The sequence below is a fragment of the Streptomyces sp. NPDC102441 genome, assembly GCF_044765585.1.
In the GTDB taxonomy this organism is placed as follows: domain Bacteria; phylum Actinomycetota; class Actinomycetes; order Streptomycetales; family Streptomycetaceae; genus Streptomyces.
In genome coordinates, this window is record NZ_JBIWKH010000025.1 from 1 (window position 1) to 88,152 (window position 88,152).

74 protein-coding genes and 3 pseudogenes are annotated in these 88,152 nt (G+C 69.5%); 40 read left to right on the plus strand and 37 right to left on the minus strand.

The annotated features are described in order from the left end of the window. From ACIREO_RS37450 to ACIREO_RS37480, 7 genes are all read right to left on the minus strand, one after another. Positions 1-6,920: beta-ketoacyl synthase N-terminal-like domain-containing protein (locus ACIREO_RS37450; RefSeq protein WP_404118917.1), on the minus strand; the 6,920-nt coding region annotated here is incomplete at its 3' end. A 192-nt stretch (positions 6,921-7,112) separates the two neighbouring features. Beyond that, on the minus strand, positions 7,113-8,012 hold the full coding sequence (locus ACIREO_RS37455) for a 3-hydroxybutyryl-CoA dehydrogenase (RefSeq protein WP_404118920.1): 900 nt from the start codon (positions 8,010-8,012) through the stop codon (positions 7,113-7,115). Beyond that, a complete protein-coding gene (locus ACIREO_RS37460) occupies positions 8,009-9,007 on the minus strand; it encodes a 3-oxoacyl-ACP synthase III family protein (RefSeq protein WP_404118923.1) in 999 nt (332 codons plus the stop codon). The genes ACIREO_RS37455 and ACIREO_RS37460 overlap by 4 nt, the downstream gene beginning before the upstream one ends. Positions 9,008-9,036: 29 nt before the next feature. Then, positions 9,037-10,398 carry a crotonyl-CoA carboxylase/reductase gene (ccrA, locus tag ACIREO_RS37465; RefSeq protein ID WP_404118925.1) on the minus strand — a complete coding sequence of 454 codons (1,362 nt, stop codon included), beginning with the start codon at positions 10,396-10,398 and terminating at the stop codon, positions 9,037-9,039. A 314-nt stretch (positions 10,399-10,712) separates the two neighbouring features. Then, complete coding sequence (locus ACIREO_RS37470; protein WP_404118928.1) at positions 10,713-11,840, minus strand: HAD family hydrolase; 1,128 nt, start codon at positions 11,838-11,840, stop codon at positions 10,713-10,715. Between the two features lie 148 nt (positions 11,841-11,988). Then, positions 11,989-13,077 carry an acyl-CoA dehydrogenase family protein gene (locus ACIREO_RS37475; protein WP_404118931.1) on the minus strand — a complete coding sequence of 363 codons (1,089 nt, stop codon included), beginning with the start codon at positions 13,075-13,077 and terminating at the stop codon, positions 11,989-11,991. 50 nt (positions 13,078-13,127) lie between these two features. Continuing rightward, positions 13,128-14,105 (minus strand): ScbA/BarX family gamma-butyrolactone biosynthesis protein, encoded by a 978-nt coding sequence (locus ACIREO_RS37480; protein WP_404118933.1) that lies wholly within the window; start codon positions 14,103-14,105, stop codon positions 13,128-13,130. 201 nt (positions 14,106-14,306) lie between these two features. On the opposite strand from ACIREO_RS37480, the gene ACIREO_RS37485 reads away from it, so the two are divergent. After that, positions 14,307-14,939, plus strand: a complete 633-nt coding sequence (locus ACIREO_RS37485; RefSeq protein WP_404118935.1) for a ScbR family autoregulator-binding transcription factor — start codon at positions 14,307-14,309, stop codon at positions 14,937-14,939. A 97-nt stretch (positions 14,940-15,036) separates the two neighbouring features. Here the strand turns inward: ACIREO_RS37485 and ACIREO_RS37490 are convergent, their stop codons facing one another. From ACIREO_RS37490 to ACIREO_RS37515, 6 genes are read right to left on the minus strand one after another with little or no spacing between them, the layout of a single operon-like run. After that, a complete protein-coding gene (locus ACIREO_RS37490; protein ID WP_404118937.1) occupies positions 15,037-16,008 on the minus strand; it encodes a fumarylacetoacetate hydrolase family protein in 972 nt (323 codons plus the stop codon). Between the two features lie 31 nt (positions 16,009-16,039). Continuing rightward, complete coding sequence (locus ACIREO_RS37495) at positions 16,040-16,978, minus strand: VOC family protein (protein WP_404118940.1); 939 nt, start codon at positions 16,976-16,978, stop codon at positions 16,040-16,042. Positions 16,979-16,991: 13 nt separating this feature from the next. Further along, positions 16,992-17,996: an amidohydrolase family protein gene (locus ACIREO_RS37500; protein ID WP_404118943.1), complete on the minus strand. Its 1,005-nt coding sequence runs from the start codon at positions 17,994-17,996 to the stop codon at positions 16,992-16,994. Continuing rightward, a complete protein-coding gene (locus ACIREO_RS37505; protein ID WP_404118946.1) occupies positions 17,993-19,123 on the minus strand; it encodes an FAD-dependent oxidoreductase in 1,131 nt (376 codons plus the stop codon). The genes ACIREO_RS37500 and ACIREO_RS37505 overlap by 4 nt, the downstream gene beginning before the upstream one ends. Positions 19,124-19,152: 29 nt before the next feature. Continuing rightward, positions 19,153-20,115, minus strand: a complete 963-nt coding sequence (locus ACIREO_RS37510) for a cyclase family protein (RefSeq protein ID WP_404118949.1) — start codon at positions 20,113-20,115, stop codon at positions 19,153-19,155. Beyond that, positions 20,112-21,110, minus strand: a complete 999-nt coding sequence (locus ACIREO_RS37515) for a fumarylacetoacetate hydrolase family protein (protein ID WP_404118952.1) — start codon at positions 21,108-21,110, stop codon at positions 20,112-20,114. Before ACIREO_RS37515 ends, ACIREO_RS37510 begins: the two co-directional genes overlap by 4 nt. A 127-nt stretch (positions 21,111-21,237) precedes the next feature. Between ACIREO_RS37515 and ACIREO_RS37520 the strand changes: the two genes are divergently transcribed. Continuing rightward, on the plus strand, positions 21,238-22,161 hold the full coding sequence (locus tag ACIREO_RS37520) for a LysR family transcriptional regulator (RefSeq protein ID WP_404118954.1): 924 nt from the start codon (positions 21,238-21,240) through the stop codon (positions 22,159-22,161). A gap of 33 nt (positions 22,162-22,194) precedes the next feature. Here ACIREO_RS37520 and ACIREO_RS37525 read toward each other — a convergent pair whose 3' ends face one another. The 3 genes from ACIREO_RS37525 to ACIREO_RS37535 all read right to left on the minus strand — a co-directional run bounded on the left by ACIREO_RS37525 (position 22,195) and on the right by ACIREO_RS37535 (position 24,711). Continuing rightward, positions 22,195-23,385 carry a 4-hydroxybenzoate 3-monooxygenase gene (locus ACIREO_RS37525; protein ID WP_404118956.1) on the minus strand — a complete coding sequence of 397 codons (1,191 nt, stop codon included), beginning with the start codon at positions 23,383-23,385 and terminating at the stop codon, positions 22,195-22,197. 139 nt (positions 23,386-23,524) lie between these two features. Then, positions 23,525-24,280, minus strand: coding sequence for an IclR family transcriptional regulator (locus ACIREO_RS37530; protein WP_404118959.1), 756 nt, complete (start codon positions 24,278-24,280; stop codon positions 23,525-23,527). Further along, positions 24,280-24,711: a winged helix-turn-helix transcriptional regulator gene (locus ACIREO_RS37535; protein ID WP_404118961.1), complete on the minus strand. Its 432-nt coding sequence runs from the start codon at positions 24,709-24,711 to the stop codon at positions 24,280-24,282. Before ACIREO_RS37535 ends, ACIREO_RS37530 begins: the two co-directional genes overlap by 1 nt. A 127-nt stretch (positions 24,712-24,838) precedes the next feature. Here ACIREO_RS37535 and ACIREO_RS37540 point away from each other — a divergent pair, with 127 nt between their 5' ends. Further along, complete coding sequence (locus ACIREO_RS37540; RefSeq protein WP_404118964.1) at positions 24,839-25,216, plus strand: VOC family protein; 378 nt, start codon at positions 24,839-24,841, stop codon at positions 25,214-25,216. A 29-nt stretch (positions 25,217-25,245) separates the two neighbouring features. On the opposite strand, the gene ACIREO_RS37545 is transcribed toward ACIREO_RS37540, so the two are convergent. Next, the gene (locus ACIREO_RS37545) at positions 25,246-26,421 is read right to left on the minus strand and encodes an epoxide hydrolase family protein (RefSeq protein ID WP_404118967.1); all 1,176 of its coding nucleotides are present in this window, start codon (positions 26,419-26,421) and stop codon (positions 25,246-25,248) included. Between the two features lie 103 nt (positions 26,422-26,524). Here ACIREO_RS37545 and ACIREO_RS37550 point away from each other — a divergent pair, with 103 nt between their 5' ends. Further along, on the plus strand, positions 26,525-27,100 hold the full coding sequence (locus ACIREO_RS37550) for a CGNR zinc finger domain-containing protein (protein WP_404118970.1): 576 nt from the start codon (positions 26,525-26,527) through the stop codon (positions 27,098-27,100). 77 nt (positions 27,101-27,177) lie between these two features. Here the strand turns inward: ACIREO_RS37550 and ACIREO_RS37555 are convergent, their stop codons facing one another. The 4 genes from ACIREO_RS37555 to ACIREO_RS37570 all read right to left on the minus strand — a co-directional run bounded on the left by ACIREO_RS37555 (position 27,178) and on the right by ACIREO_RS37570 (position 31,471). Continuing rightward, positions 27,178-28,524, minus strand: coding sequence for an ABC transporter substrate-binding protein (locus ACIREO_RS37555; RefSeq protein ID WP_404118972.1), 1,347 nt, complete (start codon positions 28,522-28,524; stop codon positions 27,178-27,180). Positions 28,525-28,535: 11 nt separating this feature from the next. Continuing rightward, on the minus strand, positions 28,536-29,450 hold the full coding sequence (locus tag ACIREO_RS37560) for a carbohydrate ABC transporter permease (RefSeq protein ID WP_404118974.1): 915 nt from the start codon (positions 29,448-29,450) through the stop codon (positions 28,536-28,538). Continuing rightward, on the minus strand, positions 29,440-30,411 hold the full coding sequence (locus ACIREO_RS37565; RefSeq protein WP_404118976.1) for a carbohydrate ABC transporter permease: 972 nt from the start codon (positions 30,409-30,411) through the stop codon (positions 29,440-29,442). Before ACIREO_RS37565 ends, ACIREO_RS37560 begins: the two co-directional genes overlap by 11 nt. Before the next feature lie 670 nt (positions 30,412-31,081). Further along, complete coding sequence (locus tag ACIREO_RS37570; protein WP_404118979.1) at positions 31,082-31,471, minus strand: ATP-binding protein; 390 nt, start codon at positions 31,469-31,471, stop codon at positions 31,082-31,084. Between the two features lie 704 nt (positions 31,472-32,175). Here ACIREO_RS37570 and ACIREO_RS37575 point away from each other — a divergent pair. Next, on the plus strand, positions 32,176-32,514 hold the full coding sequence (locus ACIREO_RS37575; protein ID WP_404118981.1) for a MerR family transcriptional regulator: 339 nt from the start codon (positions 32,176-32,178) through the stop codon (positions 32,512-32,514). A gap of 271 nt (positions 32,515-32,785) precedes the next feature. On the opposite strand, the gene ACIREO_RS37580 is transcribed toward ACIREO_RS37575, so the two are convergent. The 8 genes and pseudogenes from ACIREO_RS37580 to ACIREO_RS37615 all read right to left on the minus strand — a co-directional run. Further along, the gene (locus tag ACIREO_RS37580; protein WP_404118984.1) at positions 32,786-33,550 is read right to left on the minus strand and encodes an enoyl-CoA hydratase/isomerase family protein; all 765 of its coding nucleotides are present in this window, start codon (positions 33,548-33,550) and stop codon (positions 32,786-32,788) included. A gap of 75 nt (positions 33,551-33,625) precedes the next feature. Next, a complete protein-coding gene (locus tag ACIREO_RS37585; protein WP_404118987.1) occupies positions 33,626-34,879 on the minus strand; it encodes a cytochrome P450 in 1,254 nt (417 codons plus the stop codon). A gap of 101 nt (positions 34,880-34,980) precedes the next feature. Next, positions 34,981-36,342 (minus strand): cytochrome P450, encoded by a 1,362-nt coding sequence (locus ACIREO_RS37590; protein WP_404118989.1) that lies wholly within the window; start codon positions 36,340-36,342, stop codon positions 34,981-34,983. A 13-nt stretch (positions 36,343-36,355) separates the two neighbouring features. Continuing rightward, positions 36,356-36,946, minus strand: coding sequence for a GTP-binding protein (locus tag ACIREO_RS37595; protein WP_404118992.1), 591 nt, complete (start codon positions 36,944-36,946; stop codon positions 36,356-36,358). Then, positions 36,921-37,301, minus strand: coding sequence for a DUF742 domain-containing protein (locus ACIREO_RS37600; RefSeq protein ID WP_404118995.1), 381 nt, complete (start codon positions 37,299-37,301; stop codon positions 36,921-36,923). The genes ACIREO_RS37595 and ACIREO_RS37600 overlap by 26 nt, the downstream gene beginning before the upstream one ends. Then, positions 37,298-37,708, minus strand: coding sequence for a roadblock/LC7 domain-containing protein (locus tag ACIREO_RS37605; protein ID WP_404118997.1), 411 nt, complete (start codon positions 37,706-37,708; stop codon positions 37,298-37,300). Before ACIREO_RS37605 ends, ACIREO_RS37600 begins: the two co-directional genes overlap by 4 nt. Beyond that, positions 37,705-38,847, minus strand: a complete 1,143-nt coding sequence (locus ACIREO_RS37610; RefSeq protein ID WP_404119000.1) for an ATP-binding protein — start codon at positions 38,845-38,847, stop codon at positions 37,705-37,707. Before ACIREO_RS37610 ends, ACIREO_RS37605 begins: the two co-directional genes overlap by 4 nt. A gap of 909 nt (positions 38,848-39,756) precedes the next feature. Next, a pseudogene (locus ACIREO_RS37615) lies at positions 39,757-40,019 on the minus strand (hypothetical protein); the annotation flags it as partial. Between the two features lie 105 nt (positions 40,020-40,124). On the opposite strand from ACIREO_RS37615, the gene ggt reads away from it, so the two are divergent. Further along, positions 40,125-41,930 carry a gamma-glutamyltransferase gene (ggt, locus tag ACIREO_RS37620; RefSeq protein WP_404119003.1) on the plus strand — a complete coding sequence of 602 codons (1,806 nt, stop codon included), beginning with the start codon at positions 40,125-40,127 and terminating at the stop codon, positions 41,928-41,930. Positions 41,931-42,084: 154 nt separating this feature from the next. Further along, positions 42,085-42,777: a glycoside hydrolase family 75 protein gene (locus ACIREO_RS37625; protein WP_404119005.1), complete on the plus strand. Its 693-nt coding sequence runs from the start codon at positions 42,085-42,087 to the stop codon at positions 42,775-42,777. Positions 42,778-42,811: 34 nt separating this feature from the next. Here ACIREO_RS37625 and map read toward each other — a convergent pair whose 3' ends face one another. Then, positions 42,812-43,579: a type I methionyl aminopeptidase gene (gene map / locus ACIREO_RS37630; protein WP_404119007.1), complete on the minus strand. Its 768-nt coding sequence runs from the start codon at positions 43,577-43,579 to the stop codon at positions 42,812-42,814. Between the two features lie 41 nt (positions 43,580-43,620). On the opposite strand from map, the gene ACIREO_RS37635 reads away from it, so the two are divergent. The 10 genes and pseudogenes from ACIREO_RS37635 (at position 43,621) to hydA (ending at position 52,561) form a co-directional block, all read left to right on the plus strand. Further along, positions 43,621-43,920 (plus strand): helix-turn-helix domain-containing protein, encoded by a 300-nt coding sequence (locus ACIREO_RS37635; protein WP_404119010.1) that lies wholly within the window; start codon positions 43,621-43,623, stop codon positions 43,918-43,920. Positions 43,921-43,953: 33 nt separating this feature from the next. Beyond that, positions 43,954-44,334 (plus strand): PPOX class F420-dependent oxidoreductase, encoded by a 381-nt coding sequence (locus tag ACIREO_RS37640; protein WP_404119012.1) that lies wholly within the window; start codon positions 43,954-43,956, stop codon positions 44,332-44,334. Between the two features lie 134 nt (positions 44,335-44,468). Then, positions 44,469-45,816, plus strand: a pseudogene (locus tag ACIREO_RS37645) (hypothetical protein). A 137-nt stretch (positions 45,817-45,953) separates the two neighbouring features. Beyond that, positions 45,954-46,136, plus strand: coding sequence for a hypothetical protein (locus ACIREO_RS37650; RefSeq protein ID WP_404119015.1), 183 nt, complete (start codon positions 45,954-45,956; stop codon positions 46,134-46,136). Then, the gene (locus ACIREO_RS37655; protein WP_404119017.1) at positions 46,133-46,864 is read left to right on the plus strand and encodes a hypothetical protein; all 732 of its coding nucleotides are present in this window, start codon (positions 46,133-46,135) and stop codon (positions 46,862-46,864) included. The genes ACIREO_RS37650 and ACIREO_RS37655 overlap by 4 nt, the downstream gene beginning before the upstream one ends. Continuing rightward, on the plus strand, positions 46,861-47,781 hold the full coding sequence (locus ACIREO_RS37660) for a DUF6895 family protein (protein WP_404119019.1): 921 nt from the start codon (positions 46,861-46,863) through the stop codon (positions 47,779-47,781). Before ACIREO_RS37655 ends, ACIREO_RS37660 begins: the two co-directional genes overlap by 4 nt. Then, entirely contained in the window at positions 47,778-48,812 is a 1,035-nt protein-coding gene (locus tag ACIREO_RS37665) for a serine hydrolase domain-containing protein (protein ID WP_404119021.1), read from the plus strand. Before ACIREO_RS37660 ends, ACIREO_RS37665 begins: the two co-directional genes overlap by 4 nt. Positions 48,813-48,942: 130 nt before the next feature. Next, the gene (locus ACIREO_RS37670; RefSeq protein WP_404119024.1) at positions 48,943-49,785 is read left to right on the plus strand and encodes a nitrilase-related carbon-nitrogen hydrolase; all 843 of its coding nucleotides are present in this window, start codon (positions 48,943-48,945) and stop codon (positions 49,783-49,785) included. Further along, positions 49,782-51,065 carry an aspartate aminotransferase family protein gene (locus ACIREO_RS37675; protein WP_404119026.1) on the plus strand — a complete coding sequence of 428 codons (1,284 nt, stop codon included), beginning with the start codon at positions 49,782-49,784 and terminating at the stop codon, positions 51,063-51,065. Before ACIREO_RS37670 ends, ACIREO_RS37675 begins: the two co-directional genes overlap by 4 nt. Positions 51,066-51,163: 98 nt before the next feature. Continuing rightward, positions 51,164-52,561 (plus strand): dihydropyrimidinase, encoded by a 1,398-nt coding sequence (hydA, locus tag ACIREO_RS37680; protein ID WP_404119028.1) that lies wholly within the window; start codon positions 51,164-51,166, stop codon positions 52,559-52,561. Between the two features lie 93 nt (positions 52,562-52,654). Here the strand turns inward: hydA and ACIREO_RS37685 are convergent, their stop codons facing one another. The 3 genes from ACIREO_RS37685 to ACIREO_RS37695 all read right to left on the minus strand — a co-directional run bounded on the left by ACIREO_RS37685 (position 52,655) and on the right by ACIREO_RS37695 (position 56,837). Further along, positions 52,655-53,797 (minus strand): ABC transporter ATP-binding protein, encoded by a 1,143-nt coding sequence (locus tag ACIREO_RS37685; RefSeq protein ID WP_404119030.1) that lies wholly within the window; start codon positions 53,795-53,797, stop codon positions 52,655-52,657. A 17-nt stretch (positions 53,798-53,814) separates the two neighbouring features. After that, entirely contained in the window at positions 53,815-55,485 is a 1,671-nt protein-coding gene (locus ACIREO_RS37690) for an ABC transporter permease (RefSeq protein ID WP_404119033.1), read from the minus strand. 206 nt (positions 55,486-55,691) lie between these two features. After that, entirely contained in the window at positions 55,692-56,837 is a 1,146-nt protein-coding gene (locus ACIREO_RS37695) for an ABC transporter substrate-binding protein (protein WP_404119035.1), read from the minus strand. A gap of 880 nt (positions 56,838-57,717) precedes the next feature. On the opposite strand from ACIREO_RS37695, the gene ACIREO_RS37700 reads away from it, so the two are divergent. The 4 genes from ACIREO_RS37700 to ACIREO_RS37715 all read left to right on the plus strand — a co-directional run bounded on the left by ACIREO_RS37700 (position 57,718) and on the right by ACIREO_RS37715 (position 61,825). Beyond that, entirely contained in the window at positions 57,718-58,428 is a 711-nt protein-coding gene (locus ACIREO_RS37700) for a GntR family transcriptional regulator (RefSeq protein ID WP_404119037.1), read from the plus strand. Positions 58,429-58,809: 381 nt separating this feature from the next. Next, entirely contained in the window at positions 58,810-59,706 is an 897-nt protein-coding gene (locus ACIREO_RS37705) for a hypothetical protein (protein ID WP_404119039.1), read from the plus strand. Between the two features lie 64 nt (positions 59,707-59,770). After that, positions 59,771-60,643, plus strand: a complete 873-nt coding sequence (locus ACIREO_RS37710; RefSeq protein ID WP_404119041.1) for an amidohydrolase family protein — start codon at positions 59,771-59,773, stop codon at positions 60,641-60,643. Positions 60,644-60,721: 78 nt separating this feature from the next. Continuing rightward, entirely contained in the window at positions 60,722-61,825 is a 1,104-nt protein-coding gene (locus ACIREO_RS37715) for an ABC transporter substrate-binding protein (RefSeq protein ID WP_404119043.1), read from the plus strand. Positions 61,826-61,872: 47 nt separating this feature from the next. On the opposite strand, the gene ACIREO_RS37720 is transcribed toward ACIREO_RS37715, so the two are convergent. Further along, positions 61,873-62,874: an ABC transporter substrate-binding protein gene (locus tag ACIREO_RS37720; protein ID WP_404119045.1), complete on the minus strand. Its 1,002-nt coding sequence runs from the start codon at positions 62,872-62,874 to the stop codon at positions 61,873-61,875. 694 nt (positions 62,875-63,568) lie between these two features. Between ACIREO_RS37720 and ACIREO_RS37725 the strand changes: the two genes are divergently transcribed. From ACIREO_RS37725 to ACIREO_RS37805, 17 genes are all read left to right on the plus strand, one after another. Further along, complete coding sequence (locus tag ACIREO_RS37725; RefSeq protein ID WP_404119047.1) at positions 63,569-64,363, plus strand: ABC transporter ATP-binding protein; 795 nt, start codon at positions 63,569-63,571, stop codon at positions 64,361-64,363. A gap of 159 nt (positions 64,364-64,522) precedes the next feature. Beyond that, positions 64,523-65,206 (plus strand): SRPBCC domain-containing protein, encoded by a 684-nt coding sequence (locus tag ACIREO_RS37730; RefSeq protein ID WP_404119050.1) that lies wholly within the window; start codon positions 64,523-64,525, stop codon positions 65,204-65,206. Beyond that, positions 65,203-66,063 (plus strand): HpcH/HpaI aldolase/citrate lyase family protein, encoded by an 861-nt coding sequence (locus ACIREO_RS37735; protein WP_404119053.1) that lies wholly within the window; start codon positions 65,203-65,205, stop codon positions 66,061-66,063. The genes ACIREO_RS37730 and ACIREO_RS37735 overlap by 4 nt, the downstream gene beginning before the upstream one ends. 59 nt (positions 66,064-66,122) lie before the next feature. Continuing rightward, positions 66,123-67,193: an amidohydrolase family protein gene (locus ACIREO_RS37740; RefSeq protein WP_404119056.1), complete on the plus strand. Its 1,071-nt coding sequence runs from the start codon at positions 66,123-66,125 to the stop codon at positions 67,191-67,193. After that, positions 67,190-68,842 (plus strand): thiamine pyrophosphate-binding protein, encoded by a 1,653-nt coding sequence (locus tag ACIREO_RS37745; protein WP_404119058.1) that lies wholly within the window; start codon positions 67,190-67,192, stop codon positions 68,840-68,842. The genes ACIREO_RS37740 and ACIREO_RS37745 overlap by 4 nt, the downstream gene beginning before the upstream one ends. A gap of 5 nt (positions 68,843-68,847) precedes the next feature. After that, entirely contained in the window at positions 68,848-69,759 is a 912-nt protein-coding gene (locus ACIREO_RS37750; protein ID WP_404119060.1) for a hypothetical protein, read from the plus strand. 68 nt (positions 69,760-69,827) lie between these two features. Beyond that, positions 69,828-71,006 (plus strand): DUF3500 domain-containing protein, encoded by a 1,179-nt coding sequence (locus tag ACIREO_RS37755; RefSeq protein ID WP_404119062.1) that lies wholly within the window; start codon positions 69,828-69,830, stop codon positions 71,004-71,006. 33 nt (positions 71,007-71,039) lie between these two features. Continuing rightward, a complete protein-coding gene (locus tag ACIREO_RS37760) occupies positions 71,040-71,918 on the plus strand; it encodes a hypothetical protein (RefSeq protein WP_404119064.1) in 879 nt (292 codons plus the stop codon). Positions 71,919-71,970: 52 nt separating this feature from the next. Next, entirely contained in the window at positions 71,971-72,954 is a 984-nt protein-coding gene (locus tag ACIREO_RS37765; protein WP_404119066.1) for an ABC transporter substrate-binding protein, read from the plus strand. A 42-nt stretch (positions 72,955-72,996) separates the two neighbouring features. Then, positions 72,997-73,857 carry an amidohydrolase family protein gene (locus ACIREO_RS37770; protein ID WP_404119069.1) on the plus strand — a complete coding sequence of 287 codons (861 nt, stop codon included), beginning with the start codon at positions 72,997-72,999 and terminating at the stop codon, positions 73,855-73,857. Between the two features lie 67 nt (positions 73,858-73,924). Then, entirely contained in the window at positions 73,925-74,617 is a 693-nt protein-coding gene (locus ACIREO_RS37775; protein WP_404119071.1) for a GntR family transcriptional regulator, read from the plus strand. A 26-nt stretch (positions 74,618-74,643) separates the two neighbouring features. Then, the gene (locus ACIREO_RS37780) at positions 74,644-76,233 is read left to right on the plus strand and encodes a carboxylesterase/lipase family protein (protein WP_404119074.1); all 1,590 of its coding nucleotides are present in this window, start codon (positions 74,644-74,646) and stop codon (positions 76,231-76,233) included. A gap of 14 nt (positions 76,234-76,247) precedes the next feature. Further along, positions 76,248-77,285, plus strand: a complete 1,038-nt coding sequence (locus ACIREO_RS37785) for an ABC transporter substrate-binding protein (protein ID WP_404119077.1) — start codon at positions 76,248-76,250, stop codon at positions 77,283-77,285. Positions 77,286-77,317: 32 nt separating this feature from the next. Then, the gene (locus ACIREO_RS37790; RefSeq protein ID WP_404119079.1) at positions 77,318-78,184 is read left to right on the plus strand and encodes an ABC transporter permease; all 867 of its coding nucleotides are present in this window, start codon (positions 77,318-77,320) and stop codon (positions 78,182-78,184) included. 126 nt (positions 78,185-78,310) lie between these two features. Then, the gene (locus ACIREO_RS37795; protein ID WP_404119082.1) at positions 78,311-79,456 is read left to right on the plus strand and encodes a lactonase family protein; all 1,146 of its coding nucleotides are present in this window, start codon (positions 78,311-78,313) and stop codon (positions 79,454-79,456) included. Positions 79,457-79,836: 380 nt separating this feature from the next. Further along, on the plus strand, positions 79,837-81,729 hold the full coding sequence (locus ACIREO_RS37800; protein WP_404119084.1) for a hypothetical protein: 1,893 nt from the start codon (positions 79,837-79,839) through the stop codon (positions 81,727-81,729). A gap of 136 nt (positions 81,730-81,865) precedes the next feature. Then, on the plus strand, positions 81,866-82,267 hold the full coding sequence (locus ACIREO_RS37805; protein WP_404119086.1) for a hypothetical protein: 402 nt from the start codon (positions 81,866-81,868) through the stop codon (positions 82,265-82,267). Here the strand turns inward: ACIREO_RS37805 and ACIREO_RS37810 are convergent. Further along, positions 82,233-83,063 carry an alpha/beta fold hydrolase gene (locus tag ACIREO_RS37810; RefSeq protein WP_404119089.1) on the minus strand — a complete coding sequence of 277 codons (831 nt, stop codon included), beginning with the start codon at positions 83,061-83,063 and terminating at the stop codon, positions 82,233-82,235. The genes ACIREO_RS37805 and ACIREO_RS37810 overlap by 35 nt on opposite strands. A 138-nt stretch (positions 83,064-83,201) precedes the next feature. Next, the gene (locus ACIREO_RS37815; protein ID WP_404119129.1) at positions 83,202-84,812 is read right to left on the minus strand and encodes a family 20 glycosylhydrolase; all 1,611 of its coding nucleotides are present in this window, start codon (positions 84,810-84,812) and stop codon (positions 83,202-83,204) included. A 149-nt stretch (positions 84,813-84,961) separates the two neighbouring features. On the opposite strand from ACIREO_RS37815, the pseudogene ACIREO_RS37820 reads away from it, so the two are divergent. Together ACIREO_RS37820 and ACIREO_RS37825 are read left to right on the plus strand one after the other, a co-directional pair. Beyond that, a pseudogene (locus ACIREO_RS37820) lies at positions 84,962-86,264 on the plus strand (glycoside hydrolase family 1 protein); the annotation flags it as partial. Between the two features lie 66 nt (positions 86,265-86,330). Next, positions 86,331-86,909, plus strand: coding sequence for a TetR/AcrR family transcriptional regulator (locus ACIREO_RS37825; RefSeq protein ID WP_404119132.1), 579 nt, complete (start codon positions 86,331-86,333; stop codon positions 86,907-86,909). Between the two features lie 60 nt (positions 86,910-86,969). Here ACIREO_RS37825 and ACIREO_RS37830 read toward each other — a convergent pair whose 3' ends face one another. After that, on the minus strand, positions 86,970-87,983 hold the full coding sequence (locus ACIREO_RS37830; RefSeq protein ID WP_404119091.1) for a serine hydrolase domain-containing protein: 1,014 nt from the start codon (positions 87,981-87,983) through the stop codon (positions 86,970-86,972). Between the last annotated feature and the right edge of the window lie 169 nt (positions 87,984-88,152).

Sequence of the window (88,152 nt, forward strand, 5' to 3'; positions counted from 1 at the left end):
CGCAGTCGTTCGGCGAAGACGGGGGAGGTGTCCAGGAGTTCCAGTGCCATCCCGGGCCACTGCGAACCCTGACCCGGGAAAACGAACACCCGCTTCCCGAAGTGATCCGCGACTCCCTCGACCGCCCCCGGTGCGGAGCGTCCGTCGGCGGTCGCGGTCAGCGAGGCGGCAAGTTCGGCCCGGTCCCGTCCGACCACCACGGCGCGGTGGTCGAAGACGGTCCGCGAGACGGCCAGTGAGTGGCCGATGTCGGCGAGCGGGATGCCGTCCGCCAGCAGGGGCAGCAGCCGGGCGGCCTGCTCACGCAGCGCCGGTTCGCTCTTCGCGGAGAAGACCAGCGGCAGCGGCAGGGGCTCCGCCGCCCCAACGGCCGGCACGGCCGCGTCGACGGTCCCGGTGATCACATCGGCATCAGGCGCCTGCTCCAGGATCACATGCGCGTTCGTCCCGCTGATCCCGAAGGAGGACACGCCCGCGCGGCGCGGCCGGTCGGTCTCCGGCCACGGCTGCTGCTCGGTCAGCAGCTCCACGGCTCCGGCCGACCAGTCCACGTGCGGCGATGGGGCGTCGACGTGGAGGGTGCGCGGCAGGACGCCGTGACGCATCGCCATGACCATCTTGATCACACCGGCGACACCGGCCGCGGACTGGGTGTGTCCGATGTTGGACTTCACCGAGCCGAGCCAGAGGGGGCGGTCGGTGGGGCGGTTCTGTCCGTAGGTGGCCAGCAGCGCCTGTGCTTCGATCGGGTCGCCCAGCCGGGTGCCCGTCCCGTGTGCCTCCACCGCGTCCACAGCGTCTGCCGTCAGACCCGCACTCGCCAGGGCGGCCTTGATCGCCTTCTGTTGAGCCGAACCGCTCGGCGCGGTGAGCCCGTTGCTGGCGCCGTCCTGGTTGATGGCGGAGCCCCGTACCACGGCCAGCACCTGGTGACCCTTGCGGCGGGCCTCCGAGAGCCGCTCCACCAGCAGGACGCCGACACCCTCCGACCAGCCGGTGCCATCGGCCGCCTCGGAGAACGACTTGCAGCGGCCATCCGCCGACAGGGCACGCTGGCGGGTGAGTTCGACGAAGATGCCCGGCGTCGACATGATGGTCACACCACCGGCCACGGCCATCGTGCACTCGCCCAGCCGGATCGACTGGCAGGCCATGTGCAGGGCCACCAGCGACGCGGAGCAGGCCGTGTCCACGGTCACCGCGGGGCCTTCCAGCCCGAAGGTGTAGGCGACCCGGCCGGAGGCGACGCTGGGCGTGCTGCCGGTCATGAGGTAGCCCTCGGTGGCCTGGGTGCCCTCGTCGAGACGGGGGCCGTAATCGTGGAAGGTGGCGCCGACGAACACACCGGTCCGGCTCCCCGCGAGGGATTTCGGGTCGATGCCGGCCCGCTCGAAGACCTCCCAGGACGCCTCCAGGAACAGGCGCTGCTGCGGGTCCATGGCCAGCGCCTCGCGGGGGTTGATACCGAAGAACTCGGCGTCGAAACCGGTGGCGTCGAGGAATCCGCCCTCCCGGACGTAGTGCTTGCCGGGCGCGTTGCCCTCCGGGTCGTAGAGGCCCTCCACATCCCAGCCCCGGTCGGTGGGGAACGCGCCGATGACGTCGCTGCCGTCGGCAAGGGTCTGCCACAGCTGCTCGGGGGCATCGATACCACCGGGGAAGCGGCAGCTCATGGACACGATCACGATGGGGTCGTCCTCGGCGGACTCCCCGGCGATGTCCGTGACCTCGGCCGGCAAGGCCTCGTCCAGGGCCTCCTCCGGGGCCGGAACCCCGAGCGCCTCGCCGCACAGATGGCGGATGACGGCGTCCGGCGTCGGGTGGTCGTAGACCACCGTGGTCGGCAGCTGGAGTCCGGTGGCTTCCGCGAGGCGATCGCGGAGCTCGACGACCATCAGGGAGTCGAAGCCGAGGTCCCTGAAGCTACGGGACGTGTCGATGCCCGCCGGGGAGCCGTGCTCCAGCACGAGGGCCACGTCGGTGCGGACCAGCTCCGTCACCGCGGCGACGGCCTCCTCGTCCGACAGGCCGGCGAACCGTCCGGCAGGTGCGGATGCCGGGGAGATCTGCTGGGAATCCGCAGCAGGGCTCCCGGCCACCGGCACGGGGGCCGGGACGGCAGGGCGCTCGAGCGCGGGCACGAACCCGCGCAGTACGGCCGGTACATCCGCCGCGTCCCGCAGCGCGGTGCGGTCCGGGCGGGCGGCGACCACGAGGGAGGCCGGCACGTGGGGAGCCAGGTCGAGCAGGGCGAGCCCCTCCTCCATGGACAGCGGAAGCAGGCCGTCCGTACCGGACGCGGAACCTTCCCAGGGGCCCCACGCCACGGCCTGGGCCGCTGCGCCCGCCGCCCGGCGCCGCTGTGCCAGCGCATGTGCGAAGGCGCTTACCGCCGCGCCCTCGCCGTCCGCTTCGCCCAGTACCCCGTCGGTCGAGGTGAGCAGCACAAACGCGGACAGGGCGCGGTCGCCGGTCAGTTCGTCGAGGTGGACGGCCGCCGCGATTCGGGCGCGCAGACCGACGCCGTCGCCGTCCGCGACCGCCCCTTCCGCGTCGACTCGGTGCACGACCGCGGTGAGGGGATGGGCCGTGGGGACGGAGGCGAGGAGATCCGACACCGCGTGCCGGTCGGTGAGGTCACAGCCGGTTACGGTGACGTCCGCGCCGAGGGCCCGGACGGAAGCGGCGGCGTCCTCGCTCCAGGTGTCGGCCGTGCCGGCCGGCACGGCCAGCACGAGGTGGCGTACCCGGTGCGCGGCGACGAGATGCCGGGCCAGAGCAGCCACCCGGTGGTCGGCCGCGCCCGTGACCAGGACGCTGCCGCCGGTCTCCCAGACGGGTACGGGCTCTGCCGGGGGAACGGCGCGTACGAGCCGCGGCACCAGGATCCGCCCCGTGCGCAGGGCGAGTTCGGGCTGGTCGCAGGCGAGGGCGAGGGGAAGTTTCTGGAGCGATTCGGTGGCAGGGCCCAGGTCCAGCAGGCCGAGTCGCCCCGGGTGCTCGCGCTGGAGCGAGCGCAGCAGGCCCCGGACGGCGCCCGACACCGGGCCGGGCGCGCCGTCGCCGGGGCCTGTCGCGACGGCGGTCCGCGTGACGAGGACGAGACGTGTCGAGGCGGAGCGCCCGTCCGTGAGCCACCCGCGTACGGCGTCCCCGACGCGTGCGACGGCGGAGGCCGTGGCGTCGGCCAGGCCGGCCCCCGCGGTGTCGTCGGCCGTGTCCGGGCAGGTCAGCAGGACGGTCGCGGGGGCCTCGGAACCGGAGTCAGGGCATTCGAGAAGGCTCCGCAGATCCGCGCAGAGTTCAACTCCGCTGGTCGCGGTGGTCAGCGAGGCGGCCAGCCCGAAGGTGTCGGCCCCGGCCAGTACCACCCGGCCCTGATGGGTCCGGCGGTGTCCGGCGGCGACCGGCTGCCACTCCAGCCGGTACAGCGCGTCCTGCGCCGCCGCCCGGGCGGTACGCATCTGCTGGTCGGTCACGGGACGCAGCGCGAGCGAGGAGAAAGCGGCGACCGGCTTGCCGGCGCCGTCGCTGAAGTCCAGAGAGAAGGTCCGGGGTCCTGCCGGCGTGATGCGCACGCGCAGGGAGGCGGCGCCCACAGCGCGCACCTCGAACTGCGCCCAAGAGGCGGGCTGTTCCCCGTCCCGTGCGACCAGGCTCAGCGCCCGGTCCAGCAGGGACGGGTGCAGTGCGTAGCGGGCCGCGTCCTCGCGCTCCTCCGGCGCGAGCTCGATCTCGGCGTAGAGATCCTCGCCGCTGCTCCACGCCGCGCGTACTCCCTCGGGGGCCTCGCGGACCTCCGCACCGGGCGGCGGCCACGGCATCGAGTCCCGCTCGGCCGGTACTTCGGCGTCGGCGAGGGCGCCGACGGCGTGGCGGGTCCAGGAAGCGCCGGGCGCGCCGTCCTCGGGGGAGGCGTGCACGGTGATCCGGTACAGTCCGTCGTCGTCCCGTGCGGCCACGTCGACCTGGATGTGTACGCCGCCGTCCTGCGGCAGGGCCAGAGGCGCCTCGACCGTCAGATGGGCCACCTTCCGCGCCCCGGCCGCGGCTCCGGCCTGGAGGGCGAGTTCGGTGAAGGCGGAGGGCGAGAGCAGGCCGTTGGCGGACCACTGCGGCGCCGCCGCCGTCAGCCGGCCGGTGAGCATCTGGCCGCCGGTGCCGGCGTGGTCGACGACGGCACCGAGCAGCGGGTGACGCAGCTCGCCGAGGCCTGCCGCACCCACGTCGGCGCGTGTGCGGGCGGCGGGGCGCAGCCAGTGGCGCTCGCGCTGGAAGGCGTACGTGGGCAGCGGGGCACGGCGGACAGGGGTGACCGGGGCGACGATCCGCTCCAAGGCGGGGCCTGCAACGCCGACGGCGTGCAGCTCCGCGACGGCGGCGAGCAGAGTGCGCGGCTCGGGCCGGTTGCGGCGCGCGGCCGGAACCAGGATCGCGCCCTTACCCGTCAGGCACTCGCGGCCCATGGCGGTGAGGACAGCGTCCGGGCCGATCTCCAGGTAGGCGGTCACGCCCTGCTGTTCGAGAGTGCGCATTCCGTCGAGGAAGCGGACCGCCTCCCGGGCGTGCCGCGCCCAGTAGCCCGGGGTGGCGATCTCGTCGGCGCCCACGAGGCCGCCCGTCAGGTTGGAGACGACGGCGATGTGTGGTGCCCGGTAGTCCAGACCCCGCGCGACCTCGCGGAACTCCGCCAGCATCGGTTCCATCAGCGGGGAGTGGAAGGCGTGGCTGACCTGGAGGCGCTTGACCTTGCGTCCCTGAGCGCGCCAGTGCTCGCTCGCGGCCAGCACCGCCTGCGTCTCACCGGCCAGGACCGTCGACAGGGGGCCGTTGGTGGCGGCGACCGCGACCTGCGGCGCCACGCCGAGGGCGGACCGTACCTCTGCCTCGGATGCCTGTACCGAGACCATGGCACCGCCTTCGGGCAGCGCCTGCATCAGCCGGCCGCGAGCTGCGACCAGGCGGGCCGCGTCGGCGAGTGGGAACACGCCCGCCACATGGGCGGCGGCGAGCTCGCCGATGGAGTGGCCGAGGACGACGTCGGGGGCCAGGCCCCAGTGCTCCAGCAGCCGGAAGAGCGCGACCTCGAAGGCGAACAGCGAGGTCTGCGTGTAGACGGTGCGGTCCAGCAGGGCGGCGTCCGCGCCCCCGGCGGTGAGGACGAGGCCGCGCACGGACCGGTCGAGCAGCGGATCGAGGTGTGCGCACACCTCGTCGAAGGCGGCGGCGAACACGGGCTGGCTCTCGTACAGTTCACGGCCCATACCGGCCCGCTGGCTGCCCTGGCCGGTGAAGAGGAACGCCAGCTTGCCGTGCTGCTTCGCGGCGCCTCGGACCAGCTGGGCGGCGGGCCGTCCCTCCGCCAGTTCGGTCAGGGCGGCATCGAGCCCCTCCCGGTCCGCGGCGAGGATCACGGCCCGGTGCTCGAAGTGCGTCCGGGTCAGGGCGAGCGAGTGTGCGAGGTCCGGAAGGGACGGGCCGGGGTGGCCGTCGAGGTGCTCTGACAGCAGGCGGGCCTGGTCACGCAGGGCGGCCTCGGTGTGTCCGGAAACCGGCACGGGAAGCAGCGCGGAAGTGCGGGAATCCTTCGCCTCCGGCTGCGCCTGAGGCTGTGTCCGGGGCCAGCTCGACAGGACGACATGGCAGTTGGTGCCGCCCATGCCGAAGGAACTGACGCCCGCGAAGACGGCCGTACCGGTGCCGTCGTCCAGCGGAAGCGGGGTGTCGTTGACCGCGAGGTTGAGTTCACCCAGGGGAATCCTCGGGTTGGGGGTGGTGAAGTTGAGGCTGCGGACGAGTTCGCCCTCCCGCAGGCACAGCACGGTCTTGATCAGGCCGGCGATCCCGGCGGCACCCTCCAGGTGCCCGATGTTGGTCTTGACCGAGCCCACCCGCAGGGGAGCCCCCACGGGGCGGGATGCACCGAGAACGGCTCCCAGGGCGGCGGCCTCGACGGGGTCGCCGACCGGGGTGCCGGTGCCGTGGAGCTCGACAAAGCGCACGGTGGCAGGGTCGACGTGCGCGTGGCTGTACGCTTGCCGCAGCACGTCCTGCTGGGCCTCGCCGCGCGGCGCGGTGAGGGTGATGCCGCCACCGTCGTTGTTGACCGCGCCACCGAGGATCACCGCATGGACGTGGTCCCCGTCGGCGAGGGCCTGGAGCAGCGGCTTGAGGACGACGACGCCGCCGCCTTCCCCTCGTGCGTAGCCGTTGGCCCGTGCGTCGAAGGTGTAGGCACGGCCGTCGGGAGAGAGCGCGCCGAACGCCTCGCCGAGCGCGAAGCCCTCCGGGATGAGGTTGAGGCTCACACCGCCCGCGAGGGCTATGCCCGCCTGGCCGCGCAGCAGGCTGTCGCACGCTGTCTGTACGGCGACGAGCGAGGAGGACTGGGCCGTGTCGACGACCATGCTGGGACCGCGCAGCCCGAGTGCGTACGAGACGCGGTTGGCGATGATCCCACGGCTGAGCCCCGTGATGCTGGTGTGGTTGACGGCTTCTTCGCCCCGCTCGTGGGCCAGCTTCGCGTAGTCGTCCCAGATCGCGCCGAAGAAGACACCCGTACGGCTGTCCGCCAGCGTGGCGGGGACGATTCCGGCGTTCTCCAGTGCCTCCCAGGCGAGTTCGAGTGCGAGCCGCTGCTGCGGGTCGATGCCCGCCGCCTCGCGTGGGGAGATGCCGAAGAACTCCGGGTCGAAGCGGTCGACCTGGTCCAGATACCCGGCCGGCACACGACGGTCCGCGGCGAGCTCCGCACGGTCCGCGGGCGGCGGGGAGAGCACGTCGCGGCCCTCGCGCAGCAATTGCCAGAACGCTTCCGGAGTCTCTGCGCCGGGAAATCGGCAGGACATTCCGATGACGGCTATGCCATCGACGGGAACCTCCTGCTGATATGCCGTTCCATCCCCCGATTTTATGGGCATGTTCTTCCTTCCGGACATCGTTTGTGCCATTGGATCTGGAATTACTTCGGACCTTCGATTCGGATGCGCCGGAGAAGCGCGGGGCGTCGCTGGGGAACCCCCCGGACGGATTCCGGGGGATTTGAGGGAGGGCTGGGTCACAGGCTCATTCCGCGCAGGGCGTGGCAGCGGGGAATTCAGGCACGCACGGCTCTAGGGGTACGTGTAGAAGCCGCGGCCGGTCTTCTTGCCGAGCAATCCGCATTCGACCATGCGCAGCAGCAGCGGAGGCGGCGCGAAGAGAGGCTCCTTCGTCTCCTCGTACATCGCCTCGGCGATCGCCGCAGTCGTGTCGAGCCCGATGAGGTCGGCGAGCTTGAGTGGTCCCAGAGGGTGCGAACAGCCCAGCTCCATGCCGCTGTCGACCACTTCCGGGGTCGCCACCCCGGTGTCGACCATGCGGATCGCCGAAAGCAGGTACGGGAAGAGCAACGCGTTGACGACGAAGCCGGCCCGGTCGGGCGTGTGGATCACCTTCTTGCCGAGGGAACCGGTGACGAACGCCTCGGCGCGGGTGCTCGTGGCCGGGTCGGTGAGCACCGAATCGATCAGCTCGACCAGCGGCAGCACCGGCACCGGATTGAAGAAGTGGATCCCGATGACCTGCCCGGGGCGTTCCGTCGCTCGGGCCAGCCGGGCGATGGACAGCGACGACGTGTTGGTGGCGAAGATCGCCTCGGGGTCCTCGACGACCTTGTCGAGGGTCGTGAACACCTCGTGCTTGGTCGTCTCGTCCTCACGGACGGACTCGACGACCAGCTGCCGGTCCGAGAGGGCACCGAGATCCGTGGTGAACGTGATCCGCGCGAGGGCCGCGTCCTGCTCCGCCTCAGTGATCTTCCCCTTGGCCAGGCCACGCCCGAGGGAAGCGGTGATCCGGCGTACTCCGGCCGTGGCCGAATCCTGCGACCGGACCGCGATCCGCACGTCGTGGCCTGCCTTGGCGCACAGTTCGGCTATGCCGGAGCCCATCGTTCCGGCGCCCACGACGCCGATCCGGCCGAATTCCGCCCGGCCGGCGCCGGCCTGGGCGAACGTGGCCTCGGCGGTCATGCCGTCACCGCCCAGCGCAGCAGGGTCGTACCCATCGCCATACCTCCGCCGAACCCGGCCATCAGGACCAGATCGCCATCCTTGATCGCACCGGAGCGGTTGGCGTCGTCCAGCGCGACCGGGACGGACGCGCTGCCCACGTTGCCGTAGCGCTCCAGCGTCCGGTGCGTGTGTGCGCCCGTCAGGCCGGTGGAGGCAACCAGATCGCCCAGCATCACGCCGTTGGCCTGGTGCGGGACGAAGTGTTCGACATCGTTCATCCGGAAGCCGGCCCGTTCCACGATTCCGCGCAGCGCCCCGGGGACGTTCTCCGCGACGAAGTCCCGTACGCCGCGCCCGTTCATCTTGAAGTGATGGCCGCCCTCGTCCACCGTCTCGTGGGACGCGGGCCGCCGGCTGCCCCCCGCCTCGACCCGGATCAGCGCGTGCGCGTCGCCCCGCGTGGTCAGCTCGGTGTCGAGGATCCCGTACGGCTCGGGAACCGCGCCCACGACGGCCGCCCCCGCGCCGTCCGCGAAGAGCACGGCGGTGCGGCGGTCGGTGAGGTCGAGGATGCGTGAGTAGGTGTCCGCGGCCACCACGAGGGCGAGGCTGCCGGGCCGCAGTTCGACCAGGCCGCGCGCCATCTCGAGGGCGAAGACGAATCCGCTGCACACGACGTTCACATCGAAGCAGGCGGCTCCGTAGGCCTCCAACTGGTGTTGCACGAGAGCCGAGGTGGGCGGCTGCGGGTAGTCGCCGGTCGAGGTCGACACGATGATGTAGTCGATCCGCTCGGCCGGGATCCCGGTCTGCTCAAGGGCCGCGCGCGCGGCCTTCGTGGCCAGGTCGGACGTGGCCTCGTCCGGTGCCGCGTAACGCCGGGAGGTGATCTGGGTCTTGCGCTCGATCCACTCGGCCGTGACGCCTGCCAGGCGCGCGACCTCTTCGTTGCTGACGATGTCCTTGGGCAGGTATGAGCCGGTGCCCAGGATGCCGACGGCGGTTTTCGCCATGTCCGGTACCTCTTTCGCTTCTTGGCCGCTCAGGCGGCGTACGCCGGTATTCGGGCGTTGTCGACGGCACGGAACGGGTTGAGCCGCTGGGCACCGATGCGGCCGCGCAGCTCGGGGTCGGTGACGCCCAGTCCGGTCTCCGGAGCGAGGGAGAGGACCCCCACCTTGCCGGTGTGCCGGTTGGTCTGGACGAGGCGCGCGGCCTCGCCCACCTCGTCGAGCGGATACACGGCGGAGAGGACCGGCACGAGCCTGCCGAGCTGGAACAGCCGGTTGCACTCCCACTGCTCCTGCAGGTTCGCCGCATGGCTGCCGATGATTCGCTTGAGATTCATCCACAGGTAGCGGTTGTCGAACTGGTGCTGGTAGCCCGTACTGGATCCGCAGGTCACGACGGAGCCGCCGCGGCGGACCACGAACACCGAGATGCCGAAGGTGGCCTGGCCGATGAAGTCGAAGACCACGTGCGGGTCCTCGCCCACCTCCTTGCGGATGATGCGGCCCAGGCGCTTGCCCAGCTCGACCGTCCGCTCGGGGGTCAGCGGGCCGTTTCCGTCCAGGCCGATCTCCGAGCGGTTGATGACGACATCGCATCCGAGGCCGCGGAGCAACTGGGCCTTGGCCTCCGAGCTGACGACGCCGATCGGGATGCCACCGGCGTTCTTGACGAGCTGGACCGCGAAGCCGCCGAGGCCACCGGTGGCGCCCCAGATGAGGACGATGTCGCCCTGCTTGATGCGGGCGCCGCGTTCGCCGACCAGCATCCGGTAGGAGGTCGCGGCTGTCAGCATGGTGCTGGCCGACTCCTCCCAGGTCAGGTGGGTCGGCTTGGCCAGCAGCTGGCTCGCTCGCAGGACCGTGTAGTGCGCCAGCCCGCCGAAGTTGGTCTCGTAGCCCCAGATACGCTGCTCGCTGCCGAGCATGCCGTCGCCATGCGTGGCCGGCTGCTGGTCGTCGACCTGCACACAGCTGGCGACGACGTGGTCGCCGGTCTTCCAGCGGCGTACGCCGGCGCCGACCCGCACGATCACACCGGAGGCGTCGGATCCGAGCACGTGGTACGGCTGGTCGTGGCGGGAGGCCCACCCGCCCTGGCGGCCGAACCGCTCCAGGAAGCCGAAGGTGGACACCGGCTCGCCGGTCGCAGACCAGACGGTGTTGTAGTTGACGGAGCTGGCCATCACCGCGACCAGGACCTCGTCCGGAGCGAGTTCCGGCATCGGGACGTGCCCGATCCTCAGGGATGTGCGCACGTCCTTGTCCTCGACGCCGCGGAGGAGGTCGGCGTCCTCGATCCTCGTATGGACGGCGACATAAGTGCTGGGTACCTTTTCGCGTTCCAACTGATCCGCAGTGGCTCCGCTCAGCACTGCTTCGGCCAAAGAGTCCATGCCAGTCCTTTTGTGATCAGGTTCGCCGTCAGGTATGCAGGGGCCCGGCAGACATTGCTCAGGGCCGCAAGGTTCCGACGCGTCGATTGGCGGAATCCTGACGAATGAAGGAGGCGCCCTTTTCTGTCTGCCGGGCGCGGTGTCCGTATCTCGCGGGAATTACGCTACGGAGTGGGGCGAGCCGTAACCAACCCTTACCTGCCCCTACTTCACCCCTAGTCGGCCGGAAGTCGTCGCCTCGGCCGAGCACCGGGCGAGCGGAAGAAACGCGTGCGGCCGGCCGGAGAACTCCGGCCGGCCGCACGCGGGCGGTGTCAGGCGCGCAGGGCTCCCAGGGCGCGGTCGAGCCGCCGGCCCCCGTCGTCGCCGAGTGCGCCGGCCTCGGCGCGAGCGGCCGCGACCAGTTCGCCGGTGGGCAGGGCGGGCACCTCGTAGGGGGACGGCTCCGTGGTGCACACCACCCACGCGAGGGAGCCCGCCATGCCGGTGCGGCACCAGGCCGTCAGCGATTCGAGTGCGGCCAGGGGGCCTGTGGCCCGTTGGATGTCCGTGACGTCCTCACTGCCCCCGATGCCAGCATCTGCCCACTGCCGGCAGATCACCCAGTACGCTTCCGCCGGCTGCTGTCCCGTTCCGCGCTGCTCCTGCGGGGTGGTGATGCGTTGCTTCATGGCTTCCTCTCCTTGCGAAACGGAATCGGTCGATCTGGACATCGGGTCGGTGTGGATGACGGGAAGGGCGGAGGCCTCGGCTCCGGGGAGCACCGGCCAGCCGTACGTCGCGGCGTGCTCCCGCAGCACGGCGTCTCCTCCCACCACCCGTGGATGGTCCACGAGGCGAAGCAGGTCGAGATCGCTCTCGTGATCCCCGTACGCGAAGCAGTCGGCCGCGCTCAGGCCGAGGCCGGTGATCGCCACGGCCGCTCCGGCAGCCTTCTGCGGCCCGATCATGGGCTGCAGCACCTCGCCCGTGAGCACGCCGTCCGCGTCCGCGGTCAGTTCGGTGCAGAGCACTTGCTGCGCCCCGACCTCCCGGGCGATCGGGTCAAGCACTCCCGCGAAGGATCCGGAGACCAGGACGACGGCGTCACCGGCCGCACGGTGGTCTTCCAACGCCTGACGGACGGCCGGGACAAAGGCTCGCGGTTTCCTCCGGTACTCCCCCCACCAGGCTTTTCCGGCCTCTGTCAGGTGAGCGCGGGAGACGCCCGCGAAGCGGCGGTAGTACTCCCGGTTGATCTCCGACCGGGGGATGCCGGACGCGGCCATGGCCTGCAGCCGGTTGCTGGCGGCACGGAACGCGCAGCCGTCGTCACCGTGCGTCTCGTGCCAGTGACGCAGGAATTCGACCATGGTCTTGGCGCTGATGAGGGTCTCGTCGACGTCGAAGAACGCGGCGTGGCGGAACGTGCCGCGCACTCCCTGGGCGATTGTGTCCAGCATGGGATACCTCTCAGTAAAATACCTTCTGGGTGGTATGTTTTTTGCACATGGGTGTGCCGCAGGAACAGGTGGGCCGTGAACTGGGGGCGGCATGGTGGTCCGTGAACTGGGGGCGGCACACCCCCGGTACGGGACGACGTGGCGTGGCCTATCCGGCGGCGGCGCCCACCACGGCCTCCGCGTACGCGGCCGCGGACGGATCGAACCGCAGCATCGCGTGCCCGGCGGCGGTCCGTACGTCACGCCGGCCGCGGTGCACAGGATCGTCCGCGCACGGCGCGTCCGGACCGCCGGCCGCGGCCAGCCTGTCCGTGGCCGCCACGCACATCTCGACGGCCGCCGCGGAGTCCCGCCTGTTCTCGGCCACCGCAAGTGGGTCGACGTCGGCCGTGTCGGCGCGTCCGGCCACCGCGCCGAGCAGAAGCCGGGCGGCCCGTAGTTCTGCCGAAGCGCGGCCGAGCGCGGTGGCGGCCGCCGGGTGCCGCGCGAACGGGAGCCCGTCGGGCCCGGAGGAGGTCGCGGCCCTCAGCGTCCAGGCGGCCAGCACCCCGTGTGCAGCCCCGACCACGGGCGCGGCGAACATCAGGGCCGCGACGAAGGGAAACGGCACGCTGTGGCAGCGAGCCCCGCCCGAGGCGCCGTCGCAGGTCAGCAGCCGGTCCCGCAGTACCGTCCTGTACTCCGGCACGAAGGCCTCGTCGAGGAGCACGGTGTTGCTGCCCGTGCCTCGCATGCCCGGCGGATCCCAGGTGTCGACCACCGTGCACCCGTCGGCGGGCACCAGGAACAGCCGGGCCTCCCGGCCCCGTGCTCCCGGCGTCCAGGCGGTGGTGAGCACCCAGTCGGCGAAGGACACTCCGCTGACCGTCGGCCAGTCACCCGACAGCAGGTACCCGCCTGGCACCGGCCGGGCCTCGTGCACCGGCTGCGCCACGCCGGCCGCGATCAGCGTGTCCGGCGAGCCGTCCCACAGTTCCCTCCGGGCCGGCTCGGGCAGGTAGGAGGCAAGTCGGCCATGGGCGGCGAAGAGCATGCCGCACCAGGCCGCCGACGCGCAGGACTGGCCCAGTTCCACCACCGCGTCGACCAGGCCGACGAATCCGCCCGCCGCACCGCCGTGCTCCGTGGGTACGAAGTGACGACTGAAGCCGGCCCGGGTCAATTCCCGCACCACGGGGCGCGCGAGTCCGCGCTGCTCGTCCGCCACTGCCGCGTACCGCTGCGCCAAGTCGGCCATCTGCCCCACGGCAGCCCCGAGCCCGGGCCGGACGGCCTCCGCACCGCGGCTCACGCGGGGCCCCGGGACCAGCGCATGCGGGCCGACGCCACGGTCCGGCCGAACTGCACTGCTTCGACCTCCGACTCCCGGCCATCGGCGGCCGTACTCACCGCCGGGCGCCGCGCCACGATCGTGACGGGGGCGGTCAGCTCGCAGTAGGCCGCGAACGTGGTGTGTGCCTCCGCCAGAGCCCAGGGCCCGGGCCCCGCCATCGCCCGCGCCGCCTGTCGGAACGCCTCCAGCAGCAGCATCCCCGGGACGTGGTCGCTGGGGTGGTCGAAGTGGACCGGGTGTGACCGGTCGACGTGCAACTGCCAGGTGCCGACCGCGCTTCCCGCCGGGACGCCGCCCGGGTCCTCGGCGAGGAGCACGTCCGCGACCCGTTCCCGCCCCACCTGTCCGGGCCGCAGAAGGCGCCCCGGTTCACCGGGCTGCGTCCAGGATTCGTGAAGATCGAGGTTCGGCTCCCGCAGCCTCACGTACACAGAGGGGTGGACGGCCCGCCACGACACCTGGCCCACAGCGCAGAGCTGGTCGTGGGCTGTCAGCCGAGCCTCCATCCGCATGCCGGCCCGTAGTGAAGTGCGCTGCACCGTCTGCGTGATGACGACCTCGAGCGTGAGCGGGGCGTCAGCCGTACCGGTGGCTCCGGGTACCGGGACGTCGAGATCGAGCCCGACGAATATGAAGGGGTGGTCCAGTGGCACGGCGTAGAAGCGGTGCGAGACGTAGATGGCGGCCTGCCGCAGCGCCTCGACGAACAGTGTCGGGTCGCTCTCACCTGCCGGGTCCGGGTGGTAGAGCTCGTGACCCGCAGGGCGTCGAACGGACAGGAAGACTCGATCCGCGCCCACTTGGACCGCATCGGTCAGTAGAACTTCGTCCATGGAGGTCTTGTGTACGAGCTCCTGTGGAGCGATCCGCGATAGGGTGCCGTTTCGTTCAGTATGCGTCTTGATGGTTATTGCCGACACGTCAACACTCATGGTCTATCCCCCGATGGACACAACGAGAAAGATGCTCGGATACGCGTCGTCGCAGGAAAGTACTCACGCCCCCCGACTGGCAAAAAAATATACCTTCGGGTAGGTATATTGCAAGGGGCTTAGGGCACACCCCGGCTACCCGGCCGCCGTATCCAGCTCCCATCCCAGCACAATCAGGCGCCGGAAGACTGGACTCTGCAGATGAACCACATGCCGCTCGCCCGTACGACGGGGGACAGCCGCGCACCGAAGCAGGACCGCGCGGTCCGCACGCGGCTCCAAGTGCTGTACACGGCCGCCGAGATGTTCGCGGAGCTCGGCTACGCCGGCACGTCGGTCACCGGTATCGCCGAGCGGGTCGGCATGACCAAGGGGGCCGTCTACTTCCACTACAAGAACAAGGAAGCCATGGCCACGGAGGTGGTCGAGGCGACGTACCAGCAGTGGGTGGCACTGGAGACGGAGGTCCACGAAGCGGACCTCGATCCCCACGACACCATCTACGCCCTTCTCGACCGCACGGCCGAATCGTTTCACGGCAACCCCATCGTGCAGGCCGGCTCCCGCCTCCAGGCGGAACGCTCCCTGATCGGCGCACCGCTGCCCGAGCCCTATGTGGGCTGGGCCGTGCGCCTGACCGAGCTCTTCACCCAGGCGCACACGGCGGGCCAGCTCAAGCAGGACCTGTCGCCGGACGCCGCGGCGCGGGTGGTCGTCGCGTGCATGTTCGGCATGCAGCACGTTTCGGATGTCCTGACCCGCCGAGAGGACGTGATGGACCGCTGGCGGGAAGTCCGGGGGACGGTGCTGCGGGCGATCCTGCCGACGCGTTGACACCGGCGGTGACGATCCGTTGTGAGCCCAATGGTGCAGGGCGCCGGAGCCGGCCCGTGCACCTGGCCGTACGCGCCTTCGAGGACGGTGGCCTCGGTCACGGCCGCTCCCGGTTCCGTCGTCGGCCGGTCGGCAGGGGCGTGGGCTCGACGCCGGGGATCACGGTGCTGGTGAGCGTGCCGATGCCCTCGACGGTCAGACTGACGGTGTCGCCCGGCTGCAAAGGGGCCGGGGTCTGCTTCCCGCGCAGACCCCAGAGCTCGGCGAGGCAGCCGCCGTTGCCGCACGTTCCCGATCCGAGGACGTCGCCCGGTACGACGCGCGTGCCGCGCGAGGCGTAGGCGGTCATCTCCTCGAACGTCCAGCTCATGTTGGACAGGAGGTCCTCGCCGACGGTCTCCCGGTTGATCCGGGCAGTGAGCGCGAGGCGCAGGAATCCCTCGGGGTCGCGGTAGGGCTCCAGCTCGTCCGCGGTGACCAGGTAGGGGCCGAGGGTCGTCGCGGTGTCCTTGCCCTTGCAGGGGCCGAGCCCGACCTTCATCTCGGCCGCCTGGAGGTCGCGTGCGGACCAGTCGTTGAAGACGGTGTAGCCGACTATGTGGTCGCGGGCGCGTTCCGGGGTGAGATCACGGCCTTCGCGGCCGATGACGGCGCCCACCTCGAGTTCGAAGTCCAGGGCGGTCGATCCGGGTGGCACGGGCACGCCCTGGTCAGGGCCGTAGACCGCATGGGGGTTGGTGAAGTAGAAGGTCGGCGCCTCGTACCACTGCTCAGGTACCCCTGCGACGCCGTCGACCTCGCGGCGCACGCCTTCGACGTGTTCCTCGAAAGTGACGAAGTCACGTATGGAGGACGGCTGGAGAGGCGGGAGCAGACGCACCTGGGAGACGTGGGGCCCAGGTGGCACATCAAGTGCGGCGGCTCCTGCGGCGAGCAGACCCGGCAACCCGTCGGTCTCCGTCAGGAGCGTGGTGAGGGAGGAGACGCCTGGCAGGGGAAAGAGCATGCCGTCCTCCTCCACGACGGCAACGCGGTGGCGGTGCTGATGTTCGTAAGCGGCAAGACGCATGGGCATGGCTCCAGGACGGGAGTGGGGCGAATCAGACGGGTGGTGCGACGAACACGCCGCGGTCGGGGTCGTTGAAGGACTCCTTGGCGACGATCTCGTTCATCGCGTTGGCTGTGCCCCACTGGTCGGTGACTTCGGGCTGGGAGAAGTCGTAGACGTGCGGGTGCCAGGTGTCCTCGTCGAGCTCCTCCAGCTCGGTCGTGTACTCGACGGTGTTGCCGTGCGGGTCGAGGAAGTACGTGAAGGTGTTGTCGCCCGCCATGTGCCTTCCGGGCCCCCAGATCTTGCGGAAGCCGGCCCGCATGACCCGGCCGGAGCCGCGCATGTACTCGTCGATGCCGCGCATCTCGAAGGAGACGTGGTGCAGGGCGGTGTGGGGGCCCTGGGCGATGGCCATGGAGTGGTGCTGGTTGCTGATCCGCATGAAGTGCATGACCTCGCCCATGTGCGGGGAGGAGAGCGTGTCGGAGAGGGCGAAGCCGAGGTGGCGCTCGTACCACTCGCGTGTGCGGTTCAGGTCGGGGGAGTTGAGGACGACGTGGGAGAGCTTGACCGGGATGGCCTCCTTCTCCTCGATCTTCCTGTGCTGGCGGACCTCGACGTCGGCGGAGACCTCGATGGTGCGGCCGTCGACGTCGAAGAAGCGGAAGCCGTAGCCGCCGCCCGGGGTGTCCACGCTGCCGGGCTGCGAGATCAGCTGCACGCCGCCGGCGAGGAGCCGTTCGGCGAGGGTGTCCACGTCGGCCGGGTTCGCGGCGCCGTAGGAGACGAGGTCGAGCCGCTTCTCCTCGGCCTTGCGCAGCCGTACGACGTACTGCTCGGGGGAGCCCTCGGCGGCCAGGAAGGAGATTCCGGAGTCCTCGGTGACCTTGGTGAGGCCCCAGACACCGGCGTAGAAGTCGAGCTGCTTGTCGTAGTCGGGCACGGCCAGGTCGACGTGACGCAGATGGGTGAGCAGGCGTGCGCTCATGGTGGGTTCCTCCTCAGGCGAGGGTGAGGTTGAGCAGGGTTGAGGCGTTCCGGCCGCGTACGGCGTCGAGATCGGCCTCGGACAGTCGGGATGCGTGCAAAGCGGCGACCGGGTCTTCGGTCCCCATGTCGAAGGGGAAGTCCGAGCCGAGCAGCACACGGTCCGCCCCGGCGGCCCGGATCAGCTCCCGCAGGACGTGCGGGTCGTGGACGAGCGAGTCGAAGTAGAGCTGTTTGAGGTAGCTGCTCGGCAGGTGGGCGCAGCCGGCGCGCGCGTCGGAGCGGGCGGACCAGGCGTGGTCGGAGCGGCCGATGTGGGTGGGCAGGTAGCCTCCGCCGTGGGCGGCGATCAGCTTCAGGCCGGGGTGGCGGTCGAGCACACCGGAGAAGATGAGGTGGGAGAGCGCCACGGCGTTCTCGGTGGGCTGGCCGACCGTGTTGGACAGGTACCACCGGTCCAGACGCTCGTCGAGCGTGCATCCGAAGGGGTGCAGGAAGAGCACCGCTCCGCTTTCCTCCGCGCGGGACCAGAGGGGCTCGTACGCGGGGTCGGACAGTTCGCGGCCCGGTGCGTGGCTGGAGATCTCCGCGCCCAGAAGCCCGTGCCCCAGCGCGTCGTCAAGGGCTTCGACAGCCATGTCCGGGTGTTGGAGTGGTACGAGTCCGAGCCCGCGCAGCCTCTTCGGGGCTGCCGCGCAGTGTGCCGCGGTGGCCTCGTTGGCCAGCCGGTACACCTTCTCGGCTGTCTTCTCGTCCGCCCAGTAGTGGTAGTGCGAGGGGGACGGGCTGACCAGCTGTATGTCGACGCCCTGCTGGTCCATCGCCGCGAGGCGCACAGCGACGTCAGTCAGTTTCGGGATGCGCTCACCCACCATGGGCCCGCTGATCGCGAGAGCCTCGGCGCCGTTACGTCGGGCGTCCAGAGCTTTTGCCACATCGTGGCCGGGCAGGCCGGCTACGAGTGCCTCGATCTCGGGAAGCAGGACGTGCGCGTGTACGTCTACGGTCAGGCAGGTCACGGCAGCTCCCGGAGCATGGTCATGGTGCGGCCCATCAGGCCGGGCACGTCGGCGTCACGTACGCCGTCGAGCTGCCACTGCCCGATCTGTACGGAGGCTTCCACGACCGGCCGGACCCTTGCGATCCGTCGCTCGTAGTAGGCCTGGAACAGGGCGTCGTCCCAGGTGTCGGAGCCGGTCAGCATCTGCGCCAGCACCCAGGCGTCCTCCAGGGACAGGGCGGCGCCCTGCGCGAGGGTGGGCGGGCAGCAGTGGGCGGCGTCGCCGACGAGGACCACGCGGCCGCGGTGCCAGGATCCCTCGACCAGCATGCGGTCGAACCAGGTGTAGTTGACCTGCGCGGGGTCGGTGATGTGCGCGGTGATCTCCGGCCAGTTGCCGCCGTAGGCGGAGGCCAGGCGGCGCATCTCGTCGGCGTACGACTCGGGCGGGATGGTGGCGCGGTCGCGGTTGGCCTCGACGACGTACGCGTAGAGGGTGGCGTCGCTGGTGGGGCAGTAACCGGCGATGAAAGCAGGGCCCCCATAGGCGAGGTCGGTGCGGGACACCCCGGCCGGGCGGGGGGCGGCGACGCGCCAGATGGCCATGCCGGTCGGCTCGGGCTTCGCCGTGATGCCGATGGCGGCCCGGGTCGTGGAGCCGAGGCCGTCGGCAGCGATCACCAGGTCGTAGCGGCCTTCGGAGCCGTCGCTGAAGCGGACGGAGACGCCGTCGGCGTCCTGCTCCAGAACTGCGGCGGTGATTCCCAGACGGACGGAGGCGCCGCTGGCGCGTACGGCCTCGATCAGGATGCGCTGGAGCTGGGGCCGCTGCATGCCGACGGCGGCGGGGAGGTCGTCGCCACCGCTGCGGATGTCGTTCTGCGCGTGGAGGACGGTCCCGTCGGGGGCGGTGATGCCGACCGACCCGAAGCCGAAGCCGGAGGCCTCGACCTGCTCCCACACGCCCAGCTCGCGCAGCACGCGCAGGGCGTTGCCTTGCAGGGTGATGCCTGAGCCGGCGGTGGCGTTCCAGTCGCCCTTGGCCTCGATCAGGTTCACGTCGATACCGGCGCGACGCAGCAGGAGGGTCACGGCGTTCCCGGCCGCGCCGCCACCGATCACCAGGACCGTACGAGCTTCATTCATGGGAGAACTCCCTTGTTCCCTGGCTGGGATTACTTGACGGCGATCGGGTTGATGGGGGAGCCGACTGCGCCGGTGATGGGAAGGGGCGCGGCAGTGAGCCAGAACTCGTACGCGCCGTCGGCCGCACAGTCCTCGGCAAGGGCGTCCAGGTCCCACATCTCCCCGATGAGCAGGCCGATGTTGGGTATGGCGACCTGGTGCAGCGGCTGGAAGGCGACGTCGAACTCGTTGGGCCGCACCTCGAAGCCCCAGGTATCGGTCGCGATCGCCGCGATCTCACTGCCGTGCAGCCAGCCGGCGGTGGTGAAGGAGAGGCCAGGGGCCGGACCGCCCGCGTAGTCGCCCCATCCGTCGCGGCGGGCGCGGGCCAACTGGCCGGTACGCACCAGGACGATGTCGCCGCGGCCGACGCTCACGCCCTGGGCCTCAGCGGTCGCTGTCAGGTGTTCCTCGGTGATGGCGAAGCCGTCGGGCAGTTCGCCGTTCTCGCCGATCCTGCGGCCGACGTCCAGGAGCACACCGCGTCCGGCGACATGCGGGGCCATGTGCTCGATGCCGGTGACCAGGTCGCCTTCGGAGGTGACGGTCTTCGCCGCGTCCCGGCCGTTCCACGCCTTGCCGTGGTCGAAGATGTGGCCGAGCCCGTCCCACTGGGTCGAGCACTGCAACGGCATCGCGATGACGTCGTCGGCACCACCGAGGCCGTGCGGGAAGCCCTGCAGGCCGAGTGCCGCGTCGGTGCCGGTGTCGAGCATGGTGTGCACCGGGTTGGTGCGGCGGCGCCAGCCCTTCTGGGGGCCGTTCATGTCGAAGCTCTGCGCCAGCGAGAAGCTGACGCCCCGGCGGATGAGTGCGGCGGCCTCCCGCCGCTTCGCCTCGTCCAGGAAGTTGAGGGTGCCGAGCACGTCGTCCTCGCCCCAACGTCCCCAGTTGGAGTACGCCTTCACGGCCTCGGCGATCGAGCCCTCGGGATCGGTGCGGTCGAGGCTCATGACGTCTCCGCGACACAGCGGGTGCGCTGAGCGCCGAGCCCTGTGACGGAGCCGTCCATGACGTCGCCGTCGCGCAGCAGCCGCCCCCAGTGCATACCGTTGCCGGCGGGGGAGCCGGTCAGTACCAGGTCGCCGGGCAGGAGCTGGGCTGTCTGCGAGGCGTGGGAGACCATGCGCGCGACGTCGAAGATCATGTCCTTGGTGGACTCGTCCTGCATGGTCTCGCCGTTGAGCTTCAGCGTGAGACGCAGGTCGTCGGTGGCCGCGACCGACTCGGCCGGCACGATCCAGGGGCCGAGCGGGGTGAACCCCGGGGCGTTCTTGCTGCGCAGCCAGTCGGTGCCGATCTGCGGCATGTCCCGGCGGAACACCGTGGCACGGTCGGTCAGGTCGTTGGCGATCGTGTAGCCGGCGACGTGGCCGAGAGCCTCGTCCACGGGCACCCGGTGGGCCGGACGGCCGATCACCGCCACCAGCTCCAGCTCCCAGTCAGGCTTCTCGGCCCACGCGGGGAGCACGACATCGTCGTACGGACCGGTGATCGAGCTCGGAAGGCCGATGAACACGTACGGCAGGTCCTCGTCCACCCGACGGTCCATGAGCTCCGCCGCCTCGGCGCGTCGCTCCTCGTCGGACCGGTCGTCGCCCGGGGCCCGGTGCGCGACATGCAGGTCGATGACGTGCTGCCGGTAGTTGGCACCCGACTGGAACACCTGCCGAGGCTCGACGGGGGCGTGCACACGGAAGCCCGACAGCGGCCCGCGCTCCGCACCGCCGTCCGCGGCCAGCGCGGTGAGCCGCGGGGAAGCCGTCTCCCAGTCCTCCAGGAGGCCGCGGACGGAGAGCGTCTCGTCACTGAAGGCGCTGCGCAGGTCGATCACTTGGGCGTCCGCCGTGACGAGCGCAGGGAACGCCGGCCCGTCCGCCGCCGAGAGCGTGGCGAGCGCGAACGGTCCGGCGAAGAGCGTGGATGCGGATGCAGGTTTCACGAACATGTCCTCCTGATTGCGGTGTGACTAATCTGGACCTCTCACACGTGATCAGGGAAATCGATTCTCTGGATGGCTGCCATCCATCACATCGATCCTCGCTGGTCGGCGCCTCACCGCAAGGAAAAGTCCTGTGAACCTGGCCCGCCTGGACCTCAACCTCGTCGTCGCCCTCCGGGCTCTGCTCGAGGAACGCAACGTCACCCGCGCCGGCGAACGCGTCGGGCTCAGCCAGCCCGCGATGAGCGCCGCCCTGGCCCGGCTGCGCCGCCATTTCGACGACGACCTGCTCGCTCGCGTAGGCAGCCACTACGAACTCACCGCGCTGGGCCAGGTCCTCCTTCACCGCACCTCCGCCGCCTACGAAGTGATGGAACGCCTCTTCGCCAGCCAGGCTCACTTCGACCCGGCCGGCGAAAGGCGCGAGTTCAAGCTTGTGGCATCCGACTACGCGGTCGCTGTGTTCGGCACCGAACTTGCCCGAGTCGTGCACGACGAAGCGCCGGGCATCCGGCTCCGCTTCACCCAGACCCCCTCCACGGTGGTCGAGGACACGGCCACGCTGCTGAGTACCACTGACGGGCTGCTCATGCCGCACGGCGTCATCAGCGACTTCCCGGCCACCGACCTCTATGAGGACCGCTGGGTCTTCCTCGTCGCCGATGACCACCCGAGCGTCGGTGACCAGCTCACCAGGAGCGATCTGGGACAGCTCCCGTGGGTCACCTACCAACGGACGTACGACGCCCCGGCCGTCCGTCAGCTCGGCATGCTCGGCATCGAACCCCGGGTGGAAGTATCCGTCGACAGTTTCCAGCTGCTTCCACTGCTCGTGGAGGGCACCCGGCGCATCACTCTGATGCAGGCCCGCCTCGCCCGCCTCCTCGCCCCTCTCGCTGCCGTTCGGGTGGTGGAGCCCCCTTACGAAGCGGTCCCCCTGCGTGAGGCACTGTGGTGGCACCCCGTGCACACGCACGACGCAGCGCACATCTGGTTGCGTGAGACGGCCGCCCGGGTGGGCCGGAGCCTGGCTGACACGCCCACGGCGGCCTCGTGAGGACTCGGGGCTCAACGCCTCCTGCGTGCACCCTCAGTGCGTGTCGAGGACGTGCCGCGGGAGCGGCCAGCCGGTGTAACCCTCGGCCAGATAGGCGCGACCGGCGTTCGACTCGACGACCGTGCGCAGCTCACCGAGCTGGCGCATGCGGTCGAAGTCGCTCGCTCCGGGGGGCACGTGAAGCATGCTGGTCATCCACCAGGAGAAGTGCTGTGCCTTCCAGACGCGCTGCCGTGCCGTTTCCGGGAAGGCGTCGAACAGGGCCTCACTCCGGTCGAGCAGCAGTGAGCGCAGCGCCTCGGTGAGCAGGACGACATCGGCGACGGCGAGGTTCATGCCCTTGGCGCCGGTGGGCGGCACGGTGTGGGCCGCGTCGCCGACAAGCACGACCCTTCCTCGGCGCATCTCGCGTGCGACGAAGCTGCGAAAGCGCAGTACGTCCCGCTGGAAGATGGGCCCCTGCAGGAGAGTCGTGCCGTGGACGCGGGACTGCAGGGTCTCCCACAGCTGCTCCTCGGTGTACGCCTCGGGGTCGGTCGCGGGGTCGCACTGGAAGTACATGCGCTGCACACCGGCACTGCGCCGGCTGATGAGCGCGAAGCCGTTCGGTGAGTTGCTGTAGATCAGTTCCTCGGCGCTGGGTGGTGCCTCGCACAGGATGCCGAACCAGGCGAACGGGTACTCCCGGAAGTCGCCGCCGTGCGTGCCCGTGACGGCCTGGCGGGCCACGCCGCGGGAGCCGTCCGCGCCGACCACGACGTCGGCCTCGATCTCGACCGTGTTCCCTTCGGCATCCTCGGCCACCACACGCGGCCGGTCCGTATCGGGGCCCTCCACGTGTGTGGCGGTCACTCCGAAGCGGAGGTCCTGGCCGGCGGTGAGGCGTGCCGCGACAAGGTCCTTCAGCACCTCGTGCTGGGGATAGAGCCACACCGCCCGGCCGACGGCCCCGGTGAAGTCGATCCGGTGGCCCTCCCCGTCGAAGCGCAGCTCTATACCCTCGTGCTTCTGCCCGGCCGTGAGGACCCGGTCGGACGCTCCCGTCGTGCTGAGGATCTCGACGGTGCCCTGCTCCAGGATGCCGGCCCGGATGGTGGTCTCGATCTCCGCGCGGCTGCGGGAATCGATGACGATCGACTCGATGCCGTGCCGGCCGAGCAGATGGGACAGCAGCAGGCCGGCGGGTCCTGCACCGATGATGGCGACGCGGGTGCGTTGGGGCATGTCGTCTCCTCGACAACTGGTGTGTGTGGCAGGGAGTCTGATGCCGGGCGGGCTCGGCTACCACCGGCATCGCCATTGAACGGGAACCGGATTTCCCGCGTCTCCCTCCCGGCTGGAGAGGGCAGCGCTCGACGGGGGACTACGGGCGGTGCGTGCCGAGCGCCGCGGAGATTCCCGAAGCCGCGACGCGCAGCTCCTCCACCGCAGGGGGAGCCGATGCCTCGTAGGGCAGTACGGCCGACAGTGCGGCGATCACCTGCCCGCGCCCTTCGCGTACCGGTACGGCGATGCCCGTGGACACGGTCTCGACGGTCCCCGGTGAAACGACCGCTCCGTCCCGGCGGATACCGGCCAGGATCCGGCGCAGCCGAGACGGATCGGTCACGGTCTCCGGGGACACCGCTTCGAGCGGGCCGGCGAGGACGCGTTCCTGCAACTCCTCGGTTCCGTAGGCGAGCAGGACGAGTCCTGCCGACGAAGCGTGCAGGGGGAGTCGTCCGGCGACCCGGGTGATGTTCGCGCCCGCGTGCGGATGGGACAGGCGCTCGACGAAGAGCGTCTCGTCGTTCTCCAGCACCGCGAGTTGTGTGTGTTCTCTGATGTGGGCCTGTACACGCTCCATGAACGGCAGCGCCGCCTGCCGCAGTCGCAGGGCGTGAGAACCGCGCATCGCCAGCTCCCACAGACGCATGCCCAAACGCACCCGCTGCTCCTCGTCCCGCTCCAGCAGCCCGCAGTCCACCAGGTCTGCCACGATCCGGTGCGCCGTGGACGAAGGCAGCCTCGCCCGGCGCCCGATCTCCGTAGCCGTCTGCACCGTCCGGTCTGTGTCAAACGTCTCCAGGACGCGCACGAGCCGCTCCGTGACCGAGTCTCCGGACCGTGAGTTGGCCATCACCCATCCTTGCTCTTGATCCCGGCCTGTGCGTCGCTCTTGATCCCGGCCTGTGCGTCGAAGCGCCGTCGAGCCGCTTCGATCTCGTCCAGGTACCGGCGGGTCCACGCGCACATGCCGTTGACCGTGTCGCGCAGGGCAGCGCCCGGCTCGGTGAGGCGGTAGTCGACGCGTGGCGGCACCTCGGCGTACACGGTTCTGTGCACCAGCCCGTCCCGTTCGAGCCCGCGCAGCGTCTGGGCGAGCATCTTGTGGCTGATGCCTTCCACCTCGTTCAGCAGCTCGGTGAACCGGAGGGTCTGCTGTCCCAGCACGTTGATGATCAGCAGCGCCCACTTGTTGGCCACACCGGAGAAGATCTCGCGGGCCAGGGAGTCGGCGCGCGTCACGTCCCCGTCCTCGGGTCCGCGCCTGGCCTGCTCGGTAACCATGAGGTGCCCCTCTCACCGCAAAGTGCGTTCTTCCGCACCAGAGCTTACGCACCTACGGTTCCCAAGTAACCACTGGAGACCATTGCCCGGCGCGCCAGCCCGTGGCTGAGAACACATGGAACCGCTCATGAGCATCCTGAAGACGTACGCCCGCTTGTGGACCGACGACCTGGACCAAGCGCTGCCGCTCCTTGCGGAACTCACCGGCGCGCAGCCGGAACTGCGGCTGGCGTTCCAGTCCGTGGAACTGGCCGCCATCGGCGACTTTCTCGTCATCGCAGGGCCGGCCGACGAGCGTGCGAAGTACGCGCATGCCTCCGCCACCGTGGTTGTCGAGGACCTCGACGCCCTGGCGACGACCCTGAAGGCCGCTGACGCCACCGTCACCACTCCCATGACGAGCGGCCCGACGGGGCGGTTCCTCTACGCCCGCCACGCCGACGGGTCGGAGGTCGAGTACGTCGAGTGGGTCCCGGAGCTGGTCCGGCGGCTCATCCACCAGTGACGATGCCGGGCTTGGACACCCAGCCGCGTTCACCGATCAGCGGCCAGCACCGCCGCGAGGCCCTCTTGCAGATCCTTGACGAAATACCCGGGAACCTCCAGCGACGGGAAATGCCCCCCGATTTCGGGTGTCGCCCACCGGACGATCTGTCGGTACCGCTCCTGGGTCCAGGGGCGCGGACACATGTTCTCGCTGTCGCGGGGATACATGGTGATCGCCGACGGGACGTCGACCCGGAGTCCGGGGTCCAGCGAGTTGGGAGTCTCGTAGTAGATGCGGGCCGACGACGCGCCGGTCCGCGTCAGCCAGTAGAGGGTGACGTCGTCGAGAACGCGGTCCATGGAAATCGTCTCGAACGGGCTGTCTTCGGTGTCCGACCACTCGGCGAACTTGTCCAGGATCCAGGCGAGAAGACCGACAGGTGAGTCGACGAGCGAGTAGCCGATGGTCTGCGGCCGGGTCGCCTGCTGCTTCGCGTACGCCCGGTGGTGGCGCCAGAAATCGCGGGATTCCTCGGTCCACTTGCACTCGGCGGCCGTGAGCCCGTCCGTTGTCAACCCGGGCGGCGCCTCCGCGAACAACGTGTGGATGCCCAGGACGTGCTCCGGGAACCTGCCGCCGAGAACCGTGGTGACACTGCCTCCCCAGTCGCCGCCATGGGCTACGAACCTGCTGTAGCCGAGCCTTGCCATCAGTTCCACCCATGCGGCCGCGATCTTCTCGATTCCCCACCCGGTGGTGGCCGGCTTGTCGCTGTAACCGAAGCCTGGCAGCGACGGGACCACGACGTGGAACGCCGGAGCGCCTGCGTCTTTCGGATCTGCCAGCTCGTCCACCACATCGATGAACTCGGCAATGCTGCCTGGCCAGCCGTGCGTCAAGATCAGCGGAGTGGCATCCGCGCGCGCGGACCGGCGGTGCAGGAAGTGGATTCCCAGATCATCGATGGTCGTGCGGAACTGGCCGATCCGGTTGAGGCGCTCCTCGAACGACCGCCAGTCGTACCCGGTGCGCCAGTAGTCCACGACATCGACGAGGTCGGCGAGAGGGACGCCCTGTCCCCATCGGCTGGGGCCGGGCGCGGCACGGTCGACCGTCTCGGCCTCCGGTAGCCGCGCCGCGGCCAGTCGCGCCCGCAGATCGTCGAGGTCGGCGTCGGTCGCGTGGGCTTCAAATGCTTGCACGTCGCTGGTGAGACGGGGCATGAGACCTCCTGGCCGTCGTGGAACCGGCTGCGACCCAACGCGAACCGGCTAAGACGGTTCTAGCAGTTCTCCGAGCCATGCTGCAACCCGCTAAGGTGGTTCCATGCCTGCTGGATTCCCTGACTTCCGCCTCGGTACCGTGCTGGCGACCAGCTTCACCGGGACTCTGTCGGAGCGTCGTGGCGACGCTGTGGAGCGCATTCCCACACCACACCGACTCGTCGACTGGCTGGCGGTGAACGGCCTTGCAGTGGCGTCCTGCACCACTGCCCAGCTCGACCTGGCCCGGGAGCTGAGGGAGGCGATTCACGCCGCCGCGACCGCGGCCGCGATCCAGGACGCTCTCCCTGCGTCTGCTGTCCGAGTCATCAATGACTGCAGCGCTCAGGGCCGGGCCGCGGCCATCCTGACGCCCGAGGGTGAGCGGCGATGGCTGCTCGGCTCGGCTTCCAGCGTGGAAGACGCCCTCAGCGTGATCGCCGCCGACGCGGTCAGCATCATCGCGGGCGAACGAGACGGAAAACTGGCCCTGTGCGCATCACCGACCTGTCGAGCCGCCTTCTTCGACACCAGCCAGAGTCGCACCCGCAAATGGTGTGACATGAACACGTGTGGGAATCGCCAGAAGAAGGCGCGCTTCAATGCCAACCAGCGCAAAGACCCCGGATCGGCGGAGTGATCGGCACCGGTGAACCCATTCATCGCGACCACTTCGACCCCAGCTGATAGGTCCGTCAGTGCCGCGGTGTGATCCGGCTACCTGGCCGACTCGATCAGACCGCTGAGCTCGTCCACGAAGGCCGCGCCCGCCTCCGGACCGCTGCTCCGGCCGAAGAGCACCTCCTCCGAGTAGCGGGTCAGGCTGTCCTCGACTGCGCTCGCGCCGTTCGGGAAGAGCGGCAGCGGGGCGCCGGCCAGGCTCTTCTCCATGCGTTCGATGTAGCGCAGGGCGGCGGTGTCGTCGGGAGCGAGGGTGGAAGCGATGCTCTCGCGGGTGCGGGCGGCGGCCGGGATGCCGCGCTCCGCGCCGAGCACCTTGGCGCACTGTTTGTCGCCGACCAGGAAGTTGACGAGGAGCGCGGCCTCCGCAGGATGCCTGGTCTGGGACGAGACCGACCAGTACATGCCGGGCTTCACGAACTGGTGGCGGCGTGGACTGCCGGGACGCGAGGGCAGGTCCACGAGTTCCAGCTGGTCACCGTCGGCCGCGGCCTTGTACGCGATGAGCTGGTTGCACCAGGACGGCGAGACGGCGACCTTGCCGGTGGCGATCGGCGACTGGTCCAGGGGCAGTACCTGGCTGTCGACGATGACGCCCGCAGTGGGCGCCGCTCCGTTCTCCGACCAGTTCCGTGTCATCTCCCACAGGGCGCCCAGGACCTTCGGGTCCACCGCGACGTTCCCGTCCCGGCCGAAGAGTTCCTGCCGGTGCTGGCGCGCCCACAGGATCGGGATGCCGGGGCCGCCGAGCGGGATCGCACCGTGCACCTTGCCGCCGGAGGCGCGAGTCACCTCGCTGCCGAACTTCTCCAGGTCCTCCCAGGTCCAGGACCGGGTGTCGGGGAGCCGCAGGCCGAGTGCGTCGATCGTGGTGCGGTTGACGAGCATGGCCATGGAGGTGACCGAGGCCGGGACACCGTACAGCCCGCCGTTGTGCCGTCCGGTGTCCAGCGTCTCCTCGGTGAACAGGGAGGCGTCGAAGTGCCCGGAGCGACCGAGGTCGAACAGTCCGCCGCGCTCCGCGTACGAGGCCAGGTAGGCGATGTCGTTCTGGATGACGTCGGGGGAGTTGCCGCCCGCCGCGGATGTGGCGAGCCGGTCCCAGTAGCCGTTCCAGTCGGCGAACTCCGCCTCGACCGTGATCCGCGGGTACTTCTTCTCGAACAGCGCGATGGCCTTGTGGGTGGCCTGATGCCGGGCGTCGCCGCCCCACCAGGTCATGCGCAGGGTGACCGGTCCGTCGGAGAGCCGGTCGGGACCGGTCGGCCCGCCGACGGAGCAGCTCGTCGTGGAGCCGGAGAGCGCGGCCCCGCCGGCCAGCGCGGCCAGCGCGCGGACCGCCGTGCGGCGGGACGGACGGATCGGTGAGGTGTGCTGTGGCATGTCTTCGGGCCTCACTTGATGCCGGTGGTGGCGATACCGCGGATCAGGTAGCGCTGGCCGACGGCGAAGGCGAGCAGCACCGGAAGCAGCGACACCACGTTCATCGCGAACATCGCGCCGTAAGAGGACTGGGACTGGGCGTCGATGAACGAGCGCAGTGCGACCGGGACGGTGTACAGCGCGGGGTCGGTCACGAACACCAGCTGGGTGAAGAAATCGCCCCAGGTCCAGATGAACGTGAAGATCGCGGCCGTGGCCAGGGCGGGCTTCATCAGCGGCAGGATGATCTGCAGGAAGATACGCGCGTGGCCCGCGCCGTCGATCCGCGCGGCCTCGTCCAGCTGGCGTGGCAGATTGCGGATGAACTGCACCATCAGGAAGACGAAGAACCCGTCCACGGCGAGGAACTTCGGCACGATCAGCGGCAGGAAGGTGTTGATCCAGCCGAGCTGCGCGAAGATCACGTACTGCGGGACGATCACGACGTGGATCGGCAGCATGATCGACATCAGCATGACGGCGAAGGTGGTACGGCGGAAGCGGAACGAGAGGCGCGCGAAGGCGTAGGCCGCCATCGAGCAGCTCAGCAGATTGCCGATGATCGCGCCGAGCGTGACGATCGCGGAGTTCAGCAGATAGGTGCTGAACGGGTGGGAGAGCGCGTTCCAGCCGTTGGTGTAGTTCTCGGGACTGAAGGTGTCGAGGAAGATGCCGGTGTCCGTGAAGATCCGGCCTTCGGGCCGCAGCGAGCTGACGGCCATCCACACCACGGGATAGAGCGCGATCACCACCATCGCGACCATGAGCACGTGTTTCCCGGCCCGGGCGAGAGGAGCACGGACGGGCTTCCCGGCCACCGGGCGCGCCGTGTCGGGCGGGGCCGGTGCGGGGGGCAGGGGCGGCTGCGCGGCCGTGTCAGTCGTCATAGAACACCCAGTACTTTGCGGCCCAGAAGTTGACAGCGGTGAAGGCCCCGATGATGACGAGGAGCAGCCAGGCCAGCGAGGAGGCGTAACCCATCAGGAAGGAACCGAAGCCTTCCTGGTACAGGTAGAGCGTGTAGAAGAGCGTCGAGTCGGCGGGCCCGCCTGTGCCACCGGAGACGATGAACGCCTGCGTGAACGACTGGAAGGAGTTGATGATCCCGAGCACCAGGTTGAAGAAGACGATCGGGCTCAGGAGCGGCAGCGTCACCGAGCGGAACTGCCGCCAGGTGCTCGCCCCGTCGATGGACGCGGCCTCGTAGTAATGCCGGGGTATCTGCCGCAGACCGGCCAGGAAGATCACCATCGGGGACCCGAACTGCCAGATGTGCAGCAGGATGATGGTGCTGAGCGCGGTGTCCGGATTCGAGATCCAGTTCTGGCCTGTGACGCCGAAGACCGCGAGCAGCCCGTTGAAGAGTCCGTCGTCGCCGAAGATCACGCGCCAGAGGACGGCGATGGCGACGCTGCCGCCGAGCAGGGACGGCAGATAGAGGGCCGAACGGTAGAACGACAGACCGCGCATTCCGCGGTCGAGCAGCATCGCGAGCGCCAGGGCGACCACGAGCTGGAGCGGCACGCCGATCAGGACGTAGGTGAACGTGACCCCGAGGGACTGGTGCAGCCGCCCGTCGTTGATCATCTTCACGATGTTGTCGAAACCGGTGAAGTTGGCGTCCTGGAGCAGGTTGTAGTCGGTGAACGCCAGGTAGAGCGAGACCAGCATGGGTCCGACGGTCAGCCCGATCATCCCCAGGAGCCAGGGCAGGAGGAAGATCGCGGCGGCCTTGTTGTCGCGCTCGGAGGCCCGTCGGCGCTTGCGTAGTTCCTTGCGTTCGTCACTGCGCAGGCGTGGCTTCCCACGCCGTTCGGTAGTCAGATGCTGCAGTTCGGCGAGGCTCATACAGGGGCTCCCTGGGGCGGCCGCATGGGGGCACAGGGGTGCGCGAGCAGGGGGTTGCAACGTTTCAGGGGGTTCATGTCGATGAACCGGGTTCAGTGGGCGAGTCTGCTGAACGTAGGGACCCGCGTGGTGCCGCGTCAAGAGTGGTGCACGGTCCGGCAGTTGTGTGTGCGGTGCCCGGCGTGGCCCTTGAGATGCTGATCGAGCGGCTGCGCCCGCGCAGTGGTGATTCAGCTCTCCTCGGGGAGCCGACCCGGCCGTTACCCCGCTGGATCGGCGCGGCGGAAGGCGCGTGTCGCGGTGGCGGTCTCCTCCGCGACGCCGGTGATCCGCACGGCGCCGTTGACCCGTACCCACACGGTGGCGGTGACGGGCTCGGCGACGCGCTCGGCGATGCCGGTGACCTGGAAGCTGATGCCGCCTCGCGCGACCTGCTCGGGGTGGATCGTCCGCGAGGGCGTCGAGCCTCACGCGGCAGCGGACTCGGCCTGCTCGGCGCCCGCTCTCGCGTCCAGGCCCTCACCGGTCGCCGGCCGCAGCACGGGCAGCTCAGGAAAGCATGCGAGCAGGCGAAGCCTCATGGCCTCACGTCGGCTCGGCACGCCGACTGCCCGGAGCCTGCCGGGAGGCCCGGGGAATCCGGATCGGAGGAGCGTGCCGGGGCTTGGCACTATCGGGCGATGAGGGCCATGACGGTCTTGCCGCCGGATGGCAGGCGGGTGACCGCTGTGGCGTGGGCGAGGCGGTTGACCATAGGCCAGCCGAAGCCTCCGGTGCCGCCGCTCAGGTCGGGGGTGCGCATACGAGGGCCCTGCGGGCAGCGGTCGTGCACGGCCACCTCGATGCCGTCCGGGTGCGTGTTCAGGTTCAGCGTGCAGGTGCCGCCGCCGTGGCGCAGGGCGTTGGTGACCAGCTCCGAGACGACCAGGATCACGCTGTCGGCGGCCTCGGCAGCGATCGGACGTACGAAACGATCGAGGAAGGCCCGGGCGGTCTCGCGTGCGTCGGCGACGGCTGTCGCGGAGCGGGCGGGTGTAACGGTGACGCTCATCGTGTTCATCAGGCCACCTGGTCTCTGCGTCGTCATGCCGGGTTCTACCTGGACGGTGCTCCTGCCCGGCCTACGCCCCGGCAAACCCTGCGGCATCGCTGCCCGAGGCCGGTTTCCTCATTACCGAACACGCGAAAATCTATGTCGGTCAGAGTAGACATTGGGCTCTGGTGTGGTTATGGTTTCTCTCGTAGCCAAGGAAGTCGGCAGGGCCCGGCAGAGACGAACTGCCAGGCAGTAGTACTTGGTTGCAGTGTGCAGGACGGTGCGGTGGCGGAGTTTCGAAGCCAGGGTTGTTGCAGGACGGCGACGGGACTGGCGACCGGACCGGGCGGCCCGCAGTCATCAGGGGCCGCCGTGAGCAGTACCCGTAAGAGTGGCTGGCGGCCGAAGACGGCGCCACGACAGGCCACGAAGCATGACGCAGCACCAGCAGTACGCAGTTGATCACCAGAGGGAAAGAACGGAGGAAACAGGCGCCATCAGGATCGCCCGGGCGGAATGGCAGGGCCCGGGTACCGCAGGACATCGATAGTGAGGTGGTCTCCGGTCAAGCAACCGCGATCCCCGCATCCCCGACAGCACTCCCGTCGGGTCAGCGGACACAGAAGGCCGGCGCAGTCGAAGGGCCGGCAGATGGTGTAGCAGTTCCTTCGGGGCCCTGGTGCCATAAGGCACCAGGGCCCCTCCAGTGCGTTCCACAGAGAGGTGCAATGCCCGCAGACGAGACCGTCGGCCGTCTCGACGACGACGACTACCCCGCCTACACCATGGGCCGGGCCGCCGAGATGCTCAACACCACTCAAGGCTTCCTCCGCGCCATCGGCGAAGCCCGCCTCATCACCCCGCTACGCTCCGCAGGCGGCCACCGCCGCTACTCCCGCTACCAGCTGCGCATCGCGGCCCGGGCCCGGGAACTCGTCGACCGCGGGACCCCGATCGAGGCCGCCTGCCGCATCGTCATCCTTGAGGACCAACTCGAGGAAGCCCAGCGCATCAACGCCGAATACCGCCGCGCCGACGCACCGTCGAATCCATCCGGTTCGGGCTGACGAAGATCTGCAACAGCAGATCCAGGAGCCGAGCAGGCGCACGCGCCTGCTCGGCCCTGACTGCCGGAACGCACCGCGGTTCGGCCACGGCCCGGGCAGGAGCTGCGGGGCTCTGTGTCCCGACTGACCGTCCTGGCACACGACGTGTGCCCCTTATCAGCCGCCCGCCCGGCGAACCGGGGTGTGCCGATCAGGGTGTCAGTGTGACCCGGGGCGCCCAATCGCCGTGCCGTGCCTGATCAGTCCCAAGCCCTGGCCGATGAAGAGCGGGTCAGCGGCGCCGGGCGGCCTCGGCCGCGGTGACCGCGGCGGTCAGCAGCTCGGCGTCGAACAGCGTGGCATCGCCGAGGCGGTGGGCGCCGGCATAGGAGTTCAGCATGGCCTTCGTGGTGCGCAGAGCCGTGGGGGAGCGGCGCAGCAGCGGCTTGGTCCAGCGGTCGACGGTGGCGTCGAGCTGGTCCTCCGGAACGACCTTGTGCAGGATGGCCAGTTCGGCGGCCCGGTTGGCGTCGAACCTGTCGGCGGTGAGCAGCAGCTCCCTTATCCGGGCGGCGCCCGTCTCGTACAGCATCCGGGCGGTGATTCCGCCCCAGGCCGGGGGTACGCCGAGTCCCAGCTCCGGTATCCGGTAGTGACTGGTGTCCGCTCCGACGCGCAGATCGCAGAAGACCGCGAGTCCAAGCCCTGCCCCCACGACGCCGCCGTGCAGCCGCGCGATGGTGACGACCCCGGTGTTCGCCAGCAGGTCGCACATGCGGCGCGCCTTGTTGGCGAGCGCGCGCATGCTCGCGTTGCCGGTCTCCGGGGAGAGCAGGGAGGGGAATTCGGTGCGGTCTCCGCCGAGGCAGAAGTCGGTGCCCGCGCCGGAGAGGACCAGGACGCGGGTAGTGGGATGGTCGTCCAGTGCGCCGAGGACGGCGAGGAGTTCGTCCAGGAGCAGTCCGGATATCGCGTTTCCGGTCTCCGGACTGTTCAACCGGACTTTCACCACCGCGTCGTCGTGCTCGATGTGCAGGGCCTTGAGATCATCGATCATATTTCTTGATTCCTGACGGACGGTTTCTGAAGACTGGGCACGATGAAACGGTTCCTCTCTTCGGTGCGGCCCGGTTCAGGCCGGTGTCACCATGAGGTGGTTGAGCCGGCGGAACGAAACCCGGGGCTCCCAGGCGGGCGGTTCGCTTATCCGCAGCCGGGGCAGCCGCCTGAGCATCGAGGTCAGCAGCAGGCCGCCTTCCAGCCGCGCCAGTGGCGCACCGAGGCAGTAGTGGATTCCGCTGCCGAAACCGAAGTGGGGCGGCTTACGGCGGACGTCGAACTTCTCGGGATCCTCGTACTGTCGCGGATCGTGCTGGGCCGCTCCCACCATCAACTGCACCATCTCGCCCTTGTGGACCAGGGTGCCGCCCAGCGCGATGTCGTGCGGAGCTGTCCTGCTGATCGCGTGTATCGCCGGGTCGTAGCGCAGGGTCTCGTCGACCACGTGCGAGATGTACTCGGGGTGGGTGCGCAGTCGCTCCAGCTGCTCGGGGTGTTCCAGCAGCAGTCGGACCATGCTGGACAGCAGGTGCTCCGTGGTCTCCAGGGCGGCGACGATCACGAAGACCGTCATGGAGTGCGCCTCGGCGTCGGCCTTCTCCCGGTCCGGTTCCAGCGTGTCCCAGGTCGCTATCCACGAGGAGACCGGGTCGTCCCCCGGCCTCGCGCGACGCTCCCGCACCAGTGCGGTGACGTACTCCTGGAGCCCGCGGGCCGCCGCGTCCGCCCGCGTGAGCTGGCTGGGGGACGGGAAGAACTCCTGGCTGAGAGTCTGGTCATTGGTCAGGGACCTGAGCCGGGAATAATCGCCTGACGGCAAACTCAGCCATTCCCCGATCGACCGGACGGGCAGCTCGTCGGCGACCAGGGAATTTAAGTCCGCAGGCCCCTTGAGCAACTCTTTCTCGAAGACGTCGAGCACCTTCTCGACATTCTTCGCTATCGAAATCTCTATTTCCGCCAGCTTTGTTCGGTCGAACATGTTGCCCGCCGAACGCCGCACTTTCGTATGGTGGGGCGGATTGAGCATGGGAAGTGATTTTGCAGTTTGCAGTGAGGCCGGTGTGTTCCAGCGCGCGGCATTGTCCTGCCCGGCCCTCCACCGGGCATCGGGTACCTGCCATGTTCTGCTCCGCATGACCTCGTCGCAGAGCGCGTACGAGGTGACGAGGTGTCCGCCCCAGGGGGAGGGGAAGATATCCCCGAGCTCCCTCAGTTCCGCGTAGAGGGGCCGGGGATTCGACTGGCCCTTCCCGGTACGTAGCCGGGAGAAAAGAGAGGCCACGGTGCGGCGGTCGACGGTTGCGGTCGGCAGGGTGGGTTCCACGAGAATCTTTCTCTCAAAGGATCACGTAAGGTTTCCAGCCCTGACTACCCCTCGGGCGGAACGCCCATGCGACTGCGATCACCCATGTGGTGTGGCGCATGTCACTCTTTCCACCAGGAGAGAAAGCTGCTCCAGAAATTCCCCCTTCGGGCCCGTCGCTGTTGTTCGCCCGCCGGAGTTTCCGCTGCGGAACGGGCATCGGCGGAAAAGCGTGCGGCGGCCGAACTCTCCCTGCGTACCGGGGTGAACCGGGCGGGCAGCGAGGTCAGCGCGCGGTGTAGCGGACCCGGCCGCCACGTCAGCGATTCGACCGGGACGCTCAGCTCGATGTCCGGCAGTTTGTTGAGGAGCTTCTCGATCGTCAGAATCGAGATGAGCAGCGCCGGGTCCTTGGCGGGGCACGCGTGCGGGCCCGCACCCCAGGCCAGATGGGCGCGCTTGCTGAGTGTCTGACGGCTCGTCGAGAGGCTCGGGTCGCTGTTGGCGGCGGCGAAGCTGATGAGGACGGGGTCCCCGGCGTTCAGCTTCGTCCCGGAGAGCTCGACGTCGTGCACCGGATAGTGGCCGGCCCAGTTGGCTATGGGCGGGTTGTTCCAGAGCACGTCGTTGATGGCGTCCTCGACCAGCAGGCTCCCGCCGTACTGGCCGCCCGCGTACTTGTCGTCGGACAGCAGGAGCCGCAGCGCGTTGCCGATGAGGTTCTGGGTGGGCTCGGCGCCGCCTCCGATCAGCGTCATGATCTCGGAGATCAGTTCCTCGTCCGTCAGGCGGCCCGGGTGCTGCATCAGCCAGGAGGTGACGTCGTCACCGGGCTGAGCGCGCTTCAGGGCGATCAGCTCCATCAGCGTCTCGGTCAGCAGCGCGATGGCCTTGTCCGCCTCGATGCCGTCCATCAGGCTGGAGATGCTGAAGACCAGCTGGTCGCCCAGCTCCGCGGGGCAGCCGAAGAGCTCGTTGAAGACCAGCAGCGGCACCAGCTGGGCGTAGTCGGCGACCAGATCAACCCGACCCCGGCCGTTGAACTCGCTGATGAGGTAGTCGGCGACCCGGTCGACGTGCCGGCTCAGCCGGTGCGTGTCGATCCGTGCGAACGTCTCGGTCACGACCTGGCGGTGCCTCATGTGCGCGGCGCCGTCGGAGTAGAGCGAGTTCGGCCGGTACAACATCATGGGGACGATCGCGCTGTCCAGGGGGACCTCGCCCGCGTTGAGCGCGCGCCAGCGCCGCGCGTCCCGGACGAAGGTCTCCGGATTCTGCAGGACGTGCAGCGCCGCCGCATAGTCCGTGACCAGCGAGGCGTGCACACCGGGCGACAGCTCGACGGGCGCGGCGGGGCCGAACGTCCGCAGGTACTCGTAGAAGCCGTGCGGATCGGCGGCGAACTCGGGGCCGTACAGGGGAACACCGCTGCCGTGTGCGGGGCATCCCGGTGGCGGTGCGGGGAAGTCCGAGGGGGATTGCATGGGGGTCGAGCTCCTAGTTGAGGCGTGACTGGAGGTAACGGACGAGCGTGATCAGTGCGTTCGCGGAGGAACGCTGATCGCGGGCGTCGCAGCTGACGAGAGGTGTCTCGGGCAGCAGGTCAAGTGCCTCCCGGATCTCCTCGTCCGCGTGATCGGGGCGATCGCCGAAGCGGTTCACGGCGATGGTGTACGGAATCCCGTAGTGCTCGACCAGGTCCATCACGGGGAAGGACTCGTCGAGGCGCTCCGGGTCCACCAGCACCAGCGCCCCGAGCGCACCGCGCGAGATGTCCTCCCAGACCTGTACGAACCGCTGCTGCCCCGGCGTCCCGAAGAGGTAGAGCACCAGCTCCTCGCTGAGCGTGAGCCGGCCGAAGTCCATCGCGACCGTGGTCGTGGTCTTGTCGGTCGTGCCCTTGAGGTCGTCGATCCCCTCGCCCGCCCGCGTCATGACCTCTTCGGTGCGCAGTGGCGGAATCTCGGACATCGTTGCGATGAACGTGGTCTTGCCCACAGCGAAGTGCCCGACCACCAGGATCTTCGCTGCGGTCTGCACCGATTCCCGGAGATAGACACCGTCATCCAAATCGGGCTTGAAGGCCATGCAGCACCTGCTCCAATATGTTCCGGTCGACGAGTTTCGCGGCGGGTATCGGGGCCCGCGTGACGAGGTGCCCGCCCTGGGTGAGATCGGACAGCAGAATCTTGACGACGCCGACGGGGAACTGGGTGTGCCCGGCGATCTCGGCCACCGACAGGTGTCCCCCCGAGCACAGCTCCAGAAGACGCCGTTTCTCCGGGGCGAGATGCTGTACTGCCGGTGAGTCCTGAGCGGTCGTCACCAGGGTGATCAGCGAGAACGTGTCGTCGTCCAGGAGACTGCGGCCGTTGGTGATGACATAGGCCGGGACTAAGGGGGTGGGGGGCTGTTCCTGTTCAGGCTCGTCCGGTGTCGTCATGCCTTGGTGCCGTCAATCTCGCGAGGGGGCGTGGACAGGGCCTTGCCCAGCTGTCCGACGAGCTGCTGCATGCGGAACGTGATCTCGGCCATGTCGACGTCGGGCGTCGCGGAAACCGCGAGATAGGCGCCCTCGCCGGCGGAGATGAGGAAGACCCAGCCGTGGTCGAACTCCACCAGGGTCTGGCGCCACTGACGGTGCCGGCTTTCCGGTGTGCCGCAGAAGTCGACCACCGTCCGGCTCAGCGACTGGATTCCGCTGATGGCCGCGGCGACGGTGTCGGCCTGGTCCTTACCGACGCCCTTCGAGCGTGCCATGAGAAGACCGTCGGCGGACACGAGAAGGGCGTGCTGCGCCTCGGGCACTTCCAGGGCACTGTCAAGCATCCATGACAGGTCGTAATTCACTGAGTCTCAGGCCCTTCGCTGCTTGCGTTGGTGGAACGGCGGCCGGACTGTGTTCCGCGCTGGAACGCGCCCATGACGGAAGCGGCCTGTTCGCTGGAACGAGCCGGTACGTCCGTCGGGTCGACGGCCGGCACGATGGATATCGCGCCTCTGCGCCGCCGTTTGGGCAGACCTCCCGGGGTGGTCGAGGAGGCCACCGGGCTCTCCTCGGGCGGCATCGAGGGGGGTACGGCCACCGTGGGGGACTCCTTGGGCTCGGGCTCGGGCTCGGGCGCCTGGATGGTGGTGAGGAGATCCTCCGGAAGCAGCACGACTGCTCGCACACCGCCGTAGGGGGAGGTCGAGTCCACGGAGACGGTGAAGCCGTACCTGGCGGCGAGGACGCCGATCACGGTGAACCCGAACTGCGGCGGGTTCCCCAGCCCCGAGACACCGGGGGAGCGCTCGCTCGAAAGGAGCTTCGCGGCCCGCTCCTTCTCCTCCTCGTTCATGCCGACACCGGCGTCGTCGACGATGATGCAGACGCCCTTGGGTACGGGGCGGATGTTGATCTCGATCACCGTTTCCGGCGCGGAGTAACTGGTTGCGTTGTCCAGCAGCTCGGCCAGGGTCAGCGCGACCGGTTCGACGGCGCGGCTGGCGATCGCGAAGTTCGTCTGGGCCCGGATTTCCACACGGGTGAAGTAGCGGATGCGCCCCTTCGCGCTCCTGACCACGTCATAGAGCGATGCGGCGGCGCGCTGCCTGCCGAGCCAGCCGTCGCAGAGCACGGCGATGGACTGGGCGCGTCGGGCGAACTGCGAGTTCATGTGGTCGATATCAAGGAGGTCTTGGAGGATCTGGAGTTCCCCGTACTTCTCCTGCAGCTTCGTGATCGCCAACTGCTGTTCGCCGGCGAGGCCCTGAAGCGTACGCATGGCCGACTTCAGCGCGGTCTTCGTCGCTTCCTCGGCCCGGTCCTTGGCTTCTTCGACGGCCTCCGTGTAGTGATTTTCGAGATTCGCGTAGTGAGTGTTCAGCTCCTCCTTGTCTCTGTGTAGCTCGGATATCCTCTTCCTGCCGTGGGATATCGCGATGACTGCGACAAGAATTCCAGCGATCAGAACCCAAAAAACTGGATCCTGGAGGTATTGCGTCATAAGGCTCTCTTCGGGCGACTTGGCCACCGGATACTGAATGTCCGGCGGGTGCGGTCGAGTACGTCCCCGGTCACAGGTGTCCTGTACCCACAGATATGTGGGGTCGGTCGCGCATGCTCGCCTGGCCGGACAGTTTTGAGGGGCTTGGCTGATGGCATAGGTCTCCCCCGGGGGGTGGCGGATTCTGGGCCGATGCGCTGACTTTCCAGTGATGCCATAGCGGGTTCCTCGCCGCTTGGCAAGCTCGATGATCGTATCACCACGGGGGGATCGGATCGTGGGTCGATCTGTTCCTTTTCAGTCACCTGACGGCTATTCAGCGGCGTTGCTGGTTTGGGGTAATTGGTGAGCGTTGCGGGTCGCGGGGATACGACGTGAGACCGGGGCGTTGCCTCTTTTTCGGGCGAATCATCCCCCTTGATCGTGCCTCGGAGCACTTGCCAGGGGCACGGTCGTGGGGAAACGGTGTGGACCCGGTGCGGATGTGGCGGACCCCGGCATGACGTCTGGCCGGGTCGAGCCGCGTGTGGATGAGCGTGATGGTGTGCGGAGCGCGGTTGAGGCTGCCGGTCACCGCTGCGGTTGATCCGGTGGCGGTCCGTGACCCTGGAAGAGGCCATCCTCGGCCTCGGCTTGCAGCGCTCGAACGCGCTGGGCGGTGGACCTCGGAGCCCGGACCGACGTGCGGTGTCCGGGCAAAGGATTCAGCGGGCCGAGCGTCCGGGCGTTGACCGGTTCAGCTCCGCTCGCGCGGAGAGCGCGAGATCCAGCTGTTCCGCGCGCACAATGGTCGAGGCTCTGGCAGAGGCCATGATGCCGTTGAAGGATATGGAAGCTGTACCGCCCTGGCAGCCGGCCCCGTCGAGATACGTGCGAGCCTGAAACCGCTGGCCATTGAGTCCATTGTGGGTGATGGAGAACGCGGCCCTTCGACCCCGGGCCGCCGACGCAGAACTCCGTGCGTTCCCCGAAGCCCTGGTGGGCGGTGTCATGGGACACGATCTGCGCGTGGGCGTCGCAGTCCTTGATGAGGGCCGAGAGTTCGAGAAGGGCGAAGACGTCGTGGCGGTGGACCGCGCCGTCACCGCCGGCGTCCCGGTTGACCGGCCGAGTGCGGCGCTGATGCCGGCGGCTATGAGGCCGAGCACGATGTTGCGGATGTCGTCAGTCATGAGCGGGCATGTCAGCGGTCCCTTCGGACGCGTGGCCGAGGCGGTCCTGACGATACGGGCGATGCGGCGTTACCCTGCGCGGACGATTCTTCACAGGAGGTACGGATGCGTCATTCCGTCGGCCGGAATGTGTCGTTCCCCATCGTGATCGCTGTCATCGGCTCGCTCGGCGCCGCGGCACCCGCCGCCTCGGCACCACCCGTACCGCCGCCCAAGTCGCCGGTGGCGGTGGGATACGGAGGAGCCGTGTCGAGCGTCGACGCGGATGCCTCGGCGGCAGGTGTCGAGGTGCTCCGCAAGGGAGGCAACGCCGTCGACGCGGCCGTCGCCACCGCCGCCGCGCTCGGCGTCACCGAGCCCTACTCGGCGGGTATCGGAGGCGGCGGGTACTTCGTCCACTACGACGCCGCGACGGGCAGAGTCCAGACCGTCGACGGCCGAGAGACCGCACCCCGCAGCGCGGACTCCTCGCTCTTCCTGGAGGACGGGAAGCCGATCGCCTTCGGTGACGCCGTCACCAGCGGGCTCGGGGTCGGCACCCCCGGCACGCCCGCCACCTGGGAGAAGGCGCTGGACGCCTGGGGCAGCAAGCCCCTGCGGCGGCTGCTCGAACCGGCCGAGCGGCTGGCGCGCGACGGATTCGTCGTGGACGAGACCTTCCGGTCCCAGACCGCCTCCAACCAGGAGCGGTTCGCCGACTTTCCCGCGACCGCCGAACTCTTCCTGCCCGGCGGAGAGTTGCCGGTGACCGGATCGGTCTTCAAGAACCCCGACCTCGCCCGTACGTACAGGACGCTCGGCCGTGAGGGCGTCGACGAGCTGTACAGGGGCGAGCTGGCCCGGGACATCGTGTCGACCGTACGCAAACCGCCCGTGGACCCGGCGGCGAGGCGGGTGGTGCGTCCGGGAGATCTGACGACCGGGGACCTGAAGGGCTACCGCGCACTGCGTCAGGCCCCGACGAAGACCGGTTACCGGGGACTCGACGTGTACGGCATCGCGCCGTCCTCCTCGGGGGGTACGAGCGTGGGTGAGGCCCTCAACATCCTTGAGTCGACGGACCTTTCGAAGGCGAGCGAGACGCAGTACCTGCACCGTCTCATCGAGGCGAGCAGGATCGCGTTCGCCGACCGGGGCCGCTGGGTCGGCGACCCCGCGTTCGAGGACGTCCCGACGAGGGGGCTGCTCAGCCAGCGCTTCGCCGACTCGCGCGAGTGCCTCATCAAGGACGACGCGGTGCTCACCAGCCCGCTCGCCCCGGGCGACCCGCGCGATCCCGCCGCCTGTTCCACCGAGGGCAGGGCCGCCCCGACGACGTACGAGGGCGAGAACACGACGCATCTGACGACCGCCGACAAGTGGGGCAACGTCGTCGCCTACACCCTGACGATCGAGTCGACGGGCGGCAGCGGTATCACCGTGCCCGGGCGGGGCTTCCTGCTCAACAACGAGCTGACCGACTTCTCGTTCGCACCTGCCGATCCCGCGGTGCACGACCCGAACCTGCCGGGCCCGGCCAAGCGTCCGCGTTCGTCGATCTCGCCGACCATCGTGCTGGAACACGGAAAGCCCGTGCTGGCTCTGGGATCGCCGGGCGGTGCCACGATCATCACCACCGTCCTGCAGTCGCTCATCGGGCACGTGGACCGGGGGCTGCCGCTGGTCGACGCGATCGCCGCGCCACGCGCGAGCCAGCGGAACGCGGCCACGACCGAGATCGAGCCGGGGCTGTGGGACAGCCCGGTGCGCGGGGAGCTGGAGGCGCTCGGACACGTGTTCAAGGCGAACCCGGAGATCGGGGCGGCCACCGGCGTCCAGCGGCTCCCGGACGGGCGCTGGCTCGCGGCGGCGGAAAAGGTGCGGCGGGGCGGTGGCTCGGCCATGGTGGTGCATCCGAGCGGGCGTTCGTGACCGCTCGGCAGCAGCAGTGGCCTCGGGGCCGGTATGTCGCGTCAGCCGCGTCGTGCCGGCCCCGAGGCCATGACGCGGCCGGGCCTGTCCGCCGCGCAGGAAAGGAAGGACCCGCCGGGGTTCTTCGCGTCCAGTGAAAGGGCATCCCCCCACGGTGCGTACGCGAAAGCTCGCCCTCTCCGCCGTCTCCGGCGCCGCTCTGGTCGTCGCCACGGCCTTCCCCGCCGCAGCCTTCCCCACCGCCGCCGGCGCGACCGGGAAGGACCCGGTGAGCGCCGAGGAGCTGCTGGCCCGGGTGAAGAACTGCACCCGGATCTCCCACGGGAGGTACCGGACGGACCAAGGGGGACCGGCGAAGGTGCCGGTGTGCGGTACGAAGGGAGCCGTGTTCTGGAAGGCGGACATGGACATCGACTGCGACGGCCGGGTCACCAAGGCCTGCAGCAGCAGGACCGACCCCTCCTTCCAGCCGGAGACGGCGTTCCAGACCTCGGCGGGCAAGCCCCTGGACTCCGCCCGGCTGCCTTACGTCGTCGTACCGGGAGCCGGGCCGCTCTGGAACCACACCAGGTCCGGGATCAGCGGCGGCGGTGTGGCCGCCGTCATCTACCGCGGCAAGGTCCGGTACGCCGTCGTCGGGGACACCGGGCCCACCGGGATCATCGGGGAGGCGTCGTACGCCGCGGCGGAGGCGCTCGGCATCGATCCCGACCCCAGGACCGGCGGGGCCGCGTCCGGTGTCACGTACATCCTGTTCAGGAACTCCACGGTGTCACCGATCGAGAGCCGTCGAGCCGCCGCCACCGCGGGCGAGGCGCTGGCCCGGAAGCTCGTCGACGACGGCTGAACCGACGACCGGCCCCGCCGCTCCCGGCCGAAGGTCAGAGCGCCGTCAGGATCTGGGGGCCGCTGTCCGTGATGGCCACCGTGTGCTCGGCGTGGGCCGCACGGCTGCCGTCATCCGTGCGCAGCGTCCAGCCGTCCCGGTCGGGGTGGAACACGTCGCCGCCGCCCGCGATCAGCATCGGCTCGATGGCCAGCACCATCCCGTGCCGGAGCGGCATGCCCCGGCCGGGCCGCCCCTCGTTCGGGACGCCTGGGTCCTCGTGCATCGCCCTGCCGATGCCGTGGCCGCCGAAACCCTCCGGGATGCCGTATCCGGCGCCTCGGCACACCGTGCCGATCGCGTGGGCGATGTCGCCGATCCGGTTGCCCACGACCGCCGCCGCGATGCCCGCGTCCAGGGCGGCGTACGCCGTGTCGATCAGCAGGGTGTCGGCGGGGCGGGCCCGGCCGACGGTGAAGCTGACAGCCGAGTCGCCGGCCCAGCCGTCCAGTATCGCGCCCGCGTCGATGCTCACCAGGTCGCCGTCGCGGAGCCGGTAGCCGGTCGGGATGCCGTGCACGATCGCGTCGTTGACCGATGTGCAGATCACCGCCGGGAACGGGGTGGGAGCGAAGTGCGGCCGGTAGTTGAGGAAGGGCGATCCGGCTCCCGCGTCGCGCAGGACCTCGTGGGCCACCTCGTCGAGTTCCTGGAGTGATACGCCGACCATCGCGGCCTTCCGCGCGGCGGTGAGCAGCTGTGCGACGACCCGGCCGGCCTCGCGCATCGCCTTGATGTCTGTGTCTGTCTTGAGTTGCACCATGCCAATTACTATACCGGTCCGACCGGTATTAGAATGACGCCATGGTACGTAACCCCCTGACACCCGAAGAGCGCCGTCGCGGCGAGCGGCTCGGCGAAGTGCTGCGTGAGGCGCGCGGCGGACGCAGCATGGTCGCGGTCGCGGCGAGCGCCGGAATCTCGGCCGAGACGCTCCGCAAGATCGAGACGGGCCGGGCCCCGACTCCCGCCTTCTTCACGGTCGCGGCGCTCGCGGGAGCCCTCGGGCTGTCGATGGACGAGCTGCTCACGCACTGCGTGCCGGTGGCGGTGAACGTCCCAGGGGTCCTGGCGGAACCGGGGGAGCTGCCACTCACGGCGTAGGACCCGTGGCGTGGGCCGAGTAGGGTCGCGACCGTGACTCTCCAGGACTTCGCCCGCAGTGAGTACGTCAGCCTGACCACGTACCGGAAGGACGGCACGCCCGTCGCCACGCCTGTCTGGGCCGCGGCGGACGGTGGCGTGCTGTACGTCTGGACCCGGTCCGACTCCTGGAAGGTCAAGCGGCTGCGTAACGACAGCCGGGCCCTCGTCACCGTCTGCGATGTCCGCGGCCGCGTCGCGGAGGGCGCACCGAGCGCGGAGGGGACGGCCCGGCTGCTCGACGGGGACGGGACCGCGGCGGTGCGCAAGGTGCTGGCCCGGAAGTACACCTGGAAGTTCTGGCTCGTGGACTGGCCCGCCATGGTCGTGCGGCTGGGGAAGCGGCCCCACACGGGGATCGCCGTCACCCTCTGACGGGGGCGCGTCCCTTCGGCCGCACTCCGGGTGCACCATGCCGGAAAAGTGTGCGTAGTCGTCCCGTAACACGCCTGCGGTCGAATGCCCGCGGACTGGAATGTTCCAGTCCCGGGCGACCGGTGAGGGCGACGGTGACGGTGCATCAACATGCGGTGGAAGTAAGGGCGTTCGCACAGTACCTACGAGAACTTGCCGACCGGCTCGATTCCCGGCAGGGCTGGTACGGAGTCTTCTGCGCGCGTGATCCCGACGGCATGCGGGCCTGTTTCGACGGCTCGGAGGTCCCGCCCTGGGACGTGGTCGAGTCGATGCTCCAGGACCTCGCCGCGCTGCGCGGCACCGCGTTCACCGCGCGGGAATCCGTACGCGCCGCCGCACTGTGCGCCGCGTCGGCGGCGGCGTACGACAGGCGCCCGGGTGGGCGGCAGGCCCTTGTCGACCGGCTGGGCGTGATGATCCGGGAGCAGTCCTACGCGGCGCGGCGGTTGCGTGCGGCCGGGGCGGCCGGCGCGGCCGGGGCGGACGGTGCGCTCGGGGCAGGAGGGGCGGACGGTGCGCCCGGGGCGGACGGGGAGACCGAGGCGATGGCCTGGGCTCGGGACGACCACGCCCGTGCCGCAGCCCGCTGCGCCGAGCTCCGCAACCGGCTGGCGGCGGTGGAGATGACGGTGCCTGACAGCTGGTTCCGGGGGCCGGAGGACGTCCAGGGCACCGCCGGCACGAACGTGCTCCCCGGCCTGCGCCTCCGGGAGGGCGCCGGATCCGACGGGGCGCGACACGGCCAGGCGGCCGGGCCCGCCCTCGTGAAGAAGCGCGGCAGGCCGCGCGGGGCGCGTTTCGCGGGCCTGGACATCGAGGACGGCCCGGCCGCCGGGCCGGGCCCCTCGGAGGCGCCCGAACTGCCGGTTCCCTCACCGGCCGCCTCGGCCCCGCGCGGGGCCCGCTTCGGCGGCGCGCCGGGCCGCCGAGGACGCCGTCGCGCGGCTCGTACGGCTGCGCGCGGCGGGCCGCACCGGTGAGGCGCACGCCGTGCTCTGCGATGCCGCGACGTGGCCCGCCGGGCATCTGCCGGGGCTCGCCGTCGCCCTGCACGCGGCCGGCCTGGACGCCGACCGGGCGACCCTGCTGTGGGAGGTGTCCTCGCTGCCGCCGGGAGAACTCGCCGCCGCCGCAGGCGCGCTGGCGGCCGCAGGCCGTGCCGACGACTGCGGGCAGCTGCTCCGGCAGGGCGTCGCCCGACCCGCCGACGAGATCGCCGACGCCGTGGTCGCCCTCGACCGGGCGGGGCTGGAGCCGGAGGCGAGGGCGCTGCTGGGTGCGTTCGTCCGCGTACGGACCCCGCAGGACGCGGCACGCGTCGCCGAGGGCGCACCGAGCCGCCTCGTCCCCCAGCTGCTCGCCGCGGCGCGAGAGGTGTCCGTGGCGCGGGAGTGGGACGTGGTCCACGCGCTGCGGGTCGCGGGCATCGCGGCACCGTAGGGCCTGTCGAACTATGTGGACCATGCACGTCGCCAGTCCGCACGGGCTCGGGGAGATAATTCCTAAATCTCCCTCTATCGTCGATCGAGGCAGAGCCGCACACGTGGCACATGTCCCCCCAGTGATGTGGAGGCACCATGCTTACCCAGGAGATCGCTCTCACCGCGACACCGGCCCAGACCACCACGCTGACCGCCCTGATGGCGGAGCCCGAGGCGGCCGTCAGCGACGCACCGCTCTACACCCCCGAGGCCGCGGGCTTCCTGCTCGCGCTCCTCCTCCTGTCTCCCAAGGAGCCGAAGGAGCCCCGGGGCAAGTGAGTTCCCACTCCGCATTCGCCGAGGCGGCCGACGCCCTGGCAGACAGTGTCCTCGGTGCCCTCAGTGGCACCGGGGGCGCTGTGCAGCTGGCGCGGTACGTCGACGACGCCCCTGACACCCTCGCGGCGCTGGCAGCCGTCCGGGTGCTGGGGGCCGACGTCTTCAGCCCCCATCTCCTGGCCGGCCACCCCCTCCCGGCGCAGGACGCCGCCGTCGTGGCCAAGGCCTTCGACGCCTTCCCGCCGTCCGACGCCCCCGAAGAGGCGGCGGTCGCCCGGCGCGACCACGCCACCGCCGTCCTGCTCGCCCGGCTCTCCGGGGACGACACGCTGCGCGCGGTCGCGCCCGCACCGGCGCACGACGCCGGCCTCGGTCCCGCCGAGGACTGGAGCGGCTGGTCGGTCCGGATGGCACAACTCGCCCCGCTCGCCACGCTCGGCCTCGACGGCCCGGTCCACGAGGCGGCCCGCCGCGGGGTCCTGTCGCTGAGCCGTGGAGTCAGCCGCTCGATCCTGCGCCGCGACTTCCCCACCGCCGTGCGCCTCGTCCGCTGGCTGGCCTGGCTGCGCCACGAGGGCGCGGAACTGCCCCTGGACCCGGACATCGCGGCCGAGCACGTATGGCTGGTGGGAGGGGCGGGTCCGCGCGCCGCCCTGGACCTGGCGATCGCCCGCCACTTCCTCGAACCGCGGCCCGGCACGGCCCCCAAGGAGGCGGCGCAGACATGACGACGATCCCCGAGCCGGTCACCCGGGCGGCCCGCACCATGGCGGACCGGGCACTGTCGTGGCTGCACGCCAACCGGAACCTCGGCGGCCTGCCGCCGGGCACGACCGAGACCATGGCCGACCCCGACAGCGTCTACAAACCCCTGGGGGAGACCACCCTCGCGGCCTCGCTGATCCTGCGCGACGGCGTCGCGGGACCCGGACGTCTGGCCGCCGCCCAGAGCCTGATGGACTTCACCTGGGAGCAGTTCAGGCGCGGCGACATGATCTACGAACGCCAGCTCCGCCACACGCTGATGACGGACCCGCTGGAGATGTACGCCCCCTTCGTCCGCTGCGGCTACCGCCACGAGGCGCTGGACCGCCTCCTCGCCCACCGTTCACGCATGCGGTCGGTGAGCAGCGTCGAGGTCCTGCCGAACCGGCGGCTCGCCGTCGCCAACGCCGCCCGTGTCGTGGGCCTGGAGCACTCCGAGGACCTCGACGCGCTGGCCGGAGCGACCTGGCTCGGTGCGAGGCCGGAGCCGTGGGCCATCAACTGGATCACCGCCTACGCGATGACCCACACCGTCTTCCACCTCACCGACTGGGGCGGGAACCCGGGCGGTCTGCCGTCCGAACTCGCCGACTACGTACGCACCTGGCTCCCCGTCTGGATCGACATCTGGCGCGAGGTGGGGCAGTGGGACCTGGTCACGGAGCTGCTCGTCGTGGGCGCCTCGATCGAGGACCCCTACTGCCGGACGGAGGACTGGGAGGCCCTCGCCGCGCTCCAGCACGAGGACGGACTCGTGCCCCGCGACAGTGACCCGGTCGACGACGACCCGCAGCAGCGCTTCACGGACCATCAGCACACGGTCGTCGTCGCTGCCGTCGCCGGGTCCATCGCGCTCTCCCGGGCGGCGGGCCAGGAGTGAGGCGGCCGCCGCTGACCACCGGTCTCCAGCCTCTCCTGGCCGCGGCCCAGGGGCCGGCGGCGGTGGTCGCGGCGGTACGGGGCGCCGAGCGCACGGTGCTCTGCCGTGGCCCGGTGGGGGAGGGCACCCGGTTCGAGACGGGCTCGCTGACGAAGACCTTCACCGCCCTGCTGCTCGCCGAACTGGCCGCCCGGGGCGAGGTCCGCTACGGCGACCGCGCCGACCGCTACCTGCCCTTCAGGCTTCCCGGGCCCCCGCTCACCCTCCTCCACCTCGCCACCCACACCTCCGGTCTGCCCCGGCTGCCCCCGGGCCTGCTCGCCCGGGCGGTACGCAGCGGATGGCTCAGCAACCCGTACGCAGGGTTCTCCGAGAGCGACCTGCTCACCTCGCTGCGCCGCACCCGGCTGCGGCACCGGCCCGGCAGCCGGGTCCTGTACTCCAACTTCGGTGGGGGCCTGCTGGGCCACGTGCTCGCCAGGGCCGCCGGCGGCACCGGCAGCGACTACCCCGCCCTGCTGGCCGAGCGAGTCACCGGCCCGCTCGGCCTCGCCGACACCGACTGCGACCCCAACCGCCCCCAGGCCACCGGGCATTGGCACGGCCGCCCACGCCCGGCCCTCCTGATGCCCGGACTGGCCGCAGCGGGAGCCGTGCGGTCCAGCGCCCGTGACCTGCTGCGCGTCCTGGCCGCACTCCTGGACCCGGACACCGCCCCGGACCCCGCGCTGCGCACCGCGCTGGCGGAGGTGCAGCGGCCCCGGCTGAGCGTGCCGCGAACCGGTTCCCGGCTGTGTCTCATCTGGAACCTCCGCCCACGCCCCGGCGGTGCCCTGCTCCACCACTCGGGGGGCACCCGTGGCTTCACCGCCTTCGCGGGCTTCCTCCCCGGCTCCGGCACGGGCCTCGTGGCCCTCACGAACACGGCTCCCACCCCGCTCGCACCGTTCGTCCAGGCCGCGTACGGGGCTCTGCGCGGCCTGGACGCCGGGCCTCCGGGGCCGTGTGGACCGCTCGGGTATGAAACATGATCGACTCCGCCGGTTCACGGCGATGGTCTTGCCCCGTTGTGTGACGGGGATTACGTTCTCCTCCTATGCACCGTGTCTACGGGCGTAGAGAACGTAGAGGCTCTCTGACGCCGCGTCGAAGGAGCAGCTCATGTCCCACGTCGTACGCGCCGCACTCGTCCAGGCGACCTGGACCGGCGACACCGAATCCATGATCGCCAAGCATGAGGAACACGCACGCGAGGCCGCCCGGCAGGGTGCGAGGATCATCGGCTTCCAGGAGGTGTTCAACGCCCCCTACTTCTGCCAGGTCCAGGAGCCCGAGCACTACCGCTGGGCCGAACCCGTCCCGGACGGGCCGACGGTCGTGCGCATGCGCGACCTCGCCCGGGAGACGGGCATGGTGATCGTCGTGCCGGTCTTCGAGGTCGAGCAGTCCGGCTTCTACTACAACACCGCGGCGGTCATCGACGCCGACGGCACGTACCTCGGCAAGTACCGCAAGCACCACATCCCGCAGGTCAAGGGCTTCTGGGAGAAGTACTACTTCAAGCCCGGCAACGCCGGCTGGCCGGTCTTCGACACCGCCGTCGGCAAGGTCGGCGTCTACATCTGCTACGACCGGCACTTCCCCGAGGGGTGGCGTCAACTCGGACTCAACGGAGCCCAGTTGGTCTACAACCCGTCGGCCACCTCACGCGGGCTCTCCGGCCATCTGTGGCAGCTGGAACAGCCCGCGTCCGCCGTCGCCAACGAGTACTTCATCGCCGCGATCAACCGCGTCGGCCAGGAGGAGTACGGCGACAACGACTTCTACGGCACGAGCTACTTCGTCGACCCGCGCGGACAGTTCGTCGGCGATGTCGCGAGCGACAAGGAGGAGGAACTCGTCGTACGCGACCTGGACTTCGGGCTGATCGAGCAGGTCCGCCGGCAATGGGCGTTCTACCGGGACCGCAGGCCGGACGCGTACGACGGGCTGGTGGAGCCGTGACCGGGCTGCACGAGCGGCACCTCGCGGTCAGCCCGGACTGGCTGGCGCTCTACTACCGGCACCCCCTGGAGCTCACCCACGGCGAGGGGCGCCATGTCTGGGACGCGGACGGCAACCGCTACCTCGACTTCTTCGGCGGCATCCTCACCACGATGACCGCGCACGCCCTGCCCGAGGTGACCAAGGCCGTCACCGAGCAGGCCGGCCGGCTCATCCACTCCTCGACCCTCTATCTCAACCGCCCGATGGTCGAGCTCGCCGAGCGGGTCGCCACCCTCTCCGGCATCCCCGACGCCCGGGTCTTCTTCACCACCTCGGGCACCGAGGCCAACGACGCCGCCCTGCTGCTCGCCACCGCCCACCGCGGGTCGAACCAGATCCTGGCGATGCGCAACAGCTACCACGGCAGGTCGTTCTCGGCCGTGTCGATCACGGGCAACAGGTCCTGGTCCACGACGAGTCTCTCGCCGCTGCAGACGCTGTACGTCCATGGCGGCGTCCGCAGCCGGGGACCGTACGCGGAGCTGAGCGACGAACGCTTCATCAAGGCCTGCGTCGCCGACCTGGAGGACCTGCTCGGGCACACCAGGGGCGCCGCCGCGCTGATCGCCGAACCGGTACAGGGCGTCGGCGGGTTCACCTCACCCCCCGACGGGCTGTACGCCGCCTTCCGCGAGGTCCTCGACCGGCACGGCATCCTCTGGATTTCCGACGAGGTGCAGACCGGCTGGGGGCGCACGGGCGACCACTTCTGGGGCTGGCAGGCACACGCTTCGAGCGGGCCACCGGACATCCTGACCTTCGCCAAGGGCATCGGCAACGGCATGTCCATCGGCGGAGTCGTCGCCCGGGCCGACGTCATGAACTGCCTGGACGCCAACTCCATCTCGACGTTCGGCGGATCCCCGGTCACCATGGCGGCCGGGCTCGCCAACCTCTCGTACCTGCTGGAGCACGACCTCCAGGGCAACGCCCGCCGCGTCGGCGGCCTGCTCATCGAGCGGCTCCGGGCGGTCGCGGCGGGATCACCGGCCGTACGGGAGGTGCGGGGCAGAGGGCTCATGATCGGGATCGAGCTGGTGAAGCCCGGCACCGACGAGGCCGATCCGGAGGCCGCGGCAGCCGTACTCGAAGCGGCTCGCGCGGGCGGACTGCTCATCGGGAAGGGCGGCGGCCACAACACCAGCGTCCTGCGGATCGCGCCACCCCTGTCGCTCACCGTCGCCGAGGCCGAGGAGGGCGCGGAGATCCTGGGCGAGGCACTGCACGCGGCGACCTGAGAGCGGGCCGCCCCGCAGCGGGGCGGCCCACATCCCGTACGTCATCAGGCACCAGGTCTGCGCGCACAGGCCGGTTCCGCCACCGCGAGGAGGGTTACATGAGCCGCACCGTCATCCACGGCGGCCTCGTCGTCACCGCGTCGGACGAGATCCACGCCGACGTGCTCATCGAGGGCGGACGCGTCGTCGCCCTCGCCGCGCACGGCACCGACGTCGCGGCCGGCTGGAGCGCCGACCGGAGGATCGACGCCACGGGGAAGTACGTCATCCCGGGCGGCGTCGACGGGCACACGCACATGGAGATGCCGTTCGGCGGGACCTACGCCGCGGACACCTTCGAGACCGGCACCCGGGCCGCGGCCTGGGGCGGCACCACCACGATCGTCGACTTCGCCATCCAGACCATGGGCCGCTCGCTGCGCGAAGGGCTGGACGCCTGGCACGCGAAGGCCGACGGCAACTGCGCCGTCGACTACGCCTTCCACATGATCCTCTCGGATGTGAACAAGTCCTCGCTCAAGGAGATGGACCGCCTGGTGGCGGAGGGCATCACCTCGTTCAAGCTCTTCATGGCCTACCCGGGAGTGTTCTACAGCGACGACGGCCAGATCCTCCGTGCCATGCAGCGGGCCTCCGGCAACGGCGGCCTGATCATGATGCACGCGGAGAACGGCATCGCCATCGACGTACTGGTCGAGCAGGCGCTCGCCGAGGGGCGCACCGATCCGCGCCACCACGGCGACGTGCGCAAGGTCGCGCTGGAGGCCGAGGCCACGCACCGCGCGGTCCAGCTCGCGAGGGTCGCCGGGGCTCCGCTGTACGTCGTCCATGTCTCCGCCGACGAGGCCCTCGCCGAGATCGCAGCCGCCCGCCACAAGGGGCTCCCCGTCTTCGGCGAGACCTGTCCGCAGTACCTCTTCCTCTCCACGGACAATCTCGCCGAGCCCGACTTCGAGGGCGCGAAGTACGTCTGTTCGACCCCGTTGCGCCCCCGGGAGCACCAGGAGGCACTCTGGCGCGGGCTCCGGAACAACGAGCTCCAGGTGGTCTCCACCGACCACTGCCCGTTCTGCTTCTCGGGCCAGAAGGAGATGGGCCGGGGGGACTTCTCGAAGATCCCCAACGGTATGCCCGGCGTGGAGAACCGGATGGATCTGCTGCACCAGGCCGTGGTTGACGGGCACATCACCCGCCGCCGCTGGATCGAGATCGCCTGCGCCGCACCGGCCCGGATGTTCGGCCTCTACCCGCGGAAGGGGACCATCGCGCCGGGTGCGGACGCGGACATCGTCGTGTACGACCCGGAGGCCGAGCAGACGATCTCCGCCGAGACACATCACATGAACGTCGACTACTCCGCGTACGAGGGCAAGCGGATCACCGGGCGCGTCGAGACGGTCCTCTCGCGCGGGGCCCCGGTGATCGAGGGCCGCGCCTACGTTGGGCACGCGGGCCACGGGGCTTACGTGCCACGGGGGTTGAGCCAGTACCTGTGAGCGGTCCGGCAGCCGCATGCCTCACCGCCAGGCCACGGTGCGGTTCGGGATGACGCGGACGTCGTGGGACCCAGGCGCCGCGCCACCCCACTCTCAACTCGCCAGATAGCTGGTCGTGGTCGGATCGAACCTCACCACGACGTCCTCGCCGGGACGGCAGCCGAGGCCGGCCCGAGCTGAGATCGTGATCGGTATGTCTGCGGCCCGGACCACGAGTTCGAGACGGTCGCCGAGGAACTCGGAAGTCTCCACGGTGCCGATGAACTCGTCGTCCTCCAGCATCGGCGTCTCCTGCTGCGAGGTGGTCCGCACTTCCACGTTCTCGGGACGTACGCACACGAAGCCGCCGCTGCCGGTCCTGTGGTCCTCTTCGACCGACGAGCGGAGGCAGAGAACCGTCCCGACGCCGGTCTTCGCGATCACGCCGCCTTCACGACGTGCGGAGACATCCTGCACAGGAATCAGATTGGCGTTCCCTATGAAGTCGGCGACGAAGGCCGAACGCGGGTGGTCGTAGAGCTGTTCGGGCCTGTCGATCTGCTCGACGTGTCCCTGGTTCATCACGACCACCGTGTCGGAGAGTGCGAGAGCCTCGGCCTGGTCGTGGGTGACATAGAGCGCGGTGACCCCGAACTGCTCCTGGAAGGACCTGAGTTCCTGGCGGAGCTTGGCCCGCAGCTTCGCATCGAGGTTCGACAGCGGTTCGTCGAGGAGGAGGACCTCGGGATCACCGAGCAGAGCGCGGGCGAACGCCAGGCGCTGCTGTTGTCCACCGCTCAGCTGGGTGGCCCATCGGTCCGCCATGGCGGCCAGGCCCACCTGGTCGAGCATGTCCATGGCCCGCTTGCGGATGTCCTGACCCCTGCGGCGGTTCCGCCCGTGCCGCATGGGGAAGGCCGCGTTGTCGAGCACGGTCATGTGGGGCCAGATGCCGTAGGACTGGGGCACCATCGCGATCGGGCGGTCCTCGGGGCGGACGAAGCGCTTCTGCGGCACATCGAACACCACCTGCCCGCCCATCTCGATCCGGCCGCCCGTGGCCCGCTCGAGCCCGGCGACACAGCGAAGGGTGGTCGTCTTGCCGCACCCGCTGGGCCCGAGCAGGGTGACGAACTGGCCCTTCGGAACGTCGAAGGAGACACCGTCGACCGCGTACGTCGTCTCGCTGCCGGCCACTCGGTCGTAGGACTTGCGCAACTCCGTGATGACGATCGAGTTCACGGTGTCCATGCTCATCGTTTCAGCCCTCTCTCTCATATCTCCTCCACTGTGCTGCGCCGGTTGACCAGCCACACCGCGGCGGTCGAGATCAACACGAGGACCACCGCCAGGGCGCTCGCCGTCGGGTTGTCGACGCTGGAGGTGAAGGTGTCCCACAGGACGACCACCAGGGTGCGGTTGTCGGAACTGGTCAACAGGAGCGCGATCGGGAGCTCGCCCAGCGCATGCGCGAAGACCCACAGCCAGGTCTTCCACAGGGTCGGTCGCAGGAGAGGGAGCAGCACCCTCCGCGTCACGGTGGAAGGTCGCGCGCCGGTGACGCGTGCGGCCTCCATGAGGCCTTCGTCCAGCTGCACCATTGCTGTCTGCACCATGCGCGACCCGCGGGGAAGGAACCGGGTCACCAGCGCGACGATGATGATCCACACGGTCCCGTAGATCGGGATGGGAACGTACAGATAGAGGAACAGGACGGAAGCGCCGAGCACCACGCTGGGAATCCCGAAGACAGCGAACTGGGTCTCGAACAGAAGCGTGCTGCCAGGGAACGTGCGTCGTGACGCCGCCACCGCGATCCACACCGACATCGCGGTGGTCACCGTGGCGGTGACCAGCACGACCTCCGTCGTGTTGAGCAGGATTGTGCCGATGTCCGGAATGGAGAGCAGGTGACTGTAGTTCGCGAACGTCATCGACTGGAGCCCTGACCAGGTGATAGGCCGGGTGTACGGCGAGAAGCTCGTCCACAGCAGGGCCAGGATGGGCAGGACGATGCCGACGAACATGTACACGCAGACGACGACGAAGACGGGGATCCTCCAACGTCCCAGCCCCACTCTGGTCTGGCGGTAGCCCTTGCCGACCACGACCCGGAAACGGTGTGTGTCGCGAACGCGCCGTCGGTACACGAAGAGCATGACGAGCGACACCGCGAGGATGAGGACACCGTAGGTGCTGGCCTGACCGTAGTTGGGGATTCCTCCCGGTGGCTGCAGCGAGTACTGGATGAGACTGCTGAAGACGAAGATCTTGTCCGGCAGCCCGAGGACCGCGGGAATGGCGAACCCCTCCAGCGCCACGACGACCAGGAGGATCGCGGACGCCGACACCGCCGGCGCGACGAGTGGGAGAACGATGAGCCGCAGGCGACGCCGGAGGGGCGCGCCCACCGTCGCGGCGGCCTCCTCCAACTCGGGATTGAGGCGGGCGAAGGCCGGGGCGATCATCAGATACATGCTGGGGACGCCGAAGATCCCCATGACCAGAATCATCCCTGGTATGGAATAGATGTCGATCTGGACGCCGAAGAGCTTTCGGATGAGGATGGCCAGAGGGCCATTCGCGGGATTGGCGACCAGGGCCCACGCTATCGCCATCACCGTGACCGGAACTGCCATCGGGGCGAGGGCGAGCGGACTCAGCACCCGGCGCCCGGGAATATCGGTTCTCTCGAACAGGTAGGCGAGGGAAAGGCTGAGCACAAGGGCGACGACGAGCGAGCCGACCACGTAGATCAGGGTGTTGAGCGTCACCGACCCCAGCCGGCTGGACTCGAAGACCGCGGAGTAGTTGTCGAGGGAGAAGCCGGGAACGTCGAAGGGCAGATCGGTGGTGGACGGCTTCAGGCTGCTGTAGATCAGGATCGCGAGGGGGACGAGGACCAGGTATCCGACCAGGACGATCATGGCCAGGTTCAGCAGCATGCCTGCGGCTGAAGAAACCCTCGGCATTTTCGCATCGGAACGGGTGTCCGGAGTCCTCGGAGATTCCTTGGCCGGTGCGGGTGGTGTTTCTTCAGTCTTCAGGACCATGGTGGACCTCCAGTTCTGCACATGGTGTTGGTCGTGGCCGGCTCGGTCGAACTCGGAAGCCCCGCGTCCGGCCTCCGTGATTCGCTTCCTTCATGTCCCTAGCCGACATCGGTCCCGAATTCCATCTCCACCTCGGGATAGAAGGCGGAGAGCGTTCTGTACTTCTCGATCGTCTTGGTGCCGTACCACTCCAGGTCCGCCTTGCACAGGGCTCGAAGGACGGCGGTGCCGTCCGTATCCGAGCAGTCGGTGTCGACGGGGATCCGGGAGTTGTAGGTCTTCCCGAGCAACTGCTGGGCCTCTTCGGACGACAGGAACGAGGTGAGGAGTGCCGCCGCAGCCGGGTGCGGGGCCCCCTTCGGCACATAGAGGTAGGACTCGCTGGCGCTGGTCGGTGAGATCGGTGCGATGTCGACGGGAGCGCCTTTGTCCTTCGCGGCGAGGACCAGGCTGGCGAGGCTGGTCCCGATACTCACTTCGCCCGACTCGACGGGCGCTTCGGCCTGGGTGACGTTCGGCGAGTAGTGGGGGTCCTGGGCGGAGAACTTCTTGGCCCATGCCAGCGCCTTGGCCTGGCCCATCGCGTCGTCCAGCTCCCAGACGGACATGAAGGATGCGCGCGACTCGGCCGAGATCCGGCCACCGGACCACTTGGGGTCGAGCAGATCGTCCCAGGTCTTCGGCACGTCGGCCGGTTCGACCTTGTCGGTGTTGTAGGCCCAGACCTTGGGTGTGGCCCAGACGTAGACGAAGTTCTTGGCGAAGATGTCTTCCGCCTCGATGCCGTACTCCGACCAGTCGACGTCACCGGCCAGCTTGACCGCAGGGCTCATGGTGAGTCCGCCGGCGTTCGCCACGTCGATCGACACCTTCCCGGCGGCTTGCTCCATCCTGAGCTGGCTCACCTGGTCCGGCGCCTTGATGTTGGTGTACTTGACCGTGATGCCGGGGTACGTCTTCTCGAACAGGTCGATGGCGGGCTGCATCTGCGCTTCCGGGTTCCAGGACGCCCAGTTGACCTCGCCGTCCTGTTGCGCCTGCTTCACCAGGGCGGCCTTGGACGAGGGGAGCTCGGGCTGCTCGTCTCCCGCTCCGCAACCCGTCGCGGCGGCCGTCGTCAACAGCGCGAGCGCCGCCGCCATGGCGGCCCGTCGGCGTGGGGGAGGCCCGGCCGCTACCTTCGCGACGAAGCAGGAAGCATCGCGCCGTAGCACCTTGCTCTTCACGATGTGACTAATCGCCATCCCCTCCTCTGGGGTTCGCGGCCGACGTTCTGCCGGGCACCTGGTCGTCGTCGTGCGCGGCACTTCGCATTTACGCGCCGCGCTGCGGGAACGCCTGTTTCCGGCAGTACGGAGCGCGTGGAGAACACTGGCCACCCCGGCCGAGTGCTCACACGCGGTCCGCCGGGTGCCTTGCGTCAGGTGTGGGCCGAAGTCGCCGACGGCGGGATCACCGCGCCGGCACCACGAGCGTCGGCGGCATATGTGATCCGCACGCCGACGGCAGTGGTTCTGGGGCCGGCGACGGACTCTGGTCGATGTGGGCAGGCGCCATGCTGCGGCGACGGGGCGACGGTTGGGTCGACTGTCTGGTGACCGTCACGCACAGCTCAAGCGCTTTGTCGAACAAAATGGACCGTAGCACCGGCTCCGTCTGCCGTGAACCCTGTCGTACGAAATTCCCGGGCGCTCGCCATTTCAGCCTGTCCCGCGCTTGGGCGGGCGCCGTCCAGCCATGTGAAGGGGGCAGTGGCTGCCACGGTTCGGTAGTCTGGTCGACGCTGCGGCGCCCCTCGTTGTTGGACAATAGGCGTGAGTGGTCGACACGTCCCCGGCGGTTCACCCCAGGATGCGGCCGTCGTGCCGTCGTCTCACCGCTGTGGCGATCCGTCAGTGAGTCGCGGAAAAATTGTCAAACAATCGTCACATCGTGTGAGGGCTAGGCCTTGTACTCGAGTGCCGCGCCCTGTTAAATTTCTGTCGCATTGTCAAACAAAGAGCCTCCGGCGAGGGCTCCCGACGTGCACGTACATGGTTCGGAGCGCCACTTCGTGGTTCTGCGCCGGGGCTCGCGACGCGCTGCTTGCGTCCGTGAAGTACGAGAGCGAGGAGCGTGCGGTCCATGAGCGAGCGGGGTTCGAGCATGCCCGATTCCTCACCCTCAAGCAGGTTCACGACGGCCTATCAGGACCTGCGCAGCCTCATCGTCTCGGGACACTTCGGACCGAACGTCCGGCTCACCGAGGCGGAGCTGACGAGTCGGCTCGATGTCTCGCGCGGCACCATCCGGTCGGTTCTGGTCCGGCTCGCACAGGAGGGCTATGTCACCAGTGAGCCCAACCGGGGTGTCAGAACACGCGTGTTCACACTGGAGGAGGCGGCTGCCGTCCTCGAGGCGCGCGAGGTGCTCGAATCCGCGCTGGCCGGGAAGGCGGCCACATCCGCGACCGAGTCCGAGATCGAGGAGCTCACCGGCATCTGTCAGCGGATGGGTGAGGCGGAGAACGCCCGCGCCGAAGCCGACTACTCCAGTCTCAACAGACGCTTTCACCAACACGTGCGGACCGTCGCCCGGCAGCCGATCCTCTCAGGGTTTGTCGATGTCCTCGTGTACCCCCTGGTCATGCGGCAGTTTCGCGATCTGACGCGGACCCACCCGCGGGCGAACTCACTCAACGAGCACCGCGCCATCCTCGCAGCGCTGCAGACCCGTAACCCCGATGCCGCCGCCGCCGCGATGCGACACCATGTCGCCTCCGCGAGACGGGCGTTGTTGTTGAACACCCGGTCCACCGAGGACCGAAGCGCCCCCGGTACCCACTCCCAGCCGTGACTCCCGGCCCGGTGAACGGCGCCGTGCCGGGGCACCGGAAGCTGTCCGAAGGCTGAGCCGCCGCCAGGAGCACCGCTCCGGCCTGCGTGCAGGTCCCCGAGCGGTCGCACTCCGTGCCGACCGCTCCTTCGGCCGGCCCCGGCCGGAAGTCGACACCCGCCTGTCGGTGCCGCGCCCGCCTCCCCTCGGAACCGAAGCTACCGCTTCACGCCAACTCGCCCAGATTGTTTGACGATTCTCGTTACGCAGCCTTGTATCTGCGGTGAAACGACTGTTAGTTTCCCCCACATTGTGCAACAACCTCTCGATGAGGAGAACTGAGATGAGCAGCCAACACCGCCGTAACGCAGGTCTTCGCCGTGACTGTGGACGGGGCGTGCGATGACGCGTCTCACGATGGCGCTGCGTCGTTACCCTCACACCGAGCCGCTCCTGGACGGCGCTCTGAAGGTCCCCGGCTGCGATCTGGACTTCCCCGGAATCGAGCCGATCCACCGGGCGTTCGCGCCCATGGTCCGCGAACTGCGATACGACGTCTCCGAACTCGCCATCGTCACCCTGCTGCAGGCCGTCGAGGCCGGCGTCCCGGTCGCCGCGCTGCCCGTGGTCCTCCATGGCAACTTCCACCACCGGTCGATCTCCGTCTGGGGCGGCGAGAGCCGCCTCCGCCCGGAAGACCTGCGCGGACGACGGGTCGGTGTGCGGGCCTACAGCCAGACGACGGGCCTCTGGGTCCGTGGTGTGCTCAGCGACACCTACGGGGTGCGGGCACAGGACGTCACATGGGTGACCACGGAAGGATCGCACGTCGATGCCGCACCCGAGCCCTCCAATGTCGAGCGCACGTCGCGCCGGCTGGTGGACGCCCTGCGGGACGAGGACCTCGCCGCAGTCGTCATGGGTGCCCGATCGGCCGATCATGTGGACGGACTGGTTCCTCTCATCGCGGACTGGAAGGCCCAGCAGGACGGGTTCCTCGCGAACCACGGCTGGGTTCCGGTGAACCACCTCGCTGTCGTGCGGAAGGACCTCCTCGAGTCCGATCCGGACCTCGTCCGTGGGGTCTACCAGGCACTCTGTGCCGGTATCGACGTCGCTCGCCCCTCCGAGCCCACCGGTTCGACCCGCGAGCTCGTGGTGCAGCACGGTGCCGGCGAGACGCTCCTGGCCACCCTCAGGACCGCCATCCGCTACGCCCGCGAGCAGGGACTCATCAAGAGTGACCTGGACGCAGCAGACCTCTTTGCCGACTTCCACCGCTACGTGGGCAAGCCGTGACCTGCTCGCGGGGTGGGACGGCCCGACGTACGACGCTTCAGCGACACCGCTCGGAGGAGAATTGATGCACTGTTTCGACACCCACACCCACGCCATCTCGAGCGACACGGACGCCTACCCGGTCCAGCCGCTCGGTGGGCGCCAGTCGGAGTGGTCCCGCACCCGGCCCGTCGACATCTCCGGCTTGATCCGACACCTCGATGCCGCGGGGATCGAGCGGGCGGCACTCGTGCACGCGTCGACCATGTACGGATTCGACAACCGGTACGCGGCTGATGCCCTGGCCGAGTTTCCGGACCGACTGGTCGGCGTCTGCGCGGTCGACTTCCTTTCCGATTCGGCTGTGCCGGACCTCCGGCACTGGATCGAGGAGCGGGGCTTCAGCGGTGTCCGCATCCGTGTGTCCGACGGCACCACGAAGGTGCCCACACCGGGTGCCGGACTCTCGGACGAACGTATGAGCTCGGTCTGGGACTACGTGGAGAGCCGCGGGGTGCCGGTGTGCGTGCAGATGCACTCGAAGGACACCGCCAAGCTTCTCCACGTCCTCGACGCACACCCGGCGTTGACCGTGCTGCTCGACCACGCCGGGCGCCCCGACGCCAGTGGCGGGCCCACGTACCCGCAGCTCGGTGAGATCGGGCAGCTGGCCCGCTTCCCCGGGGTCCATCTCAAGATCACGCCGCCGGCACTGAGCCGGCTTGAGGGCGAACCGGGCGCCGACGTCACCGAGGTTCTGCGACGCCTGGCGGGCATGTTCGGTACCGAGCGCCTGATGTGGGGATCGAACTTTCCGGCTTCCGCGGGCACCCTCCAGGACCTGCGTGACTCGATCGAGAGCTGCCTGACCTGGATGACACCGGAGGGGCGGGCGAACCTCCTCGGTGGCAACGCAGCCCGTGTCTACGACGTACCTGTGACAACCGACAGCCACTGACCGCCCCCGCGACGGTGGACACCACTTGAGGACGGAATGGCGATGGGACAGGAACGGAAGAGCGGAACCCCGAGGCGCTTGGCCGCCACCCTCCCCGTGAAGAGCGGCAGGATGCCTCCGGGCCACGGGAGGCTCGCACTGACCGCAGCCACCGTGCTGGTCACCGTGGTCGGTATGTCCGGCTGCGGGAGGACGGTCGAGAGCGCCGATCTCCCGGCATCGATGAGCGCCCTGGTGAAGCAGGCCGAGAAGGAGGGCGAGGTCGACTGGTCGGTCCCCAAGCCGCAGGAGCAGATGCAGCCGGCGATCGACCTCTTCGAGAAGAGGTACCCCGGCATCAAGGTCAAGTACACCAACACCAAGGCTCCCGACCAGGTGAGCCAGCTCAGGATGGAACAGGCCGCCCGGAAGGTGTCGGTCGACGTGGCCAACGCCGGCGGACTCACCGTGGTCCCGTCCGCTGCCATGGCGGACGACATCGACTGGTCGCGCTACGGGATCGGTTCCGAGAACGTCTTCGAGAGGAACCTGGTCTACATCTGGGCGGTTCCGAAGGTGTGGGCCTACAACACCGACAAGGTGAAGGCGGCCGACGCGCCGAAGACCTGGGACGACCTGCTCGACCCCAGGTGGTCCGGTGGCCGGATCTCGGCGGAATCGCGGGCATCGTTTCTCACTGTGTGGGACGCCGACCCGTCCATGGGCGAAGCGAAGGCGCTCGCATGGGCCAAGAAGTTCGCCGCACAGAAGCCGCACTTCACACCGAACACGACCCAGTCGGAGGCACCGGTCGAGTCAGGACAGGCGAGCATCGGCACCAGCCTCATCAACCTGGTTCTCGAGGCGAAGGAGAAGGGTGTGCCCGTCGAGGTGGCTCCCCTCTCGCCGACCAGTGCCAACGAGTCGTACCTCTACGTCCCGAAGGGCGCTCCGCACCCTGCCGCCGGTGCGCTGCTCACCTCGTTCCTGTCTTCGGGCGCGGCGCAGAACGCGCTGGCGAAGACGTACAACTCCCGAATTCCGGTGAACACCGACTGTTCGGACCCGAGTGGCATCCCCGTACTCGAAGCGATCTGCAAGGCGAACCTGGAGTGGTATCCGACCGCGTCGCTCGATGAGTACAACCAGCTCACGGCCTTCTTCCCCAAGGGAGAGAAGGCGCTCGGCACGAATATCGATTGATCCGGCCGCCACCGCGCGGCACAAGCGGCTCGCGGCGCGGGGCCGTCTCACCGTAGGTACGTGTTGGTCCAGTCGTCCGTGGTGATCTCGGCCCCTGCCGGAAGGGCGCCCAGTTTGTCGACAAAGGTGAACGTCTTCCGCCACGTCGCCGCGTCCATGTCCGCGAACAGTGGCCATTCGACCTCTTCGAGGCCGGCCTGCACCACTGGATCGGGGACGCCGGGCAGCGCCTCTTTCGCCACCGGCACGACGGACGGATCGTTCGCGTGCTCGGCCAGGTAGGCGGTCCCTTCCTGCACCGCGGCGGCGAATTTCTCGACCGTTCCGGTGTGCTGATCGGCGAAACCCTTGTTGGTCACCAGGACCTGTCCGTAGCCGGCGAACTGGCCGGCCCACTCGGGCACCGACCGGGAGGTGGCCACCACGACGCCCTCCCCGGAGTGCTGGATCTGCAGCGGGAGCGGTTCCGAGGTGATGAACCAGTCGATCCGGCCGTCGTCGAGTGCGGCCCTGTCCGCGCTGGGACTGGGCAACGAGACCCACTCCACCTCGCCCGGGCCGACTCCGTTGTTCCTGAGGAAGATCTCGGCCTCGGCCTTCGTGTTCGCCGAGCTGGAACCGCCGGTCGAACCTGCCAGCGCCTTGGCCACCTCGTCCGACGGGGACTTGGCGGTCAGCCCCTGCTGCTGAGCGAAGGTGTTGGACACGACAAGGCCGAGCGGATTGCCGAGCCCGTCCGCTCCGACCGCGATCTCCGGAAGCCCCTTCGCGAGGGCGCCCAGGAAACTGGTCGGACTGGAGTTGAGGATCTGAAGGGAACCCGACTGCAGGGCCGGCGTACCGGTGGCGGCCGTCACGGTCACGAACCTGACGTGTAGCCCCCGCTTGCTGAAGTAGCCCTGGGCCTCTGCCACCCGAAGCGGCACGTCGAAGATGTTGCCCGCTACGCCGACGGTGACCGTGCCGCCTCCGCCCGCGTCGTCCGCCGCGGAGTCACCGCATGCCGTCAGCAGGGTCGAGCAGAGCACCATGGCTGCCGCGGACGTCACGGAACGCCTGGAAGCGAACACCGATGGTAAGCGGCCCGCGACGGGCGGAAGACATCTGGGACGGAGCTTCATCAGGGTTCTCCTGTCGCCGGCGCCTGGCCGCGCATCGCACCGCGACACGTGGCAGCGGTGCGCCTCGGTGCCCGGCCCGTATGAGGACAGTCCGGTCGGGGGCTGGGATTGTTGGACAAGAACTGTAGGGAACGTAACCCCTGGGGCTTACCCCGGCAAGGTGTGTGCGGGAAATGCACGCCCGGCTACGTCGCTTGCCGCACTGGAGGCTCGGTTTGTTCGACAATGCTTGGTGCGGCGGCAGCGGACACACCGGCATCTCCAGGACAGATGCTGGTGTATCGACCAGTCGTGTCTCGTGACGCCTTGGCAATGAGGCGTGATTGTTCGACAGTACCCAGTCGGATCGCTCGCGGATTCTGTGAATGACAGGTTCTTCCTGCAGGCTTCTTGTGCCACCTGAGTGGCGGTGTTAGCTTCCCATCATTGGTTGTCAGACAATCTCGGCGGCGCCAAGCGTCGCCGATGGCTGCATCAGCAGGAGAACCCAGCCGACCTCGATGCTCGTTCGCGTGCATCGGACGCACCACTGTCACAGCACCGCCACCCACGAACGCCGCCACAGGCGCGAGCGCATGGCCCCCGCTTCATCTCTTGCGAGGAGGAGGCCGAGGAGACAGATATGTCGACCACACAGCGCAACTCCCACTCGGAGGCACTCCGTCTCGAGCACGTCACGCTGGAGTTTCCCGGGACTCACCGGCCGGCGATCGAGGACGTGTCGTTCAAAGTCGACCGCGGCAGAGTCGTGGCCGTGATCGGACCCAGCGGGTGCGGTAAGAGCACCATCCTCAACCTGGCCGCCGGACTGCTCACTCCCACGGAGGGGCAGGTCCACTACGCGGGCGAACCGGTCACCGGCGTCAACTCGGATGCGGCGTACGTGACTCAGCAGTCACACCTGCTGCCCTGGCTGAGTGTCCAGGCCAACATCGGGCTGGCGCTGAAGTTCCGCAAGGTTCCCAAGGAGGAGCGCGAAGAGCGGGTGGCCCAGTGGGTCGAGCTCGTCGGTCTGACCGGATTCGAGCATCACTTCCCCCGGGAGCTGTCGGGCGGAATGCAGAAGCGCTGCGCGATCGCGCGGGCGCTGATCTACAACCCGTCCATCGTGCTCATGGACGAACCGTTCGGGCCGCTCGACGCCATCACCCGGCTCGAGCTCCAGCAGGAACTGCTCAACATCTGGCGTGAGCAGAACGGGACTCTGATCTTCGTCACGCACGACCTCAACGAGGCCATCTACCTGGCCGACGAGGTCGTCGTGATGTCCAAGGGCCCCGGCACGATCCGACGTGTCATCCAGGTCCCCTTCGAACGTCCGCGCCAGATCGGTTCGCTGGTCGAGTCGCCGGAGTTCTCGGAGCTCTACAACGACCTCTGGGGTCTCTTCGCCGCCGAGCGGAAGGCCGCCGCTTAAGCGGCTGAGCCCCTCCACCACCGAGGCACCTAACCCGCGCGGGCCCCAGGCCCGGCGCCCGGAGTTCCGCGCCCCAAGCCGCCAAGTCGCCACGCCGGTTGTGCCGTCATGCCCATTTCCCCCTGACGTCGCGCCTGCCGCCGAGTGAGGTTCACAGCTTTGATATCGATCACGGAAGAGATCGTCGTTCCGAGTCCGCCCGAACGTGTCTGGGAGGTCATCTCCGATCCGTCAGCCGTCGTCTCCTGCATCGGCGGCGCCGAACTCGGGGCGTCGCACGACGACGGGTCCTTCGACGGCACTCTGGCCATCAGGTTCGGCGGTCTCCGGGTCAAGTTCGCCGCCCGGATCTCCCTGGACCTGGACGAGTCCGCGCATGAGGGCCGGCTCACAGCTCGCGGCGCGGACGGGCAGGGAGCCACCCGCTTCAGTGCCGGCGCCACGTTCCGGGTCGTCGAGGGAGAAACCTCGGGCACTTCGCGGGTCTTCTGTGACGGCGAGATCAAACTCAACGGGAAGCTGGCCAAGTTGATCGAGTCGGGCGCGGGGATGGTGGTCTCCAGGATGACGAAGGAGTTCACCGACCAGCTCGTCGAGAAGTGTGCGGCGCCGGCCGAGCCACTCACCGCAGCCTCTCCCGCCCCGGCCGCGGCGGCCACCGCCGAGCCGCGGGCGGCGGCGCCGGCGGGAGCGGACACGGTTGCGCCCCGGCCGACCGGCCTGTTCGCCCGCTTGCGGGCGTGGTGGGCAGGACGCCGGCCACGACGCCAGGGGCAGCCGCAGGCGACGAGGCGATCAGGAAAGAGCTCCGGTGAATCACTCGGCCAGGGAGGTCGGCGATGACAACGTCCAGGTTCAACAAGGTGATCGGCGCTCTGGACGCGGGTGAGCACGTCCTCGCGACCTTCTCCGCGGCCGATCCGACGTCCGCGGTCGAGCTGAGCAACTCGGACTACGACGCCGTGGTGTTCGAGATGGAGCACAAGCCCTGGGACATCAACGCGCTGAAGGACAGCTTCCAGTACCTGCTGAGCAGGCGTCGGGTCTTCGAGGCGGACAGCCTCGCACCGGACGTCACCCCGCTCGTGCGCATCCCCGCCAACGGTGCGGAGAAGGCGCAGTGGCACGCGAAGCAGGCACTCGACCTCGGTGCGTTCGGCATCATCTGGCCGCACATCTCCACGGTGGAGGAGGCCCGTAACGCCGTCGCCGCCTGCCGCTACCCGCGCTTGCCCGATGCCCCCCGTCACGAACCGGCCGACCTGCGCGGGGACGGCCCGCACGCGGCGACGCGCTACTGGGGCATCTCGAACATCGAGTACTACGCGAGGGCGGACGTGTGGCCGCTTGCCCCGGACGGAGAGATCCTGGTGGGTCTCATGATCGAGGACCAGCTCGGCATCAAGAACCTGCCGGACATCCTGGACCAGGTGCCGGGGATCGGGCTGGTCCTGATCGGCGAGGGTGACATGAGCCAGGAACTGGGCTTTCCCCGCCAGTACGAACACCCGCGCGTTCTTGAGTGCAAGCGGCAGATTCTCGACATCTGCAACGAACGCGGGGTCGCGGTAGGTCACCCGCACGTGACGGCCGGCAACGTCGAGCAGGTCCTCGCTGACGGCTACCGGTTCCTGATGTCGGCGCCGGTGCGCACCTACCCCGGCCTGCTCAAGGCCCGGGAGCTGACCGGCCGCAGCTGACGCGTGTCGCCCCTGCCGGACACGACGCGACCACCGCAACGCACGTATCGGAGTAATTCGTGATCATCGACAGTCATGGCCACTTCACCACGGCGCCCCCCGCGCTGGGGAAGTGGCGGGAGAAGCAGATTCGGGCGTTCGAGGAGTCCGGCGCCCGGGTCTCGCCCGACGAGCTGCACATCGGCGACGACGAGATCCGCACCGCGATCGAGAACGGGCAGCTGAAGCTGCAGACCGAGCGCGGTACCGACCTCACCATCTTCTCGCCGGGCGCGGGCAAGATGGCCCACCACTACGGCGACGAGCAGACCAGCCTCGACTGGTCGCGCGCCAGCAACGACCTGATCGCCCGGGTGTGCGGCCTCTTCCCCGAGCGGTTCGTGGGTGTGTGCCAGCTTCCGCAGTCCCCGGGCGACGCACTGCCTGCCTCCGTGCGCAACTCTGTTGTCGAACTGGAGCGCTGCGTCGAGGAGCTGGGCTTCGTGGGCTGCCTCCTCAACCCGGACCCCTCGGACGGCTACTACCAGGCGCCGCCGCTGACGGACCGGGTGTACTACCCGCTGTACGAGAAGATGGTCGAGCTCGACGTCCCCGCGATGGTCCATGTCGCGATGTCCCGGAACCCGGCGATGCAGGGCACCTGCGCCCACTATCTGGCCGGTGACACCGCGGCGTTCATGCAGTTGTGTGAGTCGGACCTGTTCAAGGACTTCCCGACGCTGAAACTGATCCTGCCGCACGGTGGGGGAGCGGTTCCGTACCACTGGGGCCGCTACCGCGGAATGATGCAGGACCGCGGCCGGCCGCCGCTGGAGGAGTCGATCCTGCGCAACGTCTACTTCGACACCTGCGTGTACCACAAGCGCGGCATGGAGCTCCTGCTCGACATCATCCCCACCGAGAACGTCTTGTTCGCCTCGGAGATGATCGGCGCCGTCCGCAGCGTGGACCCGGAGACCGGGCGGCGGTTCGACGACACCAAGTACACCCTCGACTCCATCGACAGCCTGAGTGACACCGACCGGCAGGCGGTCTACGGAGGCAACGCACTCCGGGTCTTCTCACGGCTCGACGGCGTCCTGAAAACGCGGGCCACGGCCGCGGCGAACGTGAAGGAGTCCCAGAAGTGAAGGTCTACGAAGCACTGGCCGAGGCGTTCGTCAAGGAAGGCACCAGCGATGTCTTCGGCATGATGGGCGATGCGAACATGCACTGGATGGCCGCTCTCGCCGACCGCGGGGTGCGGTTGTACGAGGTGCGGCACGAGGGTTCCGGCCTCGGTATGGCGGACGGCTGGGCGCGTGGCTCGGGACAGCCGGGTGTGGTCACCACGACCAGTGGTCCTGGTGTGTCGCAGCTGGCGACTTCGATGCTCTGTGCGAGCCGGGCGGGCACCCCGCTGGTCGCGTTCTGCGGGGAGACCCCGCTGGGTGACGAGGGTGCCACCCAGTACCTGGACCAGCGGCGCTTCGCCGCCGCCATCGAGTGCGAGTTCATCCAGGTGACCCGGCCCGAGAACGCCCAGGACGCGGTGCGGGACGCCTTCTACCTGGCACGGACGAAGTCCAGGCCGGTCATGATCAGCGCCCCCTTCGACGTCCAGGTCGCCGAACTGGACGACTACGACGAGAACTACGTACCGTCCACCGCCCTGATCGAGAAGCCCCGGCTGCTGCCCGACCCGTCCAGGGTCCAGGCCGCCTGCGACTTGATCCAGGACGCCAAGCGTGTGGTGATCATCGCCGGGCGGGGTGCGCGCAAGGCGGATTCCGGCGAGGAGATCCTCGCACTCCAGGAGCGGACCGGCGGCCTGCTGGCCACCACCCTGCAGGCGAAGAACTGGCTGTGCGACCGCACCGACTTCCATGTCGGACTGTCGGGGCTGTTCGGCGACAAGCTGTCGATGGAGCTGCTGCAGGAGGCCGACTGCGTGATCGCGGTGGGCGCCAGCCTGAACCACTACACCATCGAGAGCGGCTACCTCTATCCCGAGGCCAAGTACATCCAGATCGACACCGCCCCGCACCTGGTGATGGGTAACGGCAAGGGGGCGGACTGCTATCTGCAGGCGGACGCGGTCACCGCGCTGGGCGAGCTGACCCGGGTGCTTCGGGAGCGGTCCGTCCAGCTGGAGGGCTACCACACCGACCAGGTGCGTCAGCACCTGACCGGCCGGCTCCAGCAGCCGGAGTACGTGCAGGAGCCGGGCAGGCTCGACCCGCGCGAGGCCATCTGGACTCTGGATCACGAACTCCCGGGCGAGATGGGGCTTGTGCTGGGCAGCGGGCACCAGACCGACTTCGGCACCATGCTCTTCCAGCGTTCCCGCGACGTGCTCTCCAACTACGGCATGTTCGGCGCCATCGGCCAGGCCCCGCTGATCGCCATGGGCCAGATGGTCGCCAAGGGCAACAAACCGGGCTTCGTGGTGGAGGGCGACGCGAGCTTCATCATGCACCTGTCCGAGTTCGAGACGGCGTGCCGGTACGACATCCCGCTGCTGGTCGTCGTGATGAACGACCAGGGCCTCGGCGCCGAGTACCACAAGGCGGAAGCGAAGGGCCTCGACCCCGAGCTCGCGACCATCTCCACACCCGAACTGGGCACGGTCGCCCAGGCGCTGGGAGGCGGCGGGGCCACGGTCCGCACCGCGCAGCAGCTGCGCGACGCGCTGGCGGAGTATGTGCGGTCCCCCCGGCCCACCGTGATCGACGTCCGCATCACCCGCGAGGTGCTCAGCACCCCCTACCGCCGTATCCAGTACGGAGAGGACGTGTGAGCAGCATGAGCCAGACACACCCGACGACACCGCTGACCGTACTGCTGGGCAACCACCCGCACACCCGGCCGCTGAAGGACGGGACGGTCCCCGTGGACGGGGTGGACTGCCGGTACCCGGAGTCCTCCCCGCTGCCCCCGGCCTTCGCCCGGATGGTCCGCGATCTGGCCTACGACATCTGCGAGATGCCGATGGCCACCTTCCTCCAGGCCCGGGACGCCGGCATCCCCCTCACCCTGCTGCCGGCCGTGCTGGTGGGAAGCACCCATCACCGTTCCCTGACCCGGCTGCCTCAGAGCCCGGAGATCGCCCCCGGGGACCTCGTGGGCCGGCGCGTGGGTGTGCGTGCCTACGGCCAGACCACGGGCCTGTGGGTGCGCGGCTGGCTCCAGGAGGAGTACGGGGTCAAGTCCTCCGACGTCACCTGGGTGACCACCGAGGACGTCCATGTCGCCCAGTACGTCAACCCTCCCAACGTGGAGCGGTCAAAGGCCGGCCGGGTCGTGGACCTGCTGCGTTCCCACGACGTCTCCGCGGCGGTGCTCGGCCCGAAGGCGATCGGCGGGCAGGGGGCGGGACTGGCCCCGCTCGTCGCCGACGCCGAGAACGCGGGCCTCGCGTGGACCGAGCGGCACGGGACGATCCCGGCCAACCATCTGCTGGTGGTACGCGACGACGTCCTGCGCACCCGCCCGGACGCCGTACTCGCCTTCTACCAGGCCCTGAAGCAGGCGATCGCGGACACCGCGTACGAGCGTGACGACTCACCCGCCGGACGCGCGGTCACAGCCGGATGGAGCGACTCACTCACCGCCTGCCTGGACATCGCCGGACGGTACGCCCAGGAGCAGAACCTCATCAGTCAGCCGGTCGACGTCGCCGCGATCGAGGAGAAGACAGCCTTCCTCGACACGTGAGAGGGCGATCGACCCGGGTGCGCCGCTCAGCGGCGCACCGCGAAGGAACACCGAGAGGAGGGGCAGCGATGGGAGAGCCGGTAGGGCTGCGCAAGCGGGGCAACCCGCCCACGCGTAAGCCGGAGATCTGGACACCCGACCTGCTCGACAAGGTCGCCTGGCGGGTGAAGGCGGCGAACGAGCCGTTCCGGGGGGTCGCCACGTCGGACGGCATCCAGCCGGGACTGTTCCCGCTGCGCGACACCGGTGCGGACATCAGCAAGGTGTACCTGGCGGCGGAGGACTACCTGGCGGGCCTGACGGAGAAGCAGCTCGCCGAGGGCCGGTTCCCGATGGACGACGTGAGCTGGCGCCACTGGAACAACGGCGCCCGGTACTTCCTGCGCCACGGCATCTGCCTGGAGGAGCTCGACGGCGCAGGACGCAATCGGGCCCTGGCCGTCATACGGGAGAGCCTCAGCGCGGACGGGTACCGCCAGATGGTCGACCTGATGCGCCTCAACCTCACCATCGGCGAGCTGAGCGACAACACGCACGGACTCAACGAGTGGCTGTACTGGTTCTCCCTCTACGGGGAGCCGGAGAACGGCGGCCCGTGGGGCTGGCAGCTCGACGGACACCACGTCAACGTCAACTGCGTGTTCGTGGGGGACCAGATGGTCCTCACCCCCACCTTCCTCGGCGCCGAACCGGTGATCGCCGGTTCCGGGAAGTACGCGGGCACGGTGGCCTTCCGGGGCGAGGAGGCACTCGGGCACGAGCTGTTCACCCAGCTCGACGGCCGGCGGCGGGAGCGGGCCGTCATCGCGGACATGATGCCGTCGGAGCTGTTCGCCGGAGCCTTCCGGGACAACTTCGAGCTCAACTACCAGGGGCTGCGGCTGAGCGAGATGTCCACCGGTCAGCGGGACACCGCGCTCCAGCTCCTCGGCCTGTACGTGAACCGGGCCGGCGACCACCATGCCCGCGTGCGCATGGAGGAGGTGCTGGCCCACTTGGGGGACACCCACTTCGGCTGGGTCGGGGACCCCGACGGCACCTTCTACTACCGCTTCCACAGCCCGGTGATCCTCGTCGAGTTCGAGCACATGCCCGGCGTGCTCTTCGACAACGACTATCACTCGCGCCGGCACATCCACACCGTCGTCCGTACCCCCAACGGCAACGACTTCGGCGTCGACCTGCTGCGCCGGCACCACGAGCGGCACCACGAACCGCGGACGGCACACCCCGGCCGCCAGGCCTGAGCCCCCCAGTCCCTGTAGCAAGAGGAGAGAGAAATGAAGTTGGTGCTTGGCCGTGACGATCTCGCGGCAGCCGCGCTGTCGGCGGCCCGCGAGGCGGGTTCCGAGCCGGAGCGGGTCGGCATCAAGCCGGTGCACAAGGCCTCCCGCGGATTCGTGAACGAGTCGGACGTGGACCTGTGCGAACTGGCGATCGTGACCGTTCTGCAGGCCCTCGCCCACGGCAAGCCGGTGTTGCTGCTGCCGGTCACCACTCTCGGACGCCACCAGCACCAGACCCTCGTGACCCTCGGCAAGCTGTCGGTCGCCGACGTGGAGGGGCACAGCGTCGGGGTCCGCGCCTGGAGCCAGACCACCGGTGTGTGGATGCGCGGGTTCCTCACCGAGCAGTACGGCGTCGACCTGCGCAAGGCGCAGTGGACGACGTACGAGGGGCACCACGTCGACGGCGCCGTGGACCCGTCCTGGGTGAAGCGGGCGCCGAAGGGGACCAAGCTGCCGGCGGACTTCATCGAAGGCCGGGTCGACTTCGGGATCATGGGCAACGAACTGCCCTTGGACGACCGCATCCGCACCGCCATCGACGACGCCCACACGGTCGCCGAACAGTGGTCGAAGGCCCAGGGGTTCATCCCGGTCAACCACGTGGTCGGTGTGTCCGAGGCCGCTGCCGCGGAACACCCCGCCGCCGTCCTCGCCGCGTACGACGCGATGCGCTCCGTGCTCACGGCCAAGGAGGAGGGCGGACCGGTCGCCCTGCACCCGGTGGGCTTCGAAGGACTGCGCGCCGCCTTCACCAAGGCCGCCGCCTACGCACTGGAGCAGGACGTGATTCCCCGGGCCGTGGACTACGACGAGCTCGTCGAGCGGTCCTGCTCGGCACTCGGCGTGCCGCCGGCCCGCCTCGGCGGCTGAGACCGGCGGAACGACCAGTCGGACCAGAACCAGAAACAGCAAAGGACAGGGCATGAACAAGCTCACGGTGGTTGTCGGAGAGTTCCCGCACGCGCAGCCGCTGCTCGACGGCGACGCCGAGATCGACGGGTACGGGGTCGAGCCGGTGGAGGTCAAGCCGGTCATCGGCGCATATCGGCGGATGATCCGGGACCTGGAGTTCGACGTGTGCGAACTCGCGCCGGTCTCGTACCTGATGGCGCGTCAGGAAGGTATCCCCCTCACCGCGGTTCCGGTGTTCCTCAACCGGCGCTTCCACCACGGCGATGTGCAGTGTGCCGCCGACTCGGGTATCCGTGTGCCGCGGGACCTGGAGGGACGCAGGATCGGCGTGCGCGCCTACTCCGTGAGCACCGGTGTGTGGGTGCGCGGCGTACTGCGTGACGAGTACGGCGTGGACATCGACAAGATCACCTGGGTGGTGGACGACGACGACCACATCGAGGGCCGCGCCCCGGCCAACGTCGAGCGGGTCACCGACGGCCGCTCGCTTGGCGAGCTGTTGCGGGCCGGGGAGATCGACGCCGCACTGACCGGCAACGCCGGAACCGGCCGGTCGGGCGCGCCCAAGGCCGGCTGGACGGCGGCCACCGAGCCGGCGCCCGGTAGCGACGACAGCCCCTACCCGCTGTTCCCCGAGGCGGGCACCCTCGCCGTCGACCACTACCTGCGCAAGGGCGTCTACCCGCTGCACTCACTCATCTCGGTGCGCACCGAGCTCGTGGAGCGCGACCCCGGCCTGCCGTCCAAGCTGTACGCGGCGTTCGCCCGCAGCAAGCGACTGCACCTCGCCGCCCACCCCGACTGGTCGGCGGTGCCCCGGCTGGCCCGCCAGGGGCGCGCGATCGGCGCCGACCCCGTGCCCTACGGCATCACGGCCAACGAGCCCAGCCTGAACGCGATGGTGCGGTTCTCCAAGGACCAGGGCCTGCTCGACGCCGGCTTCCCCGCGGACGTGCGCTCGCTGTTCGCCGCGGGCGACTACCCCGGCGCCTGAGCCCGTCCGTACAGAACTCACCGAAGACAGAGGAGCGCCCCCATGGACGTCGTCGACGCACACTGCCACATCATCTCCGAGGACCTGACCAGTTACCCCAAGGCCCCGATCGGGGGCAAGCAGTCGGCGTGGGCCGCGACCCGGCCCGTGACCGCCGAGGGCATGGTCAGCCGCATGGACGAGACCGGCATCGACCAGGCCGTCCTGGTCCAGGCCACCACCAACTACGGCTACGACAACTCGTACGTCCTCGACAGCAGCCGGCACCGGCCGGAGCGCTTCGTCGCCGTCGGCACCGTCGACCCGCTGCGCCCGGACGCAGCCGTCGGCCTCAAGGCCGCGGTGGGCGAGGGCGGTCTGGCCGGCGTGCGACTGTTCACCAGCGGCAGCACCGTGCCGACGCAGGGGGAGTGGTTCGTCGCCCCGGAGACCTTCCCCTTCTGGGAGCAGGCCGCGGAACTGGACCTGCCGGTCTGCCTTCAGATGCGCCTCGGGCCGGCCACCAGGCAGCTGGTGGAACTCCTGGAGCGGTTCCCGGGCGTGAAGGTGCTCCTCGACCACATCGGCTACCCCGACATCGCCGCCTCGCCCTCCCGCGCCGGCGCCGAGGTCGCGGAGCTCGCGGCCCACCCGGGCCTCCACCTCAAGCTCACCCACCGCAACCTCGAACGGCTGCAGGACGCCGGAGAGCGCGCCGGTGACTTCCTCGGACCGGTCGTCGAGGCGTTCGGAGCCGAGCGGATCGCCTGGGGCTCGAACTGCCCGGCGGCCGAGCAGTCGCTGCCGGACCTCCTCGCCCTCGCACAGGAGGCCCTTGCAGGCCTGCCGGAGCGGGACAGGCAGGAGATCTTCGCGGGCACGGCCCGGCGCCTGTACCCGTCCCTGGGCGGATCCGGGAGCTGAGGGGACGTGTCGTGGGCTAGTGTTCCCGCCTCGGTTCTCATCTCTACAGAAGGTAAAGGCGGCCAAGGTGGACAGCGACAGCATCGGTGCGGAGTCCGGGGCAAAGGCGTCGGGCACCCGCTACAGCCATGCCTACGAAGGGCTGCGCTCCCTGTTGTTGTCAGGGAGTATCGCGCCCGACACACGGCTGACCGAAGCGGACCTCACGCGGATGTTCGACGTGTCCCGGAGCACCATGCGCACCGCGCTGGCGCGACTGACGCAGGAGGGCTACGTCACCGGCGAGGTCAACCGCGGGGTGCGCACCAGGAGCTTCTCCGTCGAGGAAGCTGCGGACATCCTGGAGGCCCGCGAGATCCTGGAGGCCGCCCTCGCAGGCAAGGCGGCGGAACGGGCCACGGACGAGGAGATCGAAGAGCTGCGCCGCACACTCCAGGACATGGAGGAGGCGCAGTCCCGCGGAGACCAGGATGCCTACTCGCGCGGCAACCGAAGCTTCCACCAGCAGATCAAGCACGCCGCGCACCAGAGGACTCTGGCACGCGCCTACGACACACTGCTCTATCCCCTGGTGATGCGCCAGTACCGCAATCTCTCCGCACAGCACCCGCGATCAGGGTCGCTGGAGGAACACCAGGCCATCTTTCTCGCCGTCGTCACCCGCAACCCCGATGCGGCTCTGGCGGCGATGCGCCATCACGTCGGCTCCGCCCGCAGGGCGCTGCTGTTGGACAAGTCCCCGGAGACGCCAGTCACCTGACGTGCCGCCGGGGCCGGAAGGACCCCATGCGTCACACCGTGGACACGGAAGCAGGGCTCGTCGAGGGCGTACCGTGCAGGAACCGTTCCGTCACCGTCTTCCGCGGCGTCCCCTACGCGGCCCCGCCCGTCGGCGACCTGCGGTGGCGGCCACCGCAGCCGCCGCCGCGCTGGGACGGGGTGCGGCAGGCCCACCGGTTCGGGCCCATGTGCCCGCAGGCGCCCACCGAGGCGGCCGCGACCGGCGTCGACGTGCCGATGAGCGAGGACTGCCTGAGCCTGAACATCTGGACGGGCGCACCCTCCGCCGCGGATCTCCGCCCGGTACTCGTGTGGATCTACGGCGGCGGATTCCGCGAGGGGACGGGGGCTCATCCCCGCTACGACGGCGAGAACCTGGCGAGTAAGGGCCTGGTAGTCGTCACCTTCAACTACCGTCTCGGTGCCTTCGGCTTCCTCGCCACACCGGAGCTGAGTGAGGAGTCGGAACACGGCTCGTCCGGGAACTACGGACTGCTCGACTGTGTCGCCGCCCTGCGCTGGGTACGCGACAACATCGCGCGCTTCGGCGGCGACGCCGACCGGGTCACCGTCGCCGGCCAGTCGGCGGGTGCCGGTGCGGTCAACTTCCTGGCACTGTCCCCGCTCGCGAAGGGCCTGTTCCGCCGTGCGATCGCGCAGAGTCACGCGCGGTACGCACGCGATCCCGAGCTGCGCTACCTGTCCACCTCCTACCGCCTGCCGGCGTACGCCGAGGCCGCAGGGGACCGATACATCCGGGAACACGGCTCGCGCACCATCCGCGAGCTGCGGTCCCTGCACTGGCGGAAGCTGGTCGACGGGAACCACCCCGTCGACACGGCGGTCGAGACCGGCGGGGCGGCGTGGCCGCCGTTGTTCCGTCCCGTCATGGACGGGTGGGTGATTCCCGCCGGCTACGACGAGACGTACACCAAGGGTTTGCAGAACGACGTCGACTACCTCACCGGGAACAACCTCGACGAGAGCGGGGCCGTTCCGCAGAGCATGGTCGGGGCCCTGCGAACCGGGCGACGGACGGTGAGACCCGGATCGCCGCCGGTGAACGTGACGCTCGAACAGCATGTCGCCGCGGCAAGGCGTAAGTTCGGGCCGCTCGCCGACGAGTTCCTGCGGCTCTACCCGGCTCGTACGGACGACGAGGCGGCTCACGCGAGCAGTCGCGCGGCACGCGACAACTCCCGTATCTCCACCTGGTTGTGGGGCACCGACTGGGCCCGCCGAGCCACCGGCAGACTGCACACCTACTTCTGGACCCACCGCGCACCGGCGGCGGACGCGGGCCCCCGGCGCGCATCCCACGGCTCCGAGATCGACTACGTCTTCGGCAACCCGGCCGGCGGCACCAGGGCGTGGAACGAGGAGGACCACGAGATCGCGCGGGTTCTCTCCTGCTACTGGGTCAACTTCGTCGCCACCGGCGACCCCAACGGCGCCGGCCTGCCGCACTGGCCCGCCTTCTCGGCGGACACCCCCGGCGTCATGGAGATCGGTGCCGCATTCGGACCCGACCCCCTCGCGGATCCGACGCACACCGACTTCTGGACCCGCTTCTTCTCCACCCAACAGCCTTGGTGAACAAAGGAGTTCCCATGAAGTACCGCATGAACCGCCCGTCCCTCGCGCTGGCCGCCTCCGTGGTGCTCGGTGCCGCACTGATGACCGCCTGCAGCAGCGAAGGCTCGTCGTCGGTGGGCTCGGACGGCAAGACCACCGTCTCGGTGGGAGTGAGCGGCAACGTCTTCGACATGTCCATTCGCCTGGCGGAGGAGAACGGCTACTTCGACAAGCAGAACATCAAGATCAAGTATGTGACGCTGACCGCCTCCACCGGCACCTCCGCGCTGCAGTCGAACTCGGTGCAGTTCCTCAACTCCAGCCCGACCAGCTACCTGGCAGGCCTCTCCAAGGGCCTGCCGGAACTCTCGGTCGCCACGAACGGAGGGGGCAACCCGCTCGGCATCGTCGTCAGCACCGCGTTCGCGAAGAAGCACGGCCTGACCGCCGAGACCCCGGCAGCCGAAGTGGCCAAGGCGCTTGCCGACTCCACGGCCGGCGCCAGCTCCGCCAACACCAAGGCCGAGGCGGGCATCTTCCTCAAGGCCCACGGCGTCGACCCGGACAAGCTGAAGTGGGTCTCGCTGCCGAGCCCGGCCGCCGACAAGGCCGCCCTCACCAAGGGGGAGGTCGACTGGTTCATCACCTCGGAGCCGATCCCCCTGCAGGTCCAGCACGAGGGCGACGGCATCGTGGTGGCCCACTCGGACAAGGTCCCCGAGTGGGCCGCCGGGCAGGCCGGATACGGCCAGGTCGTGGTCGTGAAGGAGGACTACGCGAAGAGCAACTCCACCACGGTCAAGGGGTTCGCCACCGCCGTCCAGCAAGCCACCACCTACCTCGACACCCACGCCTCCGACGACAAGGCCGTCCTGGCCGCCGCGCGCGCGAGCCTGCCGGGCATGCCCGACGACGTGCTGAGCGAAGCCGTCTCGCAGGTGGACTGGCCCGAGACCGCCAAGCAGGACGCCGCCGGATGGAAGAAGACCGTCGCCTTCGTGAAGGACGGCATAGGCGCGGTGCCGGACGCGAGCGTGTCCGCCGACAACTGGACCAACAAGTACCTGCCGTGACACGGCCGAACCCAACCGGAAAGGAGAAGTCCATGGCGATCGTCACCGACAAAGCTGTGACCGAGCCCGAGCCCGACACGGCGGGAAAGCCCACCAGGAAAGCACGCGCCGGCCTGCAGAGCACGGGCTCCGTCATCGCGCTGCGCATCCTGGTGATCGTGGCCGCCCTCGTCCTGTGGCAGCTGATGAGCGGCCCCGTCGTACCCGAGTACGCGGTCAGCAAGCCCACCGAGGTCTACGACGCCCTCACGGACATGCTCGGCTCGGCGGCCGGATGGAACAACATCAGGGTGACCACCGTCGAGGTGCTGGCCGGCTTCGGTCTCGGCGTCGCGGCGGGCACGGTGATGGGCCTCGTCCTGGGCTCCTTCCCGCTCCTGGGACGTGTGCTCGAACCGCTCGTCGCAGCCGTCAACGGCATCCCGAAGATCGCGCTCGCCCCACTGTTCCTCCTGTTCTTCGGCATCGGACCCTGGTCGAAGATCACCATCGCCATGACCGGTGTCGCCTTCGTGGTCTTCTACAACATCTACCTCGGCCTGCGGATGCGCGAACGCGAACTCGTCGAGGTCGTCCAGGTGATGGGAGGGCGCAAGCACCATGTCCTGGGCTATGTGACGATCCCGACGCTCGCCGCACCGTTCTTCGCCGCTCTCAAGACCGGCGGGCCCCTGGCCATCCTCGGTGTCATCGGCGGAGAGTTCATCGCCTCCTCCGAGGGAGTCGGCCATGAGCTGTTCACCGCCGCCCAGAACCTCGACGCGGCCTCCGAGTTCGCCGGCCTCATCGTCCTCGTCGCGCTGACCCTGTCTCTCAACGGCGTGCTGACCGCCCTCGACTCCTACGCCCTCAAGCGCCTCGGCCTGGCGGCCCGTCGCCGGCCCCAGGCCAAGCGCTGAGAAAGGACAGCCATACCGATGAACGGACACCCGCACCCCTCACCGCCCGTCGCCGGGGCAGACGTATCACCGTCGTCCCGGCGCCCCTCCCGTAGAGCGGTGCTGGCAGCGGCCACGGCATCGGCCGTGACCGCCGTACCACTGCTCTCCGCCACCTCGGCCGCCGCCGCCCCGAACCGGCACGGTGACCTGCTCTACATCGGCACGTGGGGCCAGGAACAGGTGCACGCCGTCCGGTTCGACCCCGTCCGCGGCATCATGGACACCCTCGGGCCCATGGCGGAGGTCAGCTCGAACTGGGTCGCGGTGCACCCGACCCGGCCTGTTCTGTACGTCGCCGGGGGCGAACCGGGCGGGTTCGTTCGCACCTTCCGTATCGACAAGGCCTCGGGCGCTCTCAGCCGGACGGGCGAGATCGCGACGGAGGCCGCCCCCAGCGGCAGTGGCGGACTGTCGTACATCGGCCTGAACGGTGACGCGGACACGCTGCTGGTCGCCGACTTCGCGACCGGCACGGCGGCGACCGTTCAGGTCGGCCGCGACGGCCGGCTGGGTGCCCTGGCGTCCTGGGTGCAGGACACCGGTTCAGGGCCCAGTCCGCGACAGGCAGGGCCGCACCCGCACCACGTGGTCATCGATCCGAGCCGCAGGTTCGCCCTGGTCGCGGACTTCGGTGCCGACCGGGTGTTCGTCTACGACTACGACCGGGCCACGCACCGGCTGTCCGCCGGCACACCCGACGGCCCCGGCTTCTACGCGACAGCACCGGGATCGGGCCCGCGGCGCCTGGCCTTCCACCCGAGGGGGCGGATGGTCTACCTGCTGAACGAGCTCACGGCCGACATACAGGTGCTGCGGTGGGACTCCAGGACGGGCATGCTGACCCCCCGTCAGCTCCTGACGACCAACGCACCGGGCCACACCGGCACCACGAGCGCCGCCGAACTGGCGATCAGCCGGGACGGCCGCCACGTCTACGCCTCCAACCGCGGGGACAACGCCCTGGTCGTCTTCTCGGTCGACCCCGGCACCGGCCTGCTCACCGAGTCGCAGCGCCTGCCCTGCGGCGGCGTCACGCCATGGAGCTTCTCCCTGCACCCCGGCGGGCGATGGCTGTTCGTCGCGAACGAGGTGAGCAGCACGGTCAACCTCTTCCATGTGGACCCGGGATCCGGGCGCCTCACGGACACCGGCAACTCCGTCGCCGTACCCAATCCCGACTGCATCGCAGTCTTCTCCCCGGGCGGCACAGCAGGAGCCACCCGCTTCTGATCACGCGCCTTCGCCGGGGCTGCTCCGTCGCCGACGGCCGGCTCGGCGAAGGCGCGTCGCTTGGATGATGACGGCACGTCAGTGCCCCCTCGCGCACCAAATTGTCGGACAATGGAATCTCAGATTCCGGTAACAAGTCGCTATGAGTGCGGAGTTTTGCAGAATCTCTTGTGGGCTGGATTTCTCTGGTGTTACGGTCACGCCCAACTTGTTCGACAATCCATGCGGCGGACGCATGTGACCCGCGAACCGAGCCCCTGTTGCGAACCACCGGACTCCCGTCGTCGGCAGGCGTTCTCCCCCTGCCGGCGGTCGCGCGGGGTGCGGTGGTTCTGCCGAGCGGTTGTACGTCCGTCGCCAACGAAAGGACCCGGACAGCGATGTCACCTGACATGAAGCGTCGAGCGTTCCTCACGACCGGCGCGGGCGTCGCCGGCGCCGCGTTGCTGCCGAGGCCGTTCGCCGTGGCGGCGGCGGCCTCGGGCAAGAAGGGGGTGATGCTGATGAACCGTATCGGTCCGTCCGCATCCACCCTGTACATCGCGAACGCCGACGGTTCCGACGAACGCGTACTGCTGCAGAACGCCGCGTTCGAATACCATGCGGCCTTCTCCACCGACGGCGCTTCGGTGTTCTTCACGTCGGAACGTACGGGCGACGGCAACTCATGTCTCTACCGGGCAAGGGCAGACGGGTCGGGCGTCCAGCCTCTGGTGGTCAACTCGGCGATGAACGACTGGGCCGTGCCGTCGCCCGACGGCAAGAAGGTGGCCTTCGTCTCCACGAGCGGTGACCACAGAACGCACATCTGGTCGCTGGACCTCGCCACGAAGAAGCTGACCAACCTGACAGGCACCGCGGCGCTCGCCGGTGATCCCGCGAGCCCGGACGGTCACTTCCGCCCCTCCTGGTCGCCCGACGGCCAGTGGATCGCCTTCTCCAGCGACCGCAACACCACATGGCGTGGGCACGGCAACGGTACCGGCTGGGAGCACACACAGGAGCTCAGCGTCTACGTCATCCGGCCGGACGGCACCGGCTTCCGCCAGGTCGCGACGCGGGACGGATACTGCCTCGGCTCGCCGAAGTGGTCACCCGACGGCTCTCGGATCGTCTTCTACGAGATCACTGTCGAAGGAACCTGGGGTGCCCACCGCCCGGAGGCCATCGGGACGGTGGAATCCCAGATCGTCTCGGTCGACGTGGCAACGGGCGCACGTGTCGAGCACACCTCTGGCCCTCACCTGAAGGTGGCGCCCCAGTACGTGGGCGCGACGGGGATCGGTTACCTCATCAAGGGCGGGCCCGACGAAGGGCTGGCCTATGTCTCGGGCACGTGGCCGTCCGTCAAGCGGGCGCTGCGCTCTCCGGTCTGGTCGCCGGACGGAACCTCAGTGATCTACGAGAAGCTCGACCACACGACACGCGCGCTCGACGCGCCGCTCTACAGCTGGGACTCGGACTGGGACTACCGTTTCTGCGACGTGTTCCCCGTGCTGTCCAAGGGCGGGCGCCTCGCGATCACCGACAAGCAGGTCGGCACCTCCTCGATCGTCACCATGCGCGCGGACGGTTCGGACCAGAAGGTCGTCTTCGACAGCGCCACCTCGGGCCTCGACCCGGCGATGGTCGCAAAGGGACTGGCCGGTGCCTTCCGGCCCACCTGGTCGCCTGACGGGAAATGGATCGCGTTCGGCGTGGGCGGCTGGTTCCAGACACGCGCGACGAGCGGTGCCGTGCTCGTGCGGGTGCCCAGCGACGGCTCCTCGCACCAAGTGCTCACGGACGGCACGGTCAACGCCGGCTTCCCGAGCTATTCGCAGGACGGCAAGCGGATCGTCTACCGCGTATGGGGCGAGGAAATGGGTCTGCGCGTTCTCGACCTCGAGACCGGCGCGACGACTGTCCTCACCACCGAGTCCGACAACCTGCCCGACTGGTCCGTGGACGGCAAACTCATCCTCTTCACCCGGAAGACGAGCGCGACCAACTTCGACGTCTGCACCATCAAGCCCGACGGAAGCGGTCTGAAGACCCTGACGAGCAGCGGTGCCAACGACGGGCACGCTGTCTGGAACCACGACGGCCGCATTCTGTACAGCAGCGGGATGTACGGCTTCCGGGAAGAAGCGGCGCTCTATGACGACACTTTCCAGCCCTACGGCCAGGTCTTCAGCATGAAGGCGGACGGCTCCGGCAAGAAGATGCTGACCGACAGTCAGTGGGAGGACTCGATGCCGCTCTTCCTTACCCAGGACGTCCTCTGCAAGTGACCTGAGCGGGAGCCCGGGGCCCCGGTGATCGAGGGCGGGGGACCTGGACCGAGCACGTGGGCTGATCGAGTCGGCCGAGGCCGGGCCGCCCGAGCGGCGCTCAATCGGTGGCGACCACGGGCAGGCGCTGATCGCCGTGGCCCGGGGCACGCTCTGTCCCGAACTCGGCGACGGGCCGGGAACCGAGGGAGCGCTGGCCGGGGCGTACGCGGCGGCGATCGGCAGCAAGGACCTGCCGATCGTCGCGACGGTGGCGGTGACCCTGGCCGGGCTCGCCGCGCTGTACGGGCGATACCGCGACGTGGCGGTCGTACTGGGCGCGGCCGCCCGGCTCCGGGGCGCCCACGACCGTACCGATCCACAGATCCGTGGACTGAGCAGCCGTGCCCGGACCGTGCTCGGCGACGAGGGCTTCGCGGAGGCGTACGGGGCCGGCCTGGGCCTGGACGTGGGGGCGGCCCTGAGAAGGGCCGACCCGGCGCTGCTGCGCCGTGCGGCGCCCCCTACTCCTTCACGAACGCCAGGAGGTCGGGGTTGATGACGTCCGGGTGCGTCGAGAGCATGCCGTGCGGGTAGCCCTCGTAGCTCTTCAGCCTGCCGTTCGGCAGCAGCGCGGCCGACAGGGGGCCGGAGTCCTCGTAGGGCACGATCTGGTCGTCGGTGCCATGGGCGACCAGGACCGGCACCTCGATCTTCTTGAGGTCCTCGGTGAAGTCGGTCTCCGAGAAGGCCTTGATGCACTCGTAGTGGGCGTTGGCCGCGCCCCGCATGCCCTGCCTCCACCAGTTGTCGATCAGTCCCTGCGACACCTCGGCACCGGGGCGGTTGAATCCGTAGAACGGACCCGACGGCACCTCGACGTAGAACTGCGCGCGATTGGCGGCGAGGGAGGCGCGGAACCCGTCGAAGACCTCGATGGGCAGGCCGCCCGGGTTCGACGCGGACTTCAGCATGACCGGCGGCACCGCGCTGACGAGCACGGCCTTCGCCACCCGCCCGGGCTCGGAGCGGGCGACGTAGCGGGCGGCTTCTCCGCCGCCGGTGGAATGCCCGATGTGGACCGCGCCGCGCAGATCGAGCGCTTCGGCCAGCGCCCATACGTCAGCGGCGTAGGTGTCCATGTCGTGCCCGTCGGCGCTCTGGGAGGAGCGCCCGTGCCCGCGCCGGTCGTGGGCGATCACGCGGTAGCCCTCGGCGAGGAAGAAGAGCATCTGGCTGTCCCAGTCGTCCGCGCTGAGCGGCCAGCCGTGGTGGAACACGATCGGCTGGGCGTCGCGCGGGCCCCAGTCCTTGTAGTAGATGTCCGTGCCGTCGATCGTGGTGATCGTGCCCATGGTCGATCCTTCCGCTTGAATCGTTTACGCGGCGAGACGTGCGGGAATTCACCGGCCTCACGGGGTGGATGCGCCACTGTCGAGGAGGCCGAAACCGCGACCGAACGCTACAAACGATACCTTCACGGGGCAGAACCCTCATTCCCTGGCGTCACGGCCGTCCCAGGGGATCTCCGTCGACGCGAGGTAGCTGAACCCGCGCTGCTCCCAGAGGCGCCCGTGGCGGGCGACGCGGAGGCGGTGGTCCTCCCAGCGGGGTGCCCGGCCGGTCCACGCGGCTGCCGCGACGGACGGCAGGCGCGGCAGAAGCAGGAAGGTCACATCGTCGAACTCCTCGACCGACTCGCCGAAGACCGTTGCCTCGACGCCGGCGACACGGTCCTCGGGGATCGCGTGGGAGGCCGGGTCCCAGGCGGCGGTGTGCCGGACGCCGCGCGGCCGGTAGGAGGGGAAGCCGAGGCGGGCGGCGGCCGGAGCCTGGCCGGGCGGGACGACCTCGGGGGTGTAGGCGCGGTCCAGGTAGAGGTGGGACTGCGGGGAGAGGAGTACGCGGCCGCCGCCTTCGAGGATGCGCGCGAGGTCGTCGTCGCTGGGGGCGAAGAATCGCTTGAGCGCCGCGATCAGCTCGGGGGTGTGGCCCGCCGTGAGGAGTTCGGGGCGGCCGGCGAGCTCCTCCGGGGTGTCCGGCAGATCCATCATCTCCACGTCGACCCAGAACTGGGCGATGTCGTCCGGGCCGACACCGGCGCGTGAGGACTCCTGCCAGGCCACTGGGCGCTTCCCCGACTCCCGTACGAGCGACCGCAGTTCCCGGATCGCGTGTGCGAAGCCGTCCGGGGTCGTCCCGACGGCCTCGTCCCCGCCGATGTGCACGAACGGGCCCTCGGTCATGCCGCACACATCGGCGAGGACCGCCGCGACGGCCTTCCGGGTGTCCGGGTCCGCGAGGTCGAGCGGTGGGACGTACGGGAAGCGGCCCTTCAGGCCCTCGGGCGCCGGTGCGTCCGGGAGTCCCGGCAGTGCCTCGCGCAGGGTGACGCAGTGGCCCGGCAGGTCGATCTCGGGGACGACCGTCACGAAGCGTTCGGCGGCGTACCGCTGGAGGGCGCGATAGCCATCGGCGGTGTAGAAGTCGCGCGGGGTGCCGTCCGGTCCGGGCGCGGTGAGTCCGGGGACGCCGGGGATCTCGAGGCGCCAGCCCTCGTTGTCCGTCAGGTGCAGATGCAGCACGTTGAGCTTGTAGAGCGCCGCCAGGTCGATGACGCGACGCACCTCGCCCGGCGTGAGGTGGTGGCGTGCCGGGTCGATCAGGAGGCCGCGCCAGGCGTAGCGCGGGGCGTCACGAAGTTCCTGGCAGGGGATGGGGCCGGGGGAGGTGGCGATCAGCTGGAGGGCCGTGGCCGCCGCCCGGAACACCCCGGTGGGGGTGGCCGCGAGGCAGGTGATGCCCGAGCCGGTGACCGTGAGGCGGTAGGACTCGTCGACGGGCCGGGCGGCGCCGCAGGGGGCGACGCCCACCGTCCCGCCGTGCGGCCGGAGCGTCTCGTCGAGGGTGAGCGCGAGGGTCGCGGGTGCTGCCGCGGAGTCCGTGCCGGTGCCCAGATGGGGTTCGAGCAGCGCCTGGACGGTCCCGGCCACCGCGGTCAGGCGGTCGTCCGCAGTGTGGACGCGCCAGGGCCCCGAGGGATGCGGACCCCGGCCGGGAGCGGCCGTGTCCTGCCGTTCGGGCTGGGGAATGACGGCGTTCATGGTCTCCTCCACCGGCTGCTCTCCGCTCACGTGTGAACCGGACGCCTGCGGTGGGGCGCTGAGGTCGTCGCCTCTTCCAGCAGGCCAGGTGCGCCTGTACGCTAACACGAAAACCGATCAATGAACGCTTTTCACGGAGCAGGGAGCGGCTGCCGCCGCCCCCTGCTCCGATGCGGAAGGAGATCCTCTATGACGCCCCCGACCGGGCCAGGACTCGTACTCCCGGAAGGCTTCCTGCTGGGCGCCTCCACCTCCGCCCACCAGGTCGAGGGGAACAATGTCTCCAGCGACTGGTGGGCCATCGAGAACCGGCCCGGCACGTTGGTGACCGAGCGCAGCGGAGACGCGGCCGACAGCTTCCACCGCTGGCCGGAGGACATGGACCTGCTCAGCGAACTCGGCTTCAACACCTACCGGTTCAGCATCGAGTGGGCCCGTATCGAACCCGAGCGCGGACAGGTGTCGCGCGCCGCCGTCGCGCACTACCGCGCCATGGTGTGCGGGGCCCTGGAGCGCGGTCTGACGCCGGTGGTGACGCTGCACCACTTCACCTCCCCGCGCTGGTTCAGCACTCTCGGCGGCTGGCTCTCGCCCGGCTCGGCGGACCTGTTCGCCTCGTTCGCGCGGGTCGCCACGGAGATCCTCCTGCCGGGCGTCCGGCACGTGGCCACCATCAACGAACCGAACATGATCGCGCTGATGTACACCCTGATCCGCGGCGCCGGCCTCACCGGCGACGACACCACCGGGCCGTCGGCGGGCGGCGAGCGGGCCGGTGCCGCACTCGACCCCGGCTCCGCGGAGCCGGACGCCGCCGTGACGCAGGCCCTGATCCGCGCCCACCGGGCCGCCACCGCCGTACTGAAGGAAGCCGACCCCACGCTCCAGGTCGGGTGGACGGTCGCCAACCAGGTCTACCAGGCCGGACCCGGCGCGGCGGAGGCCATGGCGGCGTACGCCCGGCCACGTGAGGACGTCTATCTGGAGGCCGCCAGGGAGGACGACTGGGTCGGCGTCCAGGCCTACACCCGCCACCGCATCGGGAACGACGGCCCACTGCCCGTCGCGGAGGGTGTTCCCACCACGCTGACCGGCTGGGAGATCTACCCAGAGGCGCTGGGGGAGGCCGTACGGCACACCGCCGACGTCGTCGGCCCGGGCGTCCCGGTCCTGGTCACGGAGAACGGCATCGCCACGGCCGACGACGAGCAGCGCATCGCGTACACCACGGCGGCGCTGGCGAGCCTCGCCTCGGCCATGCGTGACGGGATCGACGTACGCGGCTATCTGCACTGGAGTGCCCTGGACAACTACGAATGGGGCTCCTACCGGCCGACGTTCGGGCTGATCGCGGTCGACCCGGAGACCTTCGCGCGCACGCCCAAGCCGTCCGCCGGATGGCTCGGCTCGCTCGCCCGGTCCGGCCGCATACCCGACGGGCCGGGTGGCGACGACGGGCCCGGCGGACTGCGGCGGCCGGATCCGCCCGTGTCCGCGGTGCCGGTTAGGCTGCTGACCATGGCGAAACGGGGCCCGTACGTAAAGGGCGAGGCGAAGCGCACCGAGATCCTGCAGGCAGCTCTGGAGATCTTCGCCACCGAGGGGTACCGCGGTACGTCGCTGCGGAAGGTGGCCGCCAAGTGCAGTCTCAGCCTGCCCGGCCTGATGCACTACTTCAGCTCCAAGGAGGATCTGCTGACCCAGGTCCTCCGGATGCGCGACGAGACCGCGCGGGCGCGGCAGGACGAGCGCAGCAGCCCCGAGAGCTATCGCGAGATCATCCGGGAGGGTATGAAGACCCCGGGTCTGGTGGAGCTGTTCGTCTCCATGGCGGCGGCGGCCGGCGACCCGGCGCACCCGGCACACGCGCACTTCGCGGAGCGCTATCCGGTCCTGCGTGAGCGCGTCGCCGGCTTCGTCCAGGCGCGGATGGACGAGGGCCGGATGACCACGGAGATCCCCGCCGAGCGGCTCGCGGTGCTGCTGATCGCGGTGGCCGACGGTATCCAGCTCCAGTGGCTCATCGACCGCACGACGGACATGGAGCAGCCGATCGACGACATCATGCGGTTGCTCACCCGCGACGCGGAGGGCTGAGAGCGGGCGTGGGTGCCGGCGGTCGTCGCCGGTGCCCGCACCGCTGTCCTCGCGCCGTCCTCAGGCCGGGGCCGGGATCCCCGCCGCCTCCCTGACGGCCGCCGTCCACGGGACCCAGCGCGGATCGGGGCCGGCCGACGGTTCCCAGGACATCGCCGTACAGACGTATCCGACCGCGAGTTCACTCCCCGGATGGGCCATGCCCAGGCGGCCGCCCGCGCCGGCGTGGCCGAAGGAGCCGTCGCCCAGTAGGGGCTCGCCGGGGCGGGGCAGCTCGAAACCGAGCCCGAAGCGGGAGCGGTCGGGTCCGTCGAGCCGGTGCAGCGGCGCGGGCTGCGGCAGATGGTCGGTGTGCGGGGTGCGCGCCAGGTCCAGGGCTCCGGGTGACAGCAGACGTACGCCGTCCACGTGGCCCACGAGTGCGGCGTACAGCCGTGAGAGCGAACGGGCGTTCCCGATTCCGCCCGCTGCCGGAATCCCGGCGGACCGCCCCTCCCTGCGGCCCAACGCATCGGTGAACCGGGCGAGTTCGGCGGCCGAGGCCCGCAGCGCGGTGCCGAGCGGGTGGTCCGGTGCCAGGCCGAGATTACCGACCGCCGTCGCGATCCGCCCGGCTGTGGGCGGTGGGCCCGCGGACTGCCGTGCGAACCGGTGCTCCTCCCGCCGCGGCAGGCCGATCCAGAGATCCAGGCCGAGCGGCCCTGCCACCTGCTCCGCGAAGAGCCGGCCGATGCGCCGCCCCGACACCCGGTGGACCACCTCCCCGACCAGATCTCCGTAGGTCAGCGCGTGGTACAGGAACGCCGATCCCGGCTGCCATACGGGCCGCATCGCCGCGAGTGCACGCACCCGCGACCCGCCGTCGAGCAGGCCGGGCAGCGGTGTTCCGGCGGGATCGGCGCTGAACGCGGGGAGGCCCGCCCGGTGGGCGAGCAGGTCGCAGACCGTGGTGTCCGCCTTGCCCGAGGCGGCGAACTCAGGCCAGTAGCGGGCGACCGGTGCGTCCAGGTCCAGGACACCGCGTTCGCTGAGGAGGTGTGCGCAGACGGCGACGAGGCCTTTGGAGACCGACATCAGGACGCCGACGGAGTCCGGGCCGAAAGGCCGGGGGTCCGGGCCCCCCGTGCCAGGGCCCCCGGTGTCTGTGGCCCCCGTGCCAGGGCCCCCGGTGTCTGTGGCCCCCGTGCCAGGGCCCCCGGTGTCTGTGGCCCCCGTGCCAGGGCCCCCGGTGTCTGTGGCCCCC

Bases quoted from the DNA above. Each gene is read 5' to 3' on its own strand.
- ACIREO_RS37455 (WP_404118920.1), bottom strand. From the start codon at position 8,012: ATGACCGCCGAGGCCACGTTCGCCCAGGCCGGCGCCGGCCGGGCGGAA.
- ACIREO_RS37460 (WP_404118923.1), bottom strand. From the start codon at position 9,007: ATGGCGAAAACCGCCGTCGGCATCCTGGGCACCGGCTCATACCTGCCC.
- ccrA (WP_404118925.1), bottom strand. From the start codon at position 10,398: ATGGACTCTTTGGCCGAAGCAGTGCTGAGCGGAGCCACTGCGGATCAG.
- ACIREO_RS37470 (WP_404118928.1), bottom strand. From the start codon at position 11,840: ATGCTGGACACAATCGCCCAGGGAGTGCGCGGCACGTTCCGCCACGCC.
- ACIREO_RS37475 (WP_404118931.1), bottom strand. From the start codon at position 13,077: ATGGCCGACTTGGCGCAGCGGTACGCGGCAGTGGCGGACGAGCAGCGC.
- ACIREO_RS37480 (WP_404118933.1), bottom strand. From the start codon at position 14,105: ATGAGTGTTGACGTGTCGGCAATAACCATCAAGACGCATACTGAACGA.
- ACIREO_RS37485 (WP_404118935.1), top strand. From the start codon at position 14,307: ATGAACCACATGCCGCTCGCCCGTACGACGGGGGACAGCCGCGCACCG.
- ACIREO_RS37490 (WP_404118937.1), bottom strand. From the start codon at position 16,008: ATGCGTCTTGCCGCTTACGAACATCAGCACCGCCACCGCGTTGCCGTC.
- ACIREO_RS37495 (WP_404118940.1), bottom strand. From the start codon at position 16,978: ATGAGCGCACGCCTGCTCACCCATCTGCGTCACGTCGACCTGGCCGTG.
- ACIREO_RS37505 (WP_404118946.1), bottom strand. From the start codon at position 19,123: ATGAATGAAGCTCGTACGGTCCTGGTGATCGGTGGCGGCGCGGCCGGG.
- ACIREO_RS37510 (WP_404118949.1), bottom strand. From the start codon at position 20,115: ATGAGCCTCGACCGCACCGATCCCGAGGGCTCGATCGCCGAGGCCGTG.
- ACIREO_RS37515 (WP_404118952.1), bottom strand. From the start codon at position 21,110: ATGTTCGTGAAACCTGCATCCGCATCCACGCTCTTCGCCGGACCGTTC.
- ACIREO_RS37525 (WP_404118956.1), bottom strand. From the start codon at position 23,385: ATGCCCCAACGCACCCGCGTCGCCATCATCGGTGCAGGACCCGCCGGC.
- ACIREO_RS37530 (WP_404118959.1), bottom strand. From the start codon at position 24,280: ATGGCCAACTCACGGTCCGGAGACTCGGTCACGGAGCGGCTCGTGCGC.
- ACIREO_RS37535 (WP_404118961.1), bottom strand. From the start codon at position 24,711: ATGGTTACCGAGCAGGCCAGGCGCGGACCCGAGGACGGGGACGTGACG.
- ACIREO_RS37540 (WP_404118964.1), top strand. From the start codon at position 24,839: ATGAGCATCCTGAAGACGTACGCCCGCTTGTGGACCGACGACCTGGAC.
- ACIREO_RS37545 (WP_404118967.1), bottom strand. From the start codon at position 26,421: ATGCCCCGTCTCACCAGCGACGTGCAAGCATTTGAAGCCCACGCGACC.
- ACIREO_RS37550 (WP_404118970.1), top strand. From the start codon at position 26,525: ATGCCTGCTGGATTCCCTGACTTCCGCCTCGGTACCGTGCTGGCGACC.
- ACIREO_RS37555 (WP_404118972.1), bottom strand. From the start codon at position 28,524: ATGCCACAGCACACCTCACCGATCCGTCCGTCCCGCCGCACGGCGGTC.
- ACIREO_RS37560 (WP_404118974.1), bottom strand. From the start codon at position 29,450: ATGACGACTGACACGGCCGCGCAGCCGCCCCTGCCCCCCGCACCGGCC.
- ACIREO_RS37565 (WP_404118976.1), bottom strand. From the start codon at position 30,411: ATGAGCCTCGCCGAACTGCAGCATCTGACTACCGAACGGCGTGGGAAG.
- ACIREO_RS37570 (WP_404118979.1), bottom strand. From the start codon at position 31,471: ATGAACACGATGAGCGTCACCGTTACACCCGCCCGCTCCGCGACAGCC.
- ACIREO_RS37575 (WP_404118981.1), top strand. From the start codon at position 32,176: ATGCCCGCAGACGAGACCGTCGGCCGTCTCGACGACGACGACTACCCC.
- ACIREO_RS37580 (WP_404118984.1), bottom strand. From the start codon at position 33,550: ATGATCGATGATCTCAAGGCCCTGCACATCGAGCACGACGACGCGGTG.
- ACIREO_RS37590 (WP_404118989.1), bottom strand. From the start codon at position 36,342: ATGCAATCCCCCTCGGACTTCCCCGCACCGCCACCGGGATGCCCCGCA.
- ACIREO_RS37595 (WP_404118992.1), bottom strand. From the start codon at position 36,946: ATGGCCTTCAAGCCCGATTTGGATGACGGTGTCTATCTCCGGGAATCG.
- ACIREO_RS37600 (WP_404118995.1), bottom strand. From the start codon at position 37,301: ATGACGACACCGGACGAGCCTGAACAGGAACAGCCCCCCACCCCCTTA.
- ACIREO_RS37610 (WP_404119000.1), bottom strand. From the start codon at position 38,847: ATGACGCAATACCTCCAGGATCCAGTTTTTTGGGTTCTGATCGCTGGA.
- ggt (WP_404119003.1), top strand. From the start codon at position 40,125: ATGCGTCATTCCGTCGGCCGGAATGTGTCGTTCCCCATCGTGATCGCT.
- map (WP_404119007.1), bottom strand. From the start codon at position 43,579: ATGGTGCAACTCAAGACAGACACAGACATCAAGGCGATGCGCGAGGCC.
- ACIREO_RS37635 (WP_404119010.1), top strand. From the start codon at position 43,621: ATGGTACGTAACCCCCTGACACCCGAAGAGCGCCGTCGCGGCGAGCGG.
- ACIREO_RS37650 (WP_404119015.1), top strand. From the start codon at position 45,954: ATGCTTACCCAGGAGATCGCTCTCACCGCGACACCGGCCCAGACCACC.
- ACIREO_RS37660 (WP_404119019.1), top strand. From the start codon at position 46,861: ATGACGACGATCCCCGAGCCGGTCACCCGGGCGGCCCGCACCATGGCG.
- ACIREO_RS37670 (WP_404119024.1), top strand. From the start codon at position 48,943: ATGTCCCACGTCGTACGCGCCGCACTCGTCCAGGCGACCTGGACCGGC.
- hydA (WP_404119028.1), top strand. From the start codon at position 51,164: ATGAGCCGCACCGTCATCCACGGCGGCCTCGTCGTCACCGCGTCGGAC.
- ACIREO_RS37685 (WP_404119030.1), bottom strand. From the start codon at position 53,797: ATGAGCATGGACACCGTGAACTCGATCGTCATCACGGAGTTGCGCAAG.
- ACIREO_RS37690 (WP_404119033.1), bottom strand. From the start codon at position 55,485: ATGCTGCTGAACCTGGCCATGATCGTCCTGGTCGGATACCTGGTCCTC.
- ACIREO_RS37695 (WP_404119035.1), bottom strand. From the start codon at position 56,837: ATGGCGATTAGTCACATCGTGAAGAGCAAGGTGCTACGGCGCGATGCT.
- ACIREO_RS37700 (WP_404119037.1), top strand. From the start codon at position 57,718: ATGAGCGAGCGGGGTTCGAGCATGCCCGATTCCTCACCCTCAAGCAGG.
- ACIREO_RS37705 (WP_404119039.1), top strand. From the start codon at position 58,810: ATGACGCGTCTCACGATGGCGCTGCGTCGTTACCCTCACACCGAGCCG.
- ACIREO_RS37710 (WP_404119041.1), top strand. From the start codon at position 59,771: ATGCACTGTTTCGACACCCACACCCACGCCATCTCGAGCGACACGGAC.
- ACIREO_RS37725 (WP_404119047.1), top strand. From the start codon at position 63,569: ATGTCGACCACACAGCGCAACTCCCACTCGGAGGCACTCCGTCTCGAG.
- ACIREO_RS37735 (WP_404119053.1), top strand. From the start codon at position 65,203: ATGACAACGTCCAGGTTCAACAAGGTGATCGGCGCTCTGGACGCGGGT.
- ACIREO_RS37750 (WP_404119060.1), top strand. From the start codon at position 68,848: ATGAGCCAGACACACCCGACGACACCGCTGACCGTACTGCTGGGCAAC.
- ACIREO_RS37755 (WP_404119062.1), top strand. From the start codon at position 69,828: ATGGGAGAGCCGGTAGGGCTGCGCAAGCGGGGCAACCCGCCCACGCGT.
- ACIREO_RS37760 (WP_404119064.1), top strand. From the start codon at position 71,040: ATGAAGTTGGTGCTTGGCCGTGACGATCTCGCGGCAGCCGCGCTGTCG.
- ACIREO_RS37765 (WP_404119066.1), top strand. From the start codon at position 71,971: ATGAACAAGCTCACGGTGGTTGTCGGAGAGTTCCCGCACGCGCAGCCG.
- ACIREO_RS37770 (WP_404119069.1), top strand. From the start codon at position 72,997: ATGGACGTCGTCGACGCACACTGCCACATCATCTCCGAGGACCTGACC.
- ACIREO_RS37780 (WP_404119074.1), top strand. From the start codon at position 74,644: ATGCGTCACACCGTGGACACGGAAGCAGGGCTCGTCGAGGGCGTACCG.
- ACIREO_RS37785 (WP_404119077.1), top strand. From the start codon at position 76,248: ATGAAGTACCGCATGAACCGCCCGTCCCTCGCGCTGGCCGCCTCCGTG.
- ACIREO_RS37790 (WP_404119079.1), top strand. From the start codon at position 77,318: ATGGCGATCGTCACCGACAAAGCTGTGACCGAGCCCGAGCCCGACACG.
- ACIREO_RS37800 (WP_404119084.1), top strand. From the start codon at position 79,837: ATGTCACCTGACATGAAGCGTCGAGCGTTCCTCACGACCGGCGCGGGC.
- ACIREO_RS37810 (WP_404119089.1), bottom strand. From the start codon at position 83,063: ATGGGCACGATCACCACGATCGACGGCACGGACATCTACTACAAGGAC.
- ACIREO_RS37815 (WP_404119129.1), bottom strand. From the start codon at position 84,812: ATGAACGCCGTCATTCCCCAGCCCGAACGGCAGGACACGGCCGCTCCC.
- ACIREO_RS37825 (WP_404119132.1), top strand. From the start codon at position 86,331: ATGGCGAAACGGGGCCCGTACGTAAAGGGCGAGGCGAAGCGCACCGAG.
- ACIREO_RS37830 (WP_404119091.1), bottom strand. From the start codon at position 87,983: ATGTCGGTCTCCAAAGGCCTCGTCGCCGTCTGCGCACACCTCCTCAGC.